Consider the following 115,343-nt stretch of genomic DNA (forward strand, 5'->3'; position numbering starts at 1 on the left):
TTAATCATTTTGGTCATTTACAACAAACGGCCGACACAATGGGACTTCACAGGAATACTCTAAGTTACCGCCTTAATAAAATAGAGCTGCGCCTAGGTTATTCTTTACAAGACTCTTTTTTACGACTCAATTTACAAAACGCACTACTTATTGAACAAGTATTGTTCCATCATCACAACATCGAAGAAAAGGCAGACATGCCTGATCTGCAACATGACTGAGGTTTTTATGCATATCATTAACGCCCGTTTACGCCAACGTCCAGAACTGTTTTCTATTTATATTGACCAAGGCCAGTTCAGTAAGATTGAAATTCAACAAGACACCTTAGCTGCATCAGAAGACACCATTGACGCCAATGGAAACCTAGTTTGTGCGCCTTTTGTTGAGCCACATATTCATCTTGATGCTGCGTTAACGGCAGGCGAACCGGAATGGAATCAAAGCGGTACTTTATTCGAAGGTATTGAGCGCTGGAGCCAACGAAAGCCAATGTTGAATGAAGCCGATATCCGACGCCGCGCGCTATCAACAATAGAATTATTAGTACAAAACGGTGTACAAGCCATTCGAACTCATGCTGATACCACAGACCCAACACTAATAGGCGTTCGCACTCTTTGTGCGCTTCGTGATGAGCTAGAAGACAAAATCGACTTACAAGTGGTGGCCTTCCCACAAGATGGCATGCTGTCTTACCCAAATGGCTTAAAGCTGATGGAAGAAGCCTTAGAAATAGGTGCCGATGTGGTCGGCGGGATTCCACATTTTGAATACACTCGTGAATTGGGTGAGAAATCAGTCAAACTCATCATTGAACTTGCCAAGAAATACGATCGCTTGATTGACGTACATTGTGATGAAATCGATGATCCAAACTCTCGATTTTTAGAGTTTCTTGCCTGCGAAGCCTTATTTCACGATATGGGCTCTAAAGTCACTGCAAGTCATACCACAGCAATGCATTCATACGACAACGCATACTGTTCGAAGCTATTTCGATTATTGAAGAACTCCGGTATTAACTTTATCTCCTGCCCAACCGAAAGCATTCACTTACAAGGTCGTTTTGATAGCTACCCGAAACGTCGCGGCGTAACGAGAGTCAAAGAGTTGCGCGAAGCCGACATTAACGTCTGTCTCGGACAAGATTCGATCTTCGATCCTTGGTATTCACTCGGTAATGGCAAGCTGCTTCGTACGTTGGACTACGCCATGCACATCTGCCAAATGATGGGATATCAGGACTACGCCCGCGCTCTGGATATGATCACAGACAACAGCGCGAAAACTATGTGCTTACAAGGTTATGGCATTGAAGTAGGCAATACAGCGAACTTTATCTTATTGGAAGGTCATGATGACTACAGCGTACTGCGCCGTCAGGGTGAAGTATTACTTTCCGTTCGCCATGGCAATATTATTATGGAGCGCAAACCCTCTCAACTAATCACTCAACCTTGGGTTACTGAATAAGTACGTAAACAATTAGCGAAAAGCAATCACGTAAAAATAGGTGGTAAGTATCTTCATACGCCACCTATTTCGACTCTTTCGAACGTTTGAAGTCAAAACAATGCCATAATGAAGAAATAAATCCATTTAGATCAAAAAGTAACCAATATTTTTTTGCGCTAATAAACATCCTTTCCTAGACTTTAATTATCTTAAAGAATGATAAAGGATTACAAATGCGCATCCACTCTATTCGCATCAAGATGATGCTACCAATCGTCTTTCTCTCAATAATTCTAATATCCCTTTTTGTTTTCATGATGCTAATGAGCAACATGCAAAAAAATAGTATGAAGCTGCAGGCTGAACACTATTTTGAAGCAATTTCAGAAGTATTAAACGCAGACAGAGATATTTACCAAGCCAGATTAGCACAGGAAAAAATGCTCGATGGTGAAGGCCCTAAAGAGGCAGACGAAGAAGATTTTAGAGATAATGCTCAACAAGTATTCGACCGTTTTCAGCTTTATAGACAGTACCTTGAAGATGAGCCAAAAGACCTCTTAACCCCCTTTGAGTCCTTTAACACGCTCTACAATGAGTGGCTTACTTCAAGTGAAAGACTCATCTCCACATCTAAAGGAAGCACTCAGTTTTCAGAGAAAATGATCAGTTTAGATAATAAATTTCTCGTTATTCGAAATATGCTCGATGAAGCAGGAGAACTACTACGAACACACATCCATAACTCCAAAGATCAAATAGGCTCCGCCGAAGAGCTTAATAATTACGTAGAGGCCATAACAGAAGTATTAAATGCAGACAGAGACTTATATCAAGCACGCTTGGCCCAACAAAAAATAATTAATCATGTAGGAAGTAGTGAAGAAAACAAGGAAGAATTTAATATAAATGCAGCCCAGGCATTAGAAAGGTTTAGAGCATACCGTGGCCATCTAATTGATGAACCGGAGCTAACACAACCTTATAGTAAATTTGATGTGCTTTTTGATGAATGGTTTGAAGAAAGCCTAGTTCATTTAAATTCTCCTGAAGCTCAAATTTCTAACAAACTCCCTCAAGAAATAATTAATGCAGACGCAAAATTTGAAGCGATTCGAAGCCTGTTAGACAAAGCTGGTGAAGCAGTAAGAAATCATTCAAGAGAGATAGAGAGCAACAACGCAAACAATATTGCCCGTAACCAAAAATTTGCCATGATAGTGACCTCTATTGCTTTTGTGATTGCTTTACTACTTGGTTACTTCATCCCACTGAAAATTACCAAAAATGTCGAAAATATGGGGCGCCGTATTAAAGAAATCGCTGAAGGTGATGGAGATTTAACGCAACGAATTGACTCTACTTCCAAAGATGAACTCGGAGACCTAGCCAAAGAGTTTGATGGTTTTGTAGAGCAACTTAGGTCAATCATTAGCAATATACATAAACAGTCCTCCGCCCTTGGCAGCATGACAACAGAGTTAAAAAACGCCTCCGACACGACCAACAATATTACTCATGCGCTGGTTAATGCCTCAACATCCATGATTAGTGCAGGGCAAGAAATGAACCTATCGAATCAACAAATGGCAGAAGTAGCAAAAGACACCGAAACAGAAGCCACTACTTCTAGCCAATTAACGGCACAAGGGATTCAAGCTGTAAATACTTCTCATAAAGCCATATCTAGTCTTATCAGTGATATTGAAGAGTCATTAAAACGAGCCGATCAGCTCGAAAAAAGCTCAGAGAATATATCATCTGTTCTTGAAGTGATTAGGAACATTGCCGAGCAGACCAACTTACTTGCGTTAAATGCCGCCATTGAAGCCGCCCGCGCTGGCGAACAAGGTCGCGGATTCGCCGTCGTTGCCGATGAAGTAAGAACCTTAGCCACTCGAACCCAGAAGAGTACAGATGAAATAGAAACCATCATTGAGCAACTTAAAATGAATGTAAAAGAGTCCTCGATTTCTACTCAAAATAGCCGTAGCAATGCTGATAACACAGCGTCAAATTTTGAAACAGTAATCACCATATTTGACTCGCTCAATACCTCATTCGAAAAAGTACAAAAAATGGCCTCGAAAACTGCGCAAGCGACTCTAGAGCAAGCGGCACTATCTGATGGAATCAACCAAAGCCTTGTCCAACTAAAAGAACAAACGGATGGCGTTAAAGATGTCTCTATTCTAATAAATGAACAGTCCACACAGATCACGGACTTGTATAAAACACTTAATAATGAAGTGGGGAACTTTAAGGTCTAGGACTACAGAAGATGAGATATTGAAAGGTAATTAAGGCTCAAATAGCCTCTTGCTCTTTAACGAAAAGGAAAACGAAAACGATTAAAGAGCAAGAGCAAGAGCAAGATGGTAAATCTATTTCTCTGTTGGACAGCTTTCCATACCTACGCGGTAAGTCGAAACAGCACCCACCCCAGCAAACTTGCGGAAAGCGTTAAAAGCATCATAGCTAGGCTTATAGCTCACAGTATAATTCATGTTTACTTGTGATCCATAATTACCACAGCAGTTAGGGCTAAAAGAAGCATCTTGGCTAATGACTTGAAAGCCTTCTAAATTATTTTCTTTACCAAAAGCAATAAGCTCGTCTGTTTTTGCTTTATATATCGCCCCAACATCTACATCACTATTAGGTGGAAGGTTTTCCATGTAAGAAAAAGACGTTATATCTTTTACATCGCATACAGGTGCTTCAGAAGTTTCTTGAGCAACGAGCAGGTTAGAAAAAAGTACGGCAGGCACAGCAACAAGCAGTGCAGATGAGAAAATCTTCATATGAAACATCCTATGTGATTTAAAATATCCATTGAAGTAATGATGACTCATTACTTCAGTTGATTAAAAATGTACCTAAACAAACAGGCCAATAACAAATGAAATGATAGCATTAATCGAGCTTAAATTTATGAAATTACTACCAAATTTTCCGCTTTACCATCAGCAAAAGCCACAACATTTTCGAAAGCAATTTTGAAGTAAATCTCATAACTGGCTTTTTCAACGTACCCAATATGCGGTGTGCAGAGCACATTTGGCAAAGACAACAAAGGCTCATTCTCAACTGTAGCAGGCTCGCTTTCAAATACATCAACAGCCGCTCGTTTACTCGGGTTAGCCAGCATTTCTGCATACAGGGCACCACTTTCGATAAGCTCAGCACGGCTAGTATTTACCAACAAAGAATCCGCTTTCATCAAGGCCAAATCCGCTTGCGTCACAATGGCTTTAGTTGCGTCATTGAGTCGCAAATGCAAAGTAATAATATCCACGGTTTGAAAAAAATCCTCCTTAGATTCAGCTGCAGAAAAGCCATGCTCCTGCGCTAACGCTCTGGAGCTTTCACTACCCCAAACCTGCACCTTCATACCAAAGGCTTTCGCATATTGCGCGATACGTTGGCCGATTTTACCGTATCCCCAAATCCCCAAAACCGATCCACTTAATACACGGCCAAGTCCTAGGGCTCCAGATTGTTGCCAATGACCTTGTGAAAATTGAGAAACATATTCGGGAATATGTCGACTTGCCGACATAATCAAGCCCCAACACAACTCGGACGGAGCAACCGGTGAACCAATACCTTCTGCCACAGCCACACCGTATTTATGGCAAAGCTTGGCATCAATATGATTACTGATTTTCCCTGTTTGGCTAATCAGCTTTAAATTGGGCAAATTAGCGAGCAAGTCTTCAGAAATAACCGTACGTTCGCGTATCAAAACCAACGCCTCAAAATCTTTTAAATTGACCACCAAATCTTCAACACTAAGAAAGGTTTCATTAAAAACATGTGCATCATGGCCCTTTAATACATCAAAGCACGCCAAGTCTTTAACGCTATTTTGATAATCATCCAATACAGCTATTTTCACAAAGCAATCCTTATTTAGTTATCGCCATTTAATAGTTCTTATCATCAGGCAAGATTATAAAAAACACCAGAGCAAAAAAAGCCCCGCACATGGCGAGGCTAAAGACAGAGATTATAATTTCAGACTAATTAAAGCCCTTAAACGATGTCACGAGCGTACTTGAACGCTATCTACACGCGTTCAAAGACAGTCGCAATCCCCTGCCCCATGCCAATACACATAGTAGCAAGGCCAACGGTTGCGTCTTTTTCACGCATCACATTTAGCAAGGTCGTTGAAATCCGCGTACCTGAACAGCCAAGCGGATGACCAAGAGCAATCGCACCACCATTCAAGTTCACTTTATCGTCAACCTGATCAAGCAAGCCAAGATCTTTCAGCACTGGAATAGACTGAGCTGCAAAGGCTTCATTTAACTCTACAATCTCGATATCTGCAATAGTCAAACCAGCACGTTTAAGCGCTTTCTTAGTCGCAGGCACAGGTCCGTAGCCCATAATCGCAGGATCACAACCCGCCACCGCCATGCTACGTACTTTGGCAATAGGCGTTAAGCCAAGTTCTTCAGCTTTTTTCGCAGACATCATCAACATAGCTGATGCACCATCAGACAAAGCTGAAGATGTTCCCGCTGTTACCGTACCGACTTTTGGCATAAACACAGGCTTCAGCCCAGCCAAAGATTCCATAGAGGTTTCTGGGCGAATCACTTCGTCCACTTCCACTAGGATCTTATTACCGTCGGCATCATGACCTTCAATAGAAACGAGTTCATTATCGAAACGGCCTTGTAACGTCGCTTCATGCGCAAGGCGATGAGAACGCACAGCAAAAGCGTCTTGGTCTTCACGGCTCACGCCATGCATTTTGCCTAACATTTCAGCTGTAACACCCATCATCATGGACGCTTTCGCCATATGTTTAGACAATGCAGGGTTAACATCTACGCCGTGCATCATATTGACGTGCCCCATGTGCTCGACACCACCAACAACAAACACATCACCTTGGCCTGTCATAATAGCTTGAGCCGCTGTATGGATCGCTGACATAGATGAGCCACATAGGCGGTTCACAGTTTGCGCCGCCGTGGTAATTGGCAAGCCAGCCAATAAAGACACTGCGCGCGCCATATTAAAACCTTGCTCAAGGGTTTGGTTTACACAACCCCAAATCAAGTCTTCTACGTCTTTCTGATCCACATTTGGGTTACGTTTGAATAATTCTTTTACTAGTGCCGCCGATAAATTTTCTGCACGTACATTTCGGAACACGCCATTTTTCGTTTTACCCATTGGTGAGCGAACAGCGTCGATAATGACGACATCATTTGGATTCAGTTTCATGGAAATTCTCCTCTAGCCTATGGGAAGTTATGCGCCGTAGTAAGTTTCGTTGTTCTTCGCCATGTCACGCATTTTTGCGGTTGGCTCGTACAACTTACCTAAGTGGCTGTATTTGTCTGCAAGATCACAAAATGCCTGCAGTCCCATTTGGTCTAAGTAGTGCAAAGCACCGCCAAGGTATGGAGGGAAACCAATACCATAAATAAGTCCCATATCCGCTTCTGCAGCAGAAGAAACAATGTTTTCCTCTAAACAGCGAACTGTTTCAATACAAAGTGGAATCATCATTCGAGCGACAATATCGTCTTCTGTTAACTCAGAATTAGACGTAATGACTGGCGCTAACAAATCATTAATTTCAGCATTGAAAATTTTCTTCGGCTTGCCCTTACGATCTGGCTCATAGGTATAAAAACCTTTGCCATTTTTCTGACCAAAACGTTCTAGTTCGAACAAACGATCTATGGCATTTTTGCCTTCATGCTTCATGCGATCTGGGAAGCCTTCAGCCATTACTTGGTCTGCATGGAATGCGGTATCCACACCTACTACGTCAAGCAAATACGCAGGCCCCATCGGCCAGCCAAATTTCTCCATGGTTTTATCAACCACTTGGAAATCCGCGCCTTCTTGCATCATCAAAGAAAAACCAGCGAAATAAGGGAACAATACGCGGTTTACCAAGAATCCAGGGCAGTCATTTACCACAACCGGTGTTTTACCCATCGCTTGGGCATAAGCAACGGTTTTAGCGATAGCCGCATCGCTGGTTTTTTCACCGCGAATAACTTCAACTAAAGGCATACGATGGACTGGGTTAAAGAAATGCATACCACAGAAATTTTCTGGGCGTTTCAGATCTTTTGCCAATTCAGTAATAGAGATGGTTGACGTGTTAGAGGTCAAAATAGCGTCATCGGCAATTTTACTTTCTACTTCAGCCAATACTGATTTTTTGATTTTGACGTTTTCAACAACGGCTTCAACCACAAGGTCAACGTGATCAAATTCGCCATAGCTCAAAGCTGGAACAATTGCGTTCATCGCTTTAAACGCTTTTTCAGTCGTTAAGCGTCCACGCTCTACTTGGCCATTGAACAGTTTATTCGCCTCACTCAAGCCTAATTCTAGGGCTTCAGGGCGGATATCTTTCATGATGATCGGTGTGCCTTTTGATGCGGATTGATAGGCAACACCACCACCCATGATGCCAGCCCCTAATACAGCGGCTTGTTTCACAGGCGTCGCATTTTTCGCGTATTTGCTTGCAGTTTTCTTAATTTGTTGATCGCTTAAAAACAAGTTAACCAAAGATTTCGCCACGGGGCCTTTGGCAAGTTTGATAAAACCTTTGATTTCTGTATCAAGGGCTTTTTCCATCTCTTGGCTAATGCCTTTTTCAATGGTTTTAATCGCCGCCATTGGCGCAGGATAATGCTTACCCGCTTTGGCACCAACGACACCGCGGACTGATTCGAAGACCATCATTTTTTCAATAGGAGTAAATATCATTGGTGCGCGTAATTCATCACGACGAGCATGATAATCTAGCTTACCATCCAACACTTGTTGAATAAGATGGCGTGCGGACTCGTTCACTTTCGCAGCAGGAACAACCGCATCAACTGCACCATCTTTAAAAGCGTCTTCACTGCGTTTCTGAGCACCACCACAAATCCATTCACAGGCATTGTCCGCACCGATCAGACGAGGAAGACGAACGGTACCACCCCAACCTGGGTAAATGCCCAGCTGAGTTTCCGGCAAACCAATTTTTGCTGTCGTGGCCATAACACGATAATCACACGCCAAAGCCAATTCCATACCGCCACCAAGCGCAATGCCATTAATAGCAGCAACTGTTGGGCAACATAAATTAGAAATGTCGTTGAAGATGTTATGAGCATGACGGAGCTTATCGCTTAAATCCTCTTCTTCAAGTTTGAACCAAGAGGTGAACTCAGTTATGTCAGCACCAACCACAAATACGTCTTTCGCACTTGCAAAAATAACCCCTTGCAAATCGTCAATGTGTTTAAGGGCATTAACGGCTTCGGCCAATTCATTCAAGGTTACACTGTTGAATTTATTAACCGACTCGCCGACCAAGTCCAGAGTGACAGTTGCCACGCTGGCATCATCGACTGCAACCTTGATTGCTTGTCCTTCGAAAATCATGCTGGTCTCCAATTATTTTTATTATGATGACGGTGGGATTTTTTCACCGTCATCTGATACTTAAACGCTGTTTGCACCTCTCTTTCAAGAAACACTAACAACATAGTTTCTACGAACAGTTATAGGCTTTTTTCTAGCTCAGGTACGGCATCAAATAAGTCTGCGACCAAGCCATAATCTGCCACTTGGAAGATAGGCGCATCTTCATCTTTGTTGATGGCAACAATCACTTTTGAATCTTTCATCCCCGCCAAATGCTGAATCGCACCAGAAATACCAACCGCGATGTACAGATCTGGAGCAACCGTTTTACCTGTTTGCCCTACTTGTAAATCGTTTGGTACAAAGCCCGCATCAACAGCAGCACGTGAAGCACCAATGGCTGCACCCAGTTTGTCAGCAATACCTTCCAACAATTTGAAATTATCGCCATTGCCCATACCTCGTCCGCCAGAGATGATCACATTAGCAGCAGTCAATTCAGGACGATCAGATTCAGCTAATTGCTCTTTCACAAAACGACTACGATCAGATGCAATTACTTGAGAAAGTACCTGGCGTTCTGCGCTGCCTCCCGTACTCGCAGCGGCATCAAAACCTGTAGCACGAACGGTCAATACTTTTACTGGATCCGTTGTTTTTACCGTCGCAATAGCGTTACCTGCGTAGATAGGACGAACAAACGTATCTGCTGATTCCACTTTGATCACATCAGATAGCTGCGCCACATTCAATAATGCGGCCACACGCGGTAGAGTATTTTTACCAGTAGTCGTTGCAGGTGCTAAAATGTGACCATAGTTTCCGGCGATTTCCACCACCAATTTAGACACATTTTCAGCCAGCTGATGTTCATAAGCAGCGTTATCAGCCACCAATACTTTGCTAACACCAGCTACTTGTGATGCTTGTTCAACAACGGTTTGGCACTCAAAGCCGACAACCAGTACATGAACATCAGCGTCAATTTGTGTGGCTGCGGTAACTGTATTTAACGTCGCAGGCTTTAGAGATTTATTATCGTGTTCTGCAATGATTAAAACGCTCATGACACCACCTTCGCTTCATTTTTAAGTTTGTCGACTAACTCAGCAACAGAGCCAACTTTAATACCACCAGCACGCTGCGGCGGTGGTGTAACGGAAACGATGCTGACATTAGACCCAACTTCCACACCTAGGTCGGCAGATGTTTTTACATCCAATGGCTTTTTCTTCGCTTTCATAATATTTGGCAGAGAAGCAAAACGAGGCTCGTTGAGACGAAGATCTGTAGTAACAACCGCTGGCAAGGTAATCGCCAAAGTTTGCAAACCACCATCAATCTCACGAGTAACTTGTGCTTCACCGTTTTCGATCACAATTTCTGACGCAAAAGTTGCTTGAGGGTAATCCAATAGCGCAGCAACCATTTGACCTGTCTGATTATTATCAGAATCGATCGCTTGCTTACCCATAATCACCAAATCAGCGGCTTCTTCTTGTGCCACCTTTGCGATTAGTTTTGCAACCGATAAAGAATCCAAGCCATCTTCGGCTTCCACCTGAATCGCGCGATCAGCACCAAGTGCCATAGCAGTACGTAGTGTTTCTTGACAAGATTTTGAACCAACGGAGACCGCAACAACTTCAGAAGCGACGCCTTTTTCTTTTAGGCGTATAGCTTCTTCCACGGCAATTTCACAGAAAGGGTTCATGGACATTTTGACATTGGTAAGATCGACCGCTGATTGGTCGGATTTGACGCGAACTTTGACGTTGTAGTCGATGACTCGCTTTACAGATACTAAGATTTTCATAAGCCCCTCGTATTTATTTTTCAATCCTGTTTGATGCATTCAACCAAGGATATTTTTTTGGTCGAGATCATGCAGATATTCCTTATCAATAGAACTCTTTACTTAACCTCTATAGTAGTTTGGGAATGATTTTCATCAATAACAAAAAAGCGCCAGTTAACTGACAAAAATAATCACACATTAATCCGTTAAAGCAAAACAGTCTCAAGAAACAAACAATAACAGACATAATGCTTCTTGAGTTTAGTACGAATTGAAGAAAAAGATTGGACGTAAAAAGGGACAAAAAAGAGGAACAGTAATTAGAAGGCAAAAAGATACTATGTAAGAAAGGTTAAGAAATAAAAATGACCCTCCCTAGTGGCAAGATCACCTTTTGTTCTTTATATATTTCTCCTAAGAGAGCAAAGGGGAATACTATTTATTACGGGATAAAAATGCCATGAAGGCTTGATGTGCTTCCGTTGAACGCAACCGATCTTTGAAAATTCTGCCTTCTCGCATTAAAGCCATTTGTACGTCATCCTGCGCTCGATACTTTAATAGATCTTTACTTAATGCTACCGCTTCAACGGGGAGCGCTGCTGTTTTTTCCGCATAACGCAATGCTACTTTGTAGGCTTCACCTTCTTCACATATGTGGTTAATAAGCCCTAACTCATAAGCCTGTGTACCGTCTACAACCTCACCTAGGACAAGTATCTCAAAGGCTTTTTGATGGCCCACTAACTGAGGTAATAAATGGCTAGACGCTGCTTCGGGTACCAGTCCTAATTGCACAAAAGGAAACTGCAATCGTGCTTCACGAGAGGCAAGTACCAAATCACAATGCAACAACATAGTCGCACCAACACCAACAGCTCTCCCTTCCACTCCTGCTATAAGTGGCTTTTTATAACTGCTCAGCACTTGTAAAAAAGCCATAATGGCTTCCATTTTCTCTGGCGTTTGAGCAATCTGCACAAATTCATTAATGTCATTACCCGAAGAGAAATCACTTCCAGCGCCATGAATCAAGGTCACCTTTATGTCGGAATTAAGCTCTGCTCGACGTAATGCATTCGTTAATGCCTGATACATATCTAATGTAATCGCGTTTTTCTTTTCAACTCGGTCCAAGCACAAAATTTGCACACCAGACTCAATACTTTCAGTAACAAAATCACTCATTACTGACTCTCCTTTAAAGGTAAATGCAACACTTGCTCTTCAACTAATTTACGAACCATAGGGCCATCTTCTGACCAACCATGACAACTGTTGACTAACTTAATGAGTGCTGCGGGGACATGCTGAGGGTATTTTTTCCCCAAAGGCTGCCACATGGTTTGGAAAGCAGTGGTTGCTACTACCGGCAATAATTCTAATACATGGGTGCAACCGACTTTCCCACTAAAAGTCTGCTTTATCCAACGACTCCATCCAGCCTCAATACGAGTTCCTTTCAATATTTCGAAGCTAGGTGCGGCACCACCACAATTGGGAAAGGGAAAAGAATCCATTGAAACAGACACCTCTTTAATTAAAAAGGTGTCGTCTAATGTTAAACAAACCGTAATATCGTGGAAAGGACTACCTTCTGGCACCACCTCCCCATCAAATTCACGGTTAACGTCATAAGGCTTGATATCTTGCATCGTCGCTTCAATGTCCCAGAAACCATCTTCTCGTAGATAACCATAGGACTCGATAACGCGGCGATGCATTAACTTACGCTTAACCTGCGACATGCTGTGCTCCTACTTTGATGATCCACCTAACCAGAGGTTAGGCTTGTTCTTCACGTAAGGCACGACGTAGCACTTTACCCACATTGGTTTTGGGTAGTTCTTTTCGCACTTCAAAGAACTTAGGCACTTTATAGGCAGCTAAATTCTCTTTGCAGTAAAGACGTAGCTCTTTGGTATCCAGCGTCTCAACATTGGCTCTTAGAACCACAAAGGCCTTAACTGCTTCTCCCGTTTTATCATCCGGTACACCAATGGCTGCAGATTCCAAAATATCAGGGAAAGAAGACAAGCAATCTTCCACTTCAGTTGGATAAACGTTAAAGCCAGACACAATAATCATGTCTTTCGCACGATCCACTATCTGCAAGTAGCCATCAGGGTGCTGCATCGCGATATCACCCGTGATTAAAAAACCATCTTCAGTCATCACTTCACGAGTCGCTTCTTCACGGTTCCAATAACCTTTCATTACTTGAGGTCCTCGCACGCATAACATGCCAGCCTCACCTTGAGGTAGAGCTTCGCCCTCTGTGTTTTGAATCTTGATATCTGTTTGTGCAACAGCAATACCAATGGTGCCAATACGCTCTTTGCCAATCGGGTTAAAAGACACAACAGGCGAAGTTTCTGTCAAACCATAACCTTCTACCACTTGGCAGCCCGTTACTTTTTGCCACTCATCAGCAGCGGCATGCGTTAACGGCATACCGCCCGAACAAGTTAGTTTAAGGCTGGAGAAATCAAGTTCTTTAAAATCGGTATTGTTACATAGGCCAACGAACAATGTGTTTAATCCCACAAAACCAGTAAAACGCCACTTTTTAAGTTCTTTCACAAAGCCTGGTAAATCTCTTGGGTTTGGAATTAATACGCTGTGCGCGCCTTTTTCTAATAACGTCAAACCGTGAATTAGAAAGGCATAAATATGGTACAGAGGAAGTGGAGCGATATAGAGCTCAGTTCGCTCGGCCACAATCGAATTCAGTCTTGAGCCCAGCTGATTCATATTGGAAATTAGATTTGCATGGGTCAGCATTGCACCTTTCGCCACGCCCGTTGTTCCACCTGTGTATTGCAGGACAGCAATCTGCTCCAATGACATTGGTACTTTAGAAACCGCCTTGCCTTTTCCTTTAGCAAGCACATCATTCAACATAAGTGCATTAGGAATATGGTAATCAGGTACCATTTTCTTCACATACTTAACGATTGAGTTAACGAGTAAACGCTTTACAGGGGAATGGAAGTCTGCGATTTCAGTGATAATGACATGCTTGATAGTCGTTTTAGCTAATATTTTTCCGACATTGTGTGCCATATTCGCAAACACCACCAATGCCTTTACACCTGCATCATTAAACTGATGTTCCAGCTCTTTTGGTGTATATAGCGGGTTGGTATTAACAACTATCAAACCAGCTTTCATTGCACCAAACAGTACAACAGGATATTGAATAACATTAGGAAGCTGAACCGCGATACGATCACCTGGGACCAAATCGGTTTCATGTTGAAGATAAGCCGCAAATTGATCGGACTTTTCATTCAACTCACGGTAGGTAATGGTTCGTCCTACGCTGGTAAATGCAGGCAGATCAGCATATTTTTTCGACGCCAATGCCAATACATCAGGTAAAGATTTATAACCATTGGGGTTAAGCGATCCGGGTAAGTAGCTGCCTGGCGCTTTTCCAATATTTACATTGCTATTAGAAGAAGTATCCATTGTCATAAAAAGCTCCATTTGTTTTTTTTATTTAGGAGTTGGGAAGTAACAAAAGCCCAACCGCACCAATGGCAGTTGAGCTTTAAAACGTTAGCTAAACTAAATTTTCCTATTGTGGGAAGATTTGAGTCAACTTAGTCGCCAGCATAATGTCACCATCAGCACGAATTTTGCCCTGCATAAATGCTGCCATGCCATCTAATTCCCCACTCATAACTTCTTTCAGTGTGGCTAAATCCATGCTTAAGGTCACCGTTGGGTCGTCATGCTCCCCTTCTCCCATCGAGCATTTACCGTCCTCGATACTTAAGTGATAGCTGTCTGCATCGTCTAAGTCAAATTGAAACACCGCTTCCATATCGTCCGCTTCATCCGCATCAAAGCGCCCTAGCATGGATTCAAAAACTGCTTTTGCTTCACTCATAATTTTGACCTCTTTGTAATCTAGTAATATGTCATTAATGTTTGTTTGATAAAACTATCGTCAATCTAGCTACTGACTAGGCGTTAAGAAATAAGAAATTATCTTCATCCATCGCCAACAAGTTATCAGCACCAGACAACATAGCCTCTACGTGAGCGCGAGTACGTGGCAACAAACGATCATAGTAGAAAGTTGCTGTTTGCAGTTTGGCAGTGTAAAAGCCAACTTCATCTGTGCCTTCGTCTAATTTAGTCTGTGCAGTGACAGCCATGCGAGCCCAGAAGTAAGCCAATACAACATAGCCGGAGAACATCAAATAATCGACAGACGCTGCGCCCACTTCATCTTTGTTGCGCATGGCTTTCATGCCGACTTTCATCGTCACATCGCCCCATTCACTATTCAGTTTATCCAGAGCGGTGATGTAAGATTTAACACGCTTATCACCTTTGTGCTCTTTACAGAACTTATGGATAATTTTAGTGAAACGACGCAATGTTGCACCTTGAGTCATTAGTACTTTTCGACCTAATAGATCCAAGGCCTGAATGCCTGTTGTACCTTCGTACAACATCGAAATACGGCAATCACGAACGTTCTGCTCCATACCCCATTCAGCAATAAAACCATGACCACCAAATACTTGTAGACCATGATTGGCAGATTCAAAACCAGTTTCAGTTAGAAAGGCTTTAGCAATCGGAGTCAGTAAAGACATCAATTCATCTGCCTCTTCTTTCTCTTCTTTAGAGCCCTTCTTAGTGATGTCTACTAGCTTAGAACAGTAATGAATCAATGCTCGACCACCTTCTGCAAAGGCTTTCTGAGTAAGCAGCATTCGACGAACGTCTGGGTGAACAATGATAGGGTCAGCGGCTTTTTCTGGTGCTTTTGGACCAGATAACGCACGCATTTGTAGTCGATCTTTCGCGTAGGCAACGGAGTTTTGCAATGCCCATTCGGCATGCGCCAAGCCTTGTAAAGCAGTACCAAGACGAGCGGTATTCATGAAGGTAAACATGCAATTCAAACCACGGTTGGCTTCACCGATTAAGAAACCTTTCGCACCGTCAAAATTCATTACGCAAGTCGCATTACCATGAATGCCCATTTTGTGTTCGATAGAACCACAAGACACCTGGTTACGATCCGCCATTTCACCTGCGTCATCGACATTGTGTTTTGGTACGATAAATAAAGAGATGCCTTTGGTACCAGCAGGAGCATCAGGTAAACGAGCCAATACAATATGGACGATGTTATCTGCCATATCATGCTCACCTGCGGAGATAAAGATTTTAGTACCAGTAATGGCGTAGCTGCCATCATCTTGTGGCTCGGCTTTGGTTTTCAACATTCCAAGGTCAGTACCACAATGAGGCTCAGTCAGACACATGGTGCCTGTCCACTCGCCAGAAACGAGTTTTGTTAGATAAGTTTGTTTTTGTTCATCTGTGCCGTGTAGCTCGATAGTGTTCATCGCGCCATGGCTTAAGCCTGGGTACATACCCCATGACCAGTTTGATGTGGCGATCATTTCCGTCACCATCATACCAAGGGAATCTGGTAAGCCTTGTCCACCCACTGCTTCAGGATGCGACAATGAAGGCCAGCCGCCTTCAACATATTGCTGATAGGCTTCTTTAAAACCTTCTGGTGTTGTCACAACACCATCTTTGAACTGACAACCTTGTTGATCACCAACACGGTTTAGAGGAGAAAGCACTCGCTCGGCAAATTTAGCACCCTCTTCTAGAATGGCTGCCACCATATCCGGCGTCGCTTCTTCGGCACCTGCTAACTTAGCGTAGTGCCCATGAAAGTCGAGAACTTCTTCGGTGACGAATTTGATATCGCGTAACGGAGCTTTATATTCAGGCATGGCCTATGACCTCTTATTGTTTTTATCCATCTGTTCCAATTGGAACCTCTTATGTTAGAAAGGTTCCTCTATCAGAGACATTCTCTCAATAACAAAAGGTGCCAAAGTTAATGACAAAATAGACCAAGACCGTATATCTTTGTTTCAAACTAGGGAATTAATAAGCAAAGAAAGCAAACAAGGTTAGTCTAAACTCACAATATCATGCAGCTAAATTAACGCCTCACAGCCTACTTTCACTTTATCAGGCCATTTTCCATCAATACTACCAATTACCTCCATCCTACTTACTTCCTTCCATGGGGCAACAGTCGAGCGAACTTCTCCACGCGCAAAATTGACAAAAACGGCCTCACTAGGATTAAGAGCAAAAACGCCTTTGACTCGATAAACGCCCTCTTGCAATGCAATTAGACGAATCATCGATAGCAGTTTGTCACTGTCGACGTATTCACCGACGGCCCAATACCATCCCAAAACCTGCATAGAATCTTGCTGCTTTTGGTAATAATAACGCCCGTGATCGCTCAACTCTCTTTTTATGTCTTTTCTTAAATCAGAGACAGGTAAATAACTTTCATGAAGGCCAGTACCTCGTATATAAGAATGATTAGTAAAACGAGAAGAAACAAAGATTTCCGTTAAGCCAATATCTAACGCCGTAGCGTCCAATTTCATCGGATCCGATTTAAAAACAACAGGGGGCGATGATGGCATAAAACACTGGCTTAAATACTGATCTACAGCATCAAAGTCTTGCGACTGATAACGATCAACATGGCTTAATACAATGCCGTGAGCAGATTCGACTTGATCTTTAAAAATAACGTGATTGGTATAACGTTCATCGTGAAGAGTACGAGCATCTAGGACGCAAAAAACGCCACTAAGCAACAACACATCACTGTATATATGACCGCGCAGTTGTTGAATAATTTGCTTCGGATGACCAAGACCAGATGGCTCAATAAAAATGCGATCTGGGTTATATTTACGAATCAATTGATTCAAACCCTGCTGAAACGCAGCTGACGTGGTGCAACAAACACAACCACCAGCCACCTCAGCAATAGCAACACCTAAATCAGAGTAAAACGCACCATCTAGGCCAATATCACCAAATTCATTTACCAGCACAGCCCATCTCTCATTGGCCGGGGATTGCTCTAGTAAATGACGAATTAACGTCGTCTTACCAGCGCCTAAAAACCCCGTCACCAATGTGACTTTTATTCCCTGATAGCGCATGTTTTCGGAAGTCTCGTAGTACAGTAGGTGTACGCTAGAAAGTATAAGAGAAAATGACACTGGCGGTGCCATCAGTCTTCTTTTTATCTTCTAATGCGATGCTATTATGAGTAAGACTATAAGCTGCTTTCATGTGCAGATTACCTATAAGCTTTACTCTAACAGAAGTTTCAGATTTCGAAGTAGAGTTTTTATTACTCTCTAATGCCGCATCAGTACTTATTCCCTGCTGAAATGTCACATTAGGGTTAATTTCATATTTATATTGAAGTTCCACATGAACAATCGCTATTTTATCCTCTTCTCCCTCATCCGTTTGACTAAAAGAGTAACCTGGTCCTGCGCTATAATCTAAGAAAGAAGATTCATCCTCAAATATTCGTCCTGAGTAACCAACAGAGATAGAGTTCTGATATTCATAGCCACTAAATCGGTCATCAGTATAAGAGCCATAAACAAACACAGAACTGTTCTCTTCGCTCAATTTGTAGTCACTTTGGGCTGACAAAAACGTCTTGTGAGCTGTGGTTTTGGTTTCAGATTCGCCTTCATTTTTACTACGTTTATATAAAAAGTCTCCTTGGTATTTTGCCTTCCACTCTTTGAAGTCTTGTTTTATCGTTGCTTTAGTTCTCAATGCAGAACTTTCCGTATTACCGGTAATAGAAATAAGCCCTAATTCTAGCTCGAGACTTAAAGGCTCTAGCGGTGCAGGTGGCTCCTCAGCATAGCTTAATGTTGCGAAGTAAGCCCCAAAAGCAAGCACTACAGTTCTTAAAGGCTTCATCTGGATGTGTTCCTTCTATCTCATCAAACAAATTATATCTTGGCGACAAAGAAATTTTACTGAAGGTTTTAACTGATTAAATAGGCTTTCACCTTCCTTCCAAATAACGCCATTAGACTCAACAGACATTTTTGCATTGATAACAAACCATCACAGTCAACTTACTGCTAACTATATGAAAAATATTGGATAAAATAATGACCAAACAGACATACTTACACAACACATTCAAATGTTATTGCGAACCTTCACATTGTTGTTAACGTCTTTGCTTTGGCGGATAAGATCATCTCCAGCCTCTGCACGGTCAGATTTAGCCAGGCGATCATAGAGCAATACATTGACCGAGGCAGCCAAATTCATACAACCTACCGTAGGAACAAAGACCACAAAGTCAGCTCGATCGACGACTCTCTGATCAATAGTCCCGTCTTCTGGCCCAAAGATATACAAGGCCTTTTCTGGATGCTGAAAGCGTGGCAGTGGCGTAGCACCTTGAATCAAATCGACACACACAATTTTGGTCCCTTCTGCTACCGCCTCCGAAAGCGTTATCACACCAAGTGATTCAATATTTATTAACGGAATCGAGGACGTTGCTTTTTTTGTATCAGTAGACATTTTAGCCGCTCGATCATAGCGTTGACCTGAATACAGAACTTGGTCAACCTGATAACAACCCGCAGCCCTCATAACAGAGCCAACGTTGGAAATACTTTTAGGATTGGTTAGCCCTATAGACACGAACTCTTTTTTCATCGAAGATTTACTACATTAGTATTGATAGATATCCAGCATAATAGCACTTTTCATCACAACAACGGCCTGAATAAATGACATAACCGAACACTGACATCTGGGCTTTCTATTTACCTTAATCAGGGAAAAACATGAAACTTCTCAAAAAATTTGGTCTTACTTTACTGGCGGCCGCCACCTTTCAAACCCAAGCTGCTTCCGTATGGAAAGTTACATCTGGCACAAATACACTTTATATTGGCGGCACCATTCACCTGCTCACACCCCAAGACTACCCTCTTCCTAAAGAATACGAACAGGCCTACCAAGCAGCTAATAAAGTAGTGTTTGAAACCAACATGGACACTATCAGCCAACCAGGGTTTAAACGAAAAATGCAGGAAGCGTTGTCCTATTCAGATGGCACAACCATTGACGAAATACTCTCGGCAGATACGTTTAGCGCACTTAGAGCGTATCTAGAGAGTCGACAGATTCCCTTCACAGCAGTACAAAACCTCAAGCCCAGCGCGCTGGCCATTTCCCTTAGCCTAATAGAGCTAAGATACCTCGGATTTACCAGTGAAGGAGTTGATCAGTTTTATGCACAAAAAGCTCAGCAAGACCAAAAAGCACAAGGCTGGCTAGAAGAACCAGAAACTCAAATCGATGTGCTCAGCGACCTACAGGAACAAGACAATGACGCAGTGGTTAACTACGCCCTTGACGACATCAAAGACATGTCAAAAACCATGACGGACTTACGTGAAAGCTGGCGCAAAGGCGATGTAGAAACCATGGCAAGAATAGAGTTAGAAGATTTCCAAACAGACTATCCAGATATTTATCATTCATTATTGGTACAACGAAACAATCTTTGGATACCACAGATTGAAAACATGCTACATGACGATAACATCGAATTTATAATGGTGGGCGCCATGCACCTTGCCGGTCCAGACAGCCTACTAAAAAAACTCACAGCCAATGGTTACCAAGTTACACGATTATAATTTAATCAAGATAAGTAGTTCAAAGCACACCAAGGGAATACGAAAAAGTCAGTGAATGGCTTTTTTTTCGCTTATATTCAGTATAAAAGTGATTATTTGTTTCGATTTAGCTCCCAAATCCAGCCTATTTTTTTTATACTTGCGGCCGAAATAAGAGACTGACCAAATGATCAGTTAATACACTTCCCTCGGTGAATATTAAGGTCCCCTCATGCTCGAACGTTATTTTCAACTAAAAGCGCACAACACCACGGTACGCAATGAAGTTGTTGGCGGTATCACTACCTTCCTAACAATGGCCTACATTATCTTTGTTAACCCTTCTATTCTTGCCCAGGCTGGCATGGATCAGGGCGCAGTATTTGTTGCGACCTGTCTTGCTGCCGCCGTTGGTTGCTTGATCATGGGCTTATACGCAAACTACCCAATCGCTCTAGCTCCAGGAATGGGACTGAATGCTTTTTTCACTTACGGCGTAGTATTAGGCATGGGCTACACGTGGGAACAAGCTCTAGGTGCGGTTTTCCTATCTGGTATACTTTTTATCTTTATCAGTATTTTTCGACTACGCGAATGGGTTATTAATGCCATTCCGTCTTCGCTAAAACTGGGTATTGCTGCGGGTATCGGTCTTTTCCTAGCTATGATTGCTCTGCAAAATTCCGGCATCATTGTGAAAAACCCTGCAACCATGGTGTCATTGGGCGATCTATCTTCTCCTTCTGCCATCTATGGCCTATTAGGCTTTTTTGTTATCTGTGCTTTGGCGTACTTGAACGTGACTGGTGCAGTAATGATCGGCATTCTGTTCGTGACTATCTTGTCTATGCTATTTGGTCAAAATGAATTCGGCGGCTTGGTTTCTGCACCACCTTCCATTGCACCAACATTCCTTGCAATGGACATAGAAGGTGCTTTCCAAATCAGCATGTTAAGCGTCATTTTCGCTTTCTTCTTCGTTGATTTATTTGATACATCAGGCACCCTAATTGGTGTTGGCCAACGAGGCGGTTTATTAGACAAAGACGGCAAACTACCGCGTTTGAAAAAAGCCTTATTGGCTGACTCTGGCGCAACCGTAGTGGGCGCAGCACTAGGTACTTCTTCTACTACAAGTTACATTGAAAGTGCATCAGGCGTTGCTGCTGGTGGTCGTACCGGTTTAACCGCAGTGGTTGTTGCCTTGTTGTTCATCCTTAGCTTGTTCTTCGCGCCATTAGCTGGATCTATTCCTGCTTACGCTACGGCAGGCGCTCTGATGTACGTAGCAGTACTTATGACAAGCAGTCTTGCTCACGTTGATTGGGATGACATCACCGAAGCTGCTCCAGTGTTAATTGCCGCTTTTACCATGCCATTAACCTACTCAATCGCAGATGGTATTGCGCTGTCTTTTATTAGCTACGCAGTAATCAAACTACTATCAGGCCAAGGCAAACAAGTTGGTGTTGCAGTTTATCTGTTAGCGGCTTTGTTTATCGCCAAATTCTTTATCTTCGTCTAAACAAGATAACGAAAGCCGCATAAAAAAACAGGAGCAAGGTCCGCCTTTGCTCCTGTTTTTTTTCGGCTTCGCAAAACTCACAAACTACTATATGATGCGCCTTCGATTTTCCCTCTTCAAGTGAACAACACATGTCTGACAACGCGCTCTACACGGACCTATCCGGCTACTACGATTTAATGTGTGCGGATATTAACTATCAGGCACAAAGCAATAGCGCTCACAGGTTTCATCAAATTTTTGGCAATGGTGGAAAGCGACATTTGGATTTAGCCTGTGGAACAGGACCACATATCCAGCACTTTCAGTATGAAGGCTATGAATGCAGTGGCTTAGACATTAATCAGCCAATGTTGGATTTAGCTCTGCAGCGTTGCCCAGATGGGCTCTTCACGCTAGGAAATATGTGCGATTACACCACGGCCGAACCTTACGACTTAATTACCTGTTTTCTGTATTCTATTCATTACAGCGGAGACTTAAAAAGTCTAAAAAACTGTATCGAAAGCACTCATAAAGCGCTCAAAACTGGTGGGGTATTTTGTTTCAACTCAGTCGATAAGAACCATATAGACAATAACCTATCGACAAAACACAGCGTCGACTATGAAAACAGTGTCTTTTCATTTGGGTCTTCTTGGTTTTACCGAGGTGAAGGCGAAAAACAAACTCTCAAGCTTAGTATTGATAAAACAACGCTCGATCAAACCCAACAATGGACCGATGAACACCCAATGGTGGCGTTAAGTTTCACAGAACTGCAAAACATCTTGGCGCCGTATTTTGATGTTCATGTATTTGAACACGAGCACGACAAAATCGCGGCTTGGGATCAGCTTTCTGGAAACGCTATTTTTGTGTGTATCAAAAAAGAAAACGCGAATTGACCTGAAGAACGATTAGTTCATCGAACGGTATTTCAAAATCAAACTAATAATTTCATGATCGCTAACGGTAGAAGACAAGGACTCATTGATAGAGCGTCTTTGTGGTAAACGGATATTGAATTTACTTTTTAGTAATCCAACGACTTGCGAATCAGAATTAGGGTCAAAGGATTGACTGGCAAAAATGCTAATGCGCTGTAAAAGGAACTCTTTTGCAGTATTTATCATGTATTTCCTATAATTTTTGGGAAAGCGACAAAGCGACGTAAAGTAAAAACAATTAACGCCACCCGAGCTTGCTTCTAATATGGGCCGGATTAATCGCTTTGTCTACAAATGCTTTCCCTTAATTGAAATTTATAAGGTCACTTGCAAAGGTAATGTTATCTCAACCAACAATCCCCCCAGTGAACTACGGGCTGCACGAACCGCTCCCTGATGCTGACGAATGGCATTTTCAGTAATCGCCAAACCTAGGCCTGTGCCGCCACTGCTCCTATCTCGGGCGGTTGAGACACGATAAAAAGGTCGAAAAATAGAATCCAGTTCATCATCAGGAACCCCTTCACCATCATCCTCCACTTTAATAAACAAGGTATCAGCCTTGGCTTCTAAAGAAACTTGAATCTGATGCTTCCCATAATGGATCGCATTACGAATGACATTTTCTAATGCGCTCATTAATAACTCAGGGTGGCAAACAATCAAACACTCTGGAACATTAGAAACACTCAGCACCTTGCCCATCTGTTCGGCTTCAAATTGACTGTCTCCTAACAACCCATCACAAAGACTAGAAAGCGGTTGAGCTTCTCGCTTCAAATGGCTGTCCACCTGCATACTAGATAGTTCCAGTAGCTTACCTATCATTTGCTCTAGCCGCTGTGCTTCGGTGTCAATTCGGGTCAAATCAGGGCTGTCTCCCAGCTTTCGTTTTGCCAATGCTTGCGCCATTCTCAATCGAGTTAAAGGCGATCGTAGCTCATGAGAAATATCAGACAGCAAACGTTGTTGACGAGAAATCATCATATTTACAGCTTCTACCATTTGGTTAAAGCTGGCTCCTGCTTGGCGAAATTCAGAGGTGCCTTTTTCAAGTTCAGGATCGATTTCAAATACCCCATGCGCCACACGTTGTGCCGCCTTTTCTAGCCGTCGCGCTGGCTGACTTAAAGCCCACGCCAACCAAAGTAACAAAGGAGTACTGACAAACATAACCGCTAATAACAAGCGGAACGGATGATCAAATAATTGGATTAAAAAGTGTGGTGGCTCACTCCAACGCGTTCCGACATACAAAAAGTAATTGCCCCTAGCCAAACGAACAGGAAGCGGGCCCGAAATCATAGTGCGGCCATACAGCCTTTGTTGAGGGCTCTGAGGGTTATCAATTGTCGTCACAAAGTTGCGCAGCGCTTTATAACTAAAGTCTGGGCGGCGATCTGTAGTAATCACATTGCCATCAAGATCCGTAATAAAAAGCCGCAACCGATTATCACCACCTCGATGAGACCAACCTTCCAATTGATGCAGCACCGGCTCTATGCTCTGCTCAGCAGCAAAAGCACGCTCGGCTCTGTCCCTAATTTCCACCATACGATCATAATATGGGGGTGGAATATCACGAGGTTTACGCGGATCAAAGTGAGGTAATGCTAATACGGCCAAAATAACTAAACACATGGTAAACCAGAAAATAGCAAAGATACGGCCATATAAACTGGTGATTTTTGGAAGCCTCATTACTCTCCCTCCACCAGCAAATAACCACGCCCACGCAGGGTTTTAATGCGTGGCTTTGCATTAGGCCAGTCTGGTAATTTTTTGCGCAAATTAGACACATGCATATCGACAGCACGATCAAACGCCGCCAACCTTTTGCCTAGGACATCCAAGCTTAGCTCTTCTTTTGTTAACACCTTGCCCGGATGCAGTACAAAGTAATGCAGCAACGCAAATTCCGTACTGGTCAAATCCAATAAATCACCATTGCAAAAAGCTTCTAAACGCCCCGGATACAATTTAACGTCCCGATACACAACCGCATCGTTTTGGGTCTGCCCTTTACTGGCTTGGGTGCGTCTCAAGATCGCCCTAATTCTTGCTAGAAGCTCGCGCTCACTAAAAGGCTTAGGTAAATAATCATCTGCACCCAATTCAAGGCCAATCACACGGTCAATTTCTTCACCTTTGGCCGTCAGCATCAATACAGGTACATCCCATTTCTCGCGTAATTGCTTAAGCGTCTCAAAACCATTCAATTTAGGCATCATCACATCAAGCAACACCAAATCGACACTATCATCCATGGAAGCCAAACCTTCAACGCCATCATAAGCGGTCGAAACGACGCAGCTTTCAAAAGACAAAACTTCCTTGAGCAAATCGCTCAATTCAACATCGTCATCAATAATCAAAATATGAGGCATGAAAAATTCCTAAAACGGTACATACACATCGAATCAATAAGCCTATTTTACGTCGAAAAACACACCATAGAGCCACCTTTACGATACTTTACCTTGCACAGACGTCAGTTTACCTAGCAACCTCTATTCTACTTCCATGCGTTCAGAACGCAGTATTTATTTACTCTAGCAACTACCTAGTATGGAAGGAAAAGTCCTATGAAAATATCTAAGAAACTTATTTTAGCCTCTGTTGTTTTACCTCTAATCATAAGCACTAGTGCATTTGCCTTTGGCGGAAAAAACCACAAAGGACCTCATGAAGAATGCCGCCCAGGGTTTGGCTTTGATCGTGGCATTATGAAAGACTTAGATTTAACAGACACTCAAAAAGACCAACTTAAAACCCTTCGTCAGGCCAATAAAGATGAAATTAAAAAGCGTTTCAGCGAGAACAAACCAAAAGCAGAAATGAGAGCAGAACGAACCCAAAAAATGAATGACGTATTACTAGCTGATACATTTGACCCGGCAAAAGCAACGGCCCTTGCTCAAGCGTTTGTTAACAAGCAGGTAGAGCGTCAAGTTGACATGCTAAGTAAACAACACAAAATGCTAAGCATCTTAACGCCCGATCAGAAAGCCAAGTTCGTCGAACTACAGAAAGAACACATGGAAGATTGTAACGACATGGCTCGTCACAAAGGCAAAGATAGAAAATAATCGGTCTTCAACAACAAAACGGCCAGTTGGCCGTTTTGTTTTCAACTAAGCATACTCTTAGTTTCGCTTCCAGATCCTTGCTACAGCTCGGTCACTACCGAGTAAACCGACAACCTCACAGACCAAACCTGTTAACGAGAACAATAAAATAGGAATAATACCCGCTGCTTCACCCGTCATCATAGTCACAACCAAAGAAGCTGACGCAATAACAAAACAAAGCGCCCCCAATACAATCAATATTATGCGGTGCGATTTTTTGTATTCATACTCACCAACCCCTGACTCAAACATAGCCAATAATGGTGCACAAAGTTGTCTCATTGCCTTTTTCATAATGCCTTCTTCACTAATTAGAGGAGTTTTAACACACTCACCAAAAATTTTCTTCTATATAGAACACCTTTTATATCATCACGTTGGACGAAAAATTAGGATAACAAGTAAAAAACTTTACAATATTTGATTAAAGTTTGCCTGAACCCAACCGATTATGAGGGAGTAAGAATCAAGTTAGCACATGATACCGATTCCCATTTTTAGAATTTGCGGAGAAAAATATGAAAAATATTATTGCAACAGGAATTGCAGCGACAGCAATATCCTTGTCTATGAACGCAAACGCGTCTCCAATGACGTATATTGATTATACAATGGGCAACATTGATTATGATAACGGTGCAGATGACGGTGATTATTCTGCATTTACTGTATCTATCGATACACTCATTATTCCACTCATTTCAGTAGAATCTATCGATTTTAACGATGCTGATATCTTGAAATTCGGTATAGGCGCTTCTGCTGGTATTGGCCGTGTTAGCCAGATATATGGACTCGTTCACTACAACGACTACGATGATGAAGATTCAGATTTTAGCTTTAGAGTTGGTTTCAATAGCTCGCTAGCAGATCGTCTAGAGCTAAGACTTTCACACACCATGTACTCGGATATGGACTCTTTGGACAACACCAAATTGTCCCTAGGCTACTATTTCACTCGAAACTTCTCATTAGCAGGAAACTATCAGACAGCAGACGATTACAATATTCTTTCTGCAACAGCACGATTGAGCTTCTAAAGTTATATCACCGACTGTCGATCATAAAAAAGGGCTGGAGTTAAAAACTTCAGCCCTTTTTTCTATCTATAACTTTCTATCAGATTAGCAAACTTTCGTTAACCAGTTATGCTTATCTTCTGCTTTACCCCATTGAATATCATTCAATGCTTGGCGGAGCTTCTGAGCAATAGGACCTGGTTCACCAGTACCAACTTGATACTCTTTATCATTATGGATAAAAGTCCCCACAGAGGTTAATACCGCCGCCGTACCAGACAATACTGCTTCCACTTCTGGCTTAGCTGAGCGCTCTAACAATTCAGCTACTGTCAAATCACGCTCAGTAACTGTCATGCCCAAATCAGCAGCAAGAGTCAGAATAGAAGAACGAGTTACGCCGTGTAGGAAAGAAGAATCCAAGCCTTTCGTGATGATCTCATTGCCATCGATTAGCAAGAAGTTAGCCGCGCCCGTTTCTTGTACATCGCCATTTGGACAGAACAAGATTTGGTCTGCTTGCACTTCTTCTTTTGCTTTAGAGATAGGGCCCAACGAACTTGCGTAGTTACCGCCACTCTTGATCATGCCCATATGAGGCGCGCAACGCATACCAGTTTCATCTAACAAAAGACGAAGTGCTTTCGCACCACCAGTGAAATAATCACCCACTGGAGACAACAACACATACAACATAGAAGTTGCCGTTGGCGCAGTAGCTTTACCCACCGCTGCTTCTGTTCCAATATGAGTTGGACGAATATACATAGACCCAGGTGGCTCAGGAACATCACTGCCGTATTCAGCAACCACATCGACAATCATTTTAGCGACTTGCTCTTCATTAATAGTTGGCAAAGACAAAAGGCGGCTACTTTGCGCTAGGCGCTTAATGTTTTGATCCATTCGAAACACATGCACACTTCCATCTTCATGGCGAAACGCTTTTAACCCTTCAAAACACGTGCTTGAGTAATGTAAGACGTGAGCACCTGGATGCAACTGAATGCTGTCCGATGTCACAACACTTTCTTCGTTCCATTTACCATTTTCGAATGTTGCCAATGCCATCTTAGGCATGAACACGCTACCAAAAGCCGCCATTATTGTTTCCTATGTCGTTAAATGATTACGATACCGATCATCACAAGCGGTACCATCAAAGCCAAGAATTTATTTTTTAACCAATCTGTAAATAGTAAAACGGAAATCAGCCTGAAGAAAGTAAATCGTCAAACTCAAATCAAACGAAAGGTATATTTCCAGTATATTTGCTAATTTAAAGAAGAGATAGAGGGATACATCATTCAGAAATGGATAATACTGTACGATTACCGCCATCATTTTTCGCAATATACATAGCGTTATCTGCGTATTGCACCAACTCCAACGGCTCTTTACCGTTTTCAGGGAAACGAGCAACACCAATACTAGCCGACACCTTCACCGACATACCATCAATCACAAACTCGTTCGCCAGTTCAGCACGAACTTTTTCTGCAACAGACAACATACCGTCAGCGTTATTAACCTTGTTTAAAATAATCAAAAACTCATCGCCTCCCAAACGACCCACCGTATCAGATTTACGCACACAGTCGCCTAGCCTTTTGGCAATTTGCTGCAGTAATAAATCGCCAACAGCGTGCCCGCGAGCATCGTTAACACCTTTAAAACCATCTATATCGATAAACAACACAGACAAGCCAACCTTCTCTCTCTCAGCAAGAGACAACGACGACTGCAAACGGTCTAACAGTAAGGTTCTATTAGGCAGACAAGTTAGATCATCATGACCTGCTGCGTATAACAACTGCGCTTCCATCTTTTTACGCTCAGTAATATCGTGAGCAACCGCGATACGAACTTGGTGCTCTTCAGACCACCTAGCAGACCAAAGTACATTGACCACTTCACCATTTTTACGAACCCAACGGTTTTCAAAACGAGGCTGAGTCTGACCCGAAATAATAGTATTGACCGTATCGAGAGTTTTTACCTTATCTTCTGGGTAAACCATACGCACCATAGGTGTTCCAATAACTTCCTCTGGTGAATACCCAAACATGTCTTCAAACGCCGCACTAACAAAGACAAAATACCCTTCACGATCGACAATACAAACCGCATCTAGCATCAGCTCCATTACATCAGCAAGGTCAATATTGAGTTCTTTGTTATTCATAAAGCCGCACACCTGAAAACACAACAGTGTCATTGTGAAAGGGTAAAAGGCGAACAACGCTGCCCTACCATATAAATGCTGATTATCTATGGAGTTTGCATAGAAAATCTATGGTAATTACATAACGTAACGAGATAAGTCCAAATCAGGACAATGAGAAATAATATAGGCCGTAACCAGTCACAGAGATATTTATTAAAAACGTTAGCCAAAACACCACCAAAAAGCGCCGTTTCTTTGTTTTATGCCGAAACACCTTCTGACCCAACATAGCACCAAGCCAGCCACCAAACAGAGACAATAAATGCAACGTCGACTCAGGCACTCTTTGCTTGCCGCGCTTAGCAGCCGACTTATCAACGCCGTAGAAGCAAAAAGTAACCAGACTCAGAAAGCCATAAAAAGAAAACACGTAAATCATTTCAACTCTCTTAGCTTAACGAACTAAATATCAGATCCCCCTTTCTTAGCAACGTAATTAACGAGTAAAAGAAAGGGAACAAAATAGCCACAGATGAACTCTCCAACACCTCCAAGGTCTTAACTATTAATCAACGAAGTAAGTGGAGGCTCTCATCATGAACATTAACTCACTCTTAAACAACATAATGGGCACAGTAGACACTGGAATTAACAAGGCAACCACCAAAGCCAAATCAAGCTCTATTCCTGGCGGATTCATGGGTGGCGCTGCCGCTGGCGGATTAGCCGCCATGTTATTGACCAACAAAAAAGCCCGTAAAATGGGGGGCAAAGCCATCAAATATGGCGGTATGGCGGCTGTGGGTGGAATGGCTTACAAAGCGTGGCGTAATCACAAAGAAAGCCAAAGCATGACTCAGCTATCTAACATTGCGCCAAACCAGAGTTTTGGCTCACCCACCACACCAGCCGTTCCGGAAGGCAGCATCTTTGACCTAGCAGAAGAAAAGCCAACGCAACAAATCGAAAACATGCGCCTAATCTTAATTCGAGCCATGATCAGCGCCGCCAAAGCAGATGGTCACATAGACACCATCGAACGCACTCGAATCGAACAACAGATCAGCGACCTTGGCATCAATGCAGAAGAACAAAGATTCCTAATAGAACAACTACGAGCAGCCAGCGACCCAATCACCATCGCACGCCTATCAGAAAGTGAAGAACAAGCCACAGAGATTTACCTCGTCTCCATGCTCGCCATTGACATCGACACCGAAGAAGAACGCCGCTACCTAGATCGCCTAGGAGATGCATTGCACTTGCCAAGCGATCTACGCCAAAACATCGAATACGAAGTCAGCTATATACAGGCGCCTTAAACCGCACAAAGCGATCACTTCGAAACGCAACACCCTCTAAGAAGGCGCTCTAGGAAAAATCCAGAGCGCTACTCCTTGAGCTTACTACGAATAGCTTCCATACGTTTTCGATTCACGCCAAAGTCGGAATGCCCAACTCGCGATGCCGAGCGAATATCGATATTAACTACTCCATCTCGCTCTTGCGAAAACAAAAACTCCACATCGTCCACAAAACGAAACACCATGGACGTAAACTCAGCATGTATGTACTCCGCTTCATTCACCACAACCTTGGTGCGCTTCGAAGACTCCAGCACAGCTAACACTTTTTCATGTGCATCCAGACTGGAGCCCTTAACCACTATCGGCTCAATAAAATGCTTATCATTGGTTTGGGCCTGACTACTCACACAGTTTGGCGAACTAGGACAATCTGCCAACTTCCCATTGGTAACACCTATATTTGGCATAATACTCGAGCACCCCTGCAATAAAAGAAACACCAGTAAATAGAAAAGCTTTCTAGTGAACACGCTCAATCCTAATAGCTGTGGCCAGAGGCTAACAGCTTGCAACAACCAACAACTCATTTCGAATCATAGATAATAAAAAGGTTTCCCGCTCAATCGACATACCTTTTTTATCACTGTTTTTAATGGTATCCAAATTATGCTTAATGGCATCGTGGACATTAATCCACACTGGCTTCATACCATTTTTGACTTCGTAATCTTCCAGACTCGTCTCACCTAACTGCTCATCAATCTCACAGGTATAACAGTAAGACTTCATCTGCATGATCTCAAAACCATCCCTATTCCAAGGCCGAAACTCTTCATACAAACCAAACGCTTCGACATTACGAATATTCCGCGCCCCCGTCTCTTCCGTTAACTCACGGATCAAACCTTCCACCTGATTCTCGCCTTCATCAATCCCACCACCCGGCAAGGTATAATCATCGTAACGCTGGGTGTACAGCATCAAAATATCCTCGTCTTTTAAAATTATCCCACGGGCAGCAAGACGTAAAAAAGAGGATTGATCGACTGACTCGATACTTGGGTGGATAGAGGATTTTAGTAAACGCATAAGATAGAGACACTTCATCTAAAAAGGGACAAAACCCTTTTAATTAGTTTTATAACACCACTGGCTTTTTGAAATAGTAACGATAGTAGCCAACTAAATTACTCATAATAAAGAGTGCTTCCATCAAGACAGCGGTTGGAGACCCCACGATATAATTATGTATTAACCATAAAGCCGTGCCTATGATCATTAACTCTCGTAAACGACGGTCATCTTTATTAAACGCAGCAACAGTCTGAAAAATTGAAGCGAAGCAACTAACAATACTTGCTAACCCGGCATAAGTAACAACAGCCGAGATTACCGATGCGCCACAGAATATATATTTGAGTATTAAAGAAGTGGAAAATATACTTACAAAATATCGAACAGTAGCAATAATCATCAAACTTGCCGCGGTCCACTGCTCAAGCAGGATAAAATGACTAGAAATCAAAGTCCCCGCGCAAAAAAGACAAGCTACAATCTTTCTCCTGTCCTTGAACTGGAAAGACATCAGATCAAAGCCAATAGCTACAGCGACCAAAACTTGAGAAATAATAAATGGTGTCACCAAAATCCCCTTTAAACATTGTTAAAGGAAAAAGCCCCCCCTAACACCTAAAAACTGTACGTTAGAATATACACTCTTTGAGTGGAAGGGGGCACCTCTGAAAGCAGATTCAACTCAAACATTTTGGACTCCAGCCCCTTATTCCGTACTGCTGAGCGAGGGCTTAGCCCCTTCCCCTTTTGTCTTCCAAGGAGAAAGCGGAGGATAGGGTTGTTCTTTGGATCTTCAAGTATATTTGTTACTTATCTATGACTTTGAGCTACAAGTTTATTCCGCTCTGCTAAGCGGGTAACTTTTGTCCTCTGTTTAATTCAGAAAAGTACAAAAGTAACCAAAAGGTCCCTTTATCGGGCTTTCAGCCCAAACATCTCATTCACATTGTTTAACATCACATCTAGCAACACGACTTTTATCGTAAGGCATAGATTGGTCTTGTGGTTCGAAAGAGGCTTTCCGTTAATGACCCTGAAACTCCATAGAGTCGCGCAACTTCGTCGCGTCGAACTGACTGCTAGAGTATAAGATAGGCCGAAGACACGTCATTTCCCACAAGGGGACAAGTGCCCGCGAAGGCGGGAATCAAGCTCTTGCGACCTTTTGTAGGTCGCGGCTTTAGCCCGACACGGAATTTAGATTCCATTCAAACGCTTTGGATTCCTAAGCTTTATTTCCGCTCTGCTGAGCGAGGGCTTAGTCCCTTCCCCTTTTGTCTTCCAAGGGGAAGGCGGAGGATGGGGTTGTTCTTTTATCAGGCTATCGCCCAAACGTCTCATTCACTTTGCTTAACATCATGTCTAGCAAAACGACTTTTATCGTAAGGCATAGATTGGTTATGCTGCTGGAGAGAATCTTCCCGTTAATGACCCTGAAACTCCATAGAGTCGCGCAATCGGGATTGCGTCAAAGGGGTAACGCCCAGCTCAACTGCGTAGCAAGCTGGCGGGCTTTTTGGAACAAAAAGCGTGACAGTTTGCGAAGTCAGGTTGCAGCTGTTTATTATACAATTATTGACGCTACATGTTGGAGCCACTGGAATACAATATTCCCACTCACTCCGTACATAGTGTTCTTCAATGCTTCAGACAAGTCATCGAAAGTATCTATCGAAGTATCTCTGACCAACTCAAGCGCATGCTTTGTTTCAGCTTCATTATCTTCAGTCGCCCCTTTTTCAACTATTTCACTGATTTTCTTTAGAGCAAGATGAAGCTCTGTTCTTGTTCTGGAGTCTTCAATGAGCTCTTCAAGAGTTCGCTTGTTATGGTCTAGCTGAGTCAACAAAAGCTTTTCTTCCTTTTTTGACTGATGCAGCAAGATATTTTGACTTGCGTTCATGTGGTGCATTTGCGAGCCAATTTGCGTTCTAAGAAAATCGACATCGTCTTCTAGTGATTTGATTTTTTTGTCTGCATATTTTTCAGATATAAGTAACAGGCTAGTAGTTTGCTTTATTTCTAACTCAGCCATGTCTAATTTATTAGTCAATCGTTGAATTTGTAGCTGATCTTCCAATAAAGATTCTGGTTCAGATTTCTTTGTGACGACCAAAGCATAATCATCCAGAGTTTTTTCAATAATTTCTTTTGCGCCGCAAGGTGAATCAACAATCATACGGACGACATTACCGTCTTGTTCAATGCGAACTTTGGCTTCAATATCCGGATATTTCTGCTTAATAATTTCACCGAAGTAAGAAAGGATACCCACACCTGCTTGATAGTGTTCAGTGGGGAATTCTAAAACTCTCTCGATTGAGTTCTCAGTTGTTTCTGAACTCAACTCTATAACTTCCAGTTCCTCTTGCTCTTGCGATACCCCTATCACTATAAACGGTGTCTTTTGGTTTAATGGTAGAAGGTCGCTTAATTGTGCCTGAGCACGTTCAAAGTAAAAATGAGGGGCCATTCTTCGTGGGTCCTCATACATTGACTTAGAAGATTCCATTGGAACTATAAGTACTGACAGGTCACAAAATTCAGAAGTGACTATTCTAGGAGTTTCAACAAGCACCCAATTTGGGAATGCAAGCATTCTATCGGAAGCCATCATTTTTGTTGCAACACCATCTTTAAAATGCCTGATGTAAAGGTTTATACCCCCTGGGATTTCAGACCTCATTCGATAGCTTGACCATCCAAGGTTCTCAACCATATGCTCCCAGCATCTACTAAAACTGTATGGGTTGATTTCAATTCTCTCGCGTTGTTCGTTTCTGTGTGGTGGAGAGCTTATCTCTGGGTCAGACAGTGACTCACTATCTATTTTACTTATAGCGGTACAAATATCGTCGTACGCTTTATCCTTATGTAGAAGGATATTCCAAGCGGAATTAAAGCTAATTACCTTATTTATGAACATAACTTTCCATTGTTGTATAACGCTTTGCTAAGCGGCAATAAAATAGCTGGCTAAAACTAGCGAGGAACGAGCAAAAGCCAGCTGTTTTTTGTCCGTTTAAGCAACTTGTTAGATTTTACTTGTTAATATGATCACCAAATAATTTCCTGTAAGCCACATTATTTTTACTTAGATTCTCATCTAAGTTACCAGTTAATAAAACAGGAGATTTATTCGTATGTAGAAATATTAAAGTAACTTCATAGAAGAGAATAAACATAAACCAACAGTGTGCATATGTTTTTACTGAAGCATAACTACTTCTAAATGGCGCAATTGACTTTGCGTGAGCTCTGTCATTACGAAAAGCGTAACCAAGGCCGCTGACTAAAAAAAATAGTACGTCATCTTCTGAAAGTTGAACTTCAACTTCTTCAATTTTTACTTTTTCTAACCTTATGAGTTTTCGTAGACGCGACGCCCCATTTCTTCGTTCTTTTTTATCTTTGTAATCAAAAAAAGTAGATAACAAATGTAGGACTTCTTCTAAATTACTGCTCACAACCGGAGGATTGCCATTGGAATATAAAACTCTTTTAGCATAACTAGACAAATTAGGCTCTTCAGCAGTTGGCTTGAATGGTTTAGATTGACTTATCCTTTTGAGCAAATACTCACAAGTCTGAAAAGGGATGTTTTTTGTCAATTCAAAAAAAGCATTTTTCACTTGATTATTTGATGAAAAGTAGTTCATAACTGTTGGACAAACTAGCGTCCTAAGTGCATTAGTAATGTTCCCCTGTCCTCCTGGAGCTTTACTAGTTACATACTCAAATCCACGCCACATCCAATCAAAGGCATGATCAGGTCTTAAGGGCAAACTATCAACAGCATCTAGTAGGTAGGACACACATATGTGCAAGTCTTTGTCATTAGAGTTAGGTAATTGATAAGGAAAAAATAGTTCTTCTATTCCAAGTGACGATACTCTTTCTTTAAATTGAATCTCTGCACTAAATTCTTGGGTTAAAGGCCATTGATTAAAGTGCTTAATACGTAATTCTTTCATTTTACTCCATGTAAAATATAACGCCTCAGTTAAAAGGCAAAATTTGGTTGGCTATAATGTGAAGCGGAGCGAAACCAGCCAACTGAATTTTGTCCGCTTTTAAACTTTTTGTTATATGCCCATTACGGCACATACACCATCTCGACAGTAAATTTAAAATCAGCTTCAAGCTCGGAAATAGATAGCTGCATTACCAAGTCGCTAACTTCTTCTTTATCTGTCGACAAATCAACTAATGCCAGCCAGTCTTTGCCTTGCCAAATATATACTGATGAATCCCAACACTTTTCAGATAATGATATAAGTTTTTCGCCATAATCTTCTATATATGATCTCATCTGACTTGCTACATCTGGGCTTCTTAGCTCTGAATTTGGAACAACAGAACGTAAAACGTAATCTTTAGCAACCAAAGCGTCGACTATTTTAGCAATAGTGCTTCGCCATTTAGATGGTATTGGAAGCTCTGCCTCTCTATTCTTTATTACACTATTCGTTTCCATTCAACTCAGATCCTTCGAGGGCATATAACGCCCTGTTAATGGGCAAATTTTGCTGGGTTGATTTTTGCCTGTGAAGCAGGAAAGCAAAAAGCAACATAGTGAAATTTGTCCTGATTAAACAGATTGTTATATTTCACTATACTCGGTTCTTATTAAACCAAAACACTTCAGATCATGAAATTTATTTTTCCAGTACCCGCTATGTCGCCTAAGCCCTTCTTCTTTGAAGCCTACTTTTTCGAGTACCGATTCGGAAGCTTTATTACCAGGTACGGTGTCACCTTGAATACGGTGAAGTTCACCACAGGGTAACTCTCCATCGAAAGCTGCTGTCACTATTCGATGCACTGCTTCTGTTGTATACCCCATTCCCCAATACCTCGGAAGTAAATCATATCCAAGTACCGCATTTTTCATTTTAGGGTTCCAACTGTTGAAACCACATGTTCCAATCAGCTTATTAGTTTCTTTTAAGCGAATAGCCCAACGGATACCTGATTTTTCTTCAAAACGATTGCGGAAGAAATTAATAAGGCTTTGTGCCTGTGATAACTCGCTGAATGCTTCAAGGTCGTAATACTCAACTACCGTGTCATCTGAAAACAGGTCAAAAACACTTTCAGCGTCTTGATCGAGTAACTCAGATAATATTAGCCGATTTGTTTCTAATACTGGAAAGTACACCTAATCCTCCGTGAATATAACGCTTCAAGCTGCGGCGCGAAGCGTCCGACAGCCTTGACTTGTTAGGCTGGTTGGACGTTTTTATGCCTGTAAGAATAGACATTCTCTGTAATAAAATCTTCATCCTTAATTGCTTCATTCAGCATTCTGAGTAATGAAAATTGCAACTGATGTCTAAGTGCATTATTGCAAGGACATTCGTCTTTGTGGTTGACTCGTTCCCATACACTATGATTTTCATTGTAAATCCAACCAACATTGGTGCCGACACCATCAACAACATTACTTGGATGAGAGACGACTAACCCAGCCACCGTAATATATCCTTCCTCATTAACTGAAACATGTATTCCTTTTTCATAAATATACTCCTCTTGCTCCTCCACTATTTTTACCAAGCCATCTAACTCAACAACAAAATCACCATGCCTTTCCAGCGCCTCACTAACAAGGGTCATGTCAAAAGGTTTATCGGTGTTAGCGTAATATGAAAATTGTGGAAGCTTGTAAAAGACGAGATCCTTAAATGGATTATCCGGATCACTTCTATTGTCAGAAATCCAGAAATTTTCATATAGAGTCACATGGGGAGGGAGATGCTTTATAAAGTTGTCTTCATAATCCGGAATGTCCAAGCCTCTTCGAAACGTAGGTATTGGGCTGTCTATATTCATTTTTTCCCACGGCAAACTTAAAAGTGTATTTAAAACAAAGTCTTCGTTGCTTGTTGGGAAAACATCTGAAACGTCATTTATTAAATTCTTCTTACAGAAATCTTTCAACACACTGTTCGGAACTTCGATGTGTGAAGTAATAACTTGAGGAGGCAACCTGTCGCTCAAACTTCCCACTAGACATGCTTGTTGAGTGTGAAATCTAAGCCTGCCTTCATCGCCTTGCATTGAAGTGAGGTCATGAACCTTTATATCAAGGGTCTCCAATGCTAAGGAATCTATAATATAGATATGACCGTTCCCTTCAGGCTGACTATATTTTGCGTCTTTGTGAACCAGCCATACAGGGCTCTCATGTATATCTTCACTCATGTGAATAGACTTAGACTCTTCGTATGTGTTTGATACAAACCAACACGCTATAGAAGTAGACTTAGTTAAATCCACATAAAATGATCTCCAGCCGTAGTGTTGCAGTATTGCTTGAGACAATTCTAAATCTATATCAAAGTAGTCGGCACCAGAGAACCCACGAATCATAGCTTTAGCGTAATGCGTCCATTTGAACATAACATCAGGAATACAGCCATGCCTGCTGAAAGATGTAGGAATACTTGTATCCCCTTTAGAATCTACATAGTGCTTTACTTGTCCGCGAAATAAATACCCGCTCTTATATTTTGACAAATGAGTCTCTAGCTCATCTACGCTTTTAATAAAAGTAGTCATAGAACTCCGTCTCGATGGCCTAACATTTTAATAGAGCGCATGCTCGTTTAGACAATTTCAAAACTGTCCAAAAAACTTTATAAACAATTGAATAATAAAAGTTTTATAAAGCTATTCACAAAAGTGAAAACTGGAAAAACGAGCGTGCGCGTTATTCTTTTTATCCACAGCGCGTTATTTCTGCTCTGTAAATCCTTATTCCTTGATACTAAAAGACTTTCTTACTTACCTCCAGCACAAAACGCGCACAACCGGTTTATTTAAAATGGTTAAACGAGCAAAAATACCTTCATCTCAAAAATAGACTGTATATCCACCCATAAATTGTGTTTTAAATTTCATCCAAAAATAAAGTCGGTTTCAGACAATGAAAGCTTCACTTTCTCCGGCGGATCACGGTCGTACCTCCCTCATCGCGCCCTACGATTAGCATTACGGTATCGGGTATAAATTTGCAGACAATTAGCTACGAAAAAGTCAGTTCGACGCAACGAAGTTGCGCGACCCTATGGAGTTTCAGGGTCATTGTTTGACGAGCCAACTCCCACTAGATAATCAATCTATGCCTTACGATAAAAATCGTGTTGCTAATCCAGAATTAAACAACCTGAATGAGACGTTTGGGCGATAGCCCGAGAAAGAGACCTTTTGGTTACTTTTGTGGATCTGGACAAAAGTTACCCGCTCAGCTTTTTCCTGAATTAAAAAGCGGAATAAAGCCTGCAGCTCGGAGCTATTGAGAAGTAACAAATATCCTTTAAAACCCAAAGAAATAACCCCATCCTAACCTTCCCCTTGAAGAAAGGGGAAGGAACTAGCCCGCTCAGCAGAGCGGAACCAAGCTTGCAAACTAGGAATCGCTGAGAAGTAACTATTTGACCTTATAAAAACAAAAAAAGAGGCCGAGGCCTCTTTCTAGTCGATCTTAAAAAAGACCTAAGATTTATCACCTGAGATCCGGCTGCCTACAGCAGAAGTCTGGTCTTTATACTTAGCGTTATCCCGCTTGTTATAAGGACGATCCGCAGAACCCGACATGGTTTCGAAGTTGATGGCGCCTATGGTCATGCCTGGGCTTAAGGCGATGGGCAGTTTGCCGCCGTTGAGGAATTCCAACACGATGCCGCCGCTCCAACCTGGGTCGATGCGGTGTGCGGTTACGTGAACCATTAAGCCAAGGCGTGCCAAGGAAGAACGTCCGTCGAGCCAGCCAACTAGGTTGTCAGGTACGGTGACGGATTCTTTGGTGACGCCAAGTACGAGTTCGCCCGGATGGATGAAGAAAGGTTTGCCATCTTCGACAAGGATTTCCTCGCTCATGACGGATTCGATGACTTTGCTTAAGTCAGCTTTCGAGCTGCTTAGATCAAGATAAGGCGCCGGGTGACCTTGAAAGACGCGAAACGAGTTGCCCAATCGTAAATCAACAGAGACACCGCTGATCACGCTGTTATCTGGGCGTGGTTCGATAACAATAGAACCTTCGTCTAGGGCTTTTATAATATCTCGGTCACACAAACGCATTACTTTTCCTCAATCGTCGCTCATGCCAATAATAGGCATCGCTATTTGTTCATTTTGTTGGGATGCAAGGGTAGCACCAAGCTTGCGTGCAATCGACTGATAAATGCCTGCCGTATCACTTTCTGGGGCATTTACCACGATTGGTCGGCCTGCATCACTCTGTTCGCGGATCGCTAGACTCAGTGGCAGTTTGCCCAATACATTAACATCGTATTCTTTTGCTAGGCTAGCACCACCTTCGTCACCAAAAATGGCTTCGTGATGACCGCAGTTAGAACAGATGTGTGTCGACATATTTTCCACCACGCCCAACACTGGAATGTTTACCTTGTTGAACATTTCAATACCACGGCGAGCATCTAATAAAGCGATGTCTTGCGGTGTGGTAACCACAACAGAACCGGCAACAGGGACTTTTTGCGCGAGGGTCAGTTGAATATCGCCTGTACCCGGTGGCATGTCGATAAATAGGTAATCAAGATCATCCCAATCGGTTTGCGTTAAAATCTGCATCAGAGCACCAGTCACCATAGGACCACGCCATGCAACTGGCGTGTCTTTGGTGGTTAGAAATGCCATGGACATCACTTGTACACCAAATGCCGTTGGTGGGATGAAGAATTTCTCGTCACGGACTTGTGGGCGAGTACCCTCTTCAAACCCTAGCAGCATGCCTTGGCTTGGACCGTAGATGTCCGCATCCAAGATACCAACACGAGCGCCCTCTTTTGCCATAGCAAGAGCAAGGTTAACCGTGGTGGTGGATTTCCCCACGCCGCCTTTGCCAGACGCCACAGCGATGATGTTCTTTACACCTTTCATCCCAGGAATGCTGCCTTGTGTGGCTTGGCTTTTAACTTGAAAGTCAATGTCTAGTACCAAGAGGCGAGAATCACCCAAGAGTTCTTTGATCTTGGCTTCCAGTTGAGCTTGTTGTTTTTGCGCTGGGTAGCCAAGCGTTAAAGTGACATGAACTCGGCTGTCGTCTGCAACCACATTCCAAACAGCACCATAAGGTTGGCCGCTGTTGTCATCGATTAGGGTTTCTAAAGTCGCCTGTAGTTGGGCATCAGTTAGCATGGGGGCTCCTAGTAAGGCGTAATTTAAAGAGTGTTTATTTTATAACGTTGAGCCAAGTGTGGGGGCAAATTGCAGAAAAGCAAGACTTAGAAAGAAGACTAGCGCTTGCACACGCGGGATTGAGACTTATAATGTCGCTTTTCTTAGATAATCTATCTTTAAAGCGCTTTATTCATTCGTCATCTACGCCTAATTATTGATAGAATACCCGACCTTTTTTAATCCAGCAGGCTTATCAAAAATGGCACAAACGCAACGCAAAATTTTAGTCACCAGCGCCCTTCCTTATGCAAATGGTTCTATCCATTTGGGGCATATGCTGGAACACATCCAAACCGATATCTGGGTGCGTTTTCAAAAAATGCGCGGCCATCTTTGTACAGCAGTGTGTGCGGATGACGCACATGGCACGGCGATTATGATCAAAGCCGCGCAACAAGGTATTACATCAGAAGAGTTGATCGACGGTGTTCGCCAAGAACACATGGCTGACTTTAACGACTTCCTAATTGGTTACGATAATTACCACTCAACGCATTCTGACGAAAACCGTGAGTTCTCAAACAGCATTTACAAAGCCCTTCGTGACAATGGAAAAATCGCGGTACGCTCTATCGTGCAAGCGTACGATCCAGAGAAAGAAATGTTCCTTGCAGATCGTTTCATCAAGGGTACTTGCCCTAAATGTAAAGCAGAAGATCAATACGGTGACAACTGTGAAGTCTGTTCTGCGACTTACACGCCAATGGAAATGATCAATCCGCGCTCTGTTTATTCTGGTGCGACCCCGATTGAGAAAGACTCAGAACACTATTTCTTTAAATTGCCAGACTTCCAAGATTTCTTAGCGAAATGGACACGTAGCGGCACCTTGCAAGACCAAGTGGCAAACAAGCTATCTGAATGGTTAGATTCTGGTTTGAAAGAATGGGACATCAGCCGTGATGCGCCTTACTTTGGTTTTGAAATCCCAGACGCACCGGGTAAATATTTTTACGTTTGGCTAGACGCACCAATTGGTTACATGGCGAGCTTCAAAAATCTGTGTGATCGCACCGAAGGTTTGGAGTTTGATGATTACTGGGCGAAAGATTCCGACGCCGAGCTTTACCACTTCATCGGCAAAGACATCATCAATTTCCATGCTTTGTTCTGGCCTGCTATGTTGGATTGTGCTGGCTACCGCACACCAACAGCAGTCAATGCACACGGTTATGTCACCGTTGACGGCGAAAAAATGTCTAAGTCACGCGGCACCTTTATTAAAGCTCGCACTTACTTGAAACATTTGGACCCGCAATACTTGCGTTACTACTACGCAGCTAAACTGAACTCTCGTGTTGATGATATCGATCTTAGCCTAAGTGATTTCTTGCAGCGTGTGAACTCAGACGTCGTGGGTAAAGTGGTTAACATTGCTAGCCGTACCGCCAGCTTCATTAATAAGAAATTCGACGGTCAATTAGCCAATGAAGTGAGCGAAGCGGAGATGATTCAATCTTTCGTTGACGCTGGCGATGTGATTGCCGAGCACTTTGAAAGCCGCGAATACGGCAAAGCCATTCGTGAAATCATGCGTCTTGCTGACGTTGCGAACGAATACATAGCCGAGCAAGCACCTTGGGTGTTGGCAAAAGACGAAGCGACTTTGCCGAAGGTTCAGGACGTTTGTACCGTTGCCTTGAACTTGTTCAGCATATTGGCAACTTATTTGAAACCAGTCATGCCAAATATGGTGGCTGACGCAGAAGCTTTCTTAGGCAAAGAACTAACATGGGATAACCGCAGCGTGTTGTTGTTTGGCAACACGGTGAACAAATTCAAGCCACTAATGGGTCGTATTGAGCAAGCACAAATCGATGCCATCATCGAAGAAGGCAAGATTGAAGCAGCGGCTGAAGCCGCAGCAAAAGAAGCGGCGCAACCGGCTCAAGCGGAAACAGAACTAAGCAAAGAGCCAATCGAAGCAGAAATCAATTTCGATGACTTTGCGAAAGTGGACTTGCGCATCGCCTTGATAGTGAAAGCCGAGCACGTCGAAAAAGCCAATAAGCTACTAAAATTGACCTTAGACATTGGTGGCGAAACGCGCACTGTATTCTCTGGTATCAAGTCTGCTTATAAGCCAGAAGACCTAGAAGGCAAACACACTGTCATGGTGGCCAACCTTGCACCTCGCAAAATGAAGTTTGGTATGTCAGAAGGCATGGTATTGGCGGCAGGCCCTGGCGGTGAAGAAATTTACCTACTAGAACCTCACGCTGGCGCAAAACCTGGTCAACGCGTGATGTAAGCCGCAGGGCATCGGCCTAAACAGCCAATAAACGCGATACAAACCAGTGCTCACCTTAGTAAATAAGAAAGATTATTAATAAGGTGGGCATTGGCATTAATAGAGAATCATAAATCGAAATTATATAAGCGTAACCTATTATCTATATACTTAATCGGACTAAAAATGTGAGATTTTTAGCTTTGTTAGTTATAAGCAGATTGGTATAGTTACGCTCACAGATGCTTTTATCCAAAAGTGTCTGATATCACACTATATTCACCACATATTTTGGACGTGAAATGACTGAATATCTCCTGATACTGGTCAGTACCATTCTAGTTAACAACTTTGTACTGGTTCAGTTTTTGGGCCTATGCCCTTTCATGGGCGTGTCTGGGAAACTAGAAACCTCGATTGGCATGGCAATGGCGACGACCTTTGTTTTAACCTTGTCGAGCCTGTGCAGTTATCTAACTTACACCTACATACTTCAGCCATTTGGTCTTGAATACCTACAAACCATCTCTTTTATCTTAGTGATCGCTGTTGTTGTGCAGTTCACTGAAATGGTGGTTCATAAAACCAGTCCATTACTTTATCGAGTATTAGGAATTTTCTTACCCCTTATCACGACTAACTGCGCCGTATTGGGTGTGGCATTACAAAACATCAGCAAACAAAATGGCTTTGTTGAATCCATTCTTTATGGTTTTGGTGCCGCGGTTGGTTTCTCATTCGTGTTGATTTTGTTCTCTGCCATGCGTGAACGTATTAACGTTGCTGATGTTCCGACTGTCTTTAAAGGCTCTGCCATCGGCATGATTACCGCTGGTCTTATGGCTCTTGCTTTCATGGGCTTCACCGCCCTTGTACAGATTTAGGAGCCGACCATGTTGACTGTTTTACTCGCAATCGGAATTTTAGTACTCCTTTCGCTTATTTTTGGCGCTATTTTGGGTTACGCCAATGTGCGTTTCCATGTAGAAGGCGATCCAATCGTTGATCAAATTGATGCTCTTCTACCACAAACACAGTGTGGCCAATGTGGTCATCCTGGCTGCCGCCCTTATGCTGAAGCCATTGCCAACGGCGAAGCCATTAACCATTGCCCTCCAGGCGGTCAAGCCACCATTCAAGCCTTAGCCGATTTATTAGATGTGGAAGCTGTTCCATTAGATGGCGACCACGGCACCGAAAGCGCGAAGCGTGTCGCGGTAATTCGTGAAGACGAATGCATCGGCTGCACTAAGTGCATTCAAGCATGCCCTGTGGACGCGATTTTAGGTGCGGCCAAACAAATGCACACCGTCATAGCGGATGAATGCACAGGCTGTGACCTTTGTGTCGAGCCTTGCCCTGTAGATTGTATTGATATGGTAGAAGTAGGCGTGACAGCGAAAACTTGGTCTTGGGATAAGCCGCAAGGTATCGCGGCAACGTCATTAAACGTTATTGCCACCGACCGCCAAGCGGAGGTGACACACTGATGCAAGTAGCAAAACTACCAACAGCACAGGTTTTTTCTTTTCATGGCGGCATTCATCCACCGGAAAACAAAACGCAATCTCTGCAATTACCTTTGGGTAAACCTAGCCTACCTAACGAGCTTATTTTGCCGCTTGGCCAACACATTGGCCAGAGCTCTCGCCCGTTAGTCAAAGTGGGTGACAAGGTATTAAAAGGCGAAACCATCGCCATTAACAATGGCTTTTTGAGCAGCTTTTTACATGCGCCGACTTCTGGCACGATTGCCGCTATTGAAGAGCGTCTTATTGCTCATCCATCAGGCTTAAGCGATCTTTGTATTATCCTCGCGCCAGATGGCAATGAGACATGGACCCCCCTTGAGCCACTGGACAATTGGCAAGACATCAGCAAAACCGATGTGTTGGCGTACTTGTCCGAAATGGGCATCATCGGCATGGGCGGCGCAGGCTTCCCAACGCAGGTAAAACTTCAAGGTGCCCACAAGAATCCACTGACGCATTTCATTATTAACGCGGCAGAATGTGAACCTTACATCACCGCTGATGACATGTTGATTCGTGAAAAAACCTTAGAATTAGTGTTAGGCATCGAGATACTTCAACACCTTGTTGAGGCAGATAACATTGTCATTGGTATTGAAGATAATAAGCCCACCGCCATTGCGGCATTAAAAGCCATCTTGAGTGAACGCAACAGCCAAATTCAAATTGCGGTTGTGCCAACTAAATACCCTTCTGGCGGCGAAAAGCAATTAATCCAGCTATTAACGGGCAAAGAAGTCCCAAGTGGACAATACCCGGCAGACATCGGCGTTTTATGTCAAAACGTCGGCACCTGTGTGGCAGTTCACGATGCAATTACGCTCGGCAAACCACTTATTTCACGTTTTACCACCTTAACGGGTGATGCGCTGAAAGCTCCACAAAACGTCGAAGTACTGTTCGGTACGCCAGTAGCGCATTTATTGGAATACGCCGATTTTGAGCCGAAAAAACTCAGCCGCTTGATCATGGGCGGTCCAATGATGGGCTACACCTTAGATTCAGCCGCTGTGCCGATTGTGAAAACCAGTAACTGTATTTTAGCCGCCAGCAAAAAAGAACTGCCGGCGCCGGCACCAGAACAAGCTTGCATCCGTTGCGGTATGTGCGAACAAGCCTGTCCTGCCAGCTTATTGCCTCAGCAGTTATTGTGGTTCAGTAAAAGCCAAGAATTCGAAAAAGCCGAACACCATAACCTATTCGATTGTATTGAATGTGGCGCTTGCTCTTATGTTTGCCCAAGCAGCATTCCGCTAGTGCAATATTACCGCCATTCCAAAAGCAGCATCCGTGAAGCTCGTGAAGCCAATGTCAAATCAGACTTGGCGAAGCAACGCTTTGAAGCCCGTAAAGCTCGCCAAGACGCAGAAGCAGCAGAGAAAGAAGCCAAACGCCTAGCTCGCCAAAAAGCGTCATCCAACAAAGCCACGGACAAAAAGAAAGCAGCACCAGAAAAAGCCGCTCCAACAGCCGCCGCTGCGCCTGCAACAACTGACGAATCGAAAAAGCTCAAAGTCGATATCGCCATTGGCAAATCCAAACTGAAGAAGCTACAGAAACAACTGCTTGAAGCGCAAGAAAACGAACACGTGGAAGAGATCAACAACTTGCAACTGCAAGTCACTGATCAAGAAAAAGCCATTGCATCACTGGAAGAACAGCTTGCGCAAATGACAAGCGCAGCGCCTGACGCTCCAGTGACAAATACCGCCAAAGCAAGCCCTGCGCCTGTGAGCGACGAGCTGAAAAAAGCCAAAGTCGATGTGGCCTTGATTGGCGTGAAACTGAAGAAACTACAAAAGCAACTTGTTGAGACACCAGACGATCAAGAGCTGAAAGACAAGGTCAGCGCTTTTGAAACCGATCTAAAAGCCGCACAAGACACAGTAAGCAAGCTAAGTGAAAGCACAAACACCGCCGCAGCCGAACCAAAAGCCGCGATTAGTGATGAATTGAAAAAGCTAAAAATCGATGCCGCCATTGCCAAAGCGGCGGTGAAGAAAGTCGAAAAAGCCTTGAAAAAGGCAGAAGAAATAAACGCGCCTGAAATCGAAGCGATTCGTCAGCAATTACAAGAAGCCCAGCAGCGAGCAGATGAACTGGAAAAAACCTTAGCTAACCCAGAAGCTGCAGCACCCAAAGCGGCTCCAGTAAAAGCAGAACCTGAAACCAACGTCGATGCCGACGCAGCTAAGAAGCGCAAAATAGATCTAGCCATTGCCAAGGCTGGCATTAAAAAGGCCGAGAAAAACATTCATCTCCTGAAAGAGCAAGGCAAGGACGAGGCTGAAATCAATGCGTCGGAATGGCCGAGCAAATTAAAAGAGGCACAGGATAAACTCGCCGGACTTGAGAAGGAACAGGCATCTGAGGCAACAGCACCCTCTGTCGCAACAGACACAAGTGCACCAATTGCCACCGCTAACATCGATGCGGATGCCGCTAAAAAACGCAAGATCGACCTAGCTATTGCTAAGGCCGGCATTAAGAAAGCCGAGAAAAACATTCAGCTTTTAAAAGACCAAGGCAAAGACGAAAGCGAGATAGAAGCATCGGAGTGGCCTAAAAAGCTCATTGAGGCACAACAAAAGCTCGCCGCGCTTGAAGCAGAAGAAAGCACATCAGCTACTTCCGTTTCTACGCCTGTAGAGAAAACAGCAGATACAGCGGCTAACAGTGAAGCCAAAGTCGAGCCTGAAATGGATCTAGCGACGCAGATTAAAAAAGAAAAAATCGCCGTAGCTTTAGCTAAAGCTCAAATCAACAAATTGAATAAGCGTTTAGAAAGCTCACCAGAAGAAGCGGACACCATTAAACAAGAAATGGTAGCCACTGAACAACGTCTGCAGAGCGCCGAAACTTTGTTAGAAAAACTTATTCATTCGCAAACTAACATGCAAGAGAATCGTTAAATGGCATTATTGAGGATCACCTCCCCCCACACACAACGTGCAGGACGTCGCACCTCTTGGGTGATGCAGATGGTCATTTTAGCGACCATTCCTGGCATAGTCGTGCAGACTTGGTTATTTGGCTGGGGCACGCTAATTAACCTAATGATTGCCTGCATCACTGCATTATTAAGTGAAGCGGCTATTTTGGCGGTTCGTCGTCGTGCTGTCGGTTTCTTCTTGAAAGATTACAGCGCCCTATTAACCGCAGTGCTGTTAGGCGTTGCCTTGCCTCCCGTTGTGCCTTGGTGGGTCACGGTGACAGCGGTGGCGTTTGCGATTATCTTTGCCAAGCAACTTTATGGCGGCTTGGGCAACAACCCGTTCAACCCGGCCATGGTCGGTTATGCCATTGTATTGGTGTCTTTTCCTGTTCCTATGAGCCAATGGCTTGGCGTGCAAAGCATGATCCCTGCTGGTGAAACACTGTCTTTCATGCAAAGCTTGCAAGCTATTTTCCATCACTTACCCGTGATAGATAGCTACACCATGGCGACGCCTTTAGATGGCTTCAAACACAAAGACCTATTAGATTCGCAAGCCGCTTTTAGCAGCATTGCTGCTCTTCAAGGGCCCAGCTTAAACAGCTGGCTTTGGGTAAACGCAGCGTATCTTGTCGGTGGCCTTGGGCTGATATGGTTGCGCATTATCACCTGGCACACGCCAGCGGCACTATTGGGTGCTTTACTGGTAATGGCTGGCGTATTCCATCTGTTTGACCCAAGCAATACGGCAACGCCTTTCTTTCAGCTAACCACTGGCGCAGCCATGTTCGGTGCCTTCTTTATTGCTACTGACCCTGTGTCGTCTTGTACCAGTAATCGCGGCAAGCTGATTTATGGCGCTGGCATTGGAATCTTGATTTACATTATTCGCTCTTGGGGTGGTTACCCTGACGGCGTTGCATTTGGCGTCTTGCTAATGAATTTCGCAGCACCATTAATTGATTACTACACGCAACCAAGAACATATGGGCATAAAAAAGCCAAAACCGGCTTAAAAGTTGGGGAGGATAACTAATGGAATTGTTCGCCTCTATTCGTCGCAATAGTTTAGGTTTAGCTATTTTCGCTGTGCTGACTGCTGGCCTTATCGCCACTACTCATCAGCTGACAGATCACACCATCAAGAATAATATTTTGGATGCGCAAATTTCAGCTTTCAATGAAATCTTGCCAGCTGATTTATACGACAATGATTTAACCAAAGACACAGCGACACTACCTGCTGATCCATTACTTGGCAGCGAAGAAGGCATAAAAATTCACATCGCTCGTAAAAATGGCGAAGTCTCTGGCATCATCTTCGAAACCATTGCACCACGCGGCTATAATGGCAATTTAGATATGCTCGTTGCCATTGATAAAAACGGTGTCGTCACAGGTAGCCGTGTAATTAGTCATAAAGAAACACCAGGGCTTGGCGACAAAGTTGACCTTAAAAAGTCCAAATGGATTTTAAGCTTTGCCAACAAGTCGTTAGAAAACCCGAGTTTAAAGGCTTGGGGTGTGAAAAAAGACGGTGGCGATTTTGACCAATTTACCGGTGCGACCATCACTCCTCGCGCCGTCGTTCGCGCTGTAAAGAACACGCTTATTTACTTTGATCAACACAAAGATACGCTGTTAGCGTATTAGGATAGCCCCATGACAACGAACTCAGAAGCGGCCGAAAGTGAGGCTACTCAAGAAGCGAGCAAGCCAAGCGCGAATTACGCTGAAATCATTTATAACGGCATTTGGAAAAACAACCCGGCCTTAGTTCAATTGCTTGGCTTGTGCCCTATGTTGGCGGTAACCAGTACAGTGGTTAACGCTTTAGGACTTGGGTTGGCGACCATGGTTGTATTGGTCGGTTCCAACATTGCGGTTTCCATCATTCGTAACTACGTTGCGGATGCGGTTCGCCTACCAGCTTTTGTGATGATTATCGCGTCGTTTACCACCTGTATCGAATTAATCATGCAGGCTTATACTTACGAGCTTTATCAAATTCTGGGGATTTTTATCCCGCTTATCGTGACCAACTGTGCGATTCTTGGACGTGCTGACGCCTTTGCCAGCCGCAACCCTGTGCTACCTTCTGCGCTTGACGGTTTTATGATGGGCTTGGGCTTCATGTTTATCCTTGTCACCTTGGGCGCAATGCGTGAGCTAATCGGACAAGGTACACTGTTTTCCGATATGCAACTTCTATTCGGCGACATGGCAATTCACTGGAAAATCGTTGTTTTTGATAACTATCCAAACGTATTATTTGCCGTATTACCGCCTGGAGCATTTATTGGCCTAGGATTGCTGATTGCCGGTAAAAACTACCTAGACGAACGCGAGAAAAAACGTATTGCCGCACAAAAAGCCAAAGATGGCCCAAGTGCATCGAAACGTGTTCGTGTGACCGGGCAAGTAAGTTAACACTTTACACCAAGATCAAGACAACCCCATCCTAGCCTTCCCCTTGAAGATAAGGGGAAGGAATAAAAAGCTCTAAGCCCCTCCCCCTGCCAAGGGGGAGGTTGGGAGGGGGTTAAAAAATTAACAACCCCATCCTAGCCTTCCCCTTGAAGATAAGGGGAAGGAATAAAAAGCTCTAAGCCCCTCCCCCTGCCAAGGGGGAGGCTGGGAGGGGGTTAAAAAAATAAACAAAGGCTATTTACTGTGAACAAAGACAAGCGCTACGAGATTTTTTCTCGCTTACGAGCTGAAAACCCAAATCCCGTAACTGAGCTGGAATACAACTCGCCTTTTGAGCTTTTGATTGCGGTTTTATTCTCCGCCCAAGCCACTGATGTCAGTGTAAACAAAGCCACGCGCAAGCTTTTCCCTGTGGCCAACACGCCAGAAACCATGCTCGCCCTTGGCGTAGATGGCTTAAAAAGCTATATCAAAACCATTGGCTTATTTAACGCCAAAGCCGAAAACGCCATCAAAACTTGCCAGATTCTGATCGAAAAGCACAACAGTGTTGTACCTGAAACTCGTGAAGAACTGGAAGCCCTACCCGGCGTTGGCCGCAAAACGGCTAACGTGGTTCTAAACACAGCATTTCGACAAGTGGCCATGGCGGTGGATACACATATCTTTCGTTTTGGTAATCGCACCAAGGTAGCACCGGGAAAGAACGTCTTAGAAGTGGAAATGAAGCTACTGAAATTTGTGCCAAAGGAATTTCTTTTGGACGCTCACCACTGGATGATTTTGCATGGTCGCTACATCTGCGTGGCCCGCAAACCTAAATGCGATGCCTGTATCATTGAAGATTTGTGCGAATTTAAAGAAAAGACCTCTACTTAAACACCTGTATTGGTTATTCAATTAAGCTTCTATTTTTAGTTAAGCAAAGACTAACCTAAAATTAAATAACATCACATTTATTAAACCTTTCCAGCTCGGCATTCTTACTCTATTAGATTTCACTTTTTTAGAGGGAGAATGCCATGAGTCATCGTTTAACCCAAGCCCAGCTTGATGCCCATTGGATGGCCTACACAGGCAATCGTCAATTCAAAAAAGATCCTCGCATTATCACCTCTGCTGCGGGCAATTATTACACCGACAGTGATGGCAGAAAGATTTTTGACGGTCTGTCTGGCTTGTGGACGTGTGGTTTGGGACATAGCAACCCCGCGATTAATGAAGCAGTGGCTCAACAAGTTAAAACCCTCGATTACTCCCCTGCTTTTCAATTCGGCCACGAGAAGTCTTTCTTGTTAGCAGAGCGAATTACCGAGTTTATGCCTAAGGGCCTAAACCGTATTTTCTTTACCGGCTCTGGTTCTGAGTCTGTCGATACGGCATTGAAAGTAGCTCGCGCCTATTGGCGTAAGAAAGGCATGGGCACCAAGACCAAATTCATCGGTCGTGCCAAAGGTTATCATGGTGCGGGGATTTCAGGCTTCAGTGTTGGTGGCATTCCGGCGAACCGTACGCTTTACGGCCAAGGTTTAGAATCTTATCACTTACCTCATACACAAGTTCCAGGCAGCGAGTTTTCCAAGGGCATGGCAGAGCAAGGCAAAGAGCGCGCGGATGATCTGCTAAATCTAATCATGATGCACGATGCGTCTAACATTGCCGCGGTGATTGTTGAACCTATGTCAGGTTCTGCTGGTGTGATTGTGCCACCGAAAGGCTATTTACAACGTTTGCGCGAAATCTGTGATCAGCACAATATCTTGTTAATTTTTGATGAAGTCATTACGGCTTTTGGTCGTATGGGTGCCAAAACTGGTGCTGAAGCCTTTGGTGTAACGCCTGACGTGATTACCATGGCAAAACAAGTAACCAATGGCGTTATACCAATGGGCGCTGTGGCCTTCAAACAAGAGATCTACGATACCTTCATGGATAACGGCGGCCCTGACTACATGCTGGAAATCCCTCATGGTTACACCTATTCGGCTCATCCTATTGCTTGTGCTGCGGCGCTAGCATCACTTGATGAAATCAAGAAACAAGGTTTGATTGAACGTGTTAACAGCATGAGTTCAAGCTGGGAAAACAGCGTCCACCAGCTGAAAGAGGCCAGCCCTATGATCACAGACATTCGTAACTATGGATTTGCCGCAGGTATTACTATTGCGCCAATCGATGGCGAGCCAGCGAAACGTCCGTTCCAAATCGCTATGGCTATGTGGGACAAAGGTTACTATGTTCGCTACGGTGCTGATACTATTCAATTAGCACCGCCATTTACAACAGAGCAATCCGAAATCGACAGCCTAATCAATGCTCTGGGCGAGACAATTAAGCAACAAAACTAACAGACGCTACCAGCCTTAGTAATACACTCTAATCAAGGTGTTGCCGATAAGTTCACAGCAACATCTTGATTCATATCAGTTTTATCTAGCTATCACTTGTCTAGCATCTTGCACTATAATGGCTATCCTAGAAAAGTCATCAACGCCCTTGGATCTTCACCCAGTAAAGGATAGAACAATGTCTATTTCACATTCGCCTTACGTTCGCTGCTTTTGGACAGGCACATTGTATTTAACCAATGGCAAAACCATGTCTATTCATTGCACACACATATCAACACAAATGATAGAAGTGGAAGCACCTGAAGGTTTACAAGGGTCTAAAATGGTGAAGCTAGAGTTGAAAGCAATTCATGAGGGGAAAATAGCCACGCTAAAAGTATTATGTGACCCGCAACTGGATGTCTTTAACGAGCATAATAAGCACTATATAAAACTGTCTTACCATACTATTTCAGATAAAGACGTGAACTTTATCAAAGAGTTCGCTGACGCTCATTCCTAGCTCACAGCAGTAGACAAGCTAGGATAGCGGATAACTAGGCGTGAGTTTTATTCTGCGTCGTCACTGTCCGCTTTTTTCGCTGTCTCTTCGGCTTTCTTAACGCGGATTTTAGAACCATCAACATCCATGCCGTTTAACGTTTTGATCGCAACTTTCGCTTCACCAACTTTTGGCATTTCAACAAAGGCAAAGCCTTTAGATTCACCCGTTTCTTTGTCCATAACGATAGTACAAGACTGCAACGTTCCATGAACGGCAAACAAGCTTCTTAGCTCTTCTTCTGTCGTGTTACGGGCAAGGTTTCTTACTAATAATTTCATATATTTCTCTTTATAAATAAAAAAGGCACGGACGTTATGCTCCATGCCTTCAAGTTTGATTGCGCCATTCTAACGGTTTAAGACAAGGTTGTCTCAAACAAGGTTAATAATTTTTTGCTGTCTACTTCCATACAAACCTGCGTCATTGGTACATCTGTCCAATGTGGTTCAGGGAAGCTCATTCCTTGTGGTGCAAAAATAGTTTGTCCAATACCAATGCCTTCACAAGCAACACGCACCGCGCCAAGCTCGACACCAAAAATACTTGGATCCATTACATAAGCAATCGTCGATGCATCATGGAAGTAACAACCATCCATATCAAAACGACTGCTGTAGAAATTGATGTAATGCTGAGCGCAGTCATACAAGAAACCACCTTCTGCAGGATTCGCTTGCTTGATTCGATCCAAAACACTGTTATCAAGTAATACTTGATGCGTAACATCTAGACCAATCATAGTCACCTGCCAAGCTGCAGTGAACACCATATCTGCCGCATGCGGGTCATTCATGATGTTCGCTTCTGCCACTGGCGATACGTTACCATATTCAATAGCAGTGCCGCCCATTAGAACAACTTCATCAACCAAGTTGGCTACTTCTGGGTCAAGCTCAAGCGCTTTTGCCAAGTTACCTAGCGGACCAAGCGCGATAATAGTCACTTCACCTGGGAACTCTCGAACAGTATCAACAATAAATTGCGCAGCGCTTTTTTCAATTGCCTTGCCTTGCGGCGCTGGCCAATTGATATTACCAAAACCATCAGCACCATGCACAAAGTCAGGATGCGGACGCGGCGCTATCTTACTTGGTACGGCAACGCCTTTAGCAACAGGCACATTTACTTTCGCAATTTCAGTCAATGTAATGGCATTTTGCGTTGCCAAATCCACTGACACATTACCGAATGTCGTCGTTAGACCCAACACCTCAAGCTGTGGTGCTTGAAAGGCAAAAAAGATCGCCATTGCATCGTCTATACCAGGATCTGTATCAATAATAATCTTACGAGCCATGTTTAAATTCCTCTTTTAACTATTCGTTGTTGGCTGTGTATTTTGGCTAACTGTTCTTGGCAAGAAAGGCCGTCACTTCATCTTGTGTTGGAATGGAAGAAGCCGCTCCTAAGCGAGTTACGCAAATAGCGGATGCTGCACAGGCACGAGTAATAGCCCGCACCATATCTTCACCATTCATTAGAGAGGACAAGCAAAAGCCAATAAAGGTATCGCCCGCTGCAGTGGTATCAACCGCTTCAACGGAGAAAGCTTTTACAGATAAATGCTCTTCCCCATCAAAATAGCAAACACCCGCTTTGCCAAGGGTCATCAACACAGCAAGTTCTGGGTAAACTTTTGGAAACGCGTCAATGGTGCTGTCTATATCCGCAGTACCAATCAGATCCATTGCCTCTACTTCATTAACAATCAGCAAGTCGACTAAATCCAGCACGTTGCGCGTTAATTCTGCATCCATAGGCGCTGGATTAAATGCGACCTTAACTTTGTTCTCTTGCGCTTTGCGCATGGTATATTCGATCAGGTTTGTTTCATTTTGCAACAACACCCAGTCACCTTCACTCGCATTAGAAAGCACATTATCAATTTGTTCTTCTGTCAGCGCATGATTAGCGCCTTGGTACAAAATAATCGAGTTTTCTGCCTCTTTAGTTAGCTGAATAATCGCATGACCGGTTGGCACATCTACCCGCTTAATCAAGTCTGTATTGACACCAAGGGATTCAAGCTGATCAATAACCGCTTGGTCACTGTGATGAAGCGCGCCGACATGTTTCACATCCGCGCCCGCTTTTGCTAACGCCACTGATTGATTCGCGCCCTTTCCCCCCAATAAACACTGGTAGCTGTCTGATGCCATTGTCTCGCCAGGTCGAACAAAGTGATCAAGCTGATAAAGATGGTCGAGGTTAATCGAGCCTACGTTATATATTGCCATTATTCCCTTCCTTCAGTGCGAACATGCTTCTCGGTATACAAGCCTAACAAACATATTAAGCGATAAACTCAGTTGATCGACGAATAAACATTGACCAAGTGTACAAAAATAAAAAACGCTCCAATTCTGCAAGAACGGAGCGTTTTTTAAAAGCTTAATTTTCTAAAACGACCAAGAATTACTTGTCGTTATCTAGAAAGCCACGGCCTTTTTGAGCTGCAATACGCATACGAAGCGCATTCAGCTTAATAAAGCCTGCTGCGTCTTTCTGATCGTAAGCACCAGCATCGTCTTCAAATGTTGCGATAGAGCTATCGAACAAGCTGTTTTCAGATTGACGACCAACAACTGTAACGTTGCCTTTGTACAATTTAAGACGAACCGTACCGTTAACATATTTCTGAGACGCATCGATCATCGCTTGCATCATGCGACGCTCTTCAGACCACCAGAAACCGTTGTAAATGATTTTTGCGTAACGAGGCATCATTTCGTCTTTCAAGTGCATCGCTTCACGGTCTAGCGTAATAGACTCAATAGCACGGTGTGCACGCATCATGATGGTGCCACCAGGGGTTTCATAACAACCACGTGCTTTCATACCAACAAAACGGTTTTCAACAATGTCTACACGGCCAATACCGTTCGCGCCACCAACCTTGTTCAATGTTTCCAAGATGGTTGCAGGAGACATCGCTTCGCCATTAATAGAAACTGGGTCGCCTTTTTCGTAACCGATTTCGATGTAAGTTGCTTCATTTGGCGCATCTTCAGGAGATACAGACCAACGCCACATATCATCTTCTGGCTCTGTCCACGGGTCTTCCAGCTGATCACCCTCAAAAGAGATGTGCAGTAGGTTGGCGTCCATAGAGTAAGGAGATTTTTTCTTCTTAGTTGAAAAATCAACTGGAATATTGTGCTTCTCGCAGTACGCCATTAGAGTTTCACGAGACGTTAAGTCCCATTCACGCCAAGGGGCAATCACTTTAACACCAGGTTTCAATGCATAAGCACCAAGCTCAAAACGTACTTGGTCGTTACCTTTACCTGTTGCGCCGTGAGAAATCGCATCAGCGCCTGTCTCATTGGCAATCTCAATCAAGCGTTTAGCGATCAAAGGACGCGCAATAGACGTACCTAAAAGGTATTCGCCTTCGTAAATAGTGTTAGCACGGAACATAGGGAAAACGAAGTCACGAACAAATTCTTCGCGCAAATCTTCAATGTAGATTTCCTTAATACCCAACGCTTGAGCTTTAGCGCGAGCTGGTTCAACTTCCTCACCCTGACCCAAATCAGCGGTAAAGGTAACCACTTCACAGTTATACTCTTCTTGAAGCCACTTCACGATTACCGAAGTGTCTAGGCCGCCCGAATAGGCAAGCACTACCTTCTTCACGTCAGACATTATCTCTATTCTCCTCAACGAGCTCGCGCTCCCACGCCAATGCCTTCAAACCAGTACATGGCGGCGCAAATAATTTAAAAAAGGGGCTGTAAGTGTAAGATTTCGATTCTTGCTTAGCAAGTAAAAAGCCCCGTTTCACGCAGATAATTCCGCTAAAACGGGGCTTTTTAAGAAATTAAAGACGAACGGAAAACTTATGAATCAACTTGCGTCATTTTTTTCCAAACGAATTGTCACACGTCGGTTACGCTCTCGACCTTGGCTGCTATTATTGCTAGCAGATGGATAACGCTCGCCATGATATCGCGAAATGATTTTTGCCGCAGGCACGCCTTTTTCTAACAAATAAGCCGTAACTTTTTCCGCACGAACTTTGGAAAGCTCACGGTTGTCTCGACGAGAACCGATAATGTCGGTGTGACCATCAATATAAATGTATTCCACCGTAGGATCCGACGATACGTACAAAGCCACCAGATCCAGACGTGCGCGAATACGATCTGTCAGATTTACGCCATTCGTCGGAAACAAAGCCGCTGTTCTAGCGATCTGATCGTAGTTAACGGGTAACAAGCTAGCTAAACAACGTCTAAATTCATTATAGGCTGGCGCAAAGTTAATATTAGACAACCCTACTTCCACGGTTTCGCGGTTATTTTCCCATGCGGTACCTGCAACCACGGGATGACGGCCTCGGTCCAAGCTGCTAAGCATACGCTCAGCTACCTTACCACCAACTTCAACAGTTAACCCGTATCCAGGATAAGGAAGAATATCTAAGGTTTCTGGTTTAGTGCCCGGAGACCAATCTGGCGCTTGCGACAGGATATACACCTGACCTGGGCCTAATTTTTCATTTCGTGGCTGAAGAATAAACTTCATCGGCTCGCCTGCTTCTTTGATAAAGTGGCCTTCACCATAATTAGGGACTGGGTGCGTTAAACTGCACGAAAAAATATCCCCCGTAAGCAACCATTCAGAATTCGTAATTCCGGATTGGTAATGGGTTATGGCATTGGCTTGTGCAAAGGGAGCACAAGCCAGCAATAAAAAAGTGGTGCGAATTAGAAGTTGTTGGGGAATTCCCATTTAGACATCTCGTTCAAGCATTATCAAATGTGTTATGATCCGATCCTATTGTATACCGTTACTGTTGATCAAGCGGCAGAATTAAGGACCTTCTTTTGTCAAACCATGAAATCAAAGATAGATTCCGCGGCTTCCTACCTGTTGTTATCGACGTAGAGACCGCAGGCTTTAATCAAAAAACAGATGCTTTGTTAGAAATGGCAGCCAGTATCCTAAGAATGGATGAAAATGGCGACTTATATATCCATGAAACATTAGAGTTTTTGATTAAGCCGTTTGAAGGCGCAAACCTTGAAAAAGCAGCGCTAGACTTTACAGGCATAGACCCTTTTGCACCCGATAGACAAGACATGCCAGAAAGTGAAGCACTTGGCCAAATGTTTAGCAAAGTTCGAAAAGAGCTAAAGTCTGTTGGCTGTAAACGTGCCATTCTTGTTGGTCATAATGCCGCATTTGACCACGGTTTTTTAAACGCCGCCATTGAGCGAGTGGATATAAAACGCAATCCATTCCATCCTTTTTCTAGCTTTGACACCGCCAGTTTAGCCGGTTTGGTGTTTGGACAAACAGTATTAGCAAAAGCCTGTGAAGCAGCGTCTATTCCGTTTAGCAACGCAGAAGCACACTCTGCCAAATACGATACCGAAAAAACCGCAGAGCTATTCTGTGAAATGGTAAACCGTTTAAAACGCCTTGGCGGCTGGCCACTGGTTGAAAACGAAGCAGAAAATAGTATGGAAGCTATTTTCCATTCAGGAAAATAGCGCCATAATAAAAACGGGCTGATTCATTCATGCCCGTTTTCTCTGACCATTATGTGGGCAAGCTTATGCAAGGAAAGCGAATTTTATATTTAATGCTAGGGTGGTTTTCTCTCATCACTGGCATTATTGGTATTTTTCTCCCCTTACTCCCCACTACACCATTGGTGCTATTGGCGGCGTGGTGCTTTTCAAAATCCTCCGTACGTTTCCACACTTGGCTCATTGAGCATAAGTTTTTTGGACCAATAATCAATGATTGGCAATCTTCCGATGGTATCCCCAAAAAAGCCAGAAACAGAGCCATCATTTTTATGTGGGCAGGAATGGCCATTTCGATCTTTATTGTTTCGCGTATTTGGGCGACGATTGGACTTGTCTTTATTGGTCTGTGTGTGACAACGTATTTATTACGCTTACCTTTACGGTCTGAAAGTAAAAATATTGCCGAAGAAAAAGACGAAGAAGCTTAAACTATTCACCTATTACTTATTTTTTAAAAGGCACTTTATTCTATGACACGCCGACATTTTCGACACTTTGTCTTTTATCCTTTTGCCGCTTTGACAGGTTTAATCACCCTCACTTGGTTAGTCACGCCATTTATTGCGGAATATTACCTAAAAAATTACTTCCAAGAACAAAGTGAAGATCTCACCGTCGGCAAACTATCTGTTGATTTTTTTCCGCCCAAAATAGACTTAAAAGACATCGTCATTAATAACAAGAGCCAAGACACACTCACATTAAAGCGTGCCATTGTTGAAGTTGAAATATGGCCACTCTTCACTAAAACTGTCCATATATCACAAGCTAAGATCGACGGATTAAACTTGCTAGTCACTCAACAAGAAAAAGACTGGATAGTGGCCGGTATTAATACGTCGCAATTCGCCACACCAGAAGATCAACAAGAGCCAGATCAAGAAGTCACTGACACAGAACAAACTGAAGAAAGCACCAGTACGCCTTGGTCTATAAAACTACCTACTTTCACCTTCACTGACAGCCAAGTCAAACTGTCTCGTCAACCAGATTTAAACGTTCCAGCACAAGCTGATACGCTTACCATCAGCAATTTATCCATCGAAGGTTTATCTGGTCAGGAACTGACATGGGAAGGTGACATTGCACTATCAGCCTTATTGAATGACACAGCATTGTCATTAGACAGCCAATTTGACTACTCACCAGAACAAGCCAGCGCCGACCTTTCTATCCAAAATACACGTATTCTGATAGAGAGCTTTCGTCACTTTCTACCTGCGCCGTACCATGAAGGAAAAGGACAGTTGGAGTTAGAAGCTAGCCTACAATTTTCACAACAACTCGTTAATAACTCACCTGTTTTTGATATTAAAAATCTTTCGCTGAATGCTCAAATCAACAACCTTGATTTGCCATTAAACGAGCAAGACAAAGCCACCACAAAGTCCACATCACTGGCACTTTCAAAAGCCAATATCCATTTTGTTTCTGCTGAGCAATTAACGGCGATAGGTACTTTGGACCTCCAATCCAGCCAGTCATCCTTTGCCCAAGGGGAGTTGCAAGCACAACTTGAGAAACTGGCCCTAAACGTTCCCTTTGATGTTTCGCGAAATAATGCGGACTTAACCGCAAAAGGTAAGCTAGATATGCAACTGGACATGCCAGCTTTTGCGCAAGCAGACCTTAACGCAAAACTTAATAGCGTAAAACTAAGCACACCCTTTGATGTAAAACAAAATGAACTAGGCTTAACCGCAACAGGCGATCTTGATGTGCAGCTAGGCAAATCACTTATTACCCAAGCGCAACAACAAGTAGAATTTAACGACCTAACACTGAAAGCACCTTTTGATGTCAAACAGGATGAAGAAACTGGTCTGACGGCTAACCTTGCCTCTACCGAGCTGGGCTTAAATGAGCTTGCTCTGTCACTAGACAGTCTTGCCGTCCAGAACAAACAATTGCGAATAGCCTTGAACGAAGTAGCTTTTTCAATGGATTCAACAGAAGCTATGACAGCCTCTTTGATTGCTGACGTACAAAGCAATGAACTAACTGTTCAGCAAGCGGGAAATACCGCCAACTACGACGTATTCAATCTATCTAATACGCTAGCATTACAAAAAGACAGCGACAGCCTGTCGGCACAAAACTCTAAACTGTCGATCGATATTAAAGGATTAAATGCCACCCAAAGTGACGAGAAACATGTTTCCCTTGGTGCTGCAATCCTGACAGCAGATCAGCTCAATGTCGATCAAGCAGGTCAAGAAGCACCACGTGTAGAAGGTATTAACCTTAACTTCAGCAGTGAATCTCTAGACAGCAAGTTAACCAATAATAAGCGCATTGCTTCATGGAAAAACGCGGATATCAACAGCCTTTCATTTACCCAACAAGACAGCGACTTTGAGGCTTCCTTATCACAATTAAGCATTATGGATTTCACTTTCTCAGAACTTATCAGCGCACAAAATGATAAAACAGTTTTACCCGCGCTAGGCCATCTAAACAGCCTTAAAGTAGAGCGATTAAAAGCCAACCAAGATGGTGCAGATATCAAAAAAATCACCGCAGACGCGCTTGATATTAACTTAATGCTGGATGCTCAACAGAATATTGAAAACCTGGTGTTTACTGAAGCGGAAGAGCAAAAAGTCCCTACAGAAAACACTCAAAAATCACAAGTACCAAGAGTCGAAGACGCTAAAAGCACACTTGAAAACGAACAAGACACGGCCTTTAAAGCACCTTACTACGTCATTCTCGACGCATACGATACAACAGGAAAATCTCGCTTTTACTTCCAAGATAAAAGCATTTCTCCCATGCTAAAACGCGCACTAGACATAGAAACATTGTCTCTGCGAGACCTAAATACCACGAAAAAAGACCAAGCAACTGTCTTTGCTTTTAAAGCTCGCAACGGCAAATATACAACATTACAAGCCGATGCGACTATTTGGCCACTTGCCGACAAGCTAACGTTAAACACTGAAGTTGTGGTGAACGAGGCAGAATTACCGCCCTTCTCTTCTTACATCGCCAATGTCCTAGGTTATCAAATTGATTCTGGGCAATTGGATTTAGATCTCAAACTCAATGCAAAAGACGGCGTTTTAAATGGCAGCTCAAACATAGTACTAAGGGAGTTTGATTTAGGTGGCCGCCAAGAAAGCAACTCAGTAATGAAAGCCGGTGCCGTACCTCTGAATATTGCCGTTAGTGTATTGAAAGACAGAGACAACAATATTGATTTGAATATCCCGCTTTCTGGTGACATAGAAAACCCTGAGTTTGGCTGGACAGATTTCTTATTCTTACCAGTTAAAAAGGCGCTTTATGCCGCCTCTAGCACCTATTTGATGCAAACCTTCATTCCTTACGCCAATGTCATTAGCATCGCGCAGTTTGCAGGTGATCAGCTACTAAAAATTCGTGTCGAACCGTTAATATTTGAAGCTGAGGACGAACAGTTAAATGACGCTCAAGACGCCTTCCTTGAACAACTGGTAGCGCTAATGAAAGACAAAAAAGACAGTCAGCTAAAAGCATGTGCTATAACAAGCTACCTTGATTTAGGTCTTGAGAAACCACCCGTGTCCATCGACCAAGACACCAGAGATGAGGCTATCAACTTAGCGCAAAAACGCGCAGATAACCTAAAAGACTATTTGGTCAACGAAGGTATCGCATCTTCTCGTGTCTACCTATGCACACCTGAAGTTGACCTTTCTCGAAGCAGCAAGCCAAGAGTAGAGTTAAACTTCTAACACTTCTCCCAAAACACAACCGCAGTGGCGCGAGCCACTGCGGTTTTTTTGTCAAAAAAAAGCAAATCCCCCAGCAAACTATGGACTCTTCCATAAACTGAATGCGTCATCATTGAAATTCACCAATAACAAGCCATAACTATTTAAGGAAAGTCTGACAAGCATCAAGTGCACAACTGCTTAAGTAGGCTAACCTAAACTTAAAGTAAATACTTAAAGGAGACAGTTATGCCGATTGAAGATCATGCTCTGGTAAACGAATTCCCTGAATTCAAAGAGGATATCCATCAACTAAAAATGGATGATGCGCATTTCAGGAAACTCTACGACGAATATAACCATCTCACCAAATCTGTCGAAAAAATGGAGCAAGAAATCATTCCTGCGAGCACTACAGAAGAAGAACAGCTGAAGAAGCAGCGACTTCAGCTAAAAGATACGCTTCAGGGCTATATAAAAGCCACCAGACTAGCGGCTGAAAAAGCCTAGCTAATCCTCTGGCAGAATGGCTTCTATTATTTGCTGTTCTGCCTCTTACCTTCCTTCACAGCACACGCTTTCAGCACCATCTCGCACTATCGTATGAGAAATGAATACTGTCTTGATATAAAAAAGCACATCATTTGTATTTTGAAACTTTTGTAAATTTATTCTCATTTGTAAATGAATATCATAAACATTAACATACGCAACTTACTCATTTACTCTTGGTTTACCTATGACATTAAGAACCACCTTAATGATGATGCAAGCCTGTGGTGCGCTTGTTTTTTCTACTGTGATTTTTGCTGAAAATACCGCAAATGACATCACACAAGACAGTTACCTCAATGATGGAGATAACAACGTTAAGGATGGATCCAACATAGAGCTTCAGACACTTCAGGTAAAAGGCCGCGCTCTGTCTTACTACAAGGAAGATGAAGCAGCACTTGCTACTCGTACCTCCACGCCGATTGATAAAACGCCTCAGTCTGTTCAAGTGGTGACAGAAGCCTTGATTGAAGACCAAGCCGCACGACAAATCACCGATTTGTATCGCTCAATATCTGGCATGTCACAAAACAACGTATCGACAGTGACGTTACGAGGCTTTAGCCAAGATGAAGTCTTGTACAACGGCCTTAAAGGCGACCCATTTGGTGACTTCTCTATTCCTCAACTGTTTACCATTGAGCAAATACAAGTCCTCAAAGGCCCATCTGGCGCAATCTACGGTGCAGGGGAACCTGGCGGTGTCGTAAACTATGTGACGAAAAAACCGACGTATGAACAGAAAAACACCCTCAAAGTCAGCGCGGGTAATAAAGACTTTTTAAGTGGTAGCATCGAATCCTCTGGCCCAGCTAATGAAGACGCCTCGCAACGCTACCGTGTTGGTATTTACTCCGACGGTCAAGATTCCTACCGAAACAATGTCGAAGAAGAAAACCAGATTATTGACCTTGGTTATGCCTGGGACATCGATGAAAACAACACTCTTACCGTTCAATACACGGACATTCACCAATACATTTCTGGTGCCCGTTTACGCGGCATTCCAACCGATGACGATGGCAACTTCTTAGCCGATACCTCATGGAACAATAACGAAAAATCCGATTACCAAGAGCTTGACGCGCAAGTCTTTCAGACTCGCCTAGACCACAGCATCAACTCATGGCTGGACAGCAATGTCTCGGTTCGTTACTTCGAAAACACCGAAACCCAGAAATATCATGAAATAAACAAACTGATAGATAGCAGTAGCGATGGCACTGCAGATACCACGCAAAGACAATATCGTGACCAAGTCCGTACCCGCAAAGGCATTACGCTTGCAGGTAATTTAATCGCCGAATTAGGCGACCATACCCTGCTAGTCGGAAGCGACTATTTCCACCAGAAAAATAGCTTTCTATACAGCTATGCAAACAAAGCCGATGGCGTTTCCAATCTTAGCCTAACTAACCCTATCTACGGCCAAGATGATGTTAATACCTACACAATGAACTTAAAAACCGATGAAACGACAACAACGGATCAAATTGGTTTGTATGTTCAAGATCAATGGAAAGTAACCAATCAACTAGACTTGCTCGCTGGCGCTCGTATTGATCGGATTGAAGAAAAATACGATGGTTATAAGATAAAAACGGGAACTACAAAAGCAGACTACAACGACACAGGTTATTCCAGCCGAGTTGGTGCTACTTATAAAATCAATGACAACTGGAAACCTTATGTGTCTTTTTCGACCGGCTTTGTACCACAAGACGCTGCAGACCAACAGAAGTCGGCCAATGGCAGCCTGTTCGATCCAGAAGAAAGCCAACAATTTGAAGCCGGTGTACGCAGCTATTGGTTTAACAACCGCTTAAACGTAAACCTAGCGGCTTACCACATCACCCGTGAAAACATCCTGCAAGAAGACCCAAATGACAGTAACTTGCTGGTTGCCTTTGGTAAAGTTCGCAGTCAAGGGGTTGAACTAGATGTCATGGCTGACATCACTCCTCGCTGGGTAGCCAATCTAAGTTACGCTTACAATGACACCATCGTAAAAGAAGCCAACGACGGTATTCAATACGCCGACGGAGATCGTTTTGCTAACGCGCCTTATCACCAGCTCGGTTTGTGGACACGATACGACTTCCCTAGCATAGACTCCTCTATTGCCTTTGGGGCCGATTTCGTGAGCGACCAGATAAACCGACAGGGCCAAACCGTAAAACCTTACACCGTCTACGACATGTCATGGCAGACACAATGGCAAGATTGGCGATTCCAGCTAAACATCAAAAACTTGCTTGATAAAGAATACGCTGTCAGCGGCTTTACCGAAAAAATTGGTTCATTCGTCGGCGAACGTCGTCGCGTTTACCTTTCTGCCACGTACGATTTTTAACTGAGTAAAAAACAATAACATTTTAACTGCTGTCATTTCCGAGAAGGAGGGTCGCTAAAGGTAGTCAGCGAAGATTGGAGCGGGTTTTGTAGGCCTGATGAGGGAGGTACGACCGTGATCAGGCGTGTGACAGATTACTTCTTCACCCTCAATTCATTCCGCCTTCAATCAGTTGATTTGTATAGTTTCTTTATATGGAATCATTAGCTAATCGACTCTTTTTCAAAGGCAATGCTGTGAGGGTATTGGTATGCATCACGTACGTTTTCAAGCGTTATGTATACCGTTAACCGTCAGATCACACCTTCGTTCCTCGGTTCATCTGACCTACAAATCGACGGAAGTCGTTTAGCTCCTCCCCCTGCTAAGGGGGAGGCTGGGAGGGGGTTTTGCTCGTTTGACTACCCGTAAAACACCTCATTCCAGATAGGCATTTTGACCTAGATCAAGCAGGTCTTAATTAGACGATTAATCCCGCCCTAAGAGCTTGAGTTCAATTAACACGCAGGTAAACTCCGCCCGTTTTGATCGATCGGTGAACCTCATGTCTCAAGAAAAAGCCTTCATGCCAGAATTACTCTCTCCAGCAGGTTCGTTAAAAAACCTACGTTATGCCTTCGCCTACGGAGCCGATGCCGTTTACGCGGGCCAGCCGCGCTACTCTTTACGAGTACGCAATAACGAGTTCGATTTGGAAAAGCTGGGCATCGGTATTAATGAAGCCCATGAGCTGGGCAAAAAGCTCTACGTGGTCAGCAATATCGCACCGCATAACGCGAAATTGAAAACCTACTTGCAAGACTTGGCGCCGGTAATTGATCTCAAGCCAGACGCGCTGATCATGTCCGATCCGGGCTTAATCATGATGGTTCGCGAAGCCTTTCCCGATCAACAGATTCACCTATCGGTACAAGCCAACGCGGTCAATTGGGCAACCGTGAAATTCTGGCAGCAACAAGGCATTTCCCGCGTTATTTTATCCCGTGAACTATCACTGGATGAGATCGAAGAAATTCGCCTTAAAGTGCCCGATATGGAGCTGGAAGTCTTTGTTCATGGGGCATTATGCATGGCGTATTCTGGACGTTGTTTATTGTCTGGCTACATGAACAAACGCGACCCGAACCAAGGCGCTTGCACCAACGCATGCCGTTGGGAATACAACGCCCACGAAGCGACACAAGACGAGACAGGTCAAATCATTGCCAGCAGCACAGCACCAAGCTCTGCCGTGCAAATTCAGGAGCCAAGCGATCAACTGTTTTTGCTACAAGAACACGGCCGCCCAGACGAATACATGCCAGCGTTTGAAGACGAACATGGTACTTACATCATGAACTCAAAAGATTTACGTGCCATTCAACACGTTGAGCGACTCGTAAAAATGGGTGTGCATTCTCTGAAAATCGAAGGCCGTACCAAATCTTTTTATTACTGCGCCAGAACCGCACAAATCTATCGCAAAGCCATTGATGACGCCGTCGCGGGTCGCCCATTTGATTCCAGTCTCATGAGCAGCTTAGATAACCTAGCAAACCGTGGTTACACAGATGGCTTCTTACAGCGCCATCGCCATGTGGATTTACAAAACTATGAGACAGGCAACTCCATCAGTGACAAACAGCAGTTTGTCGGTGAAGTCATTGCTACCAACGAAGACTCACTCACTATTGAAGTGAAGAACCGCTTCAGTGTGGGAGACTCGTTGGAATTAATGACGCCAAAAGGCAATGTCACTTTTGCATTGGGCGAACTGAACGACAAACAAGGTCGCCCTATCGACGTGGCAAAAGGCAGTGGCCATGTGGTGTCTATCCCTTGCCCGCAAGGCATCGATGCCTCCATGGGCATCCTCATGAGAAACCTACCGGAAGGACAGAACACTCGCCAACCTCACGCCAGCGCGACGGTATAGAGGCAAAGTTATGGCATTACTCATTAACGATCGATGCATAAACTGCGACATGTGCGAACCCGAATGCCCGAACGACGCCATCACCATGGGCGCGAAGATTTATGTTATCGATCCAGATAAATGCACAGAATGTGTTGGTCACTACGACCAACCCACCTGTGTCGCCGTCTGCCCTATCGACTGTGTTAAACCCGACCCAGACAGACGCGAAACAGAAGAAGCGCTATATGAAAAGTTTGTTGAGATGCATTTTGATACCAGCGTTTAACGTCCTGCCAATATCCAAAACATCTTAAGCCGCTGGCAAGTTCTGCGCTAACCATTGCTGGAATTGTGCTTTCGGTAATGCGCCTGACAAGCGAGCGACTTCTTTGCCATGATGGAAGATCATCAAAGTCGGAATGGAACGAATATTAAAGCTACCCGCTGTGGTTTGATTCTCTTCAGTGTCTAATTTTACAAAACAGGCTTTTGTCGACATTTCACTGGCTAACTGTTCAAAAATAGGCGCGAATTGCTGACATGGTCCGCACCAAGACGCCCAAAAATCCACCACAACAGGAAGGTCATTATCATTGATGTAGCGTCTAAAATTATTATCACCGCCCATTATGGGTTGTGTTGAAAGAACAGGCTTTTTACACTTGCCACAAAGAGGCTTATTGCCCAGCTTGTCTTTCGGCACACGGTTCTTTGTTCTGCAGCTTTGACAAACAATTTGGATTGGTGAACTGGTCATTGTAACCTCGTGATCAAGTACTTTTATTAATAGAACCCGATTAAATCGAAATACCGAAGGATTGCCAACCTTGAAAATAAAAAAGCGAATCATTTGATCCGCTTTTTTGTCATCTTAGCTCGCTTAATTCAACTCACGCCAAGAGATTAACTTTCTTCATCCGCATGGGATTCAGCCTCAAAGCTTTCCATCTGCTCGAAGTTCTCCATCCAAAAATAGGAACTCACCAAGCTAAACTGGCGGGTTGTGCCTTCGTCTGCCACTTGCTTAAGCTGCCAAACAAGACCCGGCGCTTCAGGGAAATGAGTGCCTTTAATTTGGTCTTCGTATAAACGATTAATCAGCGCATCATCGCCTTGCCCATTCGCCAATAAACGCACAATGGATGAATGCAACGATTCATCAAATATCGCCATATCTTCCGCATGACCCGCGGTTACTGTCAGCGCAAGCTCAACGCCGGTAGGATTCGCAAATATGCCATTAAAAGCTTCACGCAATAAACCATACGCATTAAAGAAACGCTCATGTAGCAGACAGTCGGCATACTCTTCCCATGAACGATCATCCACCATATCGTGGCTGACTTGGTCTATTTTGCCTTCTGCCAACTCTGGAAATAAATGCGTCATTACAGCTTTGGCGGCATCTGCAGGACCAAGATCATTTAACGACATCATGCACATCTCGCGCAGCTCTGCCGCATCCATCTTCTCTACGTCATCCTCGAAATCCATAATGCTCAAAAGAGCACGATAATCTTCGTCAGACCACGCGTTTGGAATCTTGCTAATTTTCTTAAAGGAATCGATTTGAACGGAAAACGTAACTTGCATCTAGCACTCCTATTTGAACGCCATATTGCAGGGAATAACACTGATAGGCGTTTTAATTAGCCAATAAAAAACCTTAAAAAATGAACAGATCGAACAACCAATGTACAGGGTGTAGAAGTAAGATGCTATGCATAGGAGGAAATGAATTTAGCAAATATATTGATACAAGCGTCAACAAACGAACGCAATGAGCTTTGGCAATTTATACAGCTAAACCATTGGTATGGGTCTTAAAAAGAGCTGAGTGTTGAAAGATCAACACTCAGCTTAGACCGATTAGAAATGTTCTTGTGCTGCTTTCAAAATAGCTTGAGCGGCTTTTTCATCGCCCCAACCACTGATCTCAATACCGCCATCAGCGCCTTTATAGCTAGAGAACCAAGTCGCTAATAAATCCGTGACATTTGGGTAATCAGCATTTAACTGCTGCAAGCTAGTCACACCAGAAAATGGCGATTCGTTCGTTAGCACACCGATCAATTTATCGTCCTGCTCACCATCATCAATCATCTTCATTACCGCAATCAAACGTACTGGAACCACTTCTCCACGCGGTACAGACTGACCCAAGATAATCACATCAAGTGGATCGCCGTCACCACCAAACTCTTTAGGTAAAGCCGTACGAGGGATAGATCCGTAGTTTGCCGGATAGCCAAGATAATTAACGATACGAGGCTTATTCTTTTTGTATTCCCAAATAATTTGGTTATCGTGCTCTTTGCTCAACTCCCATTTCGCCGATGTACCTGCTGGAATCTCCACAATGGCATTAATGTCACCGTCTTGGCTGACCGCTGGGTAATCGTTATAACTCATATTTGCCGCAAGGGTCGTTGTATCAAGCATTTTTAAAGTTGGCGCATGTTTCACAGACAAGTCATAGCTCAAGCCATTCCCAGAAGCACTGGTTTTATAGCGCAGCATATAATCGACCTTACCGCCTTTTTTCAGCAATTTATCCAAGCCTTTTTGCTTGAATTCACTAAACTGCCCCATCTCTTTTACCGAGAGATTAGACTCACCAACATTCGATGTATTCATCGACAGAATTGCCTTACTGGTCGCTTTAATTGCCTCGGCATAACCGTCCATAGAATTCAAATCGAAATCATCTAAATCCACTTTTTTACGTAACTCTCTCGTCCAGTAAAACTCTAAAAAAGGCACTGGCTGCTTTGGCTTATTCCAACCGACGTCACGAGAGAAATACATCAGCCCACGATAACGGTCGTTGGCAAAGTTATGGATACCAAGTTGTTTAGGTAACTGATCGGTAACAATGGCTTCACCTTTTGCACCATACAACCAGACATTGCCGTCTTTCTCCATCGCTTGCCAAAACTGCGACATATCTTTTAAATCACTGTAATCTTTATCTACTACAACATTGACACGAAAATCCGCTCCGCCCTCAGCCATTTGGTAAAAAGCATTAAAAGTATGATGACCATCCGTTAAGTAATACTCGCCATTCGGCGCTACAACAATGGTCTTCATATCCTTTTTATTAGCACCGATTTTTTCGTCACACTGAAACGTACTTGGTACATTGGGATGAGCATTTTCAGAAAAAGAAGTGACGCCTTTTTGCCCATTCGCCTCACATATTTCATCAAAAAGCTTTTCACGATCAAACTGGAAACGGCCTAACTTATACATTATCTGATCATAACCAACCGCAGGTTGGGTTGGGTGTAACTCACTCAAAGTTACCGCAACCACATCCCCTTGATGAACATCATTGGCATAAACTGGCAGAGCAACAGTACTAACAACACAAGCACTGGCTAAAAGCGTTTTAAAAGACATCACCGTCCCTCATATTTGATTAAGAATACAGATATCTTAATCGAGAGATGTTACAAGTAAGTGTCGGGGTGCCTTCATAATCCACCTTACTAAAACACAAGCGTTACCATTCCAAATGCCATGACCCCAAATAAAATAGGCAACCCCATTGAACGAGTTCGCGTCCACACACCGTAAGTAATCAGTATCCCGACGCCAGTCGCTAACCAAGACAAGGTATCAGAATGTGTCGGTACTAAAGAAGTGCCAAACATTGCAGCGATCATGGTTGGGCCTAGTATCGTTAACCAAGTCGGCATGGATCCGATGCCGTCCTCTGTTTGCCTTTTCGCCAAGCTTCGCTTCATCCAAATATACGGTAAAAGACGAATTAAATAGGTGCCAATGGCAATGCTGACGAGCGCCAGCCACATAGACATATCCATACTTATCGCTCTCCCATACCGCGCTGATTTTTCAATGCATAAAACAAAGCTGCGCCACACAACGCCGCTAACGGAATAGCGATATTTGGGTAACCTAACACTTTCAAAATAACAGCGCTAACAGCAGATAAAGCGATCGTTAATGTCCACAAGCGATTATTACAGCGCGGCACAATTAAAACGAAAAACAGAGCCGGCAGAGCAAATGGCAAAACCTCATTGATTAATGGCCAACGTTGCGTCAATTCTCCACCAGCAATGGCGCCCAGTGCGGTTCCAGCAATCCAGCTCAACCAAGCTAATACCGCCGCACCTGTGTACCAACCTATCCGAGCATGATCTGGAAGCTGCGGCAAACGTGCGTGAGCCAGCGCAAAAATCTGATCCGTCAAACCATGCATTAATGGCAGCCACTTCTTATCTTGGTTTAAGTAAGGTGAGAGATTTGGACCATAAACAACATGTCGAGCGTTGATTAGCAGTGTCATGATGACCACAAACCATAACGGCGCGCCAGAAGCCGCCATAGCGACAAAGAGAAACTGTGATGCGCCAGCATAAATAAAGGCCGAAATCAGAATCGTCTCTAACACACTAAAGCCAGACTGTACGGAAATCAGACCAAACGAAATCGCCACAGGAATGTAACCGCCTAGCAGTGGAATCGCGTCTTTTACACCTTGTTTCCAATGCGTTCCTGCAAGGGTTTGGGTTGTCGTACTCATGATTCAACCTCGTGCTTTGCGCTGCCCTGTTTTGCATAGGTAATCACCATCATTACTGTCGCCCATTCATCGCCCGTTTGATAACTGTGTTCAACGTCGGCCGCAAACGTATGCACCTTGCCGATCTCTAACTGCCGCAAGTCATTACTTTCCCCCGCCAACAACTCACCACTGATTAAAGTAATGGTTTCCGTCGTCCCAGCAATATGCGGCTCTGATTGCTTAATCGTGTGTGGTGCACAAGACATCCAATACACATCCACTCGCGGATTATTCAGACCTTGGTCAATTAACCGAACCTGAATCCCGTTTTCACCCACAGTGGATTCCAAACTGGCAATAAGATCCCCAAAAGGCGTATCCAGCTGTACCGCCAAACGCCAAATGGTTTCTATCGTTGGATTGCCCTCACCCTGCTCAATACGCGACAAATTCGACTTCGCCAGCCCCGCATCCAAAGCAAGCTGAGACAAAGACAGCCCCTTCGCCATACGCAATTTTTGTATATTTCGACCCAACGAGCCGAGAATGGGTTTATTCATAGTGCATCTCAAATTGTTCTTTATATAGAACGTTCTATATAAAGAACAAAAGAAAGTCAATGTAATTGTGAGAAATGGGAGTTAGTTAATAGAGAGAATCAGGAAAAAGCTCTACGTCTGTTAATAGAGCTTTTCGTGCTCTTAAGGCTTACCCTATCTGGGTTTGTGGGGAATTTAGACGGTGGTAGCGCTGTCAGACTACAAGGCTACACCTTATAAGTATTTAATTTGACTCTGACCCTAATTCTTCGATGAATTTCCATTGGATTAAACTGTCCACTTTTAAATTAGCATTTCTGGGATGGTCAATGAGGGATCATTGAATTAGTATAAGAAACAGTAATTCAATACTCGTATCTTGGCCCGTAGATGCCTTATTCATAAGGATGTTATGAAGAGAAGTCCATTTTTGACTAGAAGCTTGTTCGGCGGTTTATATCTGCTTCTATTCAGTGTGGCTGGGATGCTGTATGGACAAGATATATTAACGCCCGAAGAACGGCAGTGGTTGGCAGATCAGCCTGTTATTCGTTTTGCTCCCGCACCCAATTATCCTCCAGTTGAATTTTTCAATGAAAACAATGAATACCAAGGTATTACAGCTGATTTTATTCAAATAATAGATCAGCAATTTGACTTGGGGTTAAAGCTAGAAATTGTGCAGTTTCCTGACTGGACAACTGTGGTAGCTGAAGGACGCGCACGTAGAGTTGATATGTGGGGTGCCGCTGAGAAAACCGCAGAACGCAGCGAATATATGCAGTTTACTAGGCCTTATATACGCCTGCCGGCCGTAATTATTGTCCGCAGTGAGTTTGTTGGAGAAGGCATCGAAGCACTCGAAGGCAAGAAAGTCGTCGGCATCCAAAATTATGCATCTTATGAACATTTACAAGAAAAATACCCACAACTGGATACGTTAGCCGTCCCTGATATCGAAACAGGGCTGCGCATGGTCTCTTATGGAGCGGCGGATGCGATCGTCGCTTCCAACGCAGCAGCAATCTACTACATTGAAAAAAATGGACTGACCAATCTTAAAGTTGTGGGAGAATCCGGTTTTGAATGGAGTTTACGTTTTGCAGTTCGAGATGACTGGGCGCCGCTGTTGTCCATCATGCAAAAAGGTTTAGACAGCATTACCGCACAGCAGAAGCGAGATATATATCGATATTGGATTAATTTAGATGCATCTAATAATCGCTCTTCCACAAAGGACTATCTCTTTATCGCCGCTTTAGTCGGCTTGGTAGCTATTCTATTGGTTCTATTTAGTTGGGCATTGCGGAAAAGAGCCAGACTTAAAATGCAACGGCTAACGCAACGTATTGAAGAGCAAAAAAAGATAGAGAAAGAGCTTAAAAAACTCGCCACAACCGATGCTTTAACGGGCACTTATAATCGCCGTGCTATTTTGGAAATGGCACAAATCGATTATCAAAAATGCCTGGATGAAGGATTGCCCTTTAGCGTATTGATGATTGATATTGATAATTTTAAACAAGTTAACGATCAATACGGACATGAGATTGGGGATAGAGTGATCAGGGCTGTTGTAAATGTCTGCCGTGACATATTGAGTGCCAAGAACATCGGGCATATCGGCCGTTTTGGTGGTGAAGAGTTTGTAATTCTCCTCCCAATGATTGACCAAGAAGAGGCGTACTTAGTGGCCGAACAGCTTAGGGAGTGTGTCGAGAAAGAGTCAATCCAATGTGCCGAAAACGCTTTGCACTTCTCAACGATTAGCGTCGGCTTAGAGTCTTTGAAACACGCTGAAACGTTTGATGAGCTACTGCATAACGCCGATCTGGCTATGTATCAAGCTAAAAATGCAGGCCGCAATCGTGTCGCCATTTGGCACGAAAGCATCTCTGGGTAATTATTTGTTTAAAAGAGTGTTTAAAAGGGGTCAGAGTAAAATTAAAACACCCTCTTCTATTCTTACTAGCTATTTTTTCGCTACCTAGATATTAGGGTCAGATGAAAATAAAATTTAATTTTCATCTGACCCTAATTGTTCTGTCGAGCTTACTAAGACACCCACGTTAAATGATTTATCTTATTAATACTCAAATCCACGACAACCGCCAACACCTCAAAAGCCAACTGTTCCTAGTTCGTTAATGCAACTTACTGATACTCCAACAAGCTCAGTTTTTCTTTTTTACAAACAGAAATAACTGCGTCATGTTTTGCTAAATTACAAAGATACTTCGATAGATTATCGAATGCTAAAGGCGGCTTTTTAAATTCATCTGCCCATATAGCCAACATAAACAAGAAAAAGTCACAAACTGTAATCGTGTTACCGACTAAAAATTCTCTATTTTCTAATTCATCATCTAGGATTTCAAACATATCTGTTATTCTTCGTTCTTGTGTCTCTGCAATATCAGAAACGGCATCTGAATGACTTGTATGTTTTTCCGGATAAGAATAAACCATCAATTCAGCTTGAACCGTATTTGTTAAATACATCATCCACTGAAAAAACTTTGGCCTGTTCTTAGAGCCAATGTTTGGGATGAAATTTGATGATGGATTTGACTCCGCAAGATGAATACAAATAGCGGGGCTTTCAAAGAGCACTAACTCACCATCGATTAAAGTTGGAATTCTTCCTGAAGGGTTTAACGCTAAGTATTCATCAGATTTTTGAGCATTACTTTTTCTATCAACCAATATTAACTCAAAATCAACTTTCAATGCTTCAAGAACGAAATGCGGTGCCATACTGGCATTTAGTGGATAATAATATAACTGGTACAACTGACTCTCCTTGGGTGTTGCATATAACGCCCGCATTTGCGGCTGGTTTGGAGCGCAGCGGAAAACCAGTCCGGCAACATGCGCTTGTTAGGCTTTTTGACTGGAAAATATATCTTCAAATTTACCATCTTCATTAAGCATTCTTAGTGCAGGAGCACTTTCCGTTTTTTTCACCTCAGATATAACTTGCTCAATGACTTGTGCAACTTGTGAGAGTGCTTCCTCCCCGAGCTGGCTTTCAAAAAGCTCATACAAAGACTCAAGATACTTGTCCCCATTACAGAAATAGGCTGCACGAATTAGAAGCACAAATATTTCTAGTGGAACCACGTTATTAAAACTGCATGCAGTAGCATTAACCCAGGCTTCAATATCCCATCGCTGCGCCAGAGCACACATAGTAAAACAAAAAGCGGCTCCTTCAATCTCACCAATGCTGCTTCTGTGGATTCCTAAATTAAACCAAGCCAGCCCGCAAAGCATATCTTGTTGTAAGGCCTTTTCTAAGTATTGCTCTACATCTTCATCACCAACAGAGCATACATCTGAAAGCGCTAAAGCAGCTTTTACGCCACGATTCTGGATTTTAATATTGTATTTTTCAATTAGAGAGGATAAGCATATAGACTTTAGTTGCCATTCCGCAGAAGGGCTACATTCGCCATCTATAAAATCATTAAATACCTCAAGTGATTGTTGGTATTTACCAGAAAACATAAGAGCGTCTGCATACAGGGGGAGATAACCCTTTTGGCCATCTATTTCCATTGCTTTTTTGTAGAATTTCGCCGAATAAAAGAATCTACCCAGCTCAAAGAGCGAGCCCGCTAATTCCCCATAGAAATATCCTTGATTATAGTATTTTGGCTCGTATCTTCTCGCCACTAAAAAACACTTAACGGATTCCTTTAATCGGTCAGCACTTCTATAGAAGTTCGCTAGATTATAATGTGAAATTCCATATAAGCTTGGCGCCGTTTTTTCGTATCTATCAATATTTCTTTTAAGGAAATCTTCTACTGCATCTAATTTTTCTGTATTTCCTGAGCTTCTCAAAAACAAAAGTGATAAATTAGTAATTGCCTCTAAGTAATTATTGTCTTCGTTATCGCAGACATCACTAACCAATTCGAGTGTTTCGCTAAAATATCTAGTTTTCAATAAACTTGGCATCAAGTGCTTAAGTAATTCATGTTTAATTTTAAGTCTATTTCTAAGATCACCTGAGAATACTATTCTGGCAGCCAAGTCACTATAGCCTAACTGAGATAGCGCCATTGATAATGAAAGGCATATGTCTTTCATTAGGTCGATTGGAAGTGTTGACTTATCCATAAGGTCAACACTATGAAAAGTGCAGCCTGCAATATCTAAGAAGCCCACTTTTAGAGTGGTTTCATCTATGTGTACTTCTGCTAATATACCCTTGTCGCCTGACTCCAGCCGGATGATGTCTTTAAATTCGGGGATTTGAGATCTAATTTTTGGAAGTAGTAAGCTTGGAGTAATACCACATATACTTTTACTACCAAACGATAAACTAACATTTATCGGGAGCGTTATAGCTCCTGACCTTATAGCTCTAAGCTGCTGTAAATACCTCTCAATTCCAATAACCTTTCCTTCGTCTAGAATATCCGAATCTGAAAAGGAAACTCGCATAGTCTTTGCGCCATCTTTTGCGTAAAAAGGGTCTATTTGTGTTGCCCATTTCACATAAAATTTATCCTCTACTTCAGAATATCTAGCAATTAGTACTGGTAGGTCTAGGCGCTTATAGTACTTAATAGTTTCTAGGCTTAGGTCTATGCCTTTTATTGTCCTTTGTTGTTTTGAAGCAGTAGCTTTTAGCTGAACCCAAAAGACCAAGCCTGTTGCCCTTTCTTTTGAGTTAAATATCTCCACCTCTCCATCAATACCGTAGTCTTTATCTTTATCCCGATAGACCCACTTTTGAGGAATAGCAAGACCAAACTTGTGCCTAGATAAATCTTCCAATTGATGTTGCTTTATTCTTTTAGTCATATTGGACTGAATACTTTCCGTGGTTACCTTGAGAGCCTAACGCCTCAAACAGCGGCGCGCGTTAGCGCGTCCAGCCACGAAGTGGCGTTGCTGCTTTGACTTGTTAGGTGATTTAACCACACACCCAAGTGCCATCTGGGTTTTGTTTAGCACCTGAATAAGCGCCACCACATACCCATGTGCCGTCAGGGTTTTGTTTGGCACCTGAGTAATTACCGCCGCAGACCCAAGTACCATTAGGGTTTTGTTTGGCGCCTGAATAACCGCCGCCGCAAACCCAAGTACCATTGGGGTTTTGTTTAGCACCTGAATATGCGCCACCACATACCCAAGTACCGTCTGGATTTTGCTTGGCACCTGAATAAGCGCTACCACACACCCATGTACCATTAGGGTTTTGTTTGGCACCCGAATAACCATAATACTGTCTTTCGTCTGACATTTCTTATCTCCTTGTATTCACCTAACATTTTAATAATGCGCATGCGCGTTTACACAGATTTAGAACCTTCTTAATATCACTATAAATAATTGATTCTAATAGCATAAATATAGATATCAACAAAAGCTAAATCAGGAAAAACGAGCATGCGTATTATTCCTTTTATCCACATCGCGTTATTTCTGTTGCGGATATTCTTATTCATTGATACTAAAAGACTTTCTTAATTTCTACCAGTACAAAACGCGCACAACTGGTTTATTTAAAATGGCTAAACGCGCAATTAAAGTTCACTTTAAAAAATAAACTGTATATGCCCCCATAAATTACGCTTTAACTTTCATCCAAAAATGAAATCGATTCCAGCTCAAATAGTATCTTCCTATACCAAAAAAAATTGATTTCCGCCTTCGCGGGCACTTCTCGCCTTGTGGGGAAGGACTTACATAAGGCTCGATGAAAGCGGCGGATCACGGTCGTGCCTCCCTCATCCGCCCTACGACTGACATTACGGTATTGGGTATGAATTTGCAGACGATTAGCTACTAATAAGTCAGTTCGACGCGACGAAGTTGCGCGACTTTATGGAGTTTCAGAGTCCGTTAAAAATTCCCTTCCTAGCATCAGCAAAAACAATCTATGCCTTACGATAAAAATCGTGTTGCTAAACGCTACCTTAAACAAAGTAAATGAGACGTTTGGGCGATAGCCCGATAAAAGATTTTTTGGTTACTTTTGCATCGATTGGCAAAAGTTACCCGCTCAGCAGAGCGGAATAAACCTGCAGCTAAAAGCAATTTAGAGGAAACAAATTCATTTGAAGAGCCAAAGAACAACCCCACCCTAACCCTCCCCTTGGAAGACATAAGGGGAGGGAAAAAGAGCTACAGTTCTATGACTCTCGCGTTGTCGCCGAGGCGACTCCCAACATGACTGACGAGGATTAAGATGTCAGGTTTGTAGTCGTTCTGTAGCGAGTGACAAATGGTTTCTATGGTGGCTTTGTCGAGTCCGTCGAATGGTTCGTCTAGTAGTAAGACGGGAGACTGTCTTAATAGTAGGCGTGCTAAGGCGAGGCGTTTACGTTGTCCGCCGGACAGGTTACGCCCTTGGGAGCTGAGTAAGGTTTCTAGGCCATTGGGTAGGTTGCGTGCCCATTCGGCTAGGGCGACGGCTTCTAATACAGACCAGAGTTCGTCGTCGCTGGCGTTGGTTTTACCAAGCAGTAAGTTGGCAGCGATGCTCTGTTGGAAAACATACGGCGATTGTGGCAAGTAGCTTAGTTGTGCTTGATACGTTGGGTTGTTGTATACAGAGTATTTCTCGTCATTAATAAAGGCGTCGCCAGAGGATAAACAGTCACCGGCAATGGAGGCGAGTAAGGTGGATTTGCCTGAGCCACTTGCGCCTCGGATCCAAATAAATTCCCCATGGTTCACGCGAAGGTCACAAGTCTGGCTTCCCATGCCACTTGGCGCATGATAGCCGCGCCATTGTTTAAACAAGAGTTGCTCGATCTGTGGGATCGTCTTTTCGAACATTGGCTCAGCATCTTGGTGAAGCTGGTTGAGTCGACGTAGGCCAACTTGCGACTGGCCTTGGGCGACAAAGGATTGCACCAAAGGCAATACCAGTTCATTCACTGCCAATAAAGATAAAACAAATCCCACGACCCAAGTTCCCTGCACGCCGTCTATTAAGGTCCAGTGTTGGGTTTCTGGGGTAAAGGCACTGAGTAGATAGAAGCTGCTGGCGATGAGCAAGATGGTCACACCATATGACAACAAACGCCCAAGGCTCACAGCCTGCTGAATGCGAATTTCTGTTTTTCTTTGGCGTTCATCCAATTCGCCAAGGCGTTGTGCATAGTCTTCCCAATGACCACGAATGGTTAAGGTAATGAGTGCCGAAAAAAAGCTAACAAACCGGCTACGGCGATGTACGCCAAGTATTTGCCCAACGTGTACGGCATGGCTGGCGAAGTGCCCACAAATATAAGGCACCACCAAGACATGTAACACTGCGGCAATCAATAACGGCCACAACAAGGCAGGCAGAATGAAATAGGCCAAAATCGCCACGCCAACATAAGCTAATACAGCATACACCCAAGGTAAAAACACCACCAAGGGCCAGCGAATAATTTGATCCAAGTCGCTGACTAGGCGCTGTAGCAAGTCGCCACGGCTTTGTTGATGAAGGTTCGCAGCATCTTTGGCAACGCGCTGATCCCACACCCAAAGGCGCAAAGTGCGCAGTAACCCCAACAGGTGATTATGCGCTGTGACTTGTTCGCCATAGCGGCCTGCGGTTCTGAGGATCGCAAGCCCTCGAACAATGGCGCCGGGTGTTAAGTAGTTAAACACCAATGCACCGCCCAACGCTGTTGCCAAGCCTGCCGCGGAGATGAACCAACCAGAAAGCCCCAACAAGCCAACGCCCGCTAAAGTCGCAGCCACGCCAGTCAACATTGGAATAACAAAGCCCCAAGGGTTTGCTAATAAAAGTTGTTTAAGCGAGAGCTTGGCGGTTTTCTTTGCGTGACTGCTCATGCAAACCTCCTTTTGTTAGTGCCCAATGTTTGTCAGCCCATGCAATCGGATGTGTATCGTGGCTGACGATCAATAAGGTTTTACCTTGAGATGCGGTTTTAAGTGTGTCGAGTACCGCTTGCGCTGTGTCGTTATCCAAGCCAGAGCAAGGCTCGTCGAGTAACCATAAATCGGCTTTTGATAATAAGGCTCTGGCAATAGAAAGACGCTGCATTTGCCCGCCAGAAAGCCCTGCTCCTAATTCGGTTAGTTTGGTATCTAACCCGTCGGGAAGCAGCTGTATAAATTCGTCGCACTGGCTTTTTATGAGCGCTGTTTGTATCTCTTCTTCATTTGGTAGCCCTGCGCCCTCTTTGCCACCCAGCCCTAAGAGTAAATTACGACGAATGCTGCCGTTTACCCATTCTGGCGTTTGTGGCAACCAAGCCAGTTTGGCTCGCCAAGAAGCCAAGTTTAATTCTGAGAATGGCTGACCATTGATCAAGCACTGTCCATCAAAGCCTTCTTCAAAACCTAGTAACAAATGCAATAGACTGGATTTACCCACACCCGATTCACCACTCAGCCAAACCCGTTCGCCCTGGGCAATATTGGCCGTAATTGGCGCGAGTCGATAACGCCCCTCTTCCTGCCAGCTCAAGTCTTTGAATTGAATAGATTTCAACGTATTTAAAACAGCTAATCCAGTGTTCTCTTGGTGTGAAGTGGATGCATGCACTGGTGTTTGTAGGATATCTAACAAATCCGTCGCGGCGGCTTCGGCTTTTTGTTTCGCATGGTAGTCATTACCAAGCTGACGTAGCGGTAAATAAAATTCTGGCGCAAGCAGTAAAAGAAACATAGCTTGCGTCAAGGTAACGGGGGAGCTGCCCACTTGCCATGGTAAGATTTCTAATAAGCCAAGCCCTAAATACAAGGCAATCATGGCGATAGACAATGACGCGAAAAGTTCTAACGTAGCCGTTGATAAAAACGCTAATACCAAAACCCCCATGGTTGTCTTTTGGTATGAAGTAGCACTGTCGGACAAACGCGCGCGTGCTTCGCCAGTTCTGTTAAGGCGTTTGAGTTCTGATAAGCCTTGGCTTAAGTCCATGAACTGATTGGATAACATGGCCAAGACATTAAATTGACGACGGTTGGCTTGCGCGGCTTTATGACCCACAAAGATCATGAAGATAATGACCAAAGGCGCGGTCATCATGAAAACAAAGAAGGCGATCCAAGAAATAGAAACAACAGACAGTAGGATCACACAAGGAATTAGGGTCACCATAAACACTTGCGGTTTATAGCGACTAAAGAAATCGTCTAACGCATCTACTTGTTCGTAAACACGAGTAGAAAGCGCCGCATCTTCTTCGATCCTTAAGCGCGCTGGCCCAAGGTTTGTCAGATGCGACACCAATTTACGTCGCAAGCCGTAACGAATATCGCGGCTTGCGCTAGTGCAAATACGTTCTCGGCCAAAGTTCGCCAAGGCACGTAGTAATAGAGCAAATAACCCCAAGACTAAAAGAGACAAGGAAAAAGACTGGTGTAGCGCCATGTCTGAAAACACATCCGCTAACGCCCAAGCTTGCAACACCAAAGACACTGCAAACAACACACCAAAGCCTTGAGCAATTCGATACTTTGATGATTGCTGACTGGCTAGTTCATCTAAAAATACACCTTCAGATGTTTTCACTCGGCCAGCTCGACGCGCCTTTTTTGTTTCCTTGTGCTGTTTCATTGGATTTACTTCTGCTCCTCTTCACCTTCGTAGCCGCTAAATTCTAACCATACGGCATTAACAATACCGAACGAACAGGCTAACAATACGCCTAGAACCCAAGCAAAATACCACATAACTTATTCCTCTTATTGCTAGAAGACAGAGCCCAAAGCGCTCTATCTTCTATATCAATGACTAGTAAAGTGAATGATTGTTTTCTTCGATGTGTTTCTTAGTCAGACGACCATACATCACAAAGTAGTTCCATAACGTGTAAGCCAGAACAATCGGTACGAAGATACAAGCCACCACAAACATAATCATCATGGTGTTTTCACTAGATGTCGCATCCCACATAGTCAAACTCATGTTTGGAAAACTTGAAGACGGCATCAAGAATGGGAACATTGACCCACCCGCTGTAACAATAATGCCGGCAATACCCAAAGAGGAACTCAAGAAAGACAAGGCGCCTTTTCTCAGCACGGCAGTCAGTGCTGCGAACAACATGCCTGCAATACCGATAAGCGGAGCCAACATAAGTGCAGGCACTTTGTCATAGTTAGCCAACCAAGCACCAGCTTGAACTTCGGCTGTTTTCATCAAAGGTGTTACCACTGCATTGCCATCGATAGCGCTGGTCAAAACATAACCATCGATACCGTAAGCCAACCACACACCCGCCAAGATGAACAACACAGCAGCCAAGGCACCTGTGATTGCCGTGATACGACTGGCTTTTTCAAGTAGCGCATCATCTGTCTTCATTTGTAACCAAGCACCGCCTTGCGTCATTAGCATTAACAAGCTGACCAAACCACAAAGAATCGCAAATGGGTTTAGCAGAGCAAAGAAAGAACCGGTGTAAGTTGCACGCATGTATTGATCAAATTCGAACGGCACGCCTTGCAGCAAGTTACCAAACGCCACACCGAAAATGATTGGCGGAACGGCTGACCCAAAAGTGATTCCCCAGTCCCAGCTTGTTCGCCATTTAGTATTTTCGAGTTTAGAACGGTAGTCAAAGCCGATTGGACGGAAGAACAACGCGGCCAATACCAACAACATTGCAAAGTAAAAGCCAGAGAACGCTGTCGCGTACACCACAGGCCAAGCGGCAAATAACGCACCGCCAGCTGTAATAAACCAAACTTGGTTGCCGTCCCAGTGAGGCGCAATCGAGTTGATCATGATTCGGCGTTCAGAGTCTGTTCCACCGATCACTTTAAGCAGACTGCCTACGCCCATGTCAAAACCGTCTGTCACGGAGAAGCCAATCAGTAGAACACCGATCAACACCCACCAAATCACTTTTAATAATTCGTAATCCATCTTACACCCCTTGTTTTAGCTGAGCCGTTTCTTGTTCAAGTGCGTAACGTCCAGTATGCAAGCTAGAAGGGCCTTGTTTCGCAAAGCGAATCATCAAGTACATCTCAGCAATTAGGAACGCTGTATAAAGAAGCCCGAAGCCTGCAAGGCTGATCCAGATTTCTGTGGCTGTTAAGCTAGAGACCGCAACATGAACCGGTAATATTTCACCAATAGCCCAAGGCTGACGACCGTATTCCGCAACAAACCAACCTGCTTCATTGGCAATCCAAGGAAGCGGCAAACAAATTACGATAAATTTCAGGAACAAAGGACTTTGACCAATGCGACGACGCGCGTTTTGGTAAAAAGCAGCAGCGAAGACAAACAACATTAGGAAACCACAGCCGACCATGATGCGGAAGGCAAAGAACAATGGCGCAACTTGCGGAATAGAGTATTCAACCGCTTGATCGATCTCTTCAGATGTCACTTTGTTCATGTCTTCATTGAATGCTGTTACCAACAATCCGTAACCAAGATCGTCTTTTACTTTCTCGAAGTTTTCTTTTACTAGCGGATCCGTTGAACCGCTGCGTAACTTCTCAAGCAACTGGTTGGCATAAATACCATTGATAATTCGTTGGCGGTTATGCTCTTTCAGCTCTTTGATGCCTGTTACTTCTTTGTCTAGAGAGCGTGTTGCGATCAAGCCCATTAGACCAGGAATTTTGATAGCAAACTCGGTTTCTTCAAGCTCTTGGTTTGGAAAGCCGATTAAGGTGAAGTCTGCTGGTGCTTCTTGTGTTTCCCACTCCGCTTCAACCGCTGCTAATTTCACTTTTTGCACTTCGCCTAGCTCGTAACCAGATTCGTCACCTAGAAGGATAACGCTCAAGATAGACGCTAAACCAAACGCTGAAGCGATAGCGAAAGAACGGCGAGCAAATGCAAGGTCACGGCCTTTCAATAAGTAGTAGCTTGAAATAACCAGAACAAACATCGCCCCTGTTGTGTAGCCTGCTGATACGGTGTGAACAAATTTCACCTGCGCCACTGGGTTTAATATCAAAGCACCAAAGTCGACGAGCTCCATACGCATGGTTTCGTAGTTGAACTCTGATCCTACTGGGTTTTGCATCCAACCATTGGCGATCAAGATCCACAAAGCTGACAAGTTAGAACCTAGCGCTACGCCCCAAGTCACCATTAAATGTTTCACTTTACTGAGGCGATCCCAGCCAAAGAAAAATAAACCAACCAATGTCGACTCAAGGAAGAAAGCCATTAAGCCTTCAATGGCCAAAGGGGCACCAAAAATATCGCCGACGTAATGAGAGTAGTAAGACCAGTTAGTCCCGAACTGGAACTCCATTGTCAAACCCGTTGTTACACCTAGCGCAAAGTTAATACCAAAAAGTTTACCCCAGAACTTAACCATGTCTTTGTAGACTTGCTTACCCGTAATGACATAGACAGACTCCATGATTGCCAGTAAGAAAGCCATCCCCAGTGTTAAAGGGACAAACAAATAGTGGTACAGAGCAGTGAAAGCAAACTGAAATCGCGATAATTCCACTACAGCTTCGTTAATCATATAACTTCAACCCATTCATTTGATTGAGAAAAAAGACGATCGTAGACACTTATTTGATTGAGTGTTCTTGTTATCCAACGCCCACCGAAGCCTCAAAACATTTCAAGGCTTACTATAAGTCCAGATTATGAGTGCAGAAGCGATCCAAAACATTGCGTTAGATCAAGATAAAGAGAGTGAAAGGAATAAGTAGTAAAAAAGGTTGTTTTAAAGAGGTAATGAAAGGGTTCTAAAACATGAAGATAAAAAACCAAACATGATCATGGAGGCTGTGACGCATTTCGTTCAGCCTCCATGATTGCTATTTATTTGGCTATCTCTTTGGCTATTTTTTCAAGACTGTTTCTAAATATACCTTAGCGTCGTCTTGTCCCATGTATTTTGCCAAAATAGACAGAGGCACTTCTTTTAAATTCACCACGATCAGGCCATCCAATGAATTATTAAAAGCTGGGTCGACATTAAAGCACACCAGCTTACCGTTCATTTTTAAGTACTGACGAATCAATACGGGCAAACCTTTGCCCTGTTCCATTCGCGATAAGACTTTAGAAAGCAAGGTGACACTCGCCAAGGAAGACAACAAATTAGGCTGCCAAAATACCGACCCGCTGTTGCGCAGTGGCGTCGATGGCATCACCAAGCTGGCTTTTTCTTTATCGTAATAATGAATCGACAAGGTTGCGGCGATCAATTGACGTGCCGTATGGCTGTATTCATTACTGATGCTGACAGGGCCAAATAAATGCGTATATTTTGGGTTGCGAGAAGCAAAGGTAGCAATCCCCTTCCATAGCAAGAGCAGCGAATTTAAATTCTTTTGATACTTAGCCGCGACAACCGATCGACCCATTTCAATGCTGTGATCCAGGCTATCAATAAATGCTTGGTCATAGTTAAACAAGCTGCGCGAATACAAACCTTTTAAGCCATGCGCTTCAATAAGTTTATCCACCAGCCCCATTCGATAGGCCCCAACGACTTCTTTATTACCATGATGCCAAACAAACAATTGATGGTAGTAAAGGTCGTATTCATCCACGTCACAGGCCAAACCACTACCCTCGCCCACCGCGCGGAAGTTTTCTTCGCGGATACGGCCAATGTCTTGCATCAGCAAGGGGATAGATTGCGTCGGAGCGCAATAAACACTGAACTCGCCTTGCTCCACCAACAGCATATCGCCTGGCAGATTAGCAATTTCACTCTCTAAAAGACTCGGATCAATCGGCTCGATGATGGGCAAATCTTTGTTGTCATCTTGGACAACCGATTCCTGAGCATGTTGAGGGCTCATTAAATAGGTATTCAAACGTAAGTAGCTAACAAGGTCTTGATTGCTTTCAAACTGGCTCACTTCCGCAAACGGTATGGCACTGCCGATAGAAATCTCAATGACTGAGGATTTTTTATTAAGCAGTTCTCGGCCCAACATAGCGGTTCGTAGCAAAGGATGGATGCGACCGGCTTGATAAAACAACTCACTATTTTTGCCATTAATAAAAATCGGCACCGTCGTCGCTTCGCTGCGCTTTAAGAAATTAGCGACCGACTGACTCCATTCGATGTCGGCTAACGCCTGCTTTTCTATCGACTTTTCTGCTGACTGATCATTAGATTTTTTCGGATAAGTGGACACTTCCCCTGCAGGAAAAACAATTAACACACCGCCCTCAGCCAAATGGCGATGAGCATCTCGAATCGCCTTGCCATTGGTACGTTGCGCCGATTTACCGCCAAAAACATCCACGCCAATAAATAAGTCACTGATTTCTGGTAAACGCTTAAGTAACTCATTGGCCAGTACTTTTACATCACTGCGAACGCGTCCAACTAGGTCCGCCAAGACCACACCTTCAATCGCGCCAAGAGGATGGTTGGCAACAATGACCACAGGCCCATTTTGGGGAATATCCTCAGCGGCACCTTTGGCAATGGAATAATCAATGTTCAACGCCTCAAGGGTGTAACGCATAAATTCAAAGCTGGTCTGGCTGCTGGGCCGTTGCTGATACAAGCGGTCTAATTTAGCGAGTCCTGTCGCCCATTCAAGAACGGATTCGCCAACGCCAAATGGTGTGACTCTTTTTAGACGAAAAGGACTGGCTAACATAATCAGACTCCGCTATTGATAATTTTGTTTAGGATGCCTTGTGGATTTTTTAGATCCCGAAGCGATAAAAACGCAGCACATAACCAAACCAAACACGCCATAATAAACAGCAAACCACCGTCATTGCCGACGACTTCACCGGCTGCATTAAACTCAGGCATTACCACGCCAAGCGGAGTAAAAAGGTGAAAAATAATCGCACCAGACATTATTCCCACCGCCATCAAAGCCCCCAAACCATGCCAACGAGTAAAGAGCAAAACCGCAGCAATCAGTTCGGCCCCCCCAATAATGTAACCACCGTAATGACCGAAGAATTCCAAACCAGACCAAGCACCCAACACGCCGAAGATATGGTCGGTTTCGTAGGAACCAGTGAATTTAAAAAACAGCGACTGCACAAACACAAAGGCGATAAACACCGTTGGTACATATTTCACAATTTGCTTATTCATTTTATTGACCTTATTTATAAGTATTATTTTTTACCGATCAGGCTTGGCCAATTGGCATCCGCTTGTTTGATGTGCAACGCAGGATCTTGATCCCACTTGCGTTTAATGTTGTCGTCATAATTCAGATACAGCTTGCCATCGACCACGGCCCAATCTTTTGGATCAGAAGAGGCGAAGTCGTTCTTGGCAGACACAGCCCAAGCGCAATATCCACCATATTGCGGAGCGTATTTTTCCGGTTCAGCTTTGAACATATCGAGATGCTGTTGCGAGGCAAAATACCAATCAGCGCCTTTATATTCAGTGACGAACTTGGAACTGCCTTCGACCGGTTTTTGGTCCGTAAAGTAAGCAACCGTGTCATAGCCGCTAAGTGCTTTATTACTAAAATAGCCGGTGTAAATTTCATCTTGCGCAAACGCCAGACTGCTCATAAACAAGGCTAAAAGCATCATTAAACGCGTCATAACAACTCCTAAATTTTGATTAATAAGAACCACTAACGAGGGAAACCTTTTCGTGAAAACACGTGTCTTGAGAACGATTGCTTTGAAAACCATTGCCTTGAAAGTAATAGCTCTGAGACGCCAACGCTTGTGGCGTTAAATTCGAGCAAGGCGATCCGGCCACATAGCTCATTTGAAAATTGTCTTTTGCGACCTGAATGCGAGTAAAGCTAACGGTTTGAGCATCTTCTCTGTGCATACAAACCGAGAAATGAGACTGCTCTGGATGGTGCTGAGAATGAAACAACAGCAAATCGTCAGCGCTTTCGACAGCGAGTTCCTCATAGACGGATTGTCGATAGGCCGTGACTCCTTCTAGCTCCACTGCAGACGAAAAATGCGGTGATTGGGCATAAAGAATCGATGCGTTTTCACCATCCCATTGAAACTCTCTAACCTTGCTATTACCCAGCTCAAAAGCCAGCAAGGTAAAAGGGGCAAACTGTTGCAGGTCCAGCTGAGCAAACTGCCATTCAATTTGGGCAAGCCCTGTGGCACTGGATAATTGCTTGACCAATTGCCCACGGCTCGTCAGTTGGCCTGACGGCGTTTTGCCTTGATAGTTATTTAGCAAACACAAAGACACACCGGCCTCGTTTAAGCTAATCCAACTACCCTTGCCCACAGGATCAATCGGCATGAGAACTTGGATGCCTTGCAGAGCAAAAGACTGAGGCGACAAGGCGGGAGCTCGTGCTTTTTGCTCATCACGATTGAAGAATAATTGATAACCTGATTCATCAATCCACCAAGAAACCGAACACATAATTATTGCCCTCTTAAAAACGTTGCGGTGGCTGGCGCAATACCAAAGTCGTCATCAATTGGCTTATTCATTAGATTCGCCGCGATTTTTACCATGGCAAAATGGTGATTGGCGTGCTGTGCCGCAAAAGTAATTTCGCGTTCCAAGGTCGAAGACATGAGACAGGCTTGCGTATGCAAAACAGAGACTTCGGTCAAAACATTCACGTTTTTCTTAAGCTCTTTTTCCGATAAGCCAGTAAGCCAGTTTGTCAGCTCGTCGATTTCAACTAAGGCAACAGAGCGCGATGTTTCCACCCTATGACCACGACGACGTTGGTTATAATCAATCACTATTCCCGCTTGATAAACGGCATTAAAGGCATCTAACCAATGACGAAAATGCTCACCAATAGAACTGCTCACCACAGGCTTCATCGACGCTTGATAAGCGTCATCGTCGAGCATCTGTAAGCAACGAGACGCCTGAGCAAACACCTCAAGACAACCTTGCACCGTTGGCGCATAGGTCGCTGCTGGGAAGTCTCTGACTTGTCTTTTTTTCAATACCGATTGCATAGGTTTTCCTTACAAGAACGTCTCTTAATTTAATCAGTAGCCGGATAATGCTGAATAAGTGCTTTTTCTTCTCGCCACGCTTTTAACAAAGTTCGAATGGTCGGTGATTTAAAACCACGCTTTTTCTGCAAGGCACCTATCTCGAATAAAATTCGATACTGCTTTAGCAAGGTGCTAAAAATGTCGGATAACTTGGTATTGCGGTCCCAAATATGGGTCGCTTCGCTGCTGGCACCATTCATTTCTAAAATAGAAAAGTTTTCGCCTGCCATGAAAGACTCAATGTCGGCAAACTTGATGTCTAAACGGCCGTAGTAGTAGCCATCAACGTCTTTTAAGATCTCATCCAATTTTCGCGTTAATGCTTGCGTGATGTATTGATTGCCATTACGAAAAATCGAGCCACGGCTGTGACTGCCAGCAAACGCGAGAGGATATTCCTCACCGTCTGCGGGAATCCAATCCAGCTTTTGTGTATGACGTGGGAAATACAAATGCGCTAACTGACCGGCTCGTGGGCAACGCTCAATCAGCTGTCTCAAACTGTGCGTGCCGTCACCAACGACACTGGGGGTGTATTTCAAGGTAATGGAAATAATCTCGCCCTGTTCTTGCCCTGGATAACGCACATAGAAGACGCCTGCTTCCGCTTGATATGGCGCTTTACGTTGCAGTAGAAACTGAGCGGAGATAGGAAACGTTTCAATATATTCATGAAGTTGCGCTGCGGATTTCAGTAGCTTGACGCCAACACCACGACAACCTAAATCAGGCTTAGCCACAATGGGAAATGACAACTGAGCAACGTCCATTGCTTGCTGTGCGTTTTCGAATTGCACAGCAACGCTTTCTTGGTTTTTTGTCAGGGTAATAAAAGGTTCGATCCATTTCTTGGCTACCGGACCAGCCAAATTTAATATGTCTGTTTTGGATTCGCCCACCATGCCGCTCAACTTGATGCTTGGGTTAGCGATTAAAGGTAAACAAACATCACCGTGACGCAGCCCAAGAAACAAACTCTGCACGACAACTGGGGCGTAAAAAAACCAACTTGGCATGAATTCATAGGGCGAAATACTCGCTTCTTCTTCAACTTGGAGTAGCGGCATTCCAGCATTAATTTTATTTGGCGCAATGAACTGCCCCTCAACCATGGCACTCATGACATACCTCGCGTAAACGATTTATTAAGAAAACGATTCATTAAAAACAACAGGCCAAATGCCACAGGAATAAGCAGCCATTTCAGTTCTGACACCTGCATAAAAACACTGCTGCCTATTTGATAAATCAGTGTGAACACCACCAGCGTCCAAATTGAAGTAGCAAGCAGAACAGCGCTAAAAAAGACAGGTAATGGAATGACGAGAAAACCACTTAAGGTAAAACCAATGGTTCTTAAGCCGGGGATAAAACGAATTAAGAAAAGGTTTAAAAAAGCACGTTGAATCAGCTTTTGTCTCACGACTTTAAACGAAGAATTGGTTAAGGCTCGATAGCGTAACCATCTGACTTTTCGAGCGTAACGTCCCAAGACATACAAGCCCAAGTCCCCTGTCGCGATGCCGATAAAAATCGACATTAAGGCAAGTGATGAAGGCAAGTCCCCATGGGCAGACAAGGTCGCCGCTGTTGCGATGGCAAGGTCTTCGAGTAAATAAGACAAGAGCACAATACCAACGCACAACAAGGTGAGCGACGCTGTTCCCGATGTTAGCCATACTTGTAATTCTGCAATCAAGGTAAGTTACCTACCTATATCATCTAAAAACTTGGAAAGGTCCAAGCGCTCATATTCTGTTTCTGAAGATTAGACGTGGGCAGATATCACTTTCTTACAAAGAAATTTGAAAAATGAATTTAAAGAAGAACTGAGTACGCTAAATAAGGTAATGGCGAGGACGTAAATATTGAAAATTGCTGGAGAGAATATTAATGATAAAGGGAGTCGTGTTTCTGTTTACGTGCTGAGCAATTAGCCAAAATAGCTGATTTTTCACTTTGATTTGATTGTTGCCAAGCCATGATTTCCTTCATGGTTCGATAGCACCCCACACAAATCTCGTCGTCATCAAGGCAGCACTGACGAATACAAGGGCTTTTTATATTGGGATCGGTTTTATGCGTTTCTGACATAATTTGCAGACCACTACTTTTAGACAATGTTCTTAGACATATTATAACCGGTCACCACAAAACCTATTTTTTCGTATAAGGCAAAGGCGCGTTTATTATAATAAGCCACTCTGAGCTTTATCTGATGAATACCGTTATTTTTAAGCTGTTCTTCAAGCTCACTCATGGCATGTCTACCAAATTGTTTACTGCGATGAGGCTCGGTAATATAAAAATCGCAAATAAACGCCGTTTGGTCTTCTATGTTTATGGTGTACCAAAGATACCCAACCACAATAATCTGGCCAGCAACCTTAGCTTCAATACAGACTAACTCCTGCCCCTTGCTTTCAACACCATCAGGAAAACTGCGCAGCAAATCTTGTTCCGCTATCGAGACAGAATCCGCCATGGTACGACTATAATTTAATGAAATTTCTTGACTGTAATCGGCGATAAAATAATCACGATAGCTGAGAAATTCTTCTTGGCGCATTTTTCTTAGCACTATCCTATCTCCACTAGCCTTACGATGAAGTGAGTTGATTAATCCCAATTGCTCCGGCGTAAGTTTTTAATTTGCCCTTTTTGCTTTTTCTGATCAACGCGTTTTTTCTGTGAAGAACGTGTTGGTTTGGTTGGTCGACGTGCTTTTTGGACCCGAGTTGCTTCAAGAATCAGCTCTTTCAGTCTTGCTAATGCGTCTTCTCGATTTAACTCCTGTGTGCGATGTTGTTGTGCCTTAAGCACAATATCACCCTCTTTCGTTAATCGAGAGTCATTTAGTGCCAACAAACGCTCTTTATAAAATTCAGGGAGCGACGAAGCAGCCACATTAAATCTTAGGTGGATAGCAGAAGAGACTTTATTGACGTTTTGGCCGCCTGCACCTTGTGCTCGAATAGCGGTTAGTTCTATTTCGTGGTCTGGGATCGCCACGGCGAGAGTAATTTGCAGCATAAGATTGCTTTATTCTGTCTAGGTATCTATTTTAATTGGCCATTGTAACAGGCTTAAGAAGTGTTTGCTTTGGCGCATCGTTTCTCTGTACATTATCAGTTACAATCGCCGAAATATTTGAGACCTAATAGGAGTTTTTTGTGACCCAGTTCCGCCCTTGTATCGATCTACACCAAGGCAAGGTTAAGCAAATTATAGGGGGCAGCCTGAATGACAAAGGCGCCACTGAAAACTTTATCAGCGAATTTAACGCAGAACATTATGCCCACATGTACCAAGAACATAACTTACTTGGTGGGCATGTCATTGCCTTAGGTAAGGGTAACCAAGAAGAAGCGCTTAGTGCATTGCGCGCCTACCCGAACGGCCTACAGTTTGGCGGAGGTGTTAACAGCAATAACGCGGCAAGTTATTTAAATGCTGGTGCTTCTCACGTCATTGTGACCTCTTATTTGTTTGAAAATGGCGAGTTTTCCTGGGACAGATTAGATAAAATCAAACGTGAAACAGGCACTGAGAGACTGGTTTTAGACTTAAGTTGCCGCCGTACAAAAGATGGCTGGTACATTGCCACAGATCGCTGGCAAACTATTACTTCGACACAAGTTAACCAAGAAAATCTCATTGAATTGGCAAACCATTGCGATGAATTTTTGATCCATGCAGCTGATGTTGAAGGCTTGCAAGCGGGCATTGATGAAGAATTGGTCCAGTTGCTAGGCCAAGGTTGTCCGGTTGCTGTGACCTATGCTGGAGGTGCTCGCTCTTTATCTGACCTTAAACGTGTCAGCGAATTGTCCTCTGGGAAAGTCGATCTGACCATAGGTAGCGCTTTAGATATTTTTGGCGGACAAGGCGTAACACTGGACGAATGCATCCTGTGGAATCAATCTCAACAATAAACTAACGTTAGAGGCAAGTATTTTGCTTGTCTCTAACGCTTTTCTCGACATAGCACCCGCCATACCTCATACTTAGTGGTCTATTTTTTCGCCTTTAATCTCAGGATTAGTTAATGCTTATACTTCGTTCTGGCCTTTTACTTGCAACGCTCTTCATTAGCGCCTGCTCGATGCCAATTTTTCAAGACTTATCAACGTCTAAAACAGACAGTGTCGATCAAAACGTGTCAAACAACACGCCGGTAGAATCTACAAAATCAACAGTTGTCGCACCGACTACTTCTACTAACGACAATACATCAAACGAAAGCACATCGAATCCGCTTAACAATGTTAGCTCGGTTGATAGTTTGACCAAACAGCTTAGAGCTCAACAAGCATTGGCTAAAGCAAACTATACAGAACTCACAAACCGTACAGGGAAAGCGCCTCAGTTACCAAGCATTTCCAACGTTAACAACTTATCTTCTAACCAGATAAATGATGCAACTCAGCAGCTTCGATCTTATGTGAGCAAAACAAACTCTACATTGGCCTCTTTGAATGCGCGTGTTGATGATCGCCAGAAAGTGGCATTAAACGGAGATTTGATTCGGATTTTCTTGTCTGAAACGACCATTACCCATGGCAACCAAACCTTTAAAGCACAACCTTTGGTTGGCCAATGGATCCGTGGGGAAAGTAGAGCAATTCGATTAAAAGATAATATTCTGTTTGAAGACCCAAAGTCAGAAGATTTGAACATTACTTTTTCTGAAACCTATCAGTTGATTGTGAATAACAAGGTTATTGCGACAATCAATCCTAATAGAGAGAAAAATGATGCTGACTTTACGGTTGCTACCCATGACAATAAAGGTTCTATTGTTGGTAGGTTAGACTTTAGAGTCGTGGATGACGAATAACCCCATCTAGGCATATGGCCTAACTGTCACAACAATTAGGCCAGTTTCGTGGGTTATACAATTCCTACGACTACCACTCTAGCGTTGAATGACCTTGGCGTTACTACGCCATTGCTTCACGTTATCCAATCCTCTTCGTAAAAAGACCAAATAATCTGCGATGATATTGGCAAAGACCTTGTCACCTAGCTGTCGTAGCAACGCCTCTATTCTTTTTAAACCCTGCTCATTTACCAGCATTACACGATTCACGAGATCCTGACCTGTATTGGCACTAAGCGCCGCCAAATATTCACTAGTAATACGACCTGCATCTTGGGTCATCAGCTTTGAGTCTTCCAGCACATTACCAACAAAAGAGAGTAGCCGATCGGCCAAGCGGCGAAACAAATTAGACAGCTTCTTAAAGCCATGTTTATCAAGCGTGTTGTCAACCTGTTCAGACAAGTTCACATTGGCAAAAAAACCATCAAAACACATAGAGATCATGTCATAAATCAACCCCGTGTCTTTATTTGACAGTGACCTTGTCGCTAAACCTCTATCATTTATCACCACTGGCTCCTTTCAAAAAAGGGTGAGCTTTGTGCAAATACGGATGATTAATACCGTGTTTCATGAAAAGTCATGGGCTTACCCCTTTGATCACCTGTAGGCCTATGATTTTATGGCCCTACAAATTTGCACTCTATTCATTCAGGGAAAACGATGATGTCTTTACCAAAGCTCTTTTTGCATGTTCAAGATCCATTATTGGCTTCAGACTTGCTAGCGCTAAAAGGCGTTCAACAATATGAATTGAACGTCAGCTATCAAGAAGAAAGCTGGCTGCAACAACTTGCTATTAGCCAATGTGATGTCGCCATTATTGAAGTGAACCCTGCCGATGGCGATTCACTGCAAGGACTCGTTGATCACCCACTACTTTCTCAAACCGAGTTTCTTTTTTTCAGTAAGGGCGAACCAGACCCAATGTTGGATCGCCTTATTCAAAAAGGCGCTGGATTTCACTATCGTGCTCCATTCAACGTTAAGTCGGTTGAATCTTCACTTAATGAAGTCTTCAACGAGCTAAGTGTGCCAATGCAATACAATAATCCGCAAGCAAGCTACCTAGACCAATTTGGTTTACTAGTCGGCTCTTCTTGCGCTATGCATTCGCTTTATCGAACCATCCGCAAAGTAGCCAGCACCAACACCAACGCCTTCATCATTGGAGAAAGTGGCACAGGTAAAGAACTCATTGCCAACACTCTTCACGTGGTTAGTCCGCGAGCAGAAGGTCCATTTGTTGCAATCAACTGCGGCGCACTAAGCCCAGAGCTGATTGATAGCGAACTGTTTGGTCACGTTAAAGGTGCTTTCACTGGCGCACATAAAGATCACCAAGGCGTTTTCGAGCAAGCAGAAGGCGGAACATTATTTTTGGATGAAGTCACTGAAATGCCTTTTGAGTATCAAGTAAAACTACTACGAGTACTTGAAAGCGGTGAATACAAACCCGTTGGCGCTCAGCAAGTCAAAAAAACCAATGTTCGAATTGTTGCCGCGACTAATCGTGTACTAAGTGACGCTATTCGTGACGATATCTTCCGTGAAGATCTTTATTTTCGTCTAGCGCAATTCCCTATTATGTCGCCGCCATTAAGAGACAGACAAGGCGACGCATGCGGTCTGGCACAACACTTTTTGGCTTACCGAAACGCGCAAGATGGTCAACAAAAGCAACTATCAGCCTCAAGCCTAGAGAAAATTGGCCAATACTCTTGGCCTGGTAATGTCCGTGAACTAAAACACGCTATTGAGCGTGCCTATATTTTGGCGGATCAAACCATTCTCCCAGAACACCTAATTACCAATGCACTTAATAGCCAAGCTGAAACCAATAAAACGTCTGGCATTCCTTTTGGAATGCGTCTTGATAACATCGAAAAAATTGCCATCTTAAAAACCCTCAAAAATAACGAAGGCAACAGGACGGATACAGCTAATCAACTTGGTATCAGTATCAAAACGCTCTATAACAAGCTCGATAAATACGACCAGACTGACTTTTTATAAAGCAATAAAAGCCACATTTTATAAAGCAATAAAAGCCACATTTAAAAAATGTTAGAAAAAAGGCCGATCACTCGGCCTTTTTTCTGCTCATTTTAGCAATCAGTGTCTTTGGCGTTCATGCCTTCTTTTGCTTCTTCACACTTATCTTCGATGGCGTTACCTGTATCGGTCATGGTGTCTTCAATTGAATTGCCAGCGTTGTTTAGCGCATCACCAGCATCATCCATAGTTTGCTCAACAGCATCACCAGCATTGGACATTGCGTCTTCTACTTTGTTGTCATCAGAGCTCTGATCACATGCAGCCAATGTACCAGCAGTAACAAGAACCAAAGCAGTATTTAGTAGAGTGCGTTTAATATTCATAATGGTAACCTCCATTTAACTTCTAAAATATTGAGGACGTTCAGCACTATTGCCTGTCGCCTCACTAATTAACTCAATCAGCTAAGCACCATACATTCGGCCTTTGCTGTTGATTCCCTAAGACTATTGCGAAGGCCATGCCAGTTTTTAAGTTAATCCATAACCAATTGATAAATAAAGAAATATTATAAATTCATTATAAAATAAGCTGACTTAGCTAGCCTCTATCCAGTATTTTTTACAAAAATCCTCGGTAAGCCTTTCCGTCGAGCAATTGTAAAGACGGAAGAAATGTGACCCTAACAACTCATTTACAGCAAAATAGATAAAAATCCACTTGAATGTTTGTGCCTCTCCCATAGAATTGGCGAAAACCTTTATCCTAAAAAGGTTTTCAAGCTTAACGAAGGATCCCCTATGAGCCAGTCGCTTTCTACCTCCCCAAAATTAGATGGTTTTCGTATGCCTGCGGAACACGAACCGCAAGAGCAAGTATGGATGGCTTGGCCAACCCGCGAGGATAATTGGCGAGATAACGGTAGACCAGCTCAGGCTGAATTTGTTGCGGTGGCCACAGCTATTGCTCAAGCAACCGATGTGACCTTTATTGTCGACGCAAAATATTTTGATGAGGCTCGCCGTGCACTACTAAGCCATATCCGAGTCATTGAGATTCCATCGGATGATTGCTGGATGCGTGATATAGGCGCTACTTACGTTGTTAACGACAAGGGTGAACGCCGAGCGAATAACTGGGAGTTTAATGCATGGGGTGGCGAGCTAGACGGTTTATACGATTCTTGGGAACAAGATAATGCTGTTGCTGAAAAAATGGCTGAGGTTACCAATGACGACGTCTATTTTGTCCCTCTTATTCTAGAGGGAGGCTCTATTCATGTGGATGGCGAAGGCACACTTTATACCACTGAAGAATGTTTACTCCACCCAAGTCGTAATCCGAATTTAAGCAAAGAAGACATTGAAGACCTACTAAAGTCCTATTTGAATGTTGAAAAAATCATTTGGCTTAAAAGCGGCCTTTATAACGATGAAACAAATGGCCACGTCGATAACATCATGCACGTCATTCGCCCAGGCGTGGTTGCGTTAACAGATTGTGAAGATCCAAGTGACCCGCAGTACGCAATTAGTAAAGCGGCACTAAAAGTACTCAGCCAATGCCATGATGCAAAAGGTCGAGCACTAGAGATTATTAAACTCCCACTACCAGGACCACTATTTGTTTCAGAAGACGAAGCCAAAAACCTAATAGAGAGTGATTCGATGAATCGTCAAGCAGGAGAACGCCTAGCAGCTTCTTATGCCAATTTTTTAATAACCAATGATCATATTGTCTTTCCTATCTTTGGCATTAGCACAGACAAACAAGCACAACAAATTCTGCAAACAGCGTTTCCCGATCATAAACTAATAGGCGTTTACGCGCGCAACATATTGTTAGGTGGCGGAAACATTCATTGCATTACCCAACAGGTTCCTAAGAAGTGCGTGATTAAAGCGACGTAGCAGCCTTTAATACATTTTAATTGATTATCTCTTAGCGACATCTTTTTGCTTGGACACTGACATAAAAGAGACCAAAATCCGCCTTGGTTATAAGGGTAATATTTCTGTTTGTAGCTTACTCCCACTGTGCTAATGTGGCAGAGTAACGCCTTTTAAAAATGCTTCATAACGCATTGGTGTTTTGTATATTTTTTGGCTAGAACATCAACATAATAGTTAATGTTCGGTTGTACTAATTGAAGCGTATTGCTTCTAATTTACGATGGCGTATTTCGCTTGGGGTAATATTAATGGATTCCACGTTTACTTTATTGGATCTAGGCTGGCAAGCTTACTTTCAACAACAGTTATCATTGGATGATTTAGAATCTAACCGTATTGCACGTATCTGCTCTAAAACAGGCAGTAACTACGAGCTTGTTACTGAATCTGGCTTTTTCACTTTAGAAGACCACTTAGATATGCCAGATATGGCAATCGGTGACTGGGTTGTTGCCGATACAGATAACAACTTTTTACGCCTTTTAGAATCTAGCTCTACATTTGAAAATATCGCTTCAAATATAGATACTGTGTTTTTAATCTGCGCATTAAATCAAGATTTCAATCTCACCTTGATCAAACGTTATTTGGAACTGACCCATAACGCTCAAGCTGACGCTGTTGTGATTCTAACGAAAGCAGATACCTGCGAAGACGCTGCAGAAAAACGTGCCCAAGTAGAAAAGCTTGATCCACTGCTCATCGTAGAAACTGTTAATGCTTTGGATGCTGACAGCCTACGCTGCCTATCGCCTTTGCTTAAGAAAGGCAAAACTATTGCTTTATTAGGCGCGGTTGGCTCTGGTAAATCCGCACTGATCAACACCTTGATGCAGACCACAGCTGAAGGCAAAGCTAAAAGGAACATTGGCGATTCTGGTGCCTTAAAGATCATGCCATCCGGCGCTATCTTATTAGATACAGCTGGCATGCGTGAATTACAACTGGCTGAATTTGATAGCAGCACGATTGCCAACTTTGCAGATATGATTGCTCTTGAGAAGCAATGTCGTTTCACTGACTGCCGCCACGAAGGTGAGCCAGGCTGCGCCATTAAAGCGGCGGTCAAAGCGAACCAAATTGACGAACAGCGCGTTGCAGATTTCTTATTACTTCGCAACGAAGACGGTGATGACGATCAAGTGACTAAATCCAAGCCACAAGAAAAGTTCTATCGCAGTGCGCAATCTGACATTCGCGCCAGAAAGCACAGTTCTGCCGAGTAATATTGAGCACATATTCCAACAGACAAACAGAAAGCGGACTGCTAAACACAGTCCGCTTTTTTTATGTTTTCTACAATTAAAAGCCACCAGCAATGCCTCTTCCCTTTACAGCAAGCCATTGAGTGTTTATAACAAGGCCTCGATACGTTTTCTCCCACTCCAACTGAGGCAGCTTTTCTGAATCTTCATGTCTAATACTCTATTGATTTACTCTACCACAGACGGCCACACCACAAAGATCAGCAAAAAAATGCAAGCTATCATCGAGAGTCAAGATCACTCGGTTACGCTTTTACCTGTCGAAGAAGTCACAACTGACACTCTAACAAACCATGACAAAATAGTAATCGGTGCTAGCATTCGTTATGGCAAACACCAAAAAATCGTTATTGATTTTATTGAGCAAAATAAAGCGCTGCTTGAAAGCAAACTCAGCGCGTTTTTCACCGTTAACCTAGTGGCTCGTAAACCTGAAAAATGCCAACCTGCGACCAACCCGTACATCATTAAACTTTTAGCGCAACTAGATTGGCAGCCAACTGTCCAGGGCGTATTTGCAGGTAAATTAAACTATCAAAAATACGGTTTCATCGACCGCAATATGATTCGCTTTATTATGTGGATGACTAAAGGACCAACTGATCCCTCCACCAATATGGAGTTTACTAACTGGAATAGTGTTGAGCAGTTTGCTCAAGCGGTTTGCGATATGCAGCCAACCCAATAGCGAAAACGCCTGATATAGATGAGAACACTCTCTTCTTAAGAACATGATAAGGAAACGACATAATGACTGATGCCTTGCTGTTAACCTTTATTTTTTTGGTTGCGGGAGTCATTTCTGTCCCAATCGCATCGCGGCTCGGCCTAGGCTCTGTTTTAGGCTATTTATTAGCTGGCATTATCATCAGCCCTCTATTGACGCTGCTCGAAGTAGATATCGTCTCCATTCAGCACTTTGCCGAACTAGGCGTCGTCTTAATGCTATTTATTGTTGGTCTTGAGCTGAATCCCAAGAAATTATGGGAATTAAAATCCAAATTACTCGGTTTAGGGGGCGGACAAGTTACACTAACTGCCCTTTTTATTACGGGGATTGGGATGTTTTTAAATCAAGAGTGGCGCACCAGCTTGGCCATAGGTTTGGTTCTCGCACTTTCTTCTACTGCCATTGTTATTCAAACCTTGACCGAAAAAGGCTTAATGAAGTCTGATGGCGGTCAATCTTCTTTTGCGGTTTTGCTCGCTCAAGATATAGTAGTCATTCCTATATTAGCTTTTATTCCTTTGCTCGCTACACCAGAATTAATCGCTTCTTTAAGCAATGCAGCAGCCGCGTCTCAGGGGGAAAGCCACTCTGTCTCTTTGGTAGATGGCTTAGAAGCATGGCAAACTGCTTTAATCACGATAGGCGCTATTGGCGTTGTGGTATTGGGCGGTAGCTTTTTAGCAACACCTATTTTTCGCTTTATCGCAGTAGCTCAATTAAGAGAGCTGTTTACCGCAACCGCATTGATGTTCGTGATTGGCACCACACTGCTTATGTCTTTGGTTGGCTTGTCTCCAGCTCTTGGCACCTTTCTAGCGGGTGTGGTGTTGGCTAACTCGCCTTATCGGCATGAGTTAGAAAGCGATATCGCGCCATTTAAAGGTTTGTTGCTGGGTCTCTTCTTCATGACCGTTGGTGCGGGTATCAATTTTTCTCTATTGTTTAGTGATTTTGCCTCTATTTTTGGACTAACCATCGGTCTTATTTTATTAAAAGGCGTCACTCTGCTGATCTTAGGTCGACTTTTTCACATTCGTGGCTCGAATAAATGGCTGTTTGCTCTTGGCCTTGCCCAAGCAGGTGAGTTTGGCTTTGTATTGCTGTCTTTTACTGTCAGCAATGCCGTAATCCCACAAGATGTGGCCGATGTTTTACTGCTGGTAGTGGCACTTTCTATGTTGCTCACCCCCATATTATTCATTATTTATGATCGCATCATCGCACCACGCTATGCCACAGACCAAACAGCGGGCTCGCACGACGAAGATATGCCTGATGATAATAAAATCATCATTGCTGGCTCAGGACGAATGGGCAGCACAATAGACAATCTGCTGCGATTGGCCGGTTATCACTCAACGGTGATTGATTTCAGTGTGAAAAGACTAAGAGCACTGCAAAACTTTGGTGTTAAAAACTACTTTGGTGATGCGACTCGACCTGACTTACTACAAGCTGCCGGCATAGACGAGGCATCCTTATTGATCATTGCTATTGATAATCCAGAGCAAATCACCAAGCTCGTCAAATACGTTAGAGAAAGCCACCCTGATGTACACATCATTGCGAGGGCTTTCGACAATAATCACGTCTACGACTTATGGGCGTCTGGCTGTCGAGACATTATCCGTGAAAACTTCGACAGTAGTTTGCGCATGGGCCGATCAGCCTTTGAGGCACTAGGAATCTCTCATAACAAAGCAGAGCAGATGATCGATGTATTCAGCCAACATGACAAAGTATCCATGGTAGAAGTTGCCGATGCCCATCAGATCGGCGTACCATCCCACGAAAATAAAGTCTTTATTGCTCGGCTTAGAAAATATTTGGAAGAGAAGAATCCACAACTCCAGAAAGCCATGAAAGACATTCAAGATCAAACAGATTAATGTAGTTTCATACTCGGTTGTAGCTTAGCGAGTCGTTCATTCCATTTCCCACCGTGGGAACGCTCGCAGGCTTCTTCTGTATCAAAGCCCACCTGCTGACGAAGCTTATTCAATTGAATATTTACAGCGCTTAACTCACGGTTAATAAGCAAATAAAAAAAGTCATCCTGCTTAGCGCCAATGGCGTTGGCAAGAGCTTCATCTGTTTCAAACACGCAAATGATCTTTAACGAATTTGGGAATGCATTGTAATTAACGACATGCGTTAACCAAACAAAACCGTCAACCTTTCCAAGCGCCGCTTCACATACATTGGTCAGCGCACTTCTTAGTGCATTATCGATTTTCTTGTCAGACTTCTTCATAAAAATACAGAGTAAAGATGAACAAGCAGGAAGTGTAACCTCTCGTGAAGACTCAACCAAGGCGACTAACTCAATAACCTAAGAGAGACAGAACAAAACATCGGGTCAAGATAAACAAACTTTTTAAAAATTAAGCGTTTTTATCAACTATTCAGTCGCACCTTGATGCATTACACTATTTGTAACGATAGAACCCCCTCTTAACTAGTCGATAGAAAAGCAGATATGCGTCAAAACGCCCTGCTTTTGCATTGAGATAAGACACCCAGTAAGGAATTACGCTGTGAAAAAAGTATTTATTGATGGCGAGACAGGCACTACCGGTCTTCAAGTAAAAGATCGCCTTGTAAAACACCCGTATATTGAAATCATCAGTATCGATCCAGATAAAAAACGTGATGTAGAAGAAAAACGTCGTCTGATGAAAGAAGCGGATGTGACTGTACTTTGCCTACCAGATGATGCGGCCAAAGACAGCGTTGTTTTAGCCAAAGAAGAAGGCTGTCGTATTTTAGACGCCAGCTCTGTTCACCGTGTTGCAGATGGTTGGGTTTACGGTTTACCTGAACTTGATACTACCCAGCGTGAAAAAATCAAAAACGCGCAGTTTGTGTCTAACCCTGGTTGCTACCCAACAGGCGCGATTTTGTTATTGAAGCCTTTGGTTGAGGCTGGATTACTGCCTGCGTCTTATGATTATTCTATCAACGCTGTATCTGGCTATAGTGGCGGTGGTAATGCATTAATTGATCGTTTTGAAAGTGGTAACGAGGTTCCTGTGTTTGGCGCCTACGGTTTGGCTTTCAACCACAAACATTTAGCCGAAATGAAAAAGTGGTCAGGCTTGGATAACGCACCGATTTTCGTTCCAAGTGTGGGTAATTTCCGCCAAGGTATGCTGACATTTTTGCCTATCCAGCTCAAAGACACCGTTACCATGGCGCAACTACAAGCGAAACTGGCTGAAGTGTATGCTAACGATACTTTTGTGACAGTTAATGAGCTTAATGCCATTGCGGACAGTGCAGCGCCATTTTTGACACCTCATGGGCTTGAAGATACCAATCAAATCGAATTATCTGTTCTAAGTGAGCCCGGCAATAAATCCGGCATACTTGTCGCCAAACTAGATAACCTTGGAAAAGGGGCCTCTGGCGCTGCCGTACAAAACCTTAACATCATGCTAGGTTTTGACGAGGACATCGCCGTTAACCTTCGCTAATAAAAACATGAGATCTTCGTTATATTTACTTTAACGAAGATCTCATTTTATTCAATTTGAGCACTTTAATGCATAATAAAAACAACGCTTCAGCGATAGCCCGCCAATCCCCCAGCAAACCTAATTGGCAGCTGTATTTAGTGTTTGCGCTGACAATTGCTGTTGGAGCACTTTGCTACCCATTTCTTACGTTGAACCAAACCCTGGTCGCAGCGCTGTTGTTTATTTGTATCGCCTTTTGGGCAACCTCTCTTATTCCTGCTTATTTACCTGCACTTGGCTTATTTGCTGTCTCTACCTCTGCAGGACTAGCACCTAACCAAGTGGTTTTTGCGGGTTTTACATCTTCTACTTTCTGGCTTTTGTTCAGTGGTATGGTATTTGGGGCAGCCATCAATCACACGGGTCTCAACGTTAGAGCAACCCGTGTGCTTATGGTGATTTTAGGCAACAGTTATCAGGGAACAATTATAAAAATTGCTCTCTTCGGGATGGGGTTGGCTTTTCTTATACCGTCCGGCGTTGGCCGAGTTGTGTTAATCATTCCTATTATTGCTTATCTAGCCAATCACTTTGGCTATGATGAGAACTCTAATGGTCGAAAGGGTATGTTACTGGCGGCGGCATTTGGTACGTTTTCACCTGCTTTCTCTATTTTGCCCGCTAACGCCCCCAATATGCTTTTATCTGGTATGGTTGAAGCGCTATACAACACACCATTTTCCTATTGGGATTATTTGCTTCTCCACTTCCCTGTCTTGGGATTCGGTAAGCTTATTATTACAGTCAGTGTGATTCTCTGGCTATTTCCTGATAGAGACCCTAATTCAGCTATACAAACATCAATCGAGAAAACTACTATTAGTACAGTAGAGAAACGCTTATTGCTCATACTGTGTGTTTGTTTTGCTTTCTGGTTTACTGATTCTATTCATCATATATCTGCTGGCTGGGTAGGTTTAGTCGCTGCTACCATTTGCCTCTGGCCCAAGCTTGGCGTAACGAGTAAGCACTGTTTAGATAAAGACCTTCAGTACGGCACGCTGTTTTTTACTGCCGGCGTAATTGGCCTTGGCGCTATCATTGCTTATTCAGGCCTAGGTGATGTTTTAGTAAACTATCTCACAACCTTAGTCCATTTCTCGCCCGATTCTCCACTCACAAATTTGAGCTTGCTCACTTTTATTTCGACCTGCGTCGCCGTTGTCATGAACTTATCGGGCGTACCTGCCATCATGACGCCTATGGCCAGTCATCTATCTGACATTACAGGCCTATCAACTAATACGGTACTCATGACACAAGTATTGGCCTTTTCCAATGTTTTATTGCCTTACCAAGCACCACCGCTTATCACGGCTATTGCACTCGGTAATTTATCGATCAGCGCTGTCACAAAAGTATGCTTGGCAACCTTTGTGCTAACAAGTCTTGTATTACTGCCACTGAACTTCCTTTGGTGGCATATTCTGGGAATGTTTTAAGCAAGAAAAAGCCCAAGGTGATTCCATTTGATAACAGCTTTTTACGCGAAAATGTCGTATTATCCCCGCTATTAGCCATTTACCCAGCATTCTAATTATTGATTCCTATGATACGACTTTCCAATATCCAACTTCCTCTTGATCACGACGCTAGCGCAGTAGAAAACGCGATTTTATCCATGCTTGATATTCCAGCGGAGAAACTCGTTAGTTTTAACGTTTTTCGTCGCGGCTACGATGCACGCAAGAAAACCAACATCATGCTGATCTACACCTTGGATGTTGAAACGACGTGCAATGATGACTTACTTAGCCAATTCGCAGATCATCAACAAGTCAAAGTGACACCAGATTTAGACTATCATCCAGTGGCACACGCTCCTGTAACCTTGACCGAACGTCCTATCGTGATTGGTTTTGGCCCTTGTGGTTTGTTAGCCGCTTTGGTGTTGGCGCAAATGGGTTACAAGCCAATTGTGCTGGAGCGCGGTAAAGAAGTACGTGAACGAACTAAAGACACGTTCGGTTTTTGGCGTAAGAAAATTCTGAACACTGAGTCTAACGTACAGTTTGGTGAGGGCGGTGCAGGCACTTTTTCAGACGGTAAACTTTACAGTCAAGTAAAAGACCCAAAACAATACAGCCGCAAAGTACTCAACGAATTTGTAGCTGCGGGCGCACCGGACGAAATCCTTTACGTCAGCAAGCCTCACATTGGTACCTTTAAGCTGGTTGCCATGGTCGAGAAAATGCGTGCACAGATTATTCAATTAGGTGGTGAGATTCGTTTCAGCTGTCGTGTCGATGATTTACATATCGAAGACGGCCAAGTCACTGGCGTTACGCTTGCTGATGGCGAACAACTGCACTCTAAACATATTGCCATCGCCATTGGACATAGCGCACGTGACACTTTCGAAATGCTGCATGAAAAAGGCGTATACATCGAAGCCAAGCCCTTCTCTGTTGGCTTTCGTATTGAACACGAACAATCCTCTATCGACAAAGCGCGCTTTGGTCCAAACGCAGGCAACGAAATTCTTGGCGCGGCGGATTACAAACTGGTTCACCACTGTAAAAATGGTCGTTCGGTTTACAGCTTCTGCATGTGCCCAGGTGGTACTGTGGTTGCCGCTACATCGGAAGAAAATCGTGTTGTAACCAACGGCATGAGCCAATATTCTCGTAACGAACGCAATGCTAACAGTGCAATTGTTGTGGGTATTGATCCTTCTGATTATCCCGGCGGCCCGCTCGCTGGAATTGAATTCCAACGAAAACTCGAAAGTCTTGCGTATGAACTGGGCGGTAGTAACTACGATGCGCCGGCACAAACAGTGGGTGCGTTTTTACGTAACGAAACACCGAAGTCACTAGGTACAGTCGAGCCGTCTTTCAAACCGGGTATTAAACTGACTAACCTAGCCGATGCCTTACCTGATTTTTGTATTGAAGCAATCCGTGAAGCGATTCCAGCCTTCAATAAGAAGATTCGTGGTTTTGCCTTCGACGACGCTTTATTGACTGGTGTCGAAACTCGCACCTCTGCGCCGATCAATATCAAGCGCGATAATGACAGCCTAGAAAGCATCAATACTAAAGGCTTATTCCCAGCGGGTGAAGGTGCAGGCTACGCAGGCGGTATTATGTCAGCCGCTATTGATGGTATCAAAATCGCCGAAGCCATGGCCTTGAGTATTAACACGAAAGCTTCAGTGTAAAACGAAAACGGGAATGCAGATTTCGCTGCATTCCCGTTGAGTATTTTGATATCAATATAGATTAAATCACATCAAAACAAATAAGCTTCTCGCCCTGATTTATAACAGTATTTTCACCTAAAGAATCCGTAACATCCGCTAGACCATTCAAGGTCCCAGTAATAAAAAAGTAGTCTTTATTACCATAACCACGATGAATACACTGAAGTATCCCCTGCGCTACTATGTCTTTTTTCTCAGCAACCAGTTCATCAATGTTTGCTGAGAAAGTGTAGTCATTACCACCACCTTCAAAGCTCAAGGTTCCAGCAATACTTTTCGAGGAAACAAACGCACCGTAGTTAAAATAAAAATCACAGGACAAATGATTCGAGGGATGGATCCCTGCACGAATTAGCTCCACCGCAGCTAAGGGAGCTAACGCTGCAACGACGCCTTCGACCGCATCAACAGAACTTGGCACCGCTAGCTGAAAACATACTTCCAGCTCAGTGCCACGAATAGCTTGCTGAGAAATTTTCTCTCCCATGCAAGAAAACACTTGGAAATCAAAAATGGGAGAAAGGATAATCACACCATCTTTGTTAACGACCTTCCAGCCAGCTATTGTCGCGCCGCGGCCAACAATCTCCGCAATTAACGCATCCTGCGCCCTGCAAACATCATCAAAACTATCCGTTAATGACAACCCTGCTTCATGCACAAAGTCCTTAACTATCTGAGAATATTCTTCAAAAATCATATAGTGGCAACTTTAAAGTAAGCTATAAAACATTTGCTAGGGGTAGTCTCATGGTTTATCTACCCGAACTTAACTTGGCTCTAAATCAATATACGCTGAAAGCTTGTCCATTGTATTGAGTCAGTAAGCAGTCTCCGCCCTTTTCTTTTAGCATCTTGCAAAAGTCAGAGCTAAACGACTTACTATTAAATGGTCCCACTTTCACTTGATACATAATTCGACCATTTACCTCTTTTTCATTGATAAGAGGAGTTAAACCTTCAAATGACGTAGGGGATTTTTTTTGCATAGCTTGCCAGCCAATAATAGCGTCTTCCCTTTTTAGATAAGCGGCAACCTGAACACCATAATCTGATTTTGACGTCGCTACAGGTGCTGATGCTACGGGAGCGGCAACAACTGGCGCAGCAGCACTTTCCATGGCGATACTTGTACTCATGCCTGAATCGTCCATATCCGAAGCAGGCGTGACTGCTGGAGCCACATCAACGGCTGCCATGCTCTCACCAGTAATCAGGTTTTCTTCTGCTGAAACTTCAGTCATATTGCCTGTATCTTCTTGTTTCAATGCGGCAAGTTCAGCTTCTAAAGCATCAAGGCGTTCTAATTTAGGTTGAATTGCCTGCCACTGTTCATCGTGAGCACGCACTTTGTCCTGCAAATCGTTATAGGTCATGAAAGTGTTCTTTTCATCCACTGATGAGCAAGCGGCAAGTGATAAGCCTGCAATAGCAACAACAAGTAATTTCTGGGATGTTTCCATCATTATATTCTCCGTGTACATCATTTAGGCTATTCGCTTACTTTCATCTGAGCTATCAAATTATGAGCTGTCAGGTAAATAGTAAGTGATGCCCCCACAAAATTAAGGCATAACGGGCCGCTTTGCCAATCAAAACCAAGGGTAAAAAATACCAAATAGGTGTTCGTAACACACCTGATACTAAAGCAATCCCATCACCAACAATAGGAAGCCAAGTGAATAACAGACTAACCATGCCATATCGATTGAAAAAATGCTCGGCTTTCTGGCGAGAAGTTGCGCTTATTGGGAACCACTTAGCACCTTCAAAACGAATTAAATAACGCCCTAGTAGCCAGTTAGTTAAGCCACCTAAGGTATTACCTAAACTGGCCAAGCTCCATAATAAAAATATCGATAATGAAGCATCGCTAGCATAATAAAGTAGTATTCCTTCTGATCCCATAGGCAAAATCGTTGCTGAAAAAAAGGATACTAGAAATACAGATAGGTAACTCCACACAATATTGCCAACCCATTCTCTTATTGAAATAATAATTTATAAATAACAAAACCTTGATCCAGCTCAATTTTATCAACTAGGCAATTAGCATAAAAACGATTACTCTGTGGAAAATGCTTTTACACATTTATCTATTCAATTCATTCCTTAATGAGCAGAAACTATATTCTGAGCTCACGTTCGGTTTACTAAAACTACTCTAAAATATTTCATCTATTCGGAGCAGGCATGCTAGAACGCGTTAATGATATCAAAATTCGTTACAAGCTATGGGCAATTATTGCCTTGATGTCCATGGGAACGGCAGCGTTAATTCTTGTTTCTCTCACTTCTTTGTTTAATAGTCACGTAGACGCCCGTAAAGATCGAACTCAAGATATTTTAAATATCGTCAATACTACGTTGACGCCATTTTACGAAAAGCAAAAATCTGGTGAACTAACCGAAACTCAGGCCAAACAACACGCCATGGCGCTATTGTCATCGTTCAAATATGGAGACCAACAAAGCCTCTGGATAATTGATCAAGGCAGCCAGTCACTACTGAGTTCACCTACGTCCTATAAAAACACAACACTGCCAACCAGTTTAAAAAGTGTGTTAAAAACACCAACTTCCACCACCACTAATAACTATCAACCAATAGAATTTGAGTACCAGGGCAACGACAATATTACACATAAAATGATTGCTACAGCGTCTACTTTTACGCCGTGGAAAATGACTATTATTGCCACTGCGTCACTAAACGCAGTCATAGATTTCTTTCTTGTTGCTCTGGTGGATTATGCCATTCTTGTCGGTGTGTTAACGGTACTGGTCGGCGGCTCTGCTCTTTACATTATTCACCTAGTGACTAGTCGAGTAACGTCTCTATGTAAAACTATGACGTCAGTACAGCATTCAGGCGATTTGACACAGCGAGTGGAATTTACAGGCAAGGATGAAATGGGAGAAATGGCCCGTGCTTTTAATAGCATGATGAACGATTTCCAATCTATTGTACGTAACGTTAGCCATTCCAGTGAAACCTTAGACAGTATTGTCGATCAAACCAATAAATCTACGACAAAAACAGCCCAAGGCGTTACCAAGCAGCTATCAAATACAGGCCAAGCAACGGACTTAATGCAAAGTGTCATGACCTCAGTAGAAGACACACTGTCCATTGCTGAACGTGCCAATACGACCACCCAAGAACTTGGCAAACATTCTAAGCAAGGCCTTGGCGTTATGGACAAGGCTAACCAAGACATACAGCAACTGTCTGTGGAAGTTGGCGAAGCTGCATTGCAAATCCAAAAATTGCGAGAAGATGTCACTCATATTAGCGATCGATTAGGCATTATTAGCGAAGTGGCTGATCAAACAAATTTACTGGCCCTTAACGCAGCCATTGAAGCAGCTCGCGCCGGCGAGCAAGGCCGAGGGTTTGCCGTAGTGGCAGACGAAGTTCGTCAACTTGCACAGCGCTCACAATTAGCTGCAACTGAAATTGGTGGGCTTATAGAGCAGCTTACACAACAAACACTAGATACCGTCAAAGTCATGGGATCTGCTCGCAATACGGCAAACCAAGGTGCTGAGCAAACCTCTCAGGCAGGGCAAGCATTTTCTGAAATAGCCAATGGCGTGTTATCTATATCTAAACTCAATGGCGATATAAGCCAAGCAGCTGAACGTCAATTTGAGTCTTCACAAACCGTGTATCAAACACTCGAAAGTATCGCCAGCATTTGTGAAGAAACCAACCATAACTCAAAAGATATCCAATCTTCTGTTAATAACCTGCAACAATGTGCCAGTCAGCTGCGCCAACTTGTTCACCAGTTCAGTACCTAAAATGAAACATTGCCATCACTTCTTGCTCTTATATCGTGCATAGAAATAGGATTTCGTTAAAATCGCGACTTTTTTATACGTTATGTAAGAAAGAAGTCTCTTTACTACTTTAACTTATTGGTGAGTCCTATTAAGTTTGGGTATAGTGATTTAAACCTACTCCATTCATCACGTTTGGATTGGGCAACAGGTCTTTAACGGTACGTTTTTTAAAGGATCGAACATGGCGTCTGATAATCAAGATAAGCTAGATTCTCTTTATCAACATATTCAAGCGGTGATCTTGTCCCGCCAGCATCCTGTCACAGGGCTTTTTCCAGCCAGTACCAGTATTAATAATCACGGTAACTATACCGATGCTTGGGTGCGAGATAACGTTTACAGCATTCAGGCTGTATGGGCTTTACACCTAGCCTATAAACGCGCATCCAATCCTCAGAAGCGCGCGCACGAGCTTGAATTTGCCTGCGTAAAGATGATGCGTGGCCTGTTGTTCGCTATGATGCGTCAATCCCATAAAGTAGAGGCATTCAAACACAGCCTTGATCCCAAAGATGCTTTACATGCCAAGTATGATACAAAAACAGGTTTAGAAGCCGTAGCAGATGACGCTTGGGGGCATTTACAAATTGATGCCACCAGCTTTTATTTGCTAATGCTGGCGCAAATGACCGCAGCTGGCAGCAAACTCATATTTTCGCGAGATGAATTCAACTTTATTCAAAACCTCATTTATTATATTTCTCGTACTTATCGAACTCCAGATTACGGTATCTGGGAACGAGGAAATAAGGTAAACAATGGCAAAGCTGAAATAAACGCTAGCTCGGTTGGTATGGCAAAAGCCGCCATGGAAGCAATGGATGGACTAAATTTATTTGGTGAAGAAGGTCCGGAATGGGCGGTAGTCCATTCCTTTGCAGACGCCGTTGCTCGTGCAGGCTCTGTATTACAATCCTTGTTACCGAAAGAGTCTCGCTCAAAAGAAGTCGACAGCGCCATTCTTAGTATCATTGGCTTCCCTGCCTTTGCGGTAAACGATGAAAAACTAACTCGCCGCACACGTAAAGAAATCATCAATAAATTAGGTGGCGAATATGGCTGTAAGCGTTTTTTGTTAGACGGTCACCAATCCGAGCTTGAGGACCAAAGCCGTATTTACTACGAATACGATGAGCTGATTAACTTCGAGCACATCGAATCAGAATGGCCACTATTCTTTACTTACCTTTATATTGATCGTTTGTTTGCCAGAGATTGGGAAAGCGCCAACTTCTATCGTCATAAACTTGAGTCTCTCATGGTCGAGAAAGATGGCCAAATGCTGCTTCCTGAACTGTATTATGTGCCGCAAGAAAATATTTTAGCGGAGAAAGAAAAACCAGGCTCACAAAAACGCGTGCCAAACGACAACTTGCCTTTGGTTTGGGCGCAAAGCTTATTTTTAGTGGGTAAAATGCTCGATGAAGAGCTCATCACTACTGACGACCTCGATCCACTTGGCTTACATCGTGTTCAGCACAGACCAAACAAAGTCACCACTTCCATGGTGATATTGGCACAAAACGACAAAGTAAAACAAAAGCTACTGGACGCGGGTTGTTTATGCCAAACACTGGATGATATTGCACCGCTTAAGGCCATCAGTGCAGATCAGTTAGTTGAAACCTACCAACACCTTGGTGATTCTGAAGCGCTAGGCTTAACAGGTCGCCCAAATCGCGCATTAAACAGCTTAGCCACGTCTCAGGCATTTAATATCGATGGCGAAAGCTATTTATGCTTGTCTTGGATTCAGAACGAAGACAAAGACTACCGAAAAGTGGACCCAGCTCTTTTTCAAGCGCATATTCGTAACGAGCTTAAGATAATTGCCGAACACTGGTATTACCAAGCCAATGCGGTTTTTAGCATACTCATAGACGAAGCCATGAGTGACATGCAAGGCAGCGATGAACTGTTTGAATTTATCCGTTTGTTACAAAAGCGAGAGCATGAAGAGTTCCGGGTTATTCCACAATCGGCTAAAAATGCGTTTAAGTCAGGTAACCGTCGATCCATTATTATTAATGCCACTAACCAGCAATCCTTATCTGCAAAATTGCCGGTTCATGGTGCACCTTGGCCATTATCAGACAAACCTAAACCTTACGATGTTGCAGAGATAAAAACAGCTGAAACAGATAATCTGCTGGCCAGATTTATCGACACTCCAAGCATGGCAGAAGCGATCGATTGTCTTATGGAGTTAGGTGCTCGCAGGGCCTTAATGAATACGATACCAAATTCAAACCCTGCAGCTACCGCCTATAAGGTATTAAATAGTGTCTATTTCCAAGCGCTCCTTGCAGAAGACTGGCACTCAGCTCGACGCTTGTATTCTTTGGTGCTAAAGCCCTCTACTGACTTGGCCACGTATATTGCGGATATTACCGTTCGACAGCGTTTACTGGTCATCGGAGAAACGCCTGAAACCGAGCTGGACATCAGTTCACCGCTGCATCAAGACGTTATTTTGGATATGTTAAAAAGCGTCTCATCATCCCCGATTGGCTTGGTTATTTGTCATGAATTGGTGGCGATCGCAGGTACCTTGATTAAAGTTCATCCTGAGTTTTTCTCTGGGGTGCGCACAATTCGTATTCACAACTTGGCGATGCTTTGCGCTCGACAATTTGCCCCTGAAGATGATGCACCTGTTTTTGACACTTTATCAAAGGTTTCCCCAAGTGAGCTTTACGAAGCACTCAAACAAGTGTTACAACAAAAGCACGACGAATTCGCACACGTTGCAAATACCATGCGTTATCACAATACGACCGATGCGCAGAGTAAAATGAAAGATGTGGATTGGTTCGATTGGCGCTCAGAGCAAGGTATGATTACCAAATTACCAGAATCTATGTTGTTGCAACTCTGGGAAAGCCTAAGTAACGCTAATACGATCGTCTTTGGTGATGTGCAAAGTAACACTGCATTAGACTGTAAGCGCGCCCTAAGTTCGATGACACCTGGTGAAGATACCTTCGCCCTCCTGATAGAAACACTAACATCAGATATTCATCCGAGCTGGTATAAAAGTCTTATTTTTGAAGGATTGTATGCCTTCATACGGTTCTGCCAGCAACACAAAAATTGTAAATTTGAGCAAGAAATAAACTTACCGGTTCTCGTATCCCAAGCCGCGTTGGATCATGCTAAGCAACACCAAGCAGAGCATCCAGAAGAAAGCTGGGCCGAGGCGGCTCTAGATGAGTTCGCACAAATAACACCGAATAAAGTAAACCAATATTTGCGTTGGGCAGTGAGCAAACTTCACAGTCATCAGCACCAACACTCATCGAGTTAATAGGCTCACTCTTGCTGGAGAAGTGAATGGATCTAATCAAAAACGCCCTCACAAATGATGTGCTGAACACACAATGTTCAGATCCATTTGGCTGTTTGGGACTACAAGAATCCCCTTCTAAGAAAGGTTTATCTTTAATCGTCTGGCAGCCAGAAGCCGCCTCTATACGAGTATTGGCTATCGATTCAGACAAAGAGCTTACCAAAATGAGCGAGACCGATAATCAAGGCCTCTTTCTGGCTGAATGGCCAAAAACCACCACACGCTTTCATTATCGTCTCGAAATTACCTACAAAGATGGCAGCGTATACACCCTCGTTGATCCTTATCAATTTCCTAACACCACCTTTGTAGACCCAGAACACCATCAAGCCAGCTTATACAAAAGCCAAGGTGCTATCCGTGCTGGTGCTAAAGTGAATGACCAAATTACTATCCAAGGAACACGTTTTGCCGTTTATGCTCCTGCAGCGCGTTCAGTCTCTGTGGTGGGGGACTTTAATGCTTGGGATGGTCGCACTCATCCAATGTCGAGTAATGGCGATGGTGTGTGGCGCTTATTTATTCCTGATGTGAACCATGGCGCTCGCTACAAATTCGAAATTCGCTCCAAAAACGGTGACGTTCTTCCACATCGTAGTGACCCTTATGCACATCGCATCGAACAGTTCCCATCGTTTGCCAGCGTCACTTGCTTTGATGATAAACACGTTTGGCAAGATCAAGCTTGGGTAAACCGTAAAATTGAAGACATTTACGAAAAACCCATGAGTATCTATGAGCTGCACATTGGTTCATGGCGTCGCAGTGGCGACAATCAGCCACTGACGTATCTTGAAATCAAAGACCAGCTGGTACCTTATGTTAAAGAAATGGGCTACACCCATGTTGAGCTTTTACCGATTACTGAATACCCATTCGATGGTTCATGGGGCTATCAGCCCGTCGGTTTGTACGCGGTTACCTCTCGATTTGGTACACCTGAAGACTTTAAAGCCCTAGTCGATGCGCTGCACCAAGCCAATATCGGTGTGATTATGGACTGGGTTCCCGCTCATTTTCCTGCCGATAGCCACGGTTTAGCGAATTTTGATGGCTCTAAACAATACGAATACCCAGACCCTAAAAAAGGCTGGCACCCTGAATGGAACTCTTTAATTTACGATTTTGGCAAAGACCATGTAGTAAATTATCTCATCAGTAATGCTGTGTATTGGCTTGAGGAATTCCATATTGATGGCTTACGTGTCGATGCCGTTGCGTCCATGCTCTATCTCGACTATTCCCGTGAAGACGGCGAATGGATTCCAAACAAAGACGGTGGTAACCACAATTACGAAGCCATTGATTTTTTACGCCGTTTAAATGAAACCGTGTATTTAAATCATCCTCGCTGCTTTACAGTAGCTGAAGAATCCACAGCGTTTCCGGGTGTCTCTAAGCCTACTTACATGAATGGCCTAGGTTTTGGCTTTAAATGGAATATGGGCTGGATGAACGACTCTCTTACCTATATAAAAAGAGATCCAATTTATCGTCAACACCATCAAGGCGAACTCAGCTTTAGTATGGTTTATGCCTACGATGAACAATTTGTTTTGCCTATTTCTCACGATGAAGTCGTCCATGGCAAAGGTTCAATGATTGCAAAAATGCCCGGCGATGCTTGGCAAAAATTCGCCAACTTGCGCGCTTTCTCGGCTTATATGTATTTTCACCCAGGCAAAAAGCTCAATTTTATGGGGAATGAATTCGCTCAAGGCCAAGAATGGAGCCATGAACGCTCTTTGGATTGGCACTTGTTGGATATTGATTTTCATAAAGCCCAACAATCCTTGTCGAAAGACTTGAACCACCTGTACCAAAATGAGCCAAGCCTACAGTACGATCACTCTCACTATGGTTTCGAGTGGATCAGCTACGACGACAGTGCCAACAGTATTTTAGCCTTTGCTCGTAAAGCAAAAGACAGTGAAGAGCACACTGTTGCTATCATTAACTTTACCCCGACCCCGCATGGTAACTACCGTATTGGCGTTCCTAG

General features: G+C 43.5%; 106 protein-coding genes (2 of these 106 running past the window's edge). 40 read left to right on the forward strand and 66 right to left on the reverse strand.

Annotation, left to right across the window (positions count from 1 at the left end):
* The 3 genes from JSY38_RS03200 to JSY38_RS03210 all read left to right on the forward strand — a co-directional run.
* A protein-coding gene (locus JSY38_RS03200; protein ID WP_205115227.1) for a PucR family transcriptional regulator crosses the window boundary here: on the forward strand, positions 1 to 221 show its end. 1,027 nt of this gene lie to the left of the window's left edge; only the last 221 of its 1,248 coding nucleotides appear in the window; the start codon falls outside the window, past its left edge; it ends in the stop codon at positions 219 to 221.
* 7 nt (positions 222 to 228) lie between these two features.
* Complete coding sequence (gene codA, locus JSY38_RS03205) at positions 229 to 1,476, forward strand: cytosine deaminase (RefSeq protein WP_205115228.1); 1,248 nt, start codon at positions 229 to 231, stop codon at positions 1,474 to 1,476.
* A 314-nt stretch (positions 1,477 to 1,790) separates the two neighbouring features.
* Positions 1,791 to 3,728, forward strand: coding sequence for a methyl-accepting chemotaxis protein (locus tag JSY38_RS03210; protein ID WP_239544266.1), 1,938 nt, complete (start codon positions 1,791 to 1,793; stop codon positions 3,726 to 3,728).
* A gap of 114 nt (positions 3,729 to 3,842) precedes the next feature.
* Here JSY38_RS03210 and JSY38_RS03215 read toward each other — a convergent pair whose 3' ends face one another.
* From JSY38_RS03215 to JSY38_RS03280, 14 genes are all read right to left on the reverse strand, one after another.
* The gene (locus JSY38_RS03215; protein WP_114413532.1) at positions 3,843 to 4,262 is read right to left on the reverse strand and encodes a hypothetical protein; all 420 of its coding nucleotides are present in this window, start codon (positions 4,260 to 4,262) and stop codon (positions 3,843 to 3,845) included.
* 128 nt (positions 4,263 to 4,390) lie between these two features.
* On the reverse strand, positions 4,391 to 5,359 hold the full coding sequence (locus JSY38_RS03220; protein ID WP_205115230.1) for a D-2-hydroxyacid dehydrogenase family protein: 969 nt from the start codon (positions 5,357 to 5,359) through the stop codon (positions 4,391 to 4,393).
* A 170-nt stretch (positions 5,360 to 5,529) separates the two neighbouring features.
* The gene (gene fadA / locus JSY38_RS03225; protein ID WP_114413530.1) at positions 5,530 to 6,705 is read right to left on the reverse strand and encodes an acetyl-CoA C-acyltransferase FadA; all 1,176 of its coding nucleotides are present in this window, start codon (positions 6,703 to 6,705) and stop codon (positions 5,530 to 5,532) included.
* Positions 6,706 to 6,732: 27 nt separating this feature from the next.
* Complete coding sequence (gene fadB, locus JSY38_RS03230; protein WP_114413529.1) at positions 6,733 to 8,883, reverse strand: fatty acid oxidation complex subunit alpha FadB; 2,151 nt, start codon at positions 8,881 to 8,883, stop codon at positions 6,733 to 6,735.
* Between the two features lie 119 nt (positions 8,884 to 9,002).
* Positions 9,003 to 9,932 carry an electron transfer flavoprotein subunit alpha/FixB family protein gene (locus JSY38_RS03235; RefSeq protein ID WP_205115231.1) on the reverse strand — a complete coding sequence of 310 codons (930 nt, stop codon included), beginning with the start codon at positions 9,930 to 9,932 and terminating at the stop codon, positions 9,003 to 9,005.
* A complete protein-coding gene (locus JSY38_RS03240) occupies positions 9,929 to 10,681 on the reverse strand; it encodes an electron transfer flavoprotein subunit beta/FixA family protein (RefSeq protein WP_205115232.1) in 753 nt (250 codons plus the stop codon). Before JSY38_RS03240 ends, JSY38_RS03235 begins: the two co-directional genes overlap by 4 nt.
* A gap of 417 nt (positions 10,682 to 11,098) precedes the next feature.
* Positions 11,099 to 11,851: an enoyl-CoA hydratase-related protein gene (locus JSY38_RS03245; protein WP_114413526.1), complete on the reverse strand. Its 753-nt coding sequence runs from the start codon at positions 11,849 to 11,851 to the stop codon at positions 11,099 to 11,101.
* A complete protein-coding gene (locus JSY38_RS03250) occupies positions 11,851 to 12,411 on the reverse strand; it encodes a DUF2889 domain-containing protein (protein WP_114413525.1) in 561 nt (186 codons plus the stop codon). Before JSY38_RS03250 ends, JSY38_RS03245 begins: the two co-directional genes overlap by 1 nt.
* Before the next feature lie 37 nt (positions 12,412 to 12,448).
* Positions 12,449 to 14,143 (reverse strand): AMP-binding protein, encoded by a 1,695-nt coding sequence (locus JSY38_RS03255; protein WP_205115234.1) that lies wholly within the window; start codon positions 14,141 to 14,143, stop codon positions 12,449 to 12,451.
* A gap of 103 nt (positions 14,144 to 14,246) precedes the next feature.
* Complete coding sequence (locus JSY38_RS03260; protein ID WP_114413523.1) at positions 14,247 to 14,561, reverse strand: SCP2 sterol-binding domain-containing protein; 315 nt, start codon at positions 14,559 to 14,561, stop codon at positions 14,247 to 14,249.
* A gap of 76 nt (positions 14,562 to 14,637) precedes the next feature.
* A complete protein-coding gene (locus JSY38_RS03265) occupies positions 14,638 to 16,443 on the reverse strand; it encodes an acyl-CoA dehydrogenase C-terminal domain-containing protein (protein WP_114413522.1) in 1,806 nt (601 codons plus the stop codon).
* Positions 16,444 to 16,653: 210 nt separating this feature from the next.
* A complete protein-coding gene (locus tag JSY38_RS03270) occupies positions 16,654 to 17,763 on the reverse strand; it encodes a CobW family GTP-binding protein (protein WP_205115235.1) in 1,110 nt (369 codons plus the stop codon).
* On the reverse strand, positions 17,726 to 18,478 hold the full coding sequence (locus JSY38_RS03275; RefSeq protein WP_205115236.1) for a DUF481 domain-containing protein: 753 nt from the start codon (positions 18,476 to 18,478) through the stop codon (positions 17,726 to 17,728). Before JSY38_RS03275 ends, JSY38_RS03270 begins: the two co-directional genes overlap by 38 nt.
* A gap of 228 nt (positions 18,479 to 18,706) precedes the next feature.
* Positions 18,707 to 19,237, reverse strand: coding sequence for an RNA methyltransferase (locus tag JSY38_RS03280; RefSeq protein WP_114413519.1), 531 nt, complete (start codon positions 19,235 to 19,237; stop codon positions 18,707 to 18,709).
* A 131-nt stretch (positions 19,238 to 19,368) separates the two neighbouring features.
* On the opposite strand from JSY38_RS03280, the gene JSY38_RS03285 reads away from it, so the two are divergent.
* The 3 genes from JSY38_RS03285 (at position 19,369) to JSY38_RS03295 (ending at position 22,620) form a co-directional block, all read left to right on the forward strand.
* Positions 19,369 to 20,229: a TraB/GumN family protein gene (locus tag JSY38_RS03285; RefSeq protein ID WP_114413518.1), complete on the forward strand. Its 861-nt coding sequence runs from the start codon at positions 19,369 to 19,371 to the stop codon at positions 20,227 to 20,229.
* A gap of 211 nt (positions 20,230 to 20,440) precedes the next feature.
* A complete protein-coding gene (locus JSY38_RS03290; protein ID WP_114413517.1) occupies positions 20,441 to 21,733 on the forward strand; it encodes an NCS2 family permease in 1,293 nt (430 codons plus the stop codon).
* Positions 21,734 to 21,864: 131 nt separating this feature from the next.
* Entirely contained in the window at positions 21,865 to 22,620 is a 756-nt protein-coding gene (locus tag JSY38_RS03295) for a class I SAM-dependent DNA methyltransferase (protein ID WP_114413516.1), read from the forward strand.
* Positions 22,621 to 22,632: 12 nt separating this feature from the next.
* On the opposite strand, the gene JSY38_RS03300 is transcribed toward JSY38_RS03295, so the two are convergent.
* The 3 genes from JSY38_RS03300 to JSY38_RS03310 form a co-directional block, all read right to left on the reverse strand.
* Positions 22,633 to 22,848 carry a hypothetical protein gene (locus JSY38_RS03300; RefSeq protein ID WP_110573739.1) on the reverse strand — a complete coding sequence of 72 codons (216 nt, stop codon included), beginning with the start codon at positions 22,846 to 22,848 and terminating at the stop codon, positions 22,633 to 22,635.
* Between the two features lie 129 nt (positions 22,849 to 22,977).
* Positions 22,978 to 24,363 (reverse strand): envelope stress sensor histidine kinase CpxA, encoded by a 1,386-nt coding sequence (gene cpxA / locus JSY38_RS03305; RefSeq protein ID WP_205115237.1) that lies wholly within the window; start codon positions 24,361 to 24,363, stop codon positions 22,978 to 22,980.
* Positions 24,363 to 25,049: a response regulator gene (locus JSY38_RS03310; RefSeq protein ID WP_114413513.1), complete on the reverse strand. Its 687-nt coding sequence runs from the start codon at positions 25,047 to 25,049 to the stop codon at positions 24,363 to 24,365. Before JSY38_RS03310 ends, cpxA begins: the two co-directional genes overlap by 1 nt.
* A gap of 198 nt (positions 25,050 to 25,247) precedes the next feature.
* Here JSY38_RS03310 and JSY38_RS03315 point away from each other — a divergent pair, with 198 nt between their 5' ends.
* On the forward strand, positions 25,248 to 25,751 hold the full coding sequence (locus JSY38_RS03315; protein ID WP_205115238.1) for a CpxP family protein: 504 nt from the start codon (positions 25,248 to 25,250) through the stop codon (positions 25,749 to 25,751).
* A 57-nt stretch (positions 25,752 to 25,808) separates the two neighbouring features.
* Here JSY38_RS03315 and JSY38_RS03320 read toward each other — a convergent pair whose 3' ends face one another.
* Positions 25,809 to 26,087 carry a hypothetical protein gene (locus tag JSY38_RS03320; protein WP_114413511.1) on the reverse strand — a complete coding sequence of 93 codons (279 nt, stop codon included), beginning with the start codon at positions 26,085 to 26,087 and terminating at the stop codon, positions 25,809 to 25,811.
* Between the two features lie 224 nt (positions 26,088 to 26,311).
* On the opposite strand from JSY38_RS03320, the gene JSY38_RS03325 reads away from it, so the two are divergent.
* Positions 26,312 to 26,833: a hypothetical protein gene (locus JSY38_RS03325; protein WP_114413510.1), complete on the forward strand. Its 522-nt coding sequence runs from the start codon at positions 26,312 to 26,314 to the stop codon at positions 26,831 to 26,833.
* 84 nt (positions 26,834 to 26,917) lie between these two features.
* Here the strand turns inward: JSY38_RS03325 and JSY38_RS03330 are convergent, their stop codons facing one another.
* The 3 genes from JSY38_RS03330 to JSY38_RS03340 form a co-directional block, all read right to left on the reverse strand.
* The gene (locus JSY38_RS03330; RefSeq protein WP_114413509.1) at positions 26,918 to 27,916 is read right to left on the reverse strand and encodes a branched-chain amino acid aminotransferase; all 999 of its coding nucleotides are present in this window, start codon (positions 27,914 to 27,916) and stop codon (positions 26,918 to 26,920) included.
* Between the two features lie 199 nt (positions 27,917 to 28,115).
* Positions 28,116 to 28,997, reverse strand: a complete 882-nt coding sequence (locus JSY38_RS03335) for a sensor domain-containing protein (RefSeq protein WP_114413508.1) — start codon at positions 28,995 to 28,997, stop codon at positions 28,116 to 28,118.
* Positions 28,998 to 29,142: 145 nt separating this feature from the next.
* The gene (locus tag JSY38_RS03340; protein WP_205115239.1) at positions 29,143 to 29,418 is read right to left on the reverse strand and encodes a DUF1294 domain-containing protein; all 276 of its coding nucleotides are present in this window, start codon (positions 29,416 to 29,418) and stop codon (positions 29,143 to 29,145) included.
* A 157-nt stretch (positions 29,419 to 29,575) separates the two neighbouring features.
* On the opposite strand from JSY38_RS03340, the gene JSY38_RS03345 reads away from it, so the two are divergent.
* Entirely contained in the window at positions 29,576 to 30,301 is a 726-nt protein-coding gene (locus JSY38_RS03345) for a tellurite resistance TerB family protein (RefSeq protein WP_205115240.1), read from the forward strand.
* Positions 30,302 to 30,369: 68 nt separating this feature from the next.
* On the opposite strand, the gene JSY38_RS03350 is transcribed toward JSY38_RS03345, so the two are convergent.
* From JSY38_RS03350 to apbC, 10 genes are all read right to left on the reverse strand, one after another.
* Entirely contained in the window at positions 30,370 to 30,753 is a 384-nt protein-coding gene (locus tag JSY38_RS03350) for a DUF1499 domain-containing protein (protein ID WP_239544270.1), read from the reverse strand.
* Positions 30,754 to 30,844: 91 nt separating this feature from the next.
* The gene (locus JSY38_RS03355) at positions 30,845 to 31,375 is read right to left on the reverse strand and encodes an NUDIX hydrolase (protein ID WP_205115244.1); all 531 of its coding nucleotides are present in this window, start codon (positions 31,373 to 31,375) and stop codon (positions 30,845 to 30,847) included.
* A gap of 49 nt (positions 31,376 to 31,424) precedes the next feature.
* A complete protein-coding gene (locus JSY38_RS03360) occupies positions 31,425 to 31,928 on the reverse strand; it encodes a YgjV family protein (protein ID WP_205115246.1) in 504 nt (167 codons plus the stop codon).
* Between the two features lie 996 nt (positions 31,929 to 32,924).
* Complete coding sequence (locus JSY38_RS03365; protein ID WP_205115247.1) at positions 32,925 to 34,046, reverse strand: hypothetical protein; 1,122 nt, start codon at positions 34,044 to 34,046, stop codon at positions 32,925 to 32,927.
* 355 nt (positions 34,047 to 34,401) lie between these two features.
* Positions 34,402 to 35,334: a hypothetical protein gene (locus JSY38_RS03370; protein ID WP_205115248.1), complete on the reverse strand. Its 933-nt coding sequence runs from the start codon at positions 35,332 to 35,334 to the stop codon at positions 34,402 to 34,404.
* Between the two features lie 122 nt (positions 35,335 to 35,456).
* The gene (locus tag JSY38_RS03375) at positions 35,457 to 35,837 is read right to left on the reverse strand and encodes a DUF7668 domain-containing protein (protein WP_114411863.1); all 381 of its coding nucleotides are present in this window, start codon (positions 35,835 to 35,837) and stop codon (positions 35,457 to 35,459) included.
* 126 nt (positions 35,838 to 35,963) lie between these two features.
* Positions 35,964 to 36,521: a GNAT family N-acetyltransferase gene (locus JSY38_RS03380; RefSeq protein ID WP_205115249.1), complete on the reverse strand. Its 558-nt coding sequence runs from the start codon at positions 36,519 to 36,521 to the stop codon at positions 35,964 to 35,966.
* A gap of 62 nt (positions 36,522 to 36,583) precedes the next feature.
* A complete protein-coding gene (locus JSY38_RS03385) occupies positions 36,584 to 37,924 on the reverse strand; it encodes a hypothetical protein (protein ID WP_205115250.1) in 1,341 nt (446 codons plus the stop codon).
* Between the two features lie 936 nt (positions 37,925 to 38,860).
* Positions 38,861 to 39,448 carry a dCTP deaminase gene (dcd, locus tag JSY38_RS03390; RefSeq protein WP_110573774.1) on the reverse strand — a complete coding sequence of 196 codons (588 nt, stop codon included), beginning with the start codon at positions 39,446 to 39,448 and terminating at the stop codon, positions 38,861 to 38,863.
* A 9-nt stretch (positions 39,449 to 39,457) separates the two neighbouring features.
* Positions 39,458 to 40,528, reverse strand: a complete 1,071-nt coding sequence (apbC, locus tag JSY38_RS03395; RefSeq protein WP_205115251.1) for an iron-sulfur cluster carrier protein ApbC — start codon at positions 40,526 to 40,528, stop codon at positions 39,458 to 39,460.
* 241 nt (positions 40,529 to 40,769) lie between these two features.
* On the opposite strand from apbC, the gene metG reads away from it, so the two are divergent.
* From metG to JSY38_RS03445, 10 genes are all read left to right on the forward strand, one after another.
* On the forward strand, positions 40,770 to 42,821 hold the full coding sequence (gene metG, locus JSY38_RS03400; RefSeq protein ID WP_205115252.1) for a methionine--tRNA ligase: 2,052 nt from the start codon (positions 40,770 to 40,772) through the stop codon (positions 42,819 to 42,821).
* A gap of 281 nt (positions 42,822 to 43,102) precedes the next feature.
* Entirely contained in the window at positions 43,103 to 43,684 is a 582-nt protein-coding gene (gene rsxA / locus JSY38_RS03405; RefSeq protein WP_012069258.1) for an electron transport complex subunit RsxA, read from the forward strand.
* 9 nt (positions 43,685 to 43,693) lie between these two features.
* Positions 43,694 to 44,290 carry an electron transport complex subunit RsxB gene (gene rsxB, locus JSY38_RS03410; RefSeq protein WP_114411856.1) on the forward strand — a complete coding sequence of 199 codons (597 nt, stop codon included), beginning with the start codon at positions 43,694 to 43,696 and terminating at the stop codon, positions 44,288 to 44,290.
* Complete coding sequence (rsxC, locus tag JSY38_RS03415; RefSeq protein ID WP_205115254.1) at positions 44,290 to 47,244, forward strand: electron transport complex subunit RsxC; 2,955 nt, start codon at positions 44,290 to 44,292, stop codon at positions 47,242 to 47,244. The genes rsxB and rsxC overlap by 1 nt, the downstream gene beginning before the upstream one ends.
* Positions 47,245 to 48,303, forward strand: a complete 1,059-nt coding sequence (gene rsxD, locus JSY38_RS03420; protein WP_205115255.1) for an electron transport complex subunit RsxD — start codon at positions 47,245 to 47,247, stop codon at positions 48,301 to 48,303. It begins immediately after the preceding gene.
* A complete protein-coding gene (gene rsxG / locus JSY38_RS03425) occupies positions 48,303 to 48,920 on the forward strand; it encodes an electron transport complex subunit RsxG (RefSeq protein ID WP_114411853.1) in 618 nt (205 codons plus the stop codon). The genes rsxD and rsxG overlap by 1 nt, the downstream gene beginning before the upstream one ends.
* A gap of 9 nt (positions 48,921 to 48,929) precedes the next feature.
* On the forward strand, positions 48,930 to 49,697 hold the full coding sequence (locus tag JSY38_RS03430; protein WP_239544272.1) for an electron transport complex subunit E: 768 nt from the start codon (positions 48,930 to 48,932) through the stop codon (positions 49,695 to 49,697).
* Between the two features lie 243 nt (positions 49,698 to 49,940).
* The gene (gene nth / locus JSY38_RS03435; RefSeq protein WP_205115256.1) at positions 49,941 to 50,576 is read left to right on the forward strand and encodes an endonuclease III; all 636 of its coding nucleotides are present in this window, start codon (positions 49,941 to 49,943) and stop codon (positions 50,574 to 50,576) included.
* Positions 50,577 to 50,719: 143 nt separating this feature from the next.
* Positions 50,720 to 52,045: an omega-aminotransferase AptA gene (gene aptA / locus JSY38_RS03440; protein ID WP_205115257.1), complete on the forward strand. Its 1,326-nt coding sequence runs from the start codon at positions 50,720 to 50,722 to the stop codon at positions 52,043 to 52,045.
* A 178-nt stretch (positions 52,046 to 52,223) separates the two neighbouring features.
* The gene (locus JSY38_RS03445; RefSeq protein ID WP_114411850.1) at positions 52,224 to 52,550 is read left to right on the forward strand and encodes a hypothetical protein; all 327 of its coding nucleotides are present in this window, start codon (positions 52,224 to 52,226) and stop codon (positions 52,548 to 52,550) included.
* Between the two features lie 47 nt (positions 52,551 to 52,597).
* Here JSY38_RS03445 and JSY38_RS03450 read toward each other — a convergent pair whose 3' ends face one another.
* From JSY38_RS03450 to JSY38_RS03470, 5 genes are all read right to left on the reverse strand, one after another.
* A complete protein-coding gene (locus JSY38_RS03450; RefSeq protein ID WP_114411849.1) occupies positions 52,598 to 52,870 on the reverse strand; it encodes an RNA recognition motif domain-containing protein in 273 nt (90 codons plus the stop codon).
* 77 nt (positions 52,871 to 52,947) lie between these two features.
* On the reverse strand, positions 52,948 to 53,889 hold the full coding sequence (locus tag JSY38_RS03455) for a nucleoside hydrolase (protein ID WP_205115258.1): 942 nt from the start codon (positions 53,887 to 53,889) through the stop codon (positions 52,948 to 52,950).
* A 46-nt stretch (positions 53,890 to 53,935) separates the two neighbouring features.
* The gene (locus tag JSY38_RS03460) at positions 53,936 to 54,829 is read right to left on the reverse strand and encodes a ribokinase (RefSeq protein WP_205115259.1); all 894 of its coding nucleotides are present in this window, start codon (positions 54,827 to 54,829) and stop codon (positions 53,936 to 53,938) included.
* Positions 54,830 to 55,007: 178 nt separating this feature from the next.
* The gene (locus JSY38_RS03465) at positions 55,008 to 56,240 is read right to left on the reverse strand and encodes an argininosuccinate synthase (protein WP_114411846.1); all 1,233 of its coding nucleotides are present in this window, start codon (positions 56,238 to 56,240) and stop codon (positions 55,008 to 55,010) included.
* A gap of 201 nt (positions 56,241 to 56,441) precedes the next feature.
* Positions 56,442 to 57,329, reverse strand: a complete 888-nt coding sequence (locus JSY38_RS03470) for a flagellar protein MotY (RefSeq protein ID WP_114411845.1) — start codon at positions 57,327 to 57,329, stop codon at positions 56,442 to 56,444.
* Between the two features lie 95 nt (positions 57,330 to 57,424).
* Between JSY38_RS03470 and rnt the strand changes: the two genes are divergently transcribed.
* The 7 genes from rnt (at position 57,425) to JSY38_RS03505 (ending at position 66,924) form a co-directional block, all read left to right on the forward strand.
* Positions 57,425 to 58,093 carry a ribonuclease T gene (gene rnt, locus JSY38_RS03475; RefSeq protein WP_205115260.1) on the forward strand — a complete coding sequence of 223 codons (669 nt, stop codon included), beginning with the start codon at positions 57,425 to 57,427 and terminating at the stop codon, positions 58,091 to 58,093.
* Between the two features lie 29 nt (positions 58,094 to 58,122).
* A complete protein-coding gene (locus tag JSY38_RS03480; protein WP_239544275.1) occupies positions 58,123 to 58,563 on the forward strand; it encodes a YbaN family protein in 441 nt (146 codons plus the stop codon).
* A 42-nt stretch (positions 58,564 to 58,605) separates the two neighbouring features.
* Complete coding sequence (locus JSY38_RS03485) at positions 58,606 to 61,854, forward strand: DUF748 domain-containing protein (RefSeq protein WP_205115262.1); 3,249 nt, start codon at positions 58,606 to 58,608, stop codon at positions 61,852 to 61,854.
* Positions 61,855 to 62,082: 228 nt separating this feature from the next.
* Positions 62,083 to 62,343, forward strand: a complete 261-nt coding sequence (locus JSY38_RS03490) for an HP1242/YdcH family protein (RefSeq protein ID WP_114411842.1) — start codon at positions 62,083 to 62,085, stop codon at positions 62,341 to 62,343.
* Positions 62,344 to 62,572: 229 nt separating this feature from the next.
* A complete protein-coding gene (locus tag JSY38_RS03495; protein ID WP_205115264.1) occupies positions 62,573 to 64,741 on the forward strand; it encodes a TonB-dependent siderophore receptor in 2,169 nt (722 codons plus the stop codon).
* A gap of 544 nt (positions 64,742 to 65,285) precedes the next feature.
* Positions 65,286 to 66,656, forward strand: a complete 1,371-nt coding sequence (trhP, locus tag JSY38_RS03500; protein ID WP_239544278.1) for a prephenate-dependent tRNA uridine(34) hydroxylase TrhP — start codon at positions 65,286 to 65,288, stop codon at positions 66,654 to 66,656.
* Between the two features lie 10 nt (positions 66,657 to 66,666).
* Entirely contained in the window at positions 66,667 to 66,924 is a 258-nt protein-coding gene (locus tag JSY38_RS03505; RefSeq protein WP_114411839.1) for a YfhL family 4Fe-4S dicluster ferredoxin, read from the forward strand.
* Between the two features lie 24 nt (positions 66,925 to 66,948).
* Here the strand turns inward: JSY38_RS03505 and trxC are convergent, their stop codons facing one another.
* The 6 genes from trxC to JSY38_RS03535 all read right to left on the reverse strand — a co-directional run bounded on the left by trxC (position 66,949) and on the right by JSY38_RS03535 (position 71,735).
* Positions 66,949 to 67,395, reverse strand: a complete 447-nt coding sequence (gene trxC / locus JSY38_RS03510; protein ID WP_205115266.1) for a thioredoxin TrxC — start codon at positions 67,393 to 67,395, stop codon at positions 66,949 to 66,951.
* 146 nt (positions 67,396 to 67,541) lie between these two features.
* On the reverse strand, positions 67,542 to 68,231 hold the full coding sequence (locus JSY38_RS03515) for a hypothetical protein (protein WP_205115268.1): 690 nt from the start codon (positions 68,229 to 68,231) through the stop codon (positions 67,542 to 67,544).
* A gap of 276 nt (positions 68,232 to 68,507) precedes the next feature.
* The gene (locus tag JSY38_RS03520; RefSeq protein WP_205115270.1) at positions 68,508 to 70,043 is read right to left on the reverse strand and encodes a ParB-like protein; all 1,536 of its coding nucleotides are present in this window, start codon (positions 70,041 to 70,043) and stop codon (positions 68,508 to 68,510) included.
* Positions 70,044 to 70,132: 89 nt separating this feature from the next.
* A complete protein-coding gene (locus tag JSY38_RS03525; RefSeq protein ID WP_205115271.1) occupies positions 70,133 to 70,468 on the reverse strand; it encodes an AzlD domain-containing protein in 336 nt (111 codons plus the stop codon).
* Positions 70,469 to 70,470: 2 nt separating this feature from the next.
* Positions 70,471 to 71,193, reverse strand: coding sequence for an AzlC family ABC transporter permease (locus JSY38_RS03530; RefSeq protein ID WP_205115272.1), 723 nt, complete (start codon positions 71,191 to 71,193; stop codon positions 70,471 to 70,473).
* Positions 71,190 to 71,735: a helix-turn-helix domain-containing protein gene (locus tag JSY38_RS03535; protein ID WP_205115273.1), complete on the reverse strand. Its 546-nt coding sequence runs from the start codon at positions 71,733 to 71,735 to the stop codon at positions 71,190 to 71,192. Before JSY38_RS03535 ends, JSY38_RS03530 begins: the two co-directional genes overlap by 4 nt.
* Positions 71,736 to 72,144: 409 nt before the next feature.
* Here JSY38_RS03535 and JSY38_RS03540 point away from each other — a divergent pair, with 409 nt between their 5' ends.
* A complete protein-coding gene (locus tag JSY38_RS03540) occupies positions 72,145 to 73,617 on the forward strand; it encodes a transporter substrate-binding domain-containing diguanylate cyclase (protein ID WP_205115274.1) in 1,473 nt (490 codons plus the stop codon).
* A 251-nt stretch (positions 73,618 to 73,868) separates the two neighbouring features.
* Here JSY38_RS03540 and JSY38_RS03545 read toward each other — a convergent pair whose 3' ends face one another.
* The 18 genes from JSY38_RS03545 to arfB form a co-directional block, all read right to left on the reverse strand.
* The gene (locus tag JSY38_RS03545) at positions 73,869 to 74,507 is read right to left on the reverse strand and encodes a glutathione S-transferase family protein (protein ID WP_239544280.1); all 639 of its coding nucleotides are present in this window, start codon (positions 74,505 to 74,507) and stop codon (positions 73,869 to 73,871) included.
* A gap of 87 nt (positions 74,508 to 74,594) precedes the next feature.
* Positions 74,595 to 76,532, reverse strand: coding sequence for a DUF4365 domain-containing protein (locus JSY38_RS03550; protein WP_205115277.1), 1,938 nt, complete (start codon positions 76,530 to 76,532; stop codon positions 74,595 to 74,597).
* 112 nt (positions 76,533 to 76,644) lie between these two features.
* A complete protein-coding gene (locus tag JSY38_RS03555) occupies positions 76,645 to 76,974 on the reverse strand; it encodes a hypothetical protein (RefSeq protein ID WP_205115279.1) in 330 nt (109 codons plus the stop codon).
* A gap of 884 nt (positions 76,975 to 77,858) precedes the next feature.
* On the reverse strand, positions 77,859 to 79,526 hold the full coding sequence (locus JSY38_RS03560; RefSeq protein ID WP_239544295.1) for an amino acid ABC transporter ATP-binding/permease protein: 1,668 nt from the start codon (positions 79,524 to 79,526) through the stop codon (positions 77,859 to 77,861).
* Entirely contained in the window at positions 79,486 to 81,261 is a 1,776-nt protein-coding gene (gene cydD / locus JSY38_RS03565) for a thiol reductant ABC exporter subunit CydD (RefSeq protein ID WP_205115281.1), read from the reverse strand. The genes JSY38_RS03560 and cydD overlap by 41 nt, the downstream gene beginning before the upstream one ends.
* A 5-nt stretch (positions 81,262 to 81,266) precedes the next feature.
* Positions 81,267 to 81,377: a cytochrome bd-I oxidase subunit CydX gene (gene cydX, locus JSY38_RS03570; RefSeq protein ID WP_110573853.1), complete on the reverse strand. Its 111-nt coding sequence runs from the start codon at positions 81,375 to 81,377 to the stop codon at positions 81,267 to 81,269.
* 61 nt (positions 81,378 to 81,438) lie between these two features.
* Entirely contained in the window at positions 81,439 to 82,575 is a 1,137-nt protein-coding gene (cydB, locus tag JSY38_RS03575) for a cytochrome d ubiquinol oxidase subunit II (RefSeq protein WP_114411829.1), read from the reverse strand.
* Between the two features lies 1 nt (position 82,576).
* Positions 82,577 to 84,151, reverse strand: coding sequence for a cytochrome ubiquinol oxidase subunit I (locus JSY38_RS03580; protein WP_205115283.1), 1,575 nt, complete (start codon positions 84,149 to 84,151; stop codon positions 82,577 to 82,579).
* A 325-nt stretch (positions 84,152 to 84,476) separates the two neighbouring features.
* Positions 84,477 to 86,264, reverse strand: coding sequence for a lysophospholipid acyltransferase family protein (locus JSY38_RS03585; RefSeq protein WP_205115285.1), 1,788 nt, complete (start codon positions 86,262 to 86,264; stop codon positions 84,477 to 84,479).
* 2 nt (positions 86,265 to 86,266) lie between these two features.
* Positions 86,267 to 86,719: a hypothetical protein gene (locus JSY38_RS03590; protein WP_205115287.1), complete on the reverse strand. Its 453-nt coding sequence runs from the start codon at positions 86,717 to 86,719 to the stop codon at positions 86,267 to 86,269.
* Positions 86,720 to 86,742: 23 nt separating this feature from the next.
* A complete protein-coding gene (locus JSY38_RS03595; RefSeq protein ID WP_205115289.1) occupies positions 86,743 to 87,186 on the reverse strand; it encodes a YHS domain-containing (seleno)protein in 444 nt (147 codons plus the stop codon).
* Between the two features lie 19 nt (positions 87,187 to 87,205).
* Entirely contained in the window at positions 87,206 to 87,991 is a 786-nt protein-coding gene (locus tag JSY38_RS03600; RefSeq protein WP_205115290.1) for an NRDE family protein, read from the reverse strand.
* A 2-nt stretch (positions 87,992 to 87,993) separates the two neighbouring features.
* Complete coding sequence (locus JSY38_RS03605) at positions 87,994 to 88,548, reverse strand: hypothetical protein (protein ID WP_205115291.1); 555 nt, start codon at positions 88,546 to 88,548, stop codon at positions 87,994 to 87,996.
* A 29-nt stretch (positions 88,549 to 88,577) separates the two neighbouring features.
* The gene (locus JSY38_RS03610) at positions 88,578 to 89,711 is read right to left on the reverse strand and encodes a D-alanine--D-alanine ligase (protein ID WP_205115292.1); all 1,134 of its coding nucleotides are present in this window, start codon (positions 89,709 to 89,711) and stop codon (positions 88,578 to 88,580) included.
* Entirely contained in the window at positions 89,708 to 90,289 is a 582-nt protein-coding gene (locus JSY38_RS03615; protein WP_205115293.1) for a DedA family protein, read from the reverse strand. The genes JSY38_RS03610 and JSY38_RS03615 overlap by 4 nt, the downstream gene beginning before the upstream one ends.
* 191 nt (positions 90,290 to 90,480) lie before the next feature.
* A complete protein-coding gene (locus JSY38_RS03620) occupies positions 90,481 to 90,684 on the reverse strand; it encodes a DUF1289 domain-containing protein (protein ID WP_205115294.1) in 204 nt (67 codons plus the stop codon).
* Between the two features lie 19 nt (positions 90,685 to 90,703).
* Positions 90,704 to 91,159: a GNAT family N-acetyltransferase gene (locus JSY38_RS03625; RefSeq protein ID WP_114411819.1), complete on the reverse strand. Its 456-nt coding sequence runs from the start codon at positions 91,157 to 91,159 to the stop codon at positions 90,704 to 90,706.
* 50 nt (positions 91,160 to 91,209) lie between these two features.
* Positions 91,210 to 91,623 (reverse strand): alternative ribosome rescue aminoacyl-tRNA hydrolase ArfB, encoded by a 414-nt coding sequence (gene arfB / locus JSY38_RS03630; protein ID WP_114411818.1) that lies wholly within the window; start codon positions 91,621 to 91,623, stop codon positions 91,210 to 91,212.
* 140 nt (positions 91,624 to 91,763) lie between these two features.
* On the opposite strand from arfB, the gene hisA reads away from it, so the two are divergent.
* Positions 91,764 to 92,525: a phosphoribosylformimino-5-aminoimidazole carboxamide ribotide isomerase gene (hisA, locus tag JSY38_RS03635; protein WP_114411817.1), complete on the forward strand. Its 762-nt coding sequence runs from the start codon at positions 91,764 to 91,766 to the stop codon at positions 92,523 to 92,525.
* A gap of 113 nt (positions 92,526 to 92,638) precedes the next feature.
* Positions 92,639 to 93,430: a hypothetical protein gene (locus JSY38_RS03640; protein ID WP_205115295.1), complete on the forward strand. Its 792-nt coding sequence runs from the start codon at positions 92,639 to 92,641 to the stop codon at positions 93,428 to 93,430.
* Between the two features lie 78 nt (positions 93,431 to 93,508).
* Here the strand turns inward: JSY38_RS03640 and JSY38_RS03645 are convergent, their stop codons facing one another.
* Positions 93,509 to 93,985 (reverse strand): hypothetical protein, encoded by a 477-nt coding sequence (locus JSY38_RS03645; protein ID WP_205115296.1) that lies wholly within the window; start codon positions 93,983 to 93,985, stop codon positions 93,509 to 93,511.
* Between the two features lie 153 nt (positions 93,986 to 94,138).
* Here JSY38_RS03645 and JSY38_RS03650 point away from each other — a divergent pair, with 153 nt between their 5' ends.
* On the forward strand, positions 94,139 to 95,491 hold the full coding sequence (locus tag JSY38_RS03650; RefSeq protein ID WP_239544298.1) for a sigma-54 interaction domain-containing protein: 1,353 nt from the start codon (positions 94,139 to 94,141) through the stop codon (positions 95,489 to 95,491).
* 92 nt (positions 95,492 to 95,583) lie between these two features.
* On the opposite strand, the gene JSY38_RS03655 is transcribed toward JSY38_RS03650, so the two are convergent.
* Positions 95,584 to 95,856: a hypothetical protein gene (locus JSY38_RS03655; RefSeq protein ID WP_114411813.1), complete on the reverse strand. Its 273-nt coding sequence runs from the start codon at positions 95,854 to 95,856 to the stop codon at positions 95,584 to 95,586.
* 417 nt (positions 95,857 to 96,273) lie between these two features.
* Between JSY38_RS03655 and aguA the strand changes: the two genes are divergently transcribed.
* The 4 genes from aguA to JSY38_RS03675 all read left to right on the forward strand — a co-directional run bounded on the left by aguA (position 96,274) and on the right by JSY38_RS03675 (position 101,309).
* Positions 96,274 to 97,383, forward strand: coding sequence for an agmatine deiminase (gene aguA, locus JSY38_RS03660; RefSeq protein WP_205115298.1), 1,110 nt, complete (start codon positions 96,274 to 96,276; stop codon positions 97,381 to 97,383).
* Between the two features lie 290 nt (positions 97,384 to 97,673).
* Positions 97,674 to 98,651 (forward strand): GTPase RsgA, encoded by a 978-nt coding sequence (rsgA, locus tag JSY38_RS03665; RefSeq protein WP_205115300.1) that lies wholly within the window; start codon positions 97,674 to 97,676, stop codon positions 98,649 to 98,651.
* A 187-nt stretch (positions 98,652 to 98,838) separates the two neighbouring features.
* Entirely contained in the window at positions 98,839 to 99,378 is a 540-nt protein-coding gene (gene hemG / locus JSY38_RS03670; RefSeq protein WP_205115302.1) for a menaquinone-dependent protoporphyrinogen IX dehydrogenase, read from the forward strand.
* A 62-nt stretch (positions 99,379 to 99,440) separates the two neighbouring features.
* Positions 99,441 to 101,309 (forward strand): cation:proton antiporter domain-containing protein, encoded by a 1,869-nt coding sequence (locus JSY38_RS03675; protein ID WP_205115304.1) that lies wholly within the window; start codon positions 99,441 to 99,443, stop codon positions 101,307 to 101,309.
* Here the strand turns inward: JSY38_RS03675 and JSY38_RS03680 are convergent.
* Positions 101,306 to 101,674, reverse strand: a complete 369-nt coding sequence (locus tag JSY38_RS03680; protein WP_114411808.1) for a Fis family transcriptional regulator — start codon at positions 101,672 to 101,674, stop codon at positions 101,306 to 101,308. The two genes, JSY38_RS03675 and JSY38_RS03680, sit on opposite strands and share 4 nt — an antisense overlap.
* A 283-nt stretch (positions 101,675 to 101,957) precedes the next feature.
* Here JSY38_RS03680 and argC point away from each other — a divergent pair, with 283 nt between their 5' ends.
* The 3 genes from argC to JSY38_RS03695 all read left to right on the forward strand — a co-directional run bounded on the left by argC (position 101,958) and on the right by JSY38_RS03695 (position 106,101).
* Positions 101,958 to 102,896: an N-acetyl-gamma-glutamyl-phosphate reductase gene (gene argC, locus JSY38_RS03685; RefSeq protein WP_205115306.1), complete on the forward strand. Its 939-nt coding sequence runs from the start codon at positions 101,958 to 101,960 to the stop codon at positions 102,894 to 102,896.
* 68 nt (positions 102,897 to 102,964) lie between these two features.
* On the forward strand, positions 102,965 to 104,380 hold the full coding sequence (locus JSY38_RS03690; protein WP_205115308.1) for an SLC13 family permease: 1,416 nt from the start codon (positions 102,965 to 102,967) through the stop codon (positions 104,378 to 104,380).
* A gap of 107 nt (positions 104,381 to 104,487) precedes the next feature.
* A complete protein-coding gene (locus JSY38_RS03695) occupies positions 104,488 to 106,101 on the forward strand; it encodes an NAD(P)/FAD-dependent oxidoreductase (protein ID WP_205115310.1) in 1,614 nt (537 codons plus the stop codon).
* A 61-nt stretch (positions 106,102 to 106,162) separates the two neighbouring features.
* Here the strand turns inward: JSY38_RS03695 and JSY38_RS03700 are convergent, their stop codons facing one another.
* From JSY38_RS03700 to JSY38_RS03710, 3 genes are all read right to left on the reverse strand, one after another.
* Positions 106,163 to 106,843 carry a hypothetical protein gene (locus JSY38_RS03700; protein ID WP_114411805.1) on the reverse strand — a complete coding sequence of 227 codons (681 nt, stop codon included), beginning with the start codon at positions 106,841 to 106,843 and terminating at the stop codon, positions 106,163 to 106,165.
* An 85-nt stretch (positions 106,844 to 106,928) separates the two neighbouring features.
* A complete protein-coding gene (locus JSY38_RS03705; RefSeq protein ID WP_239544301.1) occupies positions 106,929 to 107,609 on the reverse strand; it encodes an SPOR domain-containing protein in 681 nt (226 codons plus the stop codon).
* A gap of 67 nt (positions 107,610 to 107,676) precedes the next feature.
* Positions 107,677 to 108,051: a YqaA family protein gene (locus tag JSY38_RS03710; RefSeq protein ID WP_239544303.1), complete on the reverse strand. Its 375-nt coding sequence runs from the start codon at positions 108,049 to 108,051 to the stop codon at positions 107,677 to 107,679.
* 285 nt (positions 108,052 to 108,336) lie between these two features.
* Between JSY38_RS03710 and JSY38_RS03715 the strand changes: the two genes are divergently transcribed.
* The 3 genes from JSY38_RS03715 to glgB form a co-directional block, all read left to right on the forward strand.
* The gene (locus JSY38_RS03715) at positions 108,337 to 109,950 is read left to right on the forward strand and encodes a methyl-accepting chemotaxis protein (RefSeq protein ID WP_205115314.1); all 1,614 of its coding nucleotides are present in this window, start codon (positions 108,337 to 108,339) and stop codon (positions 109,948 to 109,950) included.
* Positions 109,951 to 110,173: 223 nt separating this feature from the next.
* Entirely contained in the window at positions 110,174 to 113,299 is a 3,126-nt protein-coding gene (locus tag JSY38_RS03720) for a phosphorylase b kinase regulatory subunit alpha/beta (protein WP_114411802.1), read from the forward strand.
* Positions 113,300 to 113,325: 26 nt separating this feature from the next.
* On the forward strand, positions 113,326 to 115,343 hold the 5' portion of the coding sequence (glgB, locus tag JSY38_RS03725; protein ID WP_205115316.1) for a 1,4-alpha-glucan branching protein GlgB. It continues 178 nt past the right edge of the window; the window shows 2,018 of its 2,196 coding nt (coding positions 1-2,018); its start codon is at positions 113,326 to 113,328; its stop codon lies beyond the right edge, outside the window.

Origin of the sequence: Marinomonas foliarum (genome assembly GCF_016906065.1) — a bacterium.
Classification (GTDB): domain Bacteria; phylum Pseudomonadota; class Gammaproteobacteria; order Pseudomonadales; family Marinomonadaceae; genus Marinomonas; species Marinomonas foliarum.

What these genes read in the sequence shown, in the direction of transcription:
- JSY38_RS03690 (WP_205115308.1), top strand. Translation starts at nt 102,965, where the DNA reads ATGCATAATAAAAACAACGCTTCAGCGATAGCCCGCCAATCCCCCAGC.
- JSY38_RS03335 (WP_114413508.1), bottom strand. Translation starts at nt 28,997, where the DNA reads ATGAATAACAAAGAACTCAATATTGACCTTGCTGATGTAATGGAGCTG.
- arfB (WP_114411818.1), bottom strand. Translation starts at nt 91,623, where the DNA reads ATGCTGCAAATTACTCTCGCCGTGGCGATCCCAGACCACGAAATAGAA.
- JSY38_RS03255 (WP_205115234.1), bottom strand. Translation starts at nt 14,143, where the DNA reads ATGACAATGGATACTTCTTCTAATAGCAATGTAAATATTGGAAAAGCG.
- JSY38_RS03355 (WP_205115244.1), bottom strand. Translation starts at nt 31,375, where the DNA reads ATGCGTTTACTAAAATCCTCTATCCACCCAAGTATCGAGTCAGTCGAT.
- JSY38_RS03210 (WP_239544266.1), top strand. Translation starts at nt 1,791, where the DNA reads ATGCAAAAAAATAGTATGAAGCTGCAGGCTGAACACTATTTTGAAGCA.
- JSY38_RS03610 (WP_205115292.1), bottom strand. Translation starts at nt 89,711, where the DNA reads ATGAGTGCCATGGTTGAGGGGCAGTTCATTGCGCCAAATAAAATTAAT.
- aguA (WP_205115298.1), top strand. Translation starts at nt 96,274, where the DNA reads ATGAGCCAGTCGCTTTCTACCTCCCCAAAATTAGATGGTTTTCGTATG.
- JSY38_RS03490 (WP_114411842.1), top strand. Translation starts at nt 62,083, where the DNA reads ATGCCGATTGAAGATCATGCTCTGGTAAACGAATTCCCTGAATTCAAA.
- JSY38_RS03560 (WP_239544295.1), bottom strand. Translation starts at nt 79,526, where the DNA reads ATGAGCAGTCACGCAAAGAAAACCGCCAAGCTCTCGCTTAAACAACTT.
- JSY38_RS03285 (WP_114413518.1), top strand. Translation starts at nt 19,369, where the DNA reads ATGAAACTTCTCAAAAAATTTGGTCTTACTTTACTGGCGGCCGCCACC.
- JSY38_RS03455 (WP_205115258.1), bottom strand. Translation starts at nt 53,889, where the DNA reads ATGGCTCGTAAGATTATTATTGATACAGATCCTGGTATAGACGATGCA.
- JSY38_RS03620 (WP_205115294.1), bottom strand. Translation starts at nt 90,684, where the DNA reads ATGTCAGAAACGCATAAAACCGATCCCAATATAAAAAGCCCTTGTATT.
- JSY38_RS03345 (WP_205115240.1), top strand. Translation starts at nt 29,576, where the DNA reads ATGAACATTAACTCACTCTTAAACAACATAATGGGCACAGTAGACACT.
- JSY38_RS03530 (WP_205115272.1), bottom strand. Translation starts at nt 71,193, where the DNA reads ATGAGTACGACAACCCAAACCCTTGCAGGAACGCATTGGAAACAAGGT.
- rsxD (WP_205115255.1), top strand. Translation starts at nt 47,245, where the DNA reads ATGGCATTATTGAGGATCACCTCCCCCCACACACAACGTGCAGGACGT.
- JSY38_RS03535 (WP_205115273.1), bottom strand. Translation starts at nt 71,735, where the DNA reads ATGAATAAACCCATTCTCGGCTCGTTGGGTCGAAATATACAAAAATTG.
- JSY38_RS03235 (WP_205115231.1), bottom strand. Translation starts at nt 9,932, where the DNA reads ATGAGCGTTTTAATCATTGCAGAACACGATAATAAATCTCTAAAGCCT.
- JSY38_RS03720 (WP_114411802.1), top strand. Translation starts at nt 110,174, where the DNA reads ATGGCGTCTGATAATCAAGATAAGCTAGATTCTCTTTATCAACATATT.
- JSY38_RS03480 (WP_239544275.1), top strand. Translation starts at nt 58,123, where the DNA reads ATGCCCGTTTTCTCTGACCATTATGTGGGCAAGCTTATGCAAGGAAAG.
- JSY38_RS03290 (WP_114413517.1), top strand. Translation starts at nt 20,441, where the DNA reads ATGCTCGAACGTTATTTTCAACTAAAAGCGCACAACACCACGGTACGC.
- JSY38_RS03650 (WP_239544298.1), top strand. Translation starts at nt 94,139, where the DNA reads ATGATGTCTTTACCAAAGCTCTTTTTGCATGTTCAAGATCCATTATTG.
- JSY38_RS03695 (WP_205115310.1), top strand. Translation starts at nt 104,488, where the DNA reads ATGATACGACTTTCCAATATCCAACTTCCTCTTGATCACGACGCTAGC.
- JSY38_RS03295 (WP_114413516.1), top strand. Translation starts at nt 21,865, where the DNA reads ATGTCTGACAACGCGCTCTACACGGACCTATCCGGCTACTACGATTTA.
- JSY38_RS03320 (WP_114413511.1), bottom strand. Translation starts at nt 26,087, where the DNA reads ATGAAAAAGGCAATGAGACAACTTTGTGCACCATTATTGGCTATGTTT.
- JSY38_RS03710 (WP_239544303.1), bottom strand. Translation starts at nt 108,051, where the DNA reads ATGGGATCAGAAGGAATACTACTTTATTATGCTAGCGATGCTTCATTA.
- dcd (WP_110573774.1), bottom strand. Translation starts at nt 39,448, where the DNA reads ATGCGTTTGTGTGACCGAGATATTATAAAAGCCCTAGACGAAGGTTCT.
- JSY38_RS03310 (WP_114413513.1), bottom strand. Translation starts at nt 25,049, where the DNA reads ATGCCTCATATTTTGATTATTGATGACGATGTTGAATTGAGCGATTTG.
- JSY38_RS03640 (WP_205115295.1), top strand. Translation starts at nt 92,639, where the DNA reads ATGCTTATACTTCGTTCTGGCCTTTTACTTGCAACGCTCTTCATTAGC.
- JSY38_RS03495 (WP_205115264.1), top strand. Translation starts at nt 62,573, where the DNA reads ATGACATTAAGAACCACCTTAATGATGATGCAAGCCTGTGGTGCGCTT.
- JSY38_RS03550 (WP_205115277.1), bottom strand. Translation starts at nt 76,532, where the DNA reads ATGACTAAAAGAATAAAGCAACATCAATTGGAAGATTTATCTAGGCAC.
- JSY38_RS03700 (WP_114411805.1), bottom strand. Translation starts at nt 106,843, where the DNA reads ATGATTTTTGAAGAATATTCTCAGATAGTTAAGGACTTTGTGCATGAA.
- JSY38_RS03325 (WP_114413510.1), top strand. Translation starts at nt 26,312, where the DNA reads ATGAAAAATATTATTGCAACAGGAATTGCAGCGACAGCAATATCCTTG.
- JSY38_RS03245 (WP_114413526.1), bottom strand. Translation starts at nt 11,851, where the DNA reads ATGAGTGATTTTGTTACTGAAAGTATTGAGTCTGGTGTGCAAATTTTG.
- JSY38_RS03450 (WP_114411849.1), bottom strand. Translation starts at nt 52,870, where the DNA reads ATGAAATTATTAGTAAGAAACCTTGCCCGTAACACGACAGAAGAAGAG.
- JSY38_RS03705 (WP_239544301.1), bottom strand. Translation starts at nt 107,609, where the DNA reads ATGATGGAAACATCCCAGAAATTACTTGTTGTTGCTATTGCAGGCTTA.
- JSY38_RS03330 (WP_114413509.1), bottom strand. Translation starts at nt 27,916, where the DNA reads ATGGCGGCTTTTGGTAGCGTGTTCATGCCTAAGATGGCATTGGCAACA.
- JSY38_RS03515 (WP_205115268.1), bottom strand. Translation starts at nt 68,231, where the DNA reads ATGCAAGTTACGTTTTCCGTTCAAATCGATTCCTTTAAGAAAATTAGC.
- JSY38_RS03215 (WP_114413532.1), bottom strand. Translation starts at nt 4,262, where the DNA reads ATGAAGATTTTCTCATCTGCACTGCTTGTTGCTGTGCCTGCCGTACTT.
- JSY38_RS03505 (WP_114411839.1), top strand. Translation starts at nt 66,667, where the DNA reads ATGGCATTACTCATTAACGATCGATGCATAAACTGCGACATGTGCGAA.
- JSY38_RS03485 (WP_205115262.1), top strand. Translation starts at nt 58,606, where the DNA reads ATGACACGCCGACATTTTCGACACTTTGTCTTTTATCCTTTTGCCGCT.
- rsxA (WP_012069258.1), top strand. Translation starts at nt 43,103, where the DNA reads ATGACTGAATATCTCCTGATACTGGTCAGTACCATTCTAGTTAACAAC.
- JSY38_RS03590 (WP_205115287.1), bottom strand. Translation starts at nt 86,719, where the DNA reads ATGAATAAGCAAATTGTGAAATATGTACCAACGGTGTTTATCGCCTTT.
- JSY38_RS03585 (WP_205115285.1), bottom strand. Translation starts at nt 86,264, where the DNA reads ATGTTAGCCAGTCCTTTTCGTCTAAAAAGAGTCACACCATTTGGCGTT.
- JSY38_RS03470 (WP_114411845.1), bottom strand. Translation starts at nt 57,329, where the DNA reads ATGGGAATTCCCCAACAACTTCTAATTCGCACCACTTTTTTATTGCTG.
- cydB (WP_114411829.1), bottom strand. Translation starts at nt 82,575, where the DNA reads ATGGATTACGAATTATTAAAAGTGATTTGGTGGGTGTTGATCGGTGTT.
- JSY38_RS03265 (WP_114413522.1), bottom strand. Translation starts at nt 16,443, where the DNA reads ATGCCTGAATATAAAGCTCCGTTACGCGATATCAAATTCGTCACCGAA.
- trhP (WP_239544278.1), top strand. Translation starts at nt 65,286, where the DNA reads ATGTCTCAAGAAAAAGCCTTCATGCCAGAATTACTCTCTCCAGCAGGT.
- JSY38_RS03350 (WP_239544270.1), bottom strand. Translation starts at nt 30,753, where the DNA reads ATGCCAAATATAGGTGTTACCAATGGGAAGTTGGCAGATTGTCCTAGT.
- JSY38_RS03365 (WP_205115247.1), bottom strand. Translation starts at nt 34,046, where the DNA reads ATGAGGTCTGAAATCCCAGGGGGTATAAACCTTTACATCAGGCATTTT.
- fadB (WP_114413529.1), bottom strand. Translation starts at nt 8,883, where the DNA reads ATGATTTTCGAAGGACAAGCAATCAAGGTTGCAGTCGATGATGCCAGC.
- JSY38_RS03340 (WP_205115239.1), bottom strand. Translation starts at nt 29,418, where the DNA reads ATGATTTACGTGTTTTCTTTTTATGGCTTTCTGAGTCTGGTTACTTTT.
- JSY38_RS03605 (WP_205115291.1), bottom strand. Translation starts at nt 88,548, where the DNA reads ATGCAATCGGTATTGAAAAAAAGACAAGTCAGAGACTTCCCAGCAGCG.
- JSY38_RS03460 (WP_205115259.1), bottom strand. Translation starts at nt 54,829, where the DNA reads ATGGCAATATATAACGTAGGCTCGATTAACCTCGACCATCTTTATCAG.
- JSY38_RS03240 (WP_205115232.1), bottom strand. Translation starts at nt 10,681, where the DNA reads ATGAAAATCTTAGTATCTGTAAAGCGAGTCATCGACTACAACGTCAAA.
- hemG (WP_205115302.1), top strand. Translation starts at nt 98,839, where the DNA reads ATGTCTAATACTCTATTGATTTACTCTACCACAGACGGCCACACCACA.
- JSY38_RS03555 (WP_205115279.1), bottom strand. Translation starts at nt 76,974, where the DNA reads ATGTCAGACGAAAGACAGTATTATGGTTATTCGGGTGCCAAACAAAAC.
- fadA (WP_114413530.1), bottom strand. Translation starts at nt 6,705, where the DNA reads ATGAAACTGAATCCAAATGATGTCGTCATTATCGACGCTGTTCGCTCA.
- metG (WP_205115252.1), top strand. Translation starts at nt 40,770, where the DNA reads ATGGCACAAACGCAACGCAAAATTTTAGTCACCAGCGCCCTTCCTTAT.
- JSY38_RS03385 (WP_205115250.1), bottom strand. Translation starts at nt 37,924, where the DNA reads ATGACTACTTTTATTAAAAGCGTAGATGAGCTAGAGACTCATTTGTCA.
- JSY38_RS03445 (WP_114411850.1), top strand. Translation starts at nt 52,224, where the DNA reads ATGTCTATTTCACATTCGCCTTACGTTCGCTGCTTTTGGACAGGCACA.
- rsxC (WP_205115254.1), top strand. Translation starts at nt 44,290, where the DNA reads ATGCAAGTAGCAAAACTACCAACAGCACAGGTTTTTTCTTTTCATGGC.
- JSY38_RS03315 (WP_205115238.1), top strand. Translation starts at nt 25,248, where the DNA reads ATGAAAATATCTAAGAAACTTATTTTAGCCTCTGTTGTTTTACCTCTA.
- JSY38_RS03595 (WP_205115289.1), bottom strand. Translation starts at nt 87,186, where the DNA reads ATGACGCGTTTAATGATGCTTTTAGCCTTGTTTATGAGCAGTCTGGCG.
- aptA (WP_205115257.1), top strand. Translation starts at nt 50,720, where the DNA reads ATGAGTCATCGTTTAACCCAAGCCCAGCTTGATGCCCATTGGATGGCC.
- JSY38_RS03275 (WP_205115236.1), bottom strand. Translation starts at nt 18,478, where the DNA reads ATGAAGCCTTTAAGAACTGTAGTGCTTGCTTTTGGGGCTTACTTCGCA.
- JSY38_RS03375 (WP_114411863.1), bottom strand. Translation starts at nt 35,837, where the DNA reads ATGGAAACGAATAGTGTAATAAAGAATAGAGAGGCAGAGCTTCCAATA.
- JSY38_RS03580 (WP_205115283.1), bottom strand. Translation starts at nt 84,151, where the DNA reads ATGATTAACGAAGCTGTAGTGGAATTATCGCGATTTCAGTTTGCTTTC.
- JSY38_RS03625 (WP_114411819.1), bottom strand. Translation starts at nt 91,159, where the DNA reads ATGCGCCAAGAAGAATTTCTCAGCTATCGTGATTATTTTATCGCCGAT.
- JSY38_RS03250 (WP_114413525.1), bottom strand. Translation starts at nt 12,411, where the DNA reads ATGTCGCAGGTTAAGCGTAAGTTAATGCATCGCCGCGTTATCGAGTCC.
- apbC (WP_205115251.1), bottom strand. Translation starts at nt 40,528, where the DNA reads ATGCTAACTGATGCCCAACTACAGGCGACTTTAGAAACCCTAATCGAT.
- JSY38_RS03465 (WP_114411846.1), bottom strand. Translation starts at nt 56,240, where the DNA reads ATGTCTGACGTGAAGAAGGTAGTGCTTGCCTATTCGGGCGGCCTAGAC.
- JSY38_RS03260 (WP_114413523.1), bottom strand. Translation starts at nt 14,561, where the DNA reads ATGAGTGAAGCAAAAGCAGTTTTTGAATCCATGCTAGGGCGCTTTGAT.
- cydX (WP_110573853.1), bottom strand. Translation starts at nt 81,377, where the DNA reads ATGTGGTATTTTGCTTGGGTTCTAGGCGTATTGTTAGCCTGTTCGTTC.
- rsgA (WP_205115300.1), top strand. Translation starts at nt 97,674, where the DNA reads ATGGATTCCACGTTTACTTTATTGGATCTAGGCTGGCAAGCTTACTTT.
- JSY38_RS03600 (WP_205115290.1), bottom strand. Translation starts at nt 87,991, where the DNA reads ATGTGTTCGGTTTCTTGGTGGATTGATGAATCAGGTTATCAATTATTC.
- rsxB (WP_114411856.1), top strand. Translation starts at nt 43,694, where the DNA reads ATGTTGACTGTTTTACTCGCAATCGGAATTTTAGTACTCCTTTCGCTT.
- rsxG (WP_114411853.1), top strand. Translation starts at nt 48,303, where the DNA reads ATGGAATTGTTCGCCTCTATTCGTCGCAATAGTTTAGGTTTAGCTATT.
- JSY38_RS03680 (WP_114411808.1), bottom strand. Translation starts at nt 101,674, where the DNA reads ATGAAGAAGTCTGACAAGAAAATCGATAATGCACTAAGAAGTGCGCTG.
- JSY38_RS03370 (WP_205115248.1), bottom strand. Translation starts at nt 35,334, where the DNA reads ATGAAAGAATTACGTATTAAGCACTTTAATCAATGGCCTTTAACCCAA.
- JSY38_RS03715 (WP_205115314.1), top strand. Translation starts at nt 108,337, where the DNA reads ATGCTAGAACGCGTTAATGATATCAAAATTCGTTACAAGCTATGGGCA.
- JSY38_RS03520 (WP_205115270.1), bottom strand. Translation starts at nt 70,043, where the DNA reads ATGTCTTTTAAAACGCTTTTAGCCAGTGCTTGTGTTGTTAGTACTGTT.
- JSY38_RS03430 (WP_239544272.1), top strand. Translation starts at nt 48,930, where the DNA reads ATGACAACGAACTCAGAAGCGGCCGAAAGTGAGGCTACTCAAGAAGCG.
- JSY38_RS03280 (WP_114413519.1), bottom strand. Translation starts at nt 19,237, where the DNA reads ATGAAAAAAGAGTTCGTGTCTATAGGGCTAACCAATCCTAAAAGTATT.
- codA (WP_205115228.1), top strand. Translation starts at nt 229, where the DNA reads ATGCATATCATTAACGCCCGTTTACGCCAACGTCCAGAACTGTTTTCT.
- trxC (WP_205115266.1), bottom strand. Translation starts at nt 67,395, where the DNA reads ATGACCAGTTCACCAATCCAAATTGTTTGTCAAAGCTGCAGAACAAAG.
- JSY38_RS03270 (WP_205115235.1), bottom strand. Translation starts at nt 17,763, where the DNA reads ATGGCACCGCCAGTGTCATTTTCTCTTATACTTTCTAGCGTACACCTA.
- JSY38_RS03655 (WP_114411813.1), bottom strand. Translation starts at nt 95,856, where the DNA reads ATGAATATTAAACGCACTCTACTAAATACTGCTTTGGTTCTTGTTACT.
- cpxA (WP_205115237.1), bottom strand. Translation starts at nt 24,363, where the DNA reads ATGAGGCTTCCAAAAATCACCAGTTTATATGGCCGTATCTTTGCTATT.
- JSY38_RS03675 (WP_205115304.1), top strand. Translation starts at nt 99,441, where the DNA reads ATGACTGATGCCTTGCTGTTAACCTTTATTTTTTTGGTTGCGGGAGTC.
- JSY38_RS03525 (WP_205115271.1), bottom strand. Translation starts at nt 70,468, where the DNA reads ATGGATATGTCTATGTGGCTGGCGCTCGTCAGCATTGCCATTGGCACC.
- JSY38_RS03300 (WP_110573739.1), bottom strand. Translation starts at nt 22,848, where the DNA reads ATGATAAATACTGCAAAAGAGTTCCTTTTACAGCGCATTAGCATTTTT.
- cydD (WP_205115281.1), bottom strand. Translation starts at nt 81,261, where the DNA reads ATGAAACAGCACAAGGAAACAAAAAAGGCGCGTCGAGCTGGCCGAGTG.